The 111,467-nt window shown below is 61.7% G+C and carries 112 protein-coding genes (2 of these 112 cut by a window edge); 67 read left to right on the forward strand and 45 right to left on the reverse strand.

Features of this window, described 5'->3' with window-relative positions; genetic code table 11:
* Positions 1–427, reverse strand: the 5' portion of a protein-coding gene (locus FDP25_RS08030; RefSeq protein ID WP_154150587.1) for a VOC family protein. 353 nt of this gene lie to the left of the window's left edge; 427 of the gene's 780 nt are visible here — the first part of the coding sequence; its start codon is at positions 425–427; its stop codon lies off the left edge, out of view.
* A 104-nt stretch (positions 428–531) separates the two neighbouring features.
* Between FDP25_RS08030 and FDP25_RS08035 the strand changes: the two genes are divergently transcribed.
* From FDP25_RS08035 to FDP25_RS08060, 6 genes are all read left to right on the forward strand, one after another.
* Positions 532–1,413 carry a LysR substrate-binding domain-containing protein gene (locus tag FDP25_RS08035; RefSeq protein ID WP_154150589.1) on the forward strand — a complete coding sequence of 294 codons (882 nt, stop codon included), beginning with the start codon at positions 532–534 and terminating at the stop codon, positions 1,411–1,413.
* Positions 1,414–1,579: 166 nt separating this feature from the next.
* Positions 1,580–2,734, forward strand: a complete 1,155-nt coding sequence (locus tag FDP25_RS08040) for a phosphoserine transaminase (RefSeq protein WP_154150591.1) — start codon at positions 1,580–1,582, stop codon at positions 2,732–2,734.
* 83 nt (positions 2,735–2,817) lie between these two features.
* Positions 2,818–4,413, forward strand: a complete 1,596-nt coding sequence (gene serA / locus FDP25_RS08045; RefSeq protein WP_154150593.1) for a phosphoglycerate dehydrogenase — start codon at positions 2,818–2,820, stop codon at positions 4,411–4,413.
* 101 nt (positions 4,414–4,514) lie between these two features.
* A complete protein-coding gene (locus FDP25_RS08050; protein ID WP_154153264.1) occupies positions 4,515–5,243 on the forward strand; it encodes a metallophosphoesterase family protein in 729 nt (242 codons plus the stop codon).
* Between the two features lie 167 nt (positions 5,244–5,410).
* Positions 5,411–6,586 carry an acetyl-CoA C-acyltransferase family protein gene (locus FDP25_RS08055; protein ID WP_154150595.1) on the forward strand — a complete coding sequence of 392 codons (1,176 nt, stop codon included), beginning with the start codon at positions 5,411–5,413 and terminating at the stop codon, positions 6,584–6,586.
* 154 nt (positions 6,587–6,740) lie between these two features.
* Positions 6,741–8,906 (forward strand): response regulator, encoded by a 2,166-nt coding sequence (locus FDP25_RS08060; RefSeq protein ID WP_154150597.1) that lies wholly within the window; start codon positions 6,741–6,743, stop codon positions 8,904–8,906.
* Here the strand turns inward: FDP25_RS08060 and yaaA are convergent, their stop codons facing one another.
* From yaaA to FDP25_RS08075, 3 genes are all read right to left on the reverse strand, one after another.
* Entirely contained in the window at positions 8,907–9,668 is a 762-nt protein-coding gene (gene yaaA, locus FDP25_RS08065; protein WP_154150599.1) for a peroxide stress protein YaaA, read from the reverse strand.
* Between the two features lie 33 nt (positions 9,669–9,701).
* Positions 9,702–11,741: a DNA helicase RecQ gene (gene recQ / locus FDP25_RS08070; protein WP_154150601.1), complete on the reverse strand. Its 2,040-nt coding sequence runs from the start codon at positions 11,739–11,741 to the stop codon at positions 9,702–9,704.
* A gap of 77 nt (positions 11,742–11,818) precedes the next feature.
* Positions 11,819–12,106 (reverse strand): YggT family protein, encoded by a 288-nt coding sequence (locus tag FDP25_RS08075; protein WP_154150603.1) that lies wholly within the window; start codon positions 12,104–12,106, stop codon positions 11,819–11,821.
* Positions 12,107–12,237: 131 nt separating this feature from the next.
* Here FDP25_RS08075 and FDP25_RS08080 point away from each other — a divergent pair, with 131 nt between their 5' ends.
* From FDP25_RS08080 to FDP25_RS08100, 5 genes are all read left to right on the forward strand, one after another.
* Complete coding sequence (locus tag FDP25_RS08080) at positions 12,238–12,774, forward strand: acyl-CoA thioesterase (protein ID WP_154150604.1); 537 nt, start codon at positions 12,238–12,240, stop codon at positions 12,772–12,774.
* A gap of 57 nt (positions 12,775–12,831) precedes the next feature.
* A complete protein-coding gene (locus FDP25_RS08085; protein ID WP_154150606.1) occupies positions 12,832–14,217 on the forward strand; it encodes an MFS transporter in 1,386 nt (461 codons plus the stop codon).
* 98 nt (positions 14,218–14,315) lie between these two features.
* Positions 14,316–15,122, forward strand: coding sequence for a penicillin-insensitive murein endopeptidase (mepA, locus tag FDP25_RS08090; protein WP_425500520.1), 807 nt, complete (start codon positions 14,316–14,318; stop codon positions 15,120–15,122).
* 367 nt (positions 15,123–15,489) lie between these two features.
* Positions 15,490–15,909: an alternative ribosome rescue aminoacyl-tRNA hydrolase ArfB gene (gene arfB / locus FDP25_RS08095; RefSeq protein ID WP_154150610.1), complete on the forward strand. Its 420-nt coding sequence runs from the start codon at positions 15,490–15,492 to the stop codon at positions 15,907–15,909.
* A 156-nt stretch (positions 15,910–16,065) separates the two neighbouring features.
* A complete protein-coding gene (locus FDP25_RS08100; protein WP_154150612.1) occupies positions 16,066–16,323 on the forward strand; it encodes a type II toxin-antitoxin system ParD family antitoxin in 258 nt (85 codons plus the stop codon).
* A 56-nt stretch (positions 16,324–16,379) separates the two neighbouring features.
* Here FDP25_RS08100 and FDP25_RS08105 read toward each other — a convergent pair whose 3' ends face one another.
* The 3 genes from FDP25_RS08105 to deoC form a co-directional block, all read right to left on the reverse strand.
* On the reverse strand, positions 16,380–17,549 hold the full coding sequence (locus FDP25_RS08105; RefSeq protein ID WP_154150614.1) for an ATP-binding protein: 1,170 nt from the start codon (positions 17,547–17,549) through the stop codon (positions 16,380–16,382).
* Between the two features lie 75 nt (positions 17,550–17,624).
* Complete coding sequence (gene pncB / locus FDP25_RS08110) at positions 17,625–18,917, reverse strand: nicotinate phosphoribosyltransferase (protein ID WP_154150616.1); 1,293 nt, start codon at positions 18,915–18,917, stop codon at positions 17,625–17,627.
* Positions 18,918–18,977: 60 nt separating this feature from the next.
* Entirely contained in the window at positions 18,978–19,925 is a 948-nt protein-coding gene (deoC, locus tag FDP25_RS08115) for a deoxyribose-phosphate aldolase (protein WP_154150618.1), read from the reverse strand.
* 165 nt (positions 19,926–20,090) lie between these two features.
* Here deoC and FDP25_RS08120 point away from each other — a divergent pair, with 165 nt between their 5' ends.
* The 7 genes from FDP25_RS08120 (at position 20,091) to FDP25_RS08150 (ending at position 27,184) form a co-directional block, all read left to right on the forward strand.
* Positions 20,091–21,584, forward strand: coding sequence for a DUF4153 domain-containing protein (locus FDP25_RS08120; RefSeq protein WP_172982771.1), 1,494 nt, complete (start codon positions 20,091–20,093; stop codon positions 21,582–21,584).
* A gap of 1 nt (position 21,585) precedes the next feature.
* Entirely contained in the window at positions 21,586–22,269 is a 684-nt protein-coding gene (locus tag FDP25_RS08125) for a response regulator transcription factor (RefSeq protein WP_154150622.1), read from the forward strand.
* Positions 22,254–23,207 (forward strand): ATP-binding protein, encoded by a 954-nt coding sequence (locus FDP25_RS08130; protein ID WP_154150624.1) that lies wholly within the window; start codon positions 22,254–22,256, stop codon positions 23,205–23,207. Before FDP25_RS08125 ends, FDP25_RS08130 begins: the two co-directional genes overlap by 16 nt.
* Positions 23,208–23,300: 93 nt before the next feature.
* Positions 23,301–24,257 (forward strand): metal ABC transporter solute-binding protein, Zn/Mn family, encoded by a 957-nt coding sequence (locus tag FDP25_RS08135; protein ID WP_154150626.1) that lies wholly within the window; start codon positions 23,301–23,303, stop codon positions 24,255–24,257.
* A 3-nt stretch (positions 24,258–24,260) separates the two neighbouring features.
* The gene (locus FDP25_RS08140; protein WP_154150628.1) at positions 24,261–25,055 is read left to right on the forward strand and encodes a metal ABC transporter ATP-binding protein; all 795 of its coding nucleotides are present in this window, start codon (positions 24,261–24,263) and stop codon (positions 25,053–25,055) included.
* Positions 25,056–25,058: 3 nt separating this feature from the next.
* Positions 25,059–26,258, forward strand: a complete 1,200-nt coding sequence (locus tag FDP25_RS08145) for a metal ABC transporter permease (RefSeq protein WP_154150630.1) — start codon at positions 25,059–25,061, stop codon at positions 26,256–26,258.
* The gene (locus FDP25_RS08150) at positions 26,255–27,184 is read left to right on the forward strand and encodes a metal ABC transporter permease (protein WP_154150632.1); all 930 of its coding nucleotides are present in this window, start codon (positions 26,255–26,257) and stop codon (positions 27,182–27,184) included. Before FDP25_RS08145 ends, FDP25_RS08150 begins: the two co-directional genes overlap by 4 nt.
* On the opposite strand, the gene FDP25_RS08155 is transcribed toward FDP25_RS08150, so the two are convergent.
* Positions 27,181–27,972 (reverse strand): alpha/beta hydrolase, encoded by a 792-nt coding sequence (locus FDP25_RS08155; RefSeq protein ID WP_154153267.1) that lies wholly within the window; start codon positions 27,970–27,972, stop codon positions 27,181–27,183. The genes FDP25_RS08150 and FDP25_RS08155 overlap by 4 nt on opposite strands.
* A 102-nt stretch (positions 27,973–28,074) precedes the next feature.
* Between FDP25_RS08155 and FDP25_RS08160 the strand changes: the two genes are divergently transcribed.
* Positions 28,075–29,547: an NAD-dependent succinate-semialdehyde dehydrogenase gene (locus tag FDP25_RS08160; RefSeq protein WP_154150634.1), complete on the forward strand. Its 1,473-nt coding sequence runs from the start codon at positions 28,075–28,077 to the stop codon at positions 29,545–29,547.
* A 148-nt stretch (positions 29,548–29,695) separates the two neighbouring features.
* On the forward strand, positions 29,696–30,928 hold the full coding sequence (locus FDP25_RS08165; protein ID WP_246175791.1) for an META domain-containing protein: 1,233 nt from the start codon (positions 29,696–29,698) through the stop codon (positions 30,926–30,928).
* Here FDP25_RS08165 and FDP25_RS08170 read toward each other — a convergent pair.
* Both FDP25_RS08170 and FDP25_RS08175 read right to left on the reverse strand, forming a co-directional pair.
* On the reverse strand, positions 30,925–31,668 hold the full coding sequence (locus tag FDP25_RS08170) for a hydroxypyruvate isomerase family protein (RefSeq protein ID WP_343031991.1): 744 nt from the start codon (positions 31,666–31,668) through the stop codon (positions 30,925–30,927). The genes FDP25_RS08165 and FDP25_RS08170 overlap by 4 nt on opposite strands.
* A gap of 6 nt (positions 31,669–31,674) precedes the next feature.
* Positions 31,675–32,253 (reverse strand): DUF1285 domain-containing protein, encoded by a 579-nt coding sequence (locus FDP25_RS08175; RefSeq protein ID WP_154150636.1) that lies wholly within the window; start codon positions 32,251–32,253, stop codon positions 31,675–31,677.
* A gap of 69 nt (positions 32,254–32,322) precedes the next feature.
* On the opposite strand from FDP25_RS08175, the gene FDP25_RS08180 reads away from it, so the two are divergent.
* Genes FDP25_RS08180 through FDP25_RS08195 form a run of 4 tightly spaced genes read left to right on the forward strand, consistent with a single transcriptional unit; the run spans position 32,323 to position 39,006 of the window.
* Positions 32,323–33,330 carry an AAA family ATPase gene (locus FDP25_RS08180; protein WP_154150638.1) on the forward strand — a complete coding sequence of 336 codons (1,008 nt, stop codon included), beginning with the start codon at positions 32,323–32,325 and terminating at the stop codon, positions 33,328–33,330.
* A complete protein-coding gene (locus FDP25_RS08185; protein WP_343031992.1) occupies positions 33,327–34,211 on the forward strand; it encodes a DUF58 domain-containing protein in 885 nt (294 codons plus the stop codon). Before FDP25_RS08180 ends, FDP25_RS08185 begins: the two co-directional genes overlap by 4 nt.
* Positions 34,208–36,958, forward strand: a complete 2,751-nt coding sequence (locus FDP25_RS08190) for a DUF4159 domain-containing protein (protein ID WP_154150640.1) — start codon at positions 34,208–34,210, stop codon at positions 36,956–36,958. The genes FDP25_RS08185 and FDP25_RS08190 overlap by 4 nt, the downstream gene beginning before the upstream one ends.
* The gene (locus tag FDP25_RS08195; protein WP_154150642.1) at positions 36,955–39,006 is read left to right on the forward strand and encodes a hypothetical protein; all 2,052 of its coding nucleotides are present in this window, start codon (positions 36,955–36,957) and stop codon (positions 39,004–39,006) included. Before FDP25_RS08190 ends, FDP25_RS08195 begins: the two co-directional genes overlap by 4 nt.
* A gap of 440 nt (positions 39,007–39,446) precedes the next feature.
* Here FDP25_RS08195 and FDP25_RS08200 read toward each other — a convergent pair whose 3' ends face one another.
* On the reverse strand, positions 39,447–40,154 hold the full coding sequence (locus FDP25_RS08200) for a DUF599 domain-containing protein (protein WP_154153279.1): 708 nt from the start codon (positions 40,152–40,154) through the stop codon (positions 39,447–39,449).
* Between the two features lie 82 nt (positions 40,155–40,236).
* On the opposite strand from FDP25_RS08200, the gene FDP25_RS08205 reads away from it, so the two are divergent.
* From FDP25_RS08205 to FDP25_RS08230, 6 genes are all read left to right on the forward strand, one after another.
* Complete coding sequence (locus FDP25_RS08205; RefSeq protein WP_154150644.1) at positions 40,237–41,676, forward strand: FAD-linked oxidase C-terminal domain-containing protein; 1,440 nt, start codon at positions 40,237–40,239, stop codon at positions 41,674–41,676.
* 28 nt (positions 41,677–41,704) lie between these two features.
* On the forward strand, positions 41,705–42,877 hold the full coding sequence (locus tag FDP25_RS08210) for an FAD-binding protein (protein WP_343031993.1): 1,173 nt from the start codon (positions 41,705–41,707) through the stop codon (positions 42,875–42,877).
* The gene (locus tag FDP25_RS08215; protein WP_154150646.1) at positions 42,874–43,239 is read left to right on the forward strand and encodes a hypothetical protein; all 366 of its coding nucleotides are present in this window, start codon (positions 42,874–42,876) and stop codon (positions 43,237–43,239) included. Before FDP25_RS08210 ends, FDP25_RS08215 begins: the two co-directional genes overlap by 4 nt.
* Positions 43,240–44,571, forward strand: coding sequence for a glycolate oxidase subunit GlcF (gene glcF, locus FDP25_RS08220; protein WP_154150648.1), 1,332 nt, complete (start codon positions 43,240–43,242; stop codon positions 44,569–44,571).
* A 55-nt stretch (positions 44,572–44,626) separates the two neighbouring features.
* Entirely contained in the window at positions 44,627–45,436 is an 810-nt protein-coding gene (locus FDP25_RS08225) for a trypsin-like serine peptidase (protein ID WP_154150650.1), read from the forward strand.
* 136 nt (positions 45,437–45,572) lie between these two features.
* Positions 45,573–46,040, forward strand: coding sequence for an Hsp20 family protein (locus tag FDP25_RS08230; RefSeq protein WP_154150652.1), 468 nt, complete (start codon positions 45,573–45,575; stop codon positions 46,038–46,040).
* A 62-nt stretch (positions 46,041–46,102) separates the two neighbouring features.
* On the opposite strand, the gene FDP25_RS08235 is transcribed toward FDP25_RS08230, so the two are convergent.
* Positions 46,103–46,516, reverse strand: a complete 414-nt coding sequence (locus FDP25_RS08235; protein ID WP_154150654.1) for a universal stress protein — start codon at positions 46,514–46,516, stop codon at positions 46,103–46,105.
* Positions 46,517–46,688: 172 nt separating this feature from the next.
* Between FDP25_RS08235 and FDP25_RS08240 the strand changes: the two genes are divergently transcribed.
* The 12 genes from FDP25_RS08240 to FDP25_RS08295 all read left to right on the forward strand — a co-directional run bounded on the left by FDP25_RS08240 (position 46,689) and on the right by FDP25_RS08295 (position 56,418).
* Positions 46,689–47,030 (forward strand): hypothetical protein, encoded by a 342-nt coding sequence (locus tag FDP25_RS08240; protein WP_154150656.1) that lies wholly within the window; start codon positions 46,689–46,691, stop codon positions 47,028–47,030.
* A 56-nt stretch (positions 47,031–47,086) separates the two neighbouring features.
* Positions 47,087–47,701, forward strand: a complete 615-nt coding sequence (locus FDP25_RS08245; RefSeq protein ID WP_154150658.1) for a c-type cytochrome — start codon at positions 47,087–47,089, stop codon at positions 47,699–47,701.
* Between the two features lie 2 nt (positions 47,702–47,703).
* Positions 47,704–48,618 carry a c-type cytochrome gene (locus tag FDP25_RS08250; protein WP_154150660.1) on the forward strand — a complete coding sequence of 305 codons (915 nt, stop codon included), beginning with the start codon at positions 47,704–47,706 and terminating at the stop codon, positions 48,616–48,618.
* Complete coding sequence (locus tag FDP25_RS08255; RefSeq protein ID WP_154150662.1) at positions 48,615–49,061, forward strand: c-type cytochrome; 447 nt, start codon at positions 48,615–48,617, stop codon at positions 49,059–49,061. Before FDP25_RS08250 ends, FDP25_RS08255 begins: the two co-directional genes overlap by 4 nt.
* Positions 49,062–49,124: 63 nt before the next feature.
* Entirely contained in the window at positions 49,125–50,012 is an 888-nt protein-coding gene (locus FDP25_RS08260) for a LysR family transcriptional regulator (RefSeq protein WP_154150664.1), read from the forward strand.
* A gap of 82 nt (positions 50,013–50,094) precedes the next feature.
* Positions 50,095–50,913 carry a putative hydro-lyase gene (locus FDP25_RS08265; protein ID WP_154150686.1) on the forward strand — a complete coding sequence of 273 codons (819 nt, stop codon included), beginning with the start codon at positions 50,095–50,097 and terminating at the stop codon, positions 50,911–50,913.
* Positions 50,914–50,947: 34 nt separating this feature from the next.
* Positions 50,948–51,979 (forward strand): TRAP transporter substrate-binding protein, encoded by a 1,032-nt coding sequence (locus FDP25_RS08270; protein WP_154150688.1) that lies wholly within the window; start codon positions 50,948–50,950, stop codon positions 51,977–51,979.
* Between the two features lie 27 nt (positions 51,980–52,006).
* On the forward strand, positions 52,007–52,552 hold the full coding sequence (locus FDP25_RS08275) for a TRAP transporter small permease subunit (protein WP_154150690.1): 546 nt from the start codon (positions 52,007–52,009) through the stop codon (positions 52,550–52,552).
* Positions 52,552–53,835: a TRAP transporter large permease gene (locus tag FDP25_RS08280; protein WP_154150692.1), complete on the forward strand. Its 1,284-nt coding sequence runs from the start codon at positions 52,552–52,554 to the stop codon at positions 53,833–53,835. Before FDP25_RS08275 ends, FDP25_RS08280 begins: the two co-directional genes overlap by 1 nt.
* A gap of 60 nt (positions 53,836–53,895) precedes the next feature.
* On the forward strand, positions 53,896–54,630 hold the full coding sequence (locus FDP25_RS08285; protein ID WP_154153285.1) for a 5-oxoprolinase subunit B family protein: 735 nt from the start codon (positions 53,896–53,898) through the stop codon (positions 54,628–54,630).
* Positions 54,627–55,634, forward strand: coding sequence for a 5-oxoprolinase subunit C family protein (locus FDP25_RS08290; RefSeq protein ID WP_154150694.1), 1,008 nt, complete (start codon positions 54,627–54,629; stop codon positions 55,632–55,634). Before FDP25_RS08285 ends, FDP25_RS08290 begins: the two co-directional genes overlap by 4 nt.
* A 10-nt stretch (positions 55,635–55,644) precedes the next feature.
* The gene (locus FDP25_RS08295; protein ID WP_154150696.1) at positions 55,645–56,418 is read left to right on the forward strand and encodes a LamB/YcsF family protein; all 774 of its coding nucleotides are present in this window, start codon (positions 55,645–55,647) and stop codon (positions 56,416–56,418) included.
* 3 nt (positions 56,419–56,421) lie between these two features.
* Here the strand turns inward: FDP25_RS08295 and polA are convergent, their stop codons facing one another.
* Together polA and FDP25_RS08305 are read right to left on the reverse strand one after the other, a co-directional pair.
* A complete protein-coding gene (polA, locus tag FDP25_RS08300) occupies positions 56,422–59,226 on the reverse strand; it encodes a DNA polymerase I (RefSeq protein WP_154150698.1) in 2,805 nt (934 codons plus the stop codon).
* A 54-nt stretch (positions 59,227–59,280) separates the two neighbouring features.
* On the reverse strand, positions 59,281–59,469 hold the full coding sequence (locus FDP25_RS08305) for a zinc-finger domain-containing protein (protein ID WP_154150700.1): 189 nt from the start codon (positions 59,467–59,469) through the stop codon (positions 59,281–59,283).
* A gap of 74 nt (positions 59,470–59,543) precedes the next feature.
* Between FDP25_RS08305 and FDP25_RS08310 the strand changes: the two genes are divergently transcribed.
* Positions 59,544–60,473 (forward strand): ABC transporter ATP-binding protein, encoded by a 930-nt coding sequence (locus tag FDP25_RS08310; RefSeq protein ID WP_154153288.1) that lies wholly within the window; start codon positions 59,544–59,546, stop codon positions 60,471–60,473.
* 11 nt (positions 60,474–60,484) lie between these two features.
* Here FDP25_RS08310 and FDP25_RS08315 read toward each other — a convergent pair whose 3' ends face one another.
* The 3 genes from FDP25_RS08315 to FDP25_RS08325 form a co-directional block, all read right to left on the reverse strand.
* Positions 60,485–61,258, reverse strand: a complete 774-nt coding sequence (locus tag FDP25_RS08315) for an ion transporter (RefSeq protein ID WP_154150703.1) — start codon at positions 61,256–61,258, stop codon at positions 60,485–60,487.
* A 136-nt stretch (positions 61,259–61,394) separates the two neighbouring features.
* A complete protein-coding gene (locus FDP25_RS08320) occupies positions 61,395–62,189 on the reverse strand; it encodes a mechanosensitive ion channel family protein (protein WP_425500507.1) in 795 nt (264 codons plus the stop codon).
* A gap of 132 nt (positions 62,190–62,321) precedes the next feature.
* A complete protein-coding gene (locus FDP25_RS08325; RefSeq protein WP_154150707.1) occupies positions 62,322–62,771 on the reverse strand; it encodes a YtoQ family protein in 450 nt (149 codons plus the stop codon).
* Positions 62,772–62,933: 162 nt separating this feature from the next.
* Between FDP25_RS08325 and FDP25_RS08330 the strand changes: the two genes are divergently transcribed.
* A complete protein-coding gene (locus FDP25_RS08330; protein ID WP_172982772.1) occupies positions 62,934–63,374 on the forward strand; it encodes a hypothetical protein in 441 nt (146 codons plus the stop codon).
* A 3-nt stretch (positions 63,375–63,377) separates the two neighbouring features.
* On the opposite strand, the gene pheT is transcribed toward FDP25_RS08330, so the two are convergent.
* From pheT to mutM, 4 genes are all read right to left on the reverse strand, one after another.
* Positions 63,378–65,777, reverse strand: a complete 2,400-nt coding sequence (gene pheT, locus FDP25_RS08335; protein WP_154150714.1) for a phenylalanine--tRNA ligase subunit beta — start codon at positions 65,775–65,777, stop codon at positions 63,378–63,380.
* A gap of 325 nt (positions 65,778–66,102) precedes the next feature.
* The gene (locus FDP25_RS08340) at positions 66,103–66,384 is read right to left on the reverse strand and encodes a YrhK family protein (protein ID WP_154150716.1); all 282 of its coding nucleotides are present in this window, start codon (positions 66,382–66,384) and stop codon (positions 66,103–66,105) included.
* A 148-nt stretch (positions 66,385–66,532) separates the two neighbouring features.
* Entirely contained in the window at positions 66,533–67,309 is a 777-nt protein-coding gene (locus tag FDP25_RS08345) for an enoyl-CoA hydratase (RefSeq protein ID WP_154150718.1), read from the reverse strand.
* 65 nt (positions 67,310–67,374) lie between these two features.
* Entirely contained in the window at positions 67,375–68,226 is an 852-nt protein-coding gene (gene mutM / locus FDP25_RS08350) for a bifunctional DNA-formamidopyrimidine glycosylase/DNA-(apurinic or apyrimidinic site) lyase (RefSeq protein WP_154150720.1), read from the reverse strand.
* A 96-nt stretch (positions 68,227–68,322) separates the two neighbouring features.
* Between mutM and ubiE the strand changes: the two genes are divergently transcribed.
* The 4 genes from ubiE (at position 68,323) to FDP25_RS08370 (ending at position 73,532) form a co-directional block, all read left to right on the forward strand.
* The gene (ubiE, locus tag FDP25_RS08355; RefSeq protein WP_154150722.1) at positions 68,323–69,066 is read left to right on the forward strand and encodes a bifunctional demethylmenaquinone methyltransferase/2-methoxy-6-polyprenyl-1,4-benzoquinol methylase UbiE; all 744 of its coding nucleotides are present in this window, start codon (positions 68,323–68,325) and stop codon (positions 69,064–69,066) included.
* On the forward strand, positions 69,067–70,599 hold the full coding sequence (gene ubiB, locus FDP25_RS08360; protein ID WP_154150725.1) for a 2-polyprenylphenol 6-hydroxylase: 1,533 nt from the start codon (positions 69,067–69,069) through the stop codon (positions 70,597–70,599).
* A gap of 174 nt (positions 70,600–70,773) precedes the next feature.
* Positions 70,774–72,861 carry a YjbH domain-containing protein gene (locus tag FDP25_RS08365; RefSeq protein WP_154150727.1) on the forward strand — a complete coding sequence of 696 codons (2,088 nt, stop codon included), beginning with the start codon at positions 70,774–70,776 and terminating at the stop codon, positions 72,859–72,861.
* Positions 72,858–73,532: a YjbF family lipoprotein gene (locus FDP25_RS08370; protein WP_154150729.1), complete on the forward strand. Its 675-nt coding sequence runs from the start codon at positions 72,858–72,860 to the stop codon at positions 73,530–73,532. Before FDP25_RS08365 ends, FDP25_RS08370 begins: the two co-directional genes overlap by 4 nt.
* 63 nt (positions 73,533–73,595) lie before the next feature.
* Here the strand turns inward: FDP25_RS08370 and FDP25_RS08375 are convergent, their stop codons facing one another.
* From FDP25_RS08375 to FDP25_RS17050, 4 genes are all read right to left on the reverse strand, one after another.
* The gene (locus FDP25_RS08375) at positions 73,596–73,811 is read right to left on the reverse strand and encodes a hypothetical protein (protein ID WP_154150731.1); all 216 of its coding nucleotides are present in this window, start codon (positions 73,809–73,811) and stop codon (positions 73,596–73,598) included.
* 157 nt (positions 73,812–73,968) lie between these two features.
* Positions 73,969–74,952: a phosphotransferase gene (locus tag FDP25_RS08380; protein ID WP_172982773.1), complete on the reverse strand. Its 984-nt coding sequence runs from the start codon at positions 74,950–74,952 to the stop codon at positions 73,969–73,971.
* 4 nt (positions 74,953–74,956) lie between these two features.
* Complete coding sequence (locus tag FDP25_RS08385; RefSeq protein ID WP_154150735.1) at positions 74,957–75,631, reverse strand: flagellar hook capping FlgD N-terminal domain-containing protein; 675 nt, start codon at positions 75,629–75,631, stop codon at positions 74,957–74,959.
* A gap of 13 nt (positions 75,632–75,644) precedes the next feature.
* Positions 75,645–76,490, reverse strand: a complete 846-nt coding sequence (locus FDP25_RS17050) for a flagellar hook-length control protein FliK (RefSeq protein ID WP_172982774.1) — start codon at positions 76,488–76,490, stop codon at positions 75,645–75,647.
* Between the two features lie 833 nt (positions 76,491–77,323).
* Here FDP25_RS17050 and FDP25_RS08395 point away from each other — a divergent pair.
* From FDP25_RS08395 to FDP25_RS08420, 6 genes are all read left to right on the forward strand, one after another.
* On the forward strand, positions 77,324–77,686 hold the full coding sequence (locus FDP25_RS08395; RefSeq protein WP_154150739.1) for a rod-binding protein: 363 nt from the start codon (positions 77,324–77,326) through the stop codon (positions 77,684–77,686).
* Positions 77,673–78,032 (forward strand): flagellar export chaperone FlgN, encoded by a 360-nt coding sequence (locus tag FDP25_RS08400; RefSeq protein ID WP_154150741.1) that lies wholly within the window; start codon positions 77,673–77,675, stop codon positions 78,030–78,032. Before FDP25_RS08395 ends, FDP25_RS08400 begins: the two co-directional genes overlap by 14 nt.
* 215 nt (positions 78,033–78,247) lie before the next feature.
* Positions 78,248–79,078, forward strand: coding sequence for a flagellin N-terminal helical domain-containing protein (locus tag FDP25_RS08405; protein ID WP_154150743.1), 831 nt, complete (start codon positions 78,248–78,250; stop codon positions 79,076–79,078).
* A gap of 74 nt (positions 79,079–79,152) precedes the next feature.
* Positions 79,153–79,530: a flagellar biosynthesis regulator FlaF gene (gene flaF / locus FDP25_RS08410; protein WP_343031994.1), complete on the forward strand. Its 378-nt coding sequence runs from the start codon at positions 79,153–79,155 to the stop codon at positions 79,528–79,530.
* Entirely contained in the window at positions 79,527–79,931 is a 405-nt protein-coding gene (flbT, locus tag FDP25_RS08415) for a flagellar biosynthesis repressor FlbT (RefSeq protein WP_154150745.1), read from the forward strand. The genes flaF and flbT overlap by 4 nt, the downstream gene beginning before the upstream one ends.
* Positions 79,928–80,734, forward strand: a complete 807-nt coding sequence (locus FDP25_RS08420) for a DUF1217 domain-containing protein (protein ID WP_154150747.1) — start codon at positions 79,928–79,930, stop codon at positions 80,732–80,734. The genes flbT and FDP25_RS08420 overlap by 4 nt, the downstream gene beginning before the upstream one ends.
* Before the next feature lie 2 nt (positions 80,735–80,736).
* Here the strand turns inward: FDP25_RS08420 and FDP25_RS08425 are convergent, their stop codons facing one another.
* Positions 80,737–82,137, reverse strand: coding sequence for a FliI/YscN family ATPase (locus FDP25_RS08425; protein ID WP_154150749.1), 1,401 nt, complete (start codon positions 82,135–82,137; stop codon positions 80,737–80,739).
* 86 nt (positions 82,138–82,223) lie between these two features.
* Here FDP25_RS08425 and FDP25_RS08430 point away from each other — a divergent pair, with 86 nt between their 5' ends.
* The 9 genes from FDP25_RS08430 to FDP25_RS08470 are packed head-to-tail and all read left to right on the forward strand — an operon-like array spanning position 82,224 to position 86,812.
* Positions 82,224–82,613 (forward strand): FlgB family protein, encoded by a 390-nt coding sequence (locus tag FDP25_RS08430; RefSeq protein WP_154150750.1) that lies wholly within the window; start codon positions 82,224–82,226, stop codon positions 82,611–82,613.
* A gap of 11 nt (positions 82,614–82,624) precedes the next feature.
* Positions 82,625–83,017 carry a flagellar basal body rod protein FlgC gene (flgC, locus tag FDP25_RS08435; protein ID WP_154150752.1) on the forward strand — a complete coding sequence of 131 codons (393 nt, stop codon included), beginning with the start codon at positions 82,625–82,627 and terminating at the stop codon, positions 83,015–83,017.
* A gap of 12 nt (positions 83,018–83,029) precedes the next feature.
* Positions 83,030–83,320 carry a flagellar hook-basal body complex protein FliE gene (gene fliE, locus FDP25_RS08440; RefSeq protein WP_154150754.1) on the forward strand — a complete coding sequence of 97 codons (291 nt, stop codon included), beginning with the start codon at positions 83,030–83,032 and terminating at the stop codon, positions 83,318–83,320.
* A 2-nt stretch (positions 83,321–83,322) separates the two neighbouring features.
* The gene (locus tag FDP25_RS08445; protein WP_154150756.1) at positions 83,323–83,592 is read left to right on the forward strand and encodes a flagellar biosynthetic protein FliQ; all 270 of its coding nucleotides are present in this window, start codon (positions 83,323–83,325) and stop codon (positions 83,590–83,592) included.
* A gap of 1 nt (position 83,593) precedes the next feature.
* Entirely contained in the window at positions 83,594–84,307 is a 714-nt protein-coding gene (locus FDP25_RS08450) for a flagellar hook-basal body complex protein (RefSeq protein ID WP_154150758.1), read from the forward strand.
* A 15-nt stretch (positions 84,308–84,322) separates the two neighbouring features.
* A complete protein-coding gene (gene flgG, locus FDP25_RS08455) occupies positions 84,323–85,108 on the forward strand; it encodes a flagellar basal-body rod protein FlgG (RefSeq protein ID WP_154150760.1) in 786 nt (261 codons plus the stop codon).
* A complete protein-coding gene (gene flgA, locus FDP25_RS08460) occupies positions 85,108–85,524 on the forward strand; it encodes a flagellar basal body P-ring formation chaperone FlgA (protein ID WP_154150762.1) in 417 nt (138 codons plus the stop codon). The genes flgG and flgA overlap by 1 nt, the downstream gene beginning before the upstream one ends.
* Positions 85,525–85,533: 9 nt before the next feature.
* Complete coding sequence (gene flgH, locus FDP25_RS08465; RefSeq protein WP_154150764.1) at positions 85,534–86,271, forward strand: flagellar basal body L-ring protein FlgH; 738 nt, start codon at positions 85,534–85,536, stop codon at positions 86,269–86,271.
* Between the two features lie 10 nt (positions 86,272–86,281).
* Positions 86,282–86,812 (forward strand): flagellar basal body-associated FliL family protein, encoded by a 531-nt coding sequence (locus FDP25_RS08470; RefSeq protein WP_154150766.1) that lies wholly within the window; start codon positions 86,282–86,284, stop codon positions 86,810–86,812.
* Between the two features lie 53 nt (positions 86,813–86,865).
* Here FDP25_RS08470 and FDP25_RS08475 read toward each other — a convergent pair whose 3' ends face one another.
* From FDP25_RS08475 to FDP25_RS08515, 9 genes are all read right to left on the reverse strand, one after another.
* The gene (locus FDP25_RS08475) at positions 86,866–87,294 is read right to left on the reverse strand and encodes a hypothetical protein (protein WP_154150768.1); all 429 of its coding nucleotides are present in this window, start codon (positions 87,292–87,294) and stop codon (positions 86,866–86,868) included.
* The gene (locus tag FDP25_RS08480; RefSeq protein ID WP_154150770.1) at positions 87,291–88,376 is read right to left on the reverse strand and encodes an EscU/YscU/HrcU family type III secretion system export apparatus switch protein; all 1,086 of its coding nucleotides are present in this window, start codon (positions 88,374–88,376) and stop codon (positions 87,291–87,293) included. Before FDP25_RS08480 ends, FDP25_RS08475 begins: the two co-directional genes overlap by 4 nt.
* Positions 88,377–89,150, reverse strand: a complete 774-nt coding sequence (locus tag FDP25_RS08485) for a flagellar biosynthetic protein FliR (protein ID WP_154150772.1) — start codon at positions 89,148–89,150, stop codon at positions 88,377–88,379.
* Positions 89,147–91,234, reverse strand: coding sequence for a flagellar biosynthesis protein FlhA (gene flhA, locus FDP25_RS08490; protein ID WP_154150774.1), 2,088 nt, complete (start codon positions 91,232–91,234; stop codon positions 89,147–89,149). Before flhA ends, FDP25_RS08485 begins: the two co-directional genes overlap by 4 nt.
* Before the next feature lie 239 nt (positions 91,235–91,473).
* Positions 91,474–93,786 (reverse strand): tetratricopeptide repeat protein, encoded by a 2,313-nt coding sequence (locus FDP25_RS08495; protein ID WP_154150776.1) that lies wholly within the window; start codon positions 93,784–93,786, stop codon positions 91,474–91,476.
* Positions 93,783–94,652, reverse strand: coding sequence for a flagellar motor stator protein MotA (gene motA, locus FDP25_RS08500; protein WP_154150778.1), 870 nt, complete (start codon positions 94,650–94,652; stop codon positions 93,783–93,785). The genes FDP25_RS08495 and motA overlap by 4 nt, the downstream gene beginning before the upstream one ends.
* 51 nt (positions 94,653–94,703) lie before the next feature.
* Positions 94,704–95,294, reverse strand: coding sequence for a MotE family protein (locus tag FDP25_RS08505; protein ID WP_154150780.1), 591 nt, complete (start codon positions 95,292–95,294; stop codon positions 94,704–94,706).
* A complete protein-coding gene (locus tag FDP25_RS08510) occupies positions 95,291–95,650 on the reverse strand; it encodes a hypothetical protein (protein ID WP_154150782.1) in 360 nt (119 codons plus the stop codon). The genes FDP25_RS08505 and FDP25_RS08510 overlap by 4 nt, the downstream gene beginning before the upstream one ends.
* Before the next feature lie 9 nt (positions 95,651–95,659).
* Complete coding sequence (locus tag FDP25_RS08515; RefSeq protein WP_154150784.1) at positions 95,660–96,151, reverse strand: flagellar basal body-associated FliL family protein; 492 nt, start codon at positions 96,149–96,151, stop codon at positions 95,660–95,662.
* 123 nt (positions 96,152–96,274) lie between these two features.
* Between FDP25_RS08515 and fliF the strand changes: the two genes are divergently transcribed.
* From fliF to fliP, 4 genes are read left to right on the forward strand one after another with little or no spacing between them, the layout of a single operon-like run.
* Entirely contained in the window at positions 96,275–97,900 is a 1,626-nt protein-coding gene (fliF, locus tag FDP25_RS08520; RefSeq protein ID WP_154150786.1) for a flagellar basal-body MS-ring/collar protein FliF, read from the forward strand.
* Complete coding sequence (locus FDP25_RS08525) at positions 97,900–98,496, forward strand: FliH/SctL family protein (RefSeq protein ID WP_154150788.1); 597 nt, start codon at positions 97,900–97,902, stop codon at positions 98,494–98,496. Before fliF ends, FDP25_RS08525 begins: the two co-directional genes overlap by 1 nt.
* Positions 98,496–98,795: a FliM/FliN family flagellar motor switch protein gene (locus FDP25_RS08530; RefSeq protein ID WP_154150790.1), complete on the forward strand. Its 300-nt coding sequence runs from the start codon at positions 98,496–98,498 to the stop codon at positions 98,793–98,795. The genes FDP25_RS08525 and FDP25_RS08530 overlap by 1 nt, the downstream gene beginning before the upstream one ends.
* Positions 98,796–98,802: 7 nt before the next feature.
* A complete protein-coding gene (gene fliP / locus FDP25_RS08535) occupies positions 98,803–99,540 on the forward strand; it encodes a flagellar type III secretion system pore protein FliP (RefSeq protein ID WP_154150792.1) in 738 nt (245 codons plus the stop codon).
* Positions 99,541–99,944: 404 nt separating this feature from the next.
* Here fliP and FDP25_RS08540 read toward each other — a convergent pair whose 3' ends face one another.
* The 10 genes from FDP25_RS08540 to FDP25_RS08585 all read right to left on the reverse strand — a co-directional run.
* Entirely contained in the window at positions 99,945–101,075 is a 1,131-nt protein-coding gene (locus FDP25_RS08540) for a flagellar basal body P-ring protein FlgI (protein ID WP_154150794.1), read from the reverse strand.
* Positions 101,072–102,079, reverse strand: a complete 1,008-nt coding sequence (locus FDP25_RS08545) for a flagellin (RefSeq protein WP_154150796.1) — start codon at positions 102,077–102,079, stop codon at positions 101,072–101,074. The genes FDP25_RS08540 and FDP25_RS08545 overlap by 4 nt, the downstream gene beginning before the upstream one ends.
* A gap of 3 nt (positions 102,080–102,082) precedes the next feature.
* Positions 102,083–103,531 carry a flagellar hook-associated protein FlgK gene (gene flgK / locus FDP25_RS08550; RefSeq protein WP_154150798.1) on the reverse strand — a complete coding sequence of 483 codons (1,449 nt, stop codon included), beginning with the start codon at positions 103,529–103,531 and terminating at the stop codon, positions 102,083–102,085.
* Positions 103,532–103,569: 38 nt separating this feature from the next.
* Positions 103,570–104,871, reverse strand: a complete 1,302-nt coding sequence (locus tag FDP25_RS08555; RefSeq protein WP_246175792.1) for a flagellar hook protein FlgE — start codon at positions 104,869–104,871, stop codon at positions 103,570–103,572.
* A gap of 92 nt (positions 104,872–104,963) precedes the next feature.
* Positions 104,964–105,833 carry a flagellar motor protein MotB gene (locus FDP25_RS08560; RefSeq protein WP_154150802.1) on the reverse strand — a complete coding sequence of 290 codons (870 nt, stop codon included), beginning with the start codon at positions 105,831–105,833 and terminating at the stop codon, positions 104,964–104,966.
* A gap of 172 nt (positions 105,834–106,005) precedes the next feature.
* The gene (locus tag FDP25_RS08565) at positions 106,006–108,060 is read right to left on the reverse strand and encodes a 3'-5' exonuclease (protein WP_154150804.1); all 2,055 of its coding nucleotides are present in this window, start codon (positions 108,058–108,060) and stop codon (positions 106,006–106,008) included.
* Positions 108,053–108,436 (reverse strand): response regulator transcription factor, encoded by a 384-nt coding sequence (locus FDP25_RS08570; protein WP_154150806.1) that lies wholly within the window; start codon positions 108,434–108,436, stop codon positions 108,053–108,055. The genes FDP25_RS08565 and FDP25_RS08570 overlap by 8 nt, the downstream gene beginning before the upstream one ends.
* Before the next feature lie 20 nt (positions 108,437–108,456).
* Complete coding sequence (locus tag FDP25_RS08575; protein WP_246175793.1) at positions 108,457–108,960, reverse strand: hypothetical protein; 504 nt, start codon at positions 108,958–108,960, stop codon at positions 108,457–108,459.
* Between the two features lie 12 nt (positions 108,961–108,972).
* Positions 108,973–110,814, reverse strand: coding sequence for a DUF294 nucleotidyltransferase-like domain-containing protein (locus FDP25_RS08580; protein ID WP_154150810.1), 1,842 nt, complete (start codon positions 110,812–110,814; stop codon positions 108,973–108,975).
* 121 nt (positions 110,815–110,935) lie between these two features.
* Positions 110,936–111,467, reverse strand: the 3' portion of a protein-coding gene (locus FDP25_RS08585; RefSeq protein ID WP_154150812.1) for a sodium:solute symporter family protein. Its footprint extends 1,253 nt past the window's final position; the window shows 532 of its 1,785 coding nt (coding positions 1,254–1,785); the start codon falls outside the window, past its right edge; the stop codon is at positions 110,936–110,938.

Here is a 111,467-nt window from a genome sequence, read left to right on the forward strand (position 1 = left end):
GCTTTGTGACCATTTCAATCCGGTCGCCATCACGGACCCACGTGTCACGCGGCAGGTCGCGGTACACTTCGATCCCGTTGCCTTCAGGGTCATTGAGATAAAGCGCCTCGCTAACGCCGTGGTGCGATGCACCATCTAGCCGCCCTCCAAGATCGGAGAGGTTGCCAAGCCATGCGCCCAGCGCACCACGCGACGGCAAAAGAAAGGCGGTATGAAACAGCCCCGCTTCCGCCGGGGCCGGTTTCGCTGCGCGGTCCTGGCGCAGCTCGATCAAAACCCGGCCATTCGCCCCCAACAGGGCGGTTTCGCCATCGCGTTCGATCAGGCCAAGCCCGATCACTTTCTCATAGTATTCGGTCATCTTGGCCAAGTCCCGAACGGTCAAAACGACCCGGCCGATTGAAATCGGTGCATCTGAAGTTGCCATCTTGCGGCCTCCTGTCTGTGTGCTTGCAGGGTATTTAGCCATGGCCATTACACCATAAAATAGCGATATTCGTGAATGTATATCGCAATTTTGGAGATAATGAAGTGGACCGATTGGCAGGCATGCAAAGCTTCGTCGCTGTTGTCGAGACCGGCTCTTTCGTGTCGGCGGGGCGGCGGTTGGGTATATCGAACAAACTGGTCAGCAAACGGGTGGCGCAGCTGGAACAAGACATCGGTATGGCCCTGTTGCACCGTACGACGCGCTCACTGTCGTTGACCCATGAGGGCGTGCGATACCTTGAAGGCGCGCGCCGGGTTCTGGCCGAGTTGGAGCAACTGGAGAACGAATTCGACGCCGCCGACGGCCTGAAAGGCGTGATCCGGATCGCGGCACCGACCACCTACGGCGAAACCACGGTGGCCCGCGCCGCCCGCCGCTTTGCTGAGCAACACCCGAATGTCACGGTCGAACTGGCCTTGTCCGACCGCTACGAGGATTTGGCAAAAGGGGGCTTTGACGTGGCCATCCGCATTGGCCACCTGAACGATTCCAGCCTGATCGTGCGAAAGCTGGGCGAAACCAGAATGAAGGTGGTCGCCGCCCCGGCCTATCTCAAGGCGCATGGAACGCCGAACCACCCTGCGGACCTTAGCGAGCATATCTGCATCCGTGACACCAACAGCCCCGATCCCAATCGATGGTCTTTCAGGATGGAGGGCCAGACCTTTCAGGTGCCGGTCTCTGGCCCGTTTCTTGCCAATAGCCCCTCTGCCTGCCTTGAGCCGACCCGGGCAGGCATGGGGATTTTCACCTGCCCCGACATTTTTCTGGCAGACGACCTAGGCACCGGCCGCTTGGTTGAACTTTTCCCAAACACCCACGTACATTCGCTTCCCATACAAAGCATCCACTTGCCATCGGCCTTCAGGAAAACGCGGGTCAAAGCCTTCGTAGACGTCATGCAACGGGAAATGCGGGGTTAGCCGGCAACGCCGCAGGTTTCCGATCGTAGTCGCGCCGCGTCGCATTTGTCACTCAAACGCCGCGGACCGATCATTTTCCGGCTTGCGCAGAATCGAAACCCCACCTATCCCCATCGGTGGGACACCCCTCCCCAACGAGGGGCGCTTATCTGGAAGGGTAGCAGAAATGGCTATTGAACAACCGGCAACGCGGCCGGGTAATCCGCGTTTTTCCTCTGGCCCCTGTGCCAAACCCCCCGCATTTTCGCTGGATAAACTAAGTGACGCGCCCTTGGGCCGCAGTCACCGTGCCGCCGTGGGCAAGGCCAAGCTGAAGGCCGCCATCGAAGGCACCCGCGAGGTGCTGGGCATCCCCGCCGATTACAAGGTGGGCATCGTTCCCGCCTCGGATACCGGCGCCATGGAAATGGCGATGTGGAACCTCCTGGGCGAGCGCAAGGTCGAGATGCTGGCTTGGGAAAGCTTTGGCGCGGGCTGGGTCACCGATGTCGTGAAACAGCTCAAGCTGGACGCCGAGGTCAAGGAAGCCCCCTATGGCGAGATCGTGGACCTGAACGGCGTCGATACCGACAATGACGTGGTGTTTACATGGAACGGCACCACCAGCGGTGCCCGCGTCCCCAACGGTGACTGGATCAAATCCGACCGCACGGGCCTGACCATTTGCGATGCCACCTCCGCCGCCTTTGCCCAACGCCTGCCGTGGGACAAGCTGGATGTGACCACCTTCAGCTGGCAGAAGGTTCTGGGCGGTGAGGCCGCGCATGGCATGATCATCCTCAGCCCCCGCGCCGTGAAACGCCTTGAAAATTACACCCCCGCATGGCCCCTGCCCAAGATCTTCCGCCTGACCAAGGGCGGTAAGCTCATCGACGGGATTTTCGAGGGTGCCACCATCAACACGCCCTCGATGCTGGCCGTGGAAGATTACCTTCTGGCGCTTGACTGGGCCCGCTCGGTCGGGGGGCTCGAAGGACTGCGCGAACGCGCCTATGCCAACCTTGCCGCCGTGCAAAGCTTCGTGGCCGAAAACGATTGGCTGGCCTTCTTGGTCGACGATCCGGCGATCCGCTCGAACACCTCGGTGTGCCTGAAGTTCACCGATGACCGCATCACCGATGGCGCAGCCTTCGCCAAGGCCATCGTCAAGCGGCTGGATACCGAAGGCGTGGCCTATGACATCGGCGCTTATCGCGACGCCCCGGCGGGCCTGCGCATCTGGTGTGGTGGCACGGTCGAAGCCGCCGATGTCGCGGCCCTCATGCCTTGGATCAAGTGGGCCTTCGAGGCCGAGATCGAGGCGCTGACCGAAGCCGCCTGATCCCGATTTCTTGAAAAGAAATCGGTCCGGACTTTTTTAAAAAGTCCGGGCCATCCCCCAAAATTCTCAAAAGGACCAGAAACATGGCTCCCAAAGTACTCGTCTCCGACAAACTCTCGGAAACCGCCGTTCAAATCTTCCGCGACCGTGGCATTGATGTGGATTTCATGCCCGACGTGGGCAAGGACAAGGAAAAGCTGGCCGAAATCATCGGCGATTATGACGGCCTTGCCATCCGTTCCGCCACCAAGGTCACGCCCAAGATTCTTGAGGCGGCCACCAACCTCAAGGTCGTGGGCCGCGCCGGCATCGGCACCGACAACGTCGATAAAGAGGCCGCGTCGAAAAAGGGTGTGATCGTCATGAACACCCCCTTCGGCAACATGATCACCACCGCCGAACATGCCATCGCCATGATGTTCGCCGTCGCCCGCCAAATCCCCGAGGCCTCGGCCTCAACCCATGCGGGCAAATGGGAAAAATCCAAGTTCATGGGCACCGAACTGACCGGCAAGACCCTTGGCGTCATCGGCGCAGGCAATATCGGCGGCATCGTCTGTGATCGCGCCCGTGGCCTGAAGATGAAGGTTATCGCCTACGATCCCTTCCTGGGTCAGGAAAAGGCCGACAAGATGGGCGTGGAAAAGGTGGAGCTGGACGAGCTTTTGACACGTGCCGATTTCATCACCCTGCACGTGCCGCTGACCGACCAGACGCGCAACATCCTGTCCAAGGAAAACCTTGAGAAAACCAAGAAGGGCGTGCGCGTCATCAACTGCGCGCGTGGCGGTCTGGTGGATGAGGCAGCGCTTGCCGAGTTGCTGAAATCCGGCCACGTCGCGGGCGCGGGTTTCGACGTCTTCGCCGAAGAACCGGCCACCGAAAACCCGCTGTTCAACCTGCCCAACGTGGTCTGCACCCCGCACCTTGGGGCCGCCACCACCGAGGCGCAGGAAAACGTGGCCCTGCAAGTGGCCGAACAGATGTCGGATTACCTGCTGACCGGGGCCGTGACCAACGCGCTCAACATGCCGTCCGTGACCGCCGAAGAGGCCAAGGTCATGGGCCCGTGGATCGAGCTTTCGGATCACCTGGGCAATTTCATTGGCCAGATGACCGATGAGCCGATCAAGGCCATCAACATCCTGTACGATGGTGTCGTCTCGGACATGAACCTTGAGGCGCTGACATGCTCGGCCGTGGCGGGCATCATGAAATCGGTGAACCCCGAGGTGAACATGGTTTCCGCCCCCGTGGTCGCCAAGGAACGCGGCATCAAGATCTCGACCACCAAGCAGGATAAATCGGGTGCCTTCGAGGGCTATATCAAGCTGACCGTCGTGACGGATAAACGCGAACGCTCCATCGGGGGCACCGTGTTCTCGGATGGCAAGCCGCGCTTCATCCAGATCAAGGGCATCAACATCGACGCCGAGATCGGCGCGCATATGCTCTATACCACCAACAACGACGAACCGGGCATCATCGGCACCCTTGGTCAGACCATGGGCGAAAACGGTGTCAACATCGCCAACTTTACCCTTGGCCGTTCAGCCGCGGGCGGCGAGGCGATCGCGCTTCTTTATGTCGATGCACAGGTCTCGCCCGAGGTTCTCAAGAACCTCGAAGCCACCGGCAAGTTCCAACAGGTTCGCGCCTTGGAATTCGACGTGGCCTAAGGCCTGCCTCTATCGGGGCGCTCACCGCAGCGCCCCGATTTCTTTTGAAGAAATCGATCCGAAGTCTTTTCAAGACTTCGATGCAGCGTCACACTTCCGCCATGCAACCGATGTACGCGATCCCTGATATCCACGGCCAAAAGGCCCTGCTTGATCATGCCCTTGCCTTGATCGACGCCGATGGCGGGCGTGATGCGCGGGTCGTCTTTCTTGGGGACTTCATCGACCGTGGCCCCGACAGCCGCGGTGTGATCGAAACGCTGCTTCAGGGCCAAGAAAACGGGCGCGACTGGATTTGCCTGCGCGGCAATCACGATACCTACCTGCCGCGCTTCTTCGATGCGGGCGAAGCCTATACCAGCAAGGGGCACCCGGACCTGCCGTGGTGGGCCGCACGGCTTGGGGGCGATTCCACGCTGGCCAGCTATGGCATTTTGATCGAGGGCAAGACCGATGCGCAGATCCTCGAAGAGACCCGCGCCAAGGTGCCACGCGCACACCGGGATTTTCTGGCGGCCTGCCCCCTCTGGCACCGCGAGCCGGGTCTGATCTTTGTCCATGCGGGCCTGCGCCCCGGCATCGCGCTCGAAGATCAGACCGACGAAGACCTGATGTGGATTCGCGAACCCTTCCTGTCGGACCCGCGCGATCATGGCGCCCTCGTGGTGCATGGCCACACCGCGCTTGACGCCCCCTGCCATCATGGCAATCGCGTGAACCTTGATGGCGGCGCGGGGTGGGGGCGTCCGCTGTCTCCGGCGGTGATCGAGGATGGCAAGGTTTGGCTGCTGGCCGAGACTGGCCGACAACGACTGAAGCCGGTCGATTGACCCCGACTTTCGTACGACTCGTACGACACGCGCGTCGCAGCCCCTGATTTTCGTACGAAACTCGCACCCTTTTCGTACGAGTCGTACGACTGACGGGGCGTTTCGATTGCCATACCTCGGGGCTTGAGGATAGGCTTTCTCCAAACCTCAAAAACAGGGAATGATCCATGACAGACATCGTCATCTTGGACGGCGCACGTACCGCCATCGGCACCTTTGGCGGAAGCCTCGCCAACACCCCGCCCAGCCAGTTGGGCGCCCATGTCACCAAGGCCGCAATGGAACGCTCGGGGATTGCGCCGGACCAAGTCGGGACCGTGGTTTTCGGCCATGTCATCAATACCGAACCGCGAGATATGTATCTCTCGCGGATTTCCGCCATGGATGCCGGCATCCCGGATGTGGTGCCCGCGATGAACGTCAATCGTCTTTGCGGGTCTGGTGCGCAAGCCATTGTTTCCGCGACACAATCCCTGATGCTGGGGGATGCGGACTTCGCCGTTGCCGGCGGCGCCGAGTCGATGAGCCGCGCGCCCTTCATCATCCCCGATCAACGCTGGGGCGCGAAGATGGGCGATGTGAAAACCCTCGATATGATGCTCGGCGCCCTGAACTGCCCCTTTGGCACCGGCCATATGGGGGTCACTGCCGAGAACGTGGCAGGCGAACATGAGATCACCCGCGAAGACCAAGACGCCTTTGCCGCCGAAAGCCAGGCCCGCGCGGCCAAGGCCATAGAGGCGGGGTATTTCAAGGATCAGATCGCGCCCATCGACGTCCGCGTCAAACGCGACATGGTGCCCTTCGACACCGATGAACACCCCAAGCCGACAACCGTCGAAACCCTTGCCGGGTTGCGCCCCGCCTTCCAGAAGGACGGCAGCGTAACCGCCGGAAATGCAAGCGGAATCAACGATGGCGCGGCGGCCATGGTGCTGGCGCGGGCCGAGGCGGCCGAGGCGGCGGGCCTCAAACCCAAGGCGCGGATTCTGGGCTATGCCCATGCCGGGGTTCGCCCCGAGGTCATGGGGATCGGCCCCATCCCCGCCGTGCGAAACCTACTTTCCAAAACCGGGCTTTCGGCAAGCGATTTCGACGTGATCGAATCCAACGAGGCCTTCGCCGCCCAAGCCCTCGCCGTAAACAAGGAGCTTGGCCTTGATCCCGCCCGGGTGAACCCCAACGGCGGCGCCATCGCCCTTGGTCATCCCGTGGGCGCCACGGGGGCGATCATCACACTCAAGGCACTCTATGAATTGGAACGCACGGGCGGCAAACGTGCCCTTGTGACCATGTGCATCGGCGGCGGTCAGGGCATCGCCCTTGCGATTGAGCGCATCTAAATACTGAAAAAATTGAAAAGATGAGGCGGCCCCGGTGAATTCCGGGGCCGCGTTATGTCTGGGCCGCAAACATGCATCGGATTTAAGCGGTTCTTCACCATAATGGCGGAAAGTCCATCCCGACGACCCAAGGCGGCACGGCGGAGGACAGGGCATGAGCCTTGCCAACAAGTTATCCCAGGAACGGCGCGCACGCCTTGCCGCCGAACGCCTGCTGGAACAAAAACAGGCGGAATTGCAGGCCGCCAACCGAAAGCTGGGCCACCATGCCCGCAAGCTTTCGGACGAGATCGTCGAAACCCGTGCCGAAGTGGAAACCGTCCGCGATGAAAACCGCCGGGTGAAATCCGATCTGACGGCGGCCAATCAAAAGATCGAAGTGGCAGAACGCCGGTTGTGGCATTCGATCGAGGCGATTCACGACGGGTTCGCCTTTTTCGATGCCGACAGCCGGATGATCGCCGCCAACCATGCGTGGCTCTCGGTTTTCGATGGGTTGGAGGCGATTCAACCGGGCATTTCCTATGTCGAAATCCTTCAATTCGCCACCGAGGAAGGGATCATCGACATCGGAGACATGACACCGGCGGCTTGGCGTGAGGACATGCTGGATCGCTGGCAAAGCCCCACCCCGGACCCCCGCGTGATCCGCCTGTGGAACGGCGAGTACATCAAGCTGATAGATCAGCGCGGCCATGGAGGCGATGTTGTCAACCTTGCGCTCAATATCACCGATACCATCCGCTATGAAAAACGACTGAAAGAGGCGCGCCGCACCGCCGAGGCGGCAAGCCGTGCCAAATCCACCTTCCTTGCCAACATGAGCCATGAAATCCGCACACCAATGAACGGCGTTGTCGGCATGGCCGACCTGCTAAAAGAAACCGATCTGGACGAGGAACAACTGCTCTACGCCAACACGATCCGCAATTCCGGCGAGGCACTTCTGGTCATCATCAACGACGTGCTGGATTACTCCAAGATCGAGGCCGACAAGCTGACCTTGCACAACACTCCCTTCGATCTTGAGCGGTCGATCCATGAGCTTGTCTTGCTCTTGCAGGCCAACGCACGGGACAAGGGCCTTGATCTGATGGTGGATTACGACATGTTCCTGCCCACGCAGTTCATCGGTGATCCCGGGCGATTGCGGCAGGTCCTGACCAACCTTGTCGGCAATGCCGTGAAATTCACCGAGACCGGCCATGTGATCGTGCGGGTCACCGGGGTTGCAGAAGACGGCGCCTGCGGCCTGCATGTCGCCGTCGAGGATACCGGGATCGGCATTCCCGCTGACAAGATCGATCATGTGTTCGGAGAGTTCAATCAGGTCGATGATGAACGCAATCGCAAGTTCGAAGGCACCGGGCTTGGCCTTGCCATTTCCCAGAAGTTGATCCGCCTGATGGGCGGCGATATCTGGGTGGAGTCGCAGCAAGGCAAAGGCAGTTGCTTTGGCTTCTCGGTCAGCCTGCCGATGGCCGAAGGACCCGGGCCAATCGACCCCTCGCCACCGGACGGCCTGAAACGTGTGCTGATCGTGGAGCCACATGACCTCAACCGTGCCATTCTGGAAAAACAGCTGTCGGCCCTTGGGCTATCGGTCACGCGCTGCAAAACTTCGGCGGAGGCGCTAGAGGCAATTGATGAGGGTGTCGACCTTGTCATGACCGATCATCATATGGCCGAGATGGACGGTATGGAATTGGCCGAGGCCCTGCGAGGTCGTGGGAACGAGACACCTGTCATTGTCTTGACCCCGAACACCGGCACGGCGCTTCAGGATCCGGCACGGCGACACGTGGCCGCCATCCTTCAAAAGCCCGTTGCGCGGCACGAGCTTCTGGATGCGCTGCATGGAATCGATGTGTCTGCTTCCGATCAGGATGGCTCCAGCGACGAGGCGCCGACACCACAGATAGAGCGCGCCGTGAGGGTGCTGGCCGCCGAGGACAACAAGACCAACCGTCTGGTCTTTTCCAAAATGGTGCAAAAGCTCGATATTGAGCTGCAATTCGCGGAAAATGGGCAAGAGGCCGTGGAGTTGTTCCAAAGCTTCGCGCCCGATGTGATATTCATGGATATTTCCATGCCCGGGATGGATGGCAAGGACGCGACGCAGGCGATCCGCGCGCTTGAATCCGGGGGGAACAGTCATGTGCCCATCGTCGCCATGACGGCCCATGCCATGGATGGCGACGACGCTGATATTCTGGCGGCGGGGTTGGACCACTACCTGACAAAACCCCTCCGCAAGGAGGACTTGATTGATCAAATTTCCGGCGCAGGCCCCGCGGGCACTCGCGCCCCGATACCGTGATCAGGCTTCGGCGCTGCGCACGAAAACGGGTTTGTTCTTCTCGGACATATCCGAGCGGTAACGGTAGCCGCCCGTGTCGAACTCGGTCAGGGCCTGCGCATCGGTCAGGCGGCGTTGAATGATATACCGCGCCATGGCCCCGCGTGCCTTCTTGGCGTAAAAACTCACGATCTTGGGGCCGCCGGGTTTGTCTTCCATGAACACCGGGGTGATCACCCGCAGGCCAAGCGCCTCAAGGTCCACGGCCCCGAAATATTCCTGGCTGGCGCAATTGACGAGGGTGTCGGTCTTGATCTCTTCGGCCTGTGCCCTGAGCGCCTTGGCGATCTTGTCACCCCAGTAGTCATAAAGCGTCTTACCCTTTTCGGTTTTCAGGCGGCTCCCCATCTCAAGGCGATAGGGTTGAATCGCGTCCAGCGGGCGCAACACCCCGTAGAGCCCTGACAGAATGCGGAAATGCTCCTGCGCCCATGCCATTTCATCGGCGTCGAGCGAAGCGGCCTCAAGACCCTGATAGGTGTCTCCGGCAAAGGCGAGCGCGGCGGGCTTTTCCTCCATCTCGCCAAAATCGCTGAATCGGTCGCGGTTCAGCTTGGCAAGGTTTTCGCTGATCTTCATCAGCTTTTGCAGGTCATCCACCGACAGGCCGCGTGCAACCCCGGCCAGATCATTGGCCTCAGCCTGAAAGGCGGGGCGCGTGGCCTCGATACCTTCCACCGGGTCCATGTTCATTTTCTTTGCGGGCGAGACAACAACAAGCATTCCGAGATCCCCAAATTCACTGTTCCGACTGATTTAGTCCGCCGCTTGCAAAACGTCCAGAAAGGCCGGGCCAAAGCGTTCCGCGCGGCGTTCGCCAAGGATGCGCGCCAGGCTATCGAGGTCGCCAGGGCGGCTACTGGCCACCTTCGCCAAAAGCGAGGCGGAACAACTTAGCGGTTTGTCGATTCCACCTTCGCCACGCGCCAGATCGGCCTGCACTTCGAGCAACTGATCATAGAGCGACCCGGCGGCCCGACCGGCCAGCTTGCGGCGGGTGGGGTGCATGGCCTCGGCTTCCCCATTGATGACAGACAGGAAATCATCGCCGTATTTTTCAAGCTTCTTGGCACCTACGCCACCAATGCGGGCCATGTCATCAAGGCTGTTGGGGCGCTTCTCGGCCATCTCGATAAGCGTACGATCGTTGAAGACCACATAAGCGGGGACCTTGGCAGCCTCGGCCAAGGCGCGGCGCTTGGCCTTTAGGGCCGAAAGCAGGGGCGCGTCTTCATCCGAGACAAGCGCCTTGGCCGCGGGGCGGCGGGTTTTAGGCACAAGCGTATCACGGCGCAGGGTGATGCTTTCTAGATCGCGCAGGATCGGCAGGGCCTTGTCGGTCATCCGCAGGGCGCCGTGGCGTTCGGGGTCAGGCCTGACAAGGTCATGCCCCATCATCTGCCGAAACACACCTTGCCAGTTGCGCCGCTCCAGATCACGGCCCACGCCGAACGTGGGCAATTGATCGTGCCCGCGCGCCTGCACCTTTTCGGTGGCATTGCCAATGAGAATGTCGATCAGATGCCCCGCGCCGAACCGTTCCTCGGTGCGAAGGATCGCAGACAGCGCCTTGCGCACCGCTTGGGTGCCGTCGAAGGTTTCCGGCGGGGTATCGCAAAGGTCGCAATTACCACAGGGTGCGGGGTTTTCCCCGAAATAGCGCAGCAAGCTGGCGCGGCGGCATTCAAGCGCCTCGGCCAGCCCCAGCAGGGCATTGAGCCGCCCGTGGTCGGCCATGCGGCGTTCCGGCGGGGCCAGTCCCTCGTCAATCTGGCTGCGGCGCAGACGGATGTCATCGGGGCCGAAAAGGGTCAGGGTTTCGGCGGGCGCGCCATCGCGCCCCGCGCGGCCGATTTCCTGATAATAGGCCTCGATCGACTTGGGCAGGTCGGCATGGGCGACCCAGCGAATATCGGGCTTGTCCACCCCCATACCGAAGGCCACGGTCGCCACCACGATCAAGCCATCCTCGGTGCTGAAGCGGGTTTCGACATGGCGGCGCTCATCGGCCTCCATGCCGCCGTGGTAATGGCAGGCGTTGTGCCCCGCCTCGCGCAGGGCCGCGGCCAGACTTTCGGTCTTGGCCCGCGTGCCGCAATAGACGATCCCCGACTGCCCCTTGCGTGCCGCCGAAAATTCGAGGATTTGCCGACGGGGGCTGTCCTTGGGGGCAAAGGCAAGGTGGATATTGGGCCGGTCGAACCCTTCAAGGAAGGTCTGTGGTGCGATCCCGTCAAAGAGTTTCTCCACGATCTCGTCGCGGGTCTCGGCATCCGCCGTGGCGGTGAAGGCCGCAAGGGGCACGTTCAGGGCGCGCCGCAACTCCCCGATACGCAGGTAATCAGGCCGGAAATCATGGCCCCATTGGCTGACGCAATGGGCCTCGTCCACGGCAATCAGGGACACGCCAATGCGCCGCAGCATTCCCATGGCCGACCCAGCGGCCAAACGCTCAGGCGCGATGTAAAGAAGTTTCAACCGCCCCTGATCCAGCGCCTCCCAGACGGCGGCGGTTTCCTCGTCGGTATTGCCCGAGGTCAGCGCCCCCGCCTCGACCCCTGCCTCGCGCAGGGCACGCACCTGATCGCGCATCAGAGCAATCAGCGGCGAGATGACCACCGTCACCCCTTCGCGCATCAGGGCTGGAAGCTGAAAACACAGGGATTTGCCCCCGCCCGTCGGCATGATCGCCAGTGTGTTGCACCCTTGATGGATGGTATGCACGATCTCTTCCTGCCCGGGGCGGAAGGATTCATAGCCGAAAACATCGCGCAATAGCGTGGCAGCGCCCTGCATGAGAAAGCCCGTAAGATTTTATTGTCTGCTCTTACGGGTGACTTTTTCACACTAAGATTCGGTAAACAAGAGCCCGGTCAGTAAAAGGCCATCATGTTGTTCACAAGGATGATACGTATGGCATAGACCCCGATCAGCGCGACAAGCGGCGCAAGGTCGATGCCGGCCATATCCGGCAGGATGCGCCGGATCGGGCGATAGATCGGTTCAAGAAGCCGGTTCAGCCCGTACCAGATTTGCGCAACGAGTTGCTGGTGGAGGTTGAGCACCTGGAAATTGATCAGCCAGCTCATGATCACATGCGCGATGATGAAAAACCACAGCACATCAAGCAAGAGCATCAGGATCTGGAACAGCGACTGCATGGGCATCGTCCTTTGGTATGCAAACAGCCCAAGACCTAAGCGCGCGTATCTGAAAGCGCAAGTCTGACGCGGGGTTGCGGTTGACCTCGCCGGTTCAGCCCATGACAAGACGACCCAAAGGAGACCCGCCCATGTATCCCGTCGTTCGCCTGATGTGGCAGATGTTCAAACACCGCAAGGATGCCCCCCTTGGCATTACCGATACCCATGTTTCGCGGCATATGTGCCTGCCTTGGGACATCGACCTTTGGATGGAGCTCAACAACGGGCGCACCCTGACCCTGTTTGATCTGGGGCGCATCCCGCTGGGGCAGCGGGTTGGCCTTCTGGATGTCCTTAAGCGGAACAAATGGGGCCTGACGGTGGCCGGGTCCAGCGTTCGCTATCGCCGCCGCATCCGCATGTTCGAAACCATCGAGATGCGCTCGCGCGCGGTGTGGTGGGATGACAAGTTCACCTACATTGAGCAATCCATGTGGAAGCGTTCGGGCGAATGCGCCAATCACATCCTGTTGCGGACCGCCGTCACCGGTGCCACGGGGATTGTCCCGCCCGCGCAGGTGATGGCCGAAATCGGCCCTCAGGTCAGCTGTCCGAAAGCCCCTGCCTGGGTTGCCGCATGGATTGCGGCAGACGCCCAAAGACCATGGCCTCCGATGCAGGAATGACTTGCCACTCTGGGCTATAGACTGTCTTATCGCCCCAAGAACAAGGGGCAGTTGTACATGGCCGAAATTTCGCCGAAAAAACGGATTTGGGGCTGGTACGCCTTTGATTGGGCAAGCCAACCCTATCACACCCTTCTGGTCACCTTCGTATTCGGACCGTTTTTCGCGCTTGTCGCGAAAGAGCACTACCTGTCGATTGGCCAAGACGCCGAGGCCGCAAAGGCCAGTGCCCAAAGCCTCTGGTCTCTAGGCTTGACGATCACCGGGTTGCTCATCGGGCTGGGTGCGCCGTTTTTCGGCGCGCTTGCGGATACGGCAGGCAAACGCCTGCCCTGGATCGTCGGCTTCTCGGCGCTCTATGTGTTGGGCGCGACAGGCATTTGGTTCATGTTGCCCGATGGCTCCAACCTGATGTTGGGGCTGGTCACTTTCGGCATTGGATTTATCGGCGCCGAATACGCCCTGATTTTCATCAACTCACAGCTCCCCTCGCTTGGAAATAACGACGACGTTGGGCAGCTTTCGGGCTCGGGCTTTGCTATTGGCTATATCGGTGGGCTGATGGCCCTTGTCATCATGCTGCTTTTGTTCACCGAACAGCCGAACGGCAAAACCCTGATCGGATTGGACCCCGCCTTTGGCCTCGATGCCGCGCAAAATGAAGGCACGCGATTTGTCGGGCCATTCGTGGCGCTATGGTACGCGATTTTCATGGTGCCCTATTTCCTGTGGGTGCGCGACATTGGCCCGCCTGCCCAAGGGCGCGGTTTGGGCGATGCGCTGCGCCTTTTGGGGCGGTCTGTCAAAGGCCTGAAGCGGCGGGTCAGCCTGACTTCCTACCTCGTTTCGTCAATGTTCTATCGTGACGCGCTCAACGGGCTTTATACCTTCGGTGGATTCTACGCGAACCTCGTTCTTGGATGGAGCATCGTGTCGATTGGCATCTTCGGGATCATCGGTGGCATATCCGCCGCTCTCTTTAGCTGGTTAGGAGGCAAGGCCGACAAGCGCTTTGGACCAAAGCCCGTGATCCTTGTGGCGATCTGGGGTTTGATGCTGGTGTGTGTGACGGTCGTTGGCATGGACCGCGAGCAGCTTTGGGGTATTCCCTTGCCCACAGGCTCCAGCCTGCCGGACGCGATATTCTTCGGCTGTGGGGTGCTTATCGGCGGTTTCGGTGGCACGCTTCAGGCGGCCAGTCGTTCTTTGATGGTACGCCATACCGACCCGAAGGCCCCGACCGAAAGCTTTGGCCTCTATGGGCTGTCCGGGCGTGCCACAGCCTTTATCGCTCCGGCCCTGATCGGTGTAGCAACAACGATGAGCGGCAGCGCGCGGATTGGGGTGTCGCCCTTGATTATCCTTTTCCTGATTGGCTTGCTGCTGCTACGCTGGGTCAAGGCGGAAGGAGACAGGGACACATGGGCCGCACCCTCACAGTAATCGCGTTAACCCTTGGATTGTCAGCCTGCGGCGGTTCGGCGCCAGAGGTTAACAGCCCCGCGAAAGAAGTCGTTTCAACGCAAAATATTCCGGCCTCGATGCGGGGCGTGCATGCCAAGAAATTGTTTGGAAAACACAAAAATTCCTCGCGGCAAGGGGCCGAGCCGTTCGGCGGATATGCCAAGGGATGCATGGCCGGCGGCGCGCAATTGCCCGAGACCGGCCCCACGTGGCAGGCCATGCGCCTGAGTCGGAACCGTAACTGGGGCCACCCTCATACGATTGACTTCATTAACAAACTTTCCCGTTTCGCCGCCACGCAGCCGGGTTGGAACGGCCTTTACATCGGCGATATCAGCCAGCCGCGCGGGGGGCCGATGCTGTCGGGGCATCGCAGCCACCAAATCGGGATGGATATCGACATCTGGATGCGGCCCGCGGACCGCCTGAACCTGAGTCGGTCAGAGCGTGAGGCGATCTCCTCGATCTCCATGAGACGGGCTAAGGGTGCCTATACAAACGATAAATGGACACGGGCGCATCACGAGATCATCAAGGCCGCGGCCAAGGATTCGCGGACGGCTCGGATTTTCGTGTTTCCGGGCGCCAAGGTGCAGATGTGCAATGACGAGAAGGGCGATCGCGCGTGGCTCAGGAAGATCAGACCATGGTGGGGACACCATTACCATTTCCATGTGCGCCTGAAATGTCCTGATAATGCAAGGGGTTGCGTGAACCAGAGCCCGCCGCCGCCCGGGGATGGCTGCGCCGATGCACGGCAATGGGTGATAAACATCCTCAACCCGCCGCCGCCCGACCCGAACGCGCCCAAGCCGAAGCCCCGTCGGGAGCTGACCATGGCCGACTTGCCGGGCCAGTGCGTGTCGGTCCTTCAATCAGAGTGAACCCATATCTGGAGGAAAAAATCGCGCCTTCCACTGTATTTTGTTTTGACAACTAGAAAAACTGTGGCAAGCTGTGGATAAGTTCAACAACTGAAAGGAGGTGGTCCAGTGTCTATAAAGGGATTGGAGAGAGGTGTCGGAACAGTCAGGGGAGGCACCGTCTGAGGCAGCCCTCGGGCGTATGACCACCCGGATTGGCATGGCCTAACCGCCCCGCCTCCGTTAACCTTTAGAGGGCCGTTTCGTTAACCGAAACGGCCCTTTGAATTATGTACGAGTCGTACAGAGACCCCCGGAGTTTTGTACAAAACTCCACCCCGCCGCAGAGATGTCTGTACAGTTTGTACAGAAGACGCCGTTGGATGCCATGAAAGTTAACGACCAGATCACCATCGAAGACTGGGAACTGACCGAACAGTTCATCCGCGCCTCGGGCCCCGGCGGGCAGAACGTCAACAAGGTGTCGACGGCGGTGGAGTTGCGGTTCGAGGCGGAACGCTCGCCCAACCTGCCCGACGCAGTGAAACGACGCCTGCGCCGGGTGGCGGGGCGACGGTGGACCAAGGACGGCGCGGTGGTGATCCAGGTGGAGGAAACCCGTTCCCAAGCCCGCAACCGCGAGATCGCGCGGGACCGTCTGGCCGAGTTGATCCGCAAAGCCTGCGAAAAACCCAAACGGAGAATCCCGACACGCCCCACCTTGGGGTCAAAGAAACGCCGGTTGAAGGCGAAGAAGGTGCGCGGGGAGGTGAAGGCGTTGCGTGGACGCGTGGATGGGGAGGAGTGAGGGCAGCCCCGGGCTTGACCCGGGGCCTCGGGTCAGACCGAGAGGTCCCGGGTCAAGCCCGGGACGGGTAATCGCGGGTGGACGCGCCAGACAGAGGCCCCAGCGGATTGAAGCGAGTACCAAGAATTGGTATGTTGTGGGCGAAGGAGATAACCCATGCCGCGCAACACCTCGGTCGTCCTGAGCGATCACTTTAACGATTTCATAACCAAAGCCGTGGAATCTGGCCGCTATAACTCGGCCAGTGACGTGGTGCGCGCGGGATTGCGGATGTTGGAGCGGCAGGAAATGGAATTGGAATTCAACCGCCTGAAAGCCAACTTTTCGGAGGCGGATGGGCAAGCCAAGGCCGGAGAGGTGCTTGACGTTGACCTTGATAGCTTTCTGGCTGCCAAGCGTGACAAACAGGCGTGACGTCCTATCGGCTAACGCGGTTGGCGATTCGGGGGGCTTAGCGTTTGTCTTTAACGTTACTTGCCTATTACCCTAAGTAGATACTCTTCAAACATTGGTACCGTAAAAGCAATGTCGCCGTACTCTGGGCTGTAGATCATGCCCTTGCTTATAATAGTTGCACGCCTTGGCCCAAGCTTGTTCATTGGCTCTTGAAGCCTATCTGCAACATCCGCTGATCTATAGGGCCCCTTGCCTAGTTCCGCCATTGCGATGACATACTCTCTCTCTTTTGGCGTTAAACGGTCGAACCTGACCTTGAAGAACCCATCGTCTAGCCTCTTTAGGCAAGCACCGGAGGCGCTTTCCACGTCGTTACCGCTAATCGGCGAACTATGGGCCGTGTTCCATGCTTGATATCCCCATTCCTGTAAAAAATAGGGATAGCCCTCTGTCTTCTCGATTAAAAGTTCAAGTGCGTCATCATCGATGTTCTCACCTTCGTCGATGATTGGTTTCTGAATGGCTTGCTGCGCACCTTGTTTGCTTAGCGCTCCGACCGGGGGATAGTTGAAGAGTCTCTCCGCGTAAGACTTTGCATCGCCAGACAATGCTGCAATTTGAGGAAGTCCAGCTCCAAAAAAAACTACCGGTAATTCTTTTTGGTTAACGCGATGCATAGCAACAATTATTGCCGAAAGCTCATCTTCATCGAGGTACTGAACTTCGTCTATCAATAGCGCCCAACCCTTCCCAGCTGATTTGGCCGCTGCTCCTACTGCGAGAAATAAGTCCGTAAGGTCATATTCTAGATTACCGCTGTCGGCTGAACCGGCCTCGGGGTCTACCGAAAGCGACAGGTCTCCCATTTGAACCTTGAAAACACTTGCAAAACTGCGAAGCGCTCGCATGGCTGAATAGGCTTTTTCTTTGGCATCCTCAAATAGAGATAGCTTCCTAAGAACTTGATGAATCTTTGGATACAAGAGCTCCGCCAAACTCTTATCTTCGGGCGCCTCTATAAAAGATGTGAGGTATCCAGCATCTTCAGCCATGCTTTCAATCTTGTTTAGCAACACAGTCTTGCCTGTACCCCTTAACCCTAAAAGGATCTGTGATTTCGCATGCTTCCCAATTAGGATACGTTGGAGTGCCACGAACGCATCGTTAATGATGTCGTCTCGGCCGGCAAGCTCTGGGGGTTGAGAGCCTGCGCCGGGGGCAAAGGGGTTTCTTATCGGGTCCATTACATACCTATAAGACGCTATATATGATTATATCACTTACGCCATATAACTATCTATATCAAGATAGATGATTCTTTAAACCACAACCTCCATCTCCTCCTGCTCACCGACCCCGAACACCCGTTTATACCGGGTGATCTCGTCTTTCGGCCCCATCGCCTTCCTAGGATTATCCGACAATTTCACCGTGGGCCGCCCGTTGGCGGCCACGGCTTTGCAGACCAGGGAGAAGGGGGCGAGGGCGTCGCCCTCGGTCAGCCCGCGGAAATCGTTGGTCAAGAGTGTGCCCCAGCCGAAGCTGAATTTCACGCGGCCGTAGAAGCGTTTGTGCAGGTCGATGATTTTTTCTTCGTCCAACCCGTCGGAGAAGATGATCAGTTTCTCGCGCGGGTCTTCGCCGCGGTCTTGCCACCAGCGGATGGCGGTCTCGGCCCCCGTGGCGGGATCGCCGGAGTCGATGCGGATGCCTGTCCAACCGGCCAGCCAATCGGGGGCGTGATCGAGGAAGCCCTGGGTGCCGTAGGTGTCGGGCAGGATGATCCGCAGGTTGCCTTCGTGCTCCTCGTGCCAGTCGGCGAGGACCTTGTAGGGGGCTTGGCGCAGGGCCTCGTCATCCTCGGCCAGGGCGGCGTAGACCATGGGGAGTTCGTGGGCGTTGGTGCCGATCGCCTCAAGATCGCGGTTCTTGGCGATGAGGCAGTTGGAGGTGCCGACGAAGCCCTCGCCCAGCCCTTCGCCCATGGCCTGCACGCACCAATCCTGCCACATGAAGGAGTGGCGGCGGCGGGTGCCGAAATCGGCGATGCGCAGGCCCGGCAGGCCACGCAGACGTTCGATCTTGCCCCAGAGCTTGGTCATGGCGCGGGCGTAGAGGACTTGCAGTTCGAATTTCTTCATGTCGTGCAGGACCGCGCGAGAGCGCAGTTCCATCAGCACGGCGAGCGCGGGAATTTCCCAGAGCATGACCTCGGGCCATTTGCCCTCGAAGGTCAGTTCATACTGCCCGTCGCGTTTTTCGAGGTGGTAGGGGGGGAGTTGCAGGTTCTCGAACCACTCCATGAACTCGGGCGTGAACATCTGGCGTTTGCCGTAGAAGGTGTTGCCGCGAAGCCATGTGCTTTCGCCGCGGGTGAGGGAGAGGGAGCGGATATGGTCAAGCTGTTCGCGCAGCTCGCCCTCGTCGATGATGTCGGCGAGGCGGATGGATTTGGTGCGGTTGATGAGCGAGAAGGTGACATCGGTGTCGGGCTTGTTGCGGAAGACCGATTGGCACATCAGCAGCTTGTAGAAATCCGTGTCGATGAGGGACCGCACGATGGGGTCCATCTTCCAGCGGTGGTTATAGACGCGGGTGGCGATATCGACCATGGCGGGCCTCCGGGGAATAGTTCCGCCCGGTTAAACCAAAGCGGGCAAGGGGTGGCAAGGTCAGGACGCGGCGAGGGTGGCGCGGATGTCCTTGAGAAGCGAGGAGGCCCCGAAGCGAAAGAGCGTGGGCTGGAGCCAGTCGGGGCCGAGGCGGGCATGGGTGGCGGCCATGTACGGCAGGGCCGCGCGGACGGTGGAAATGCCGCCGGCAGGTTTGAAGCCGATGCGGTGGCCCGTCGCCTGATGGTAAGCGTGGATGGTGTGGAGCATAGTGAGGGCGGCGGGGAGCGTGGCGTTGGTCGCCTCCTTCCCCGTTGAGGTTTTAACCACATCCGCCCCGGCCATCATCGCGGTGAGGGAGGCGCGGGCGACGGTGGTGAGGTCGCCCAATTCGCCCACGGAAAGGATGCATTTGAGGTGCGCATCCCCACAGGCCGCGCGCAGGGCACGGATGTCTTCGTAAAGGGCTGTCCAGTTCCCAGAAAGGGCGAGGTAGCGAGGAATGACGATGTCGATTTCCGTGGCGCCTGCGGCGACACTGTCTTCGACCTCGGCCACCCGGGCGCGGGGGGAGGAAAGGCCCGCCGGGAACCCGGCGGAGACGGCGGCGACGGGGATGCCCGAGCCTTCAAGCGCGGCAAGGGCGGTGGGGATCATGGCGTGATAGACACAGACCGCACCGACGGTGAGGCCCCCTGCCCCATGCTTTGCAGCCAGATCGGCGGGCAGGGGTGCGCGGGCGGTCTGGCATAGGGCCTTGACCCGTTCGGGGGTGTCATCGCCCGAAAGCGTGGTCAGGTCCATGCATTGGATCGCACGGAGAAGCCATGCCGCGTGATGGGGGCCTGCGTTGTTGCAGCTTGCGTCGATCTCCGTCGCCTCGGCCTCAATCGCCGCGTCATCCACCTGCACGCTGTCCAGCCAATCCGGATCAAGCGGCTGGCCCGGGTTGCGGGCTGGGTAGGTGGTGGCAAGCGGCGGCGGGGCGATATCGGTAAAGCGGCGCATGGCAGATCCCTGATGGAGCGTTGCGCAAGCTGTTACACGCCCCCCGGCCCGTGGCAACCCAAGCCCCGCCCGGCGAATGCGCAAAAACTGCACGACTGCTGCGGCCCCCGTGCAAAGCGGGCCGTTACCCATGGCCCCGAACCATATGCAACGAGGGGCAAGACCATGAAGAGCTTTCTTGTGCGGGGCGTTCCCGCCTCGATCCAGACAGACAGTTGGTGGATGGATGGGGTCACCCGCCGCCTTGCCAAACCCCGCAAGGACGGGACGCGCGAACCGGGGCGGTTTGAACGCATGGCGGCACTGGCGGCGCTGATCCTGCTGGCCGATATGCTGCTTTGGGGCGTGGATGCGGGCCTGTCGCTGGCCCTGTTTGGCGCGATGCTGCTGTTTGCCGGGCTGGCGATGCAGGATGGCAAGGGATGGGGCGGATTCATCCTTGGGGTTGCCCTGATGCTGCCGCTGCTCGAACAGGTGCAGGCGCTGTCGATCCTGTTTTGGTGGGTCGGGCTGTTGATGGGCGCGGCATGGATTGCCCTTGGCGGTTGGCCGGGGCTGGCCGGGGCCATGCGCGGCGCGTTGCGCCTGATCTGGCTTGGGCCGTGGCAGGCCGCGAATGACCTGTGGAACGGGTTGAGCGTGACCAAGGCGCCAAGCGACGGCGCGCTTGGCAAGGCTGTTTTGGGATGGGGTTTGCCGGTTGGTCTGGGCCTGATCTTCCTGAGCCTGTTGGTCGGGGCGAATCCGGTGTTCGAGGAGTGGGCCAACGATCTGTCACGAATAGACCTGCCCGATCTGTCGCGGGTGAGTTTCTGGGCCGGGATCGCGGTGCTGATCTGGCCGATGCTGACCCTTGCCGGATTTCAGGAGCGCTTGCGCCTTCCGGGTCGCGCCGAACGGCATGGCCCGCGCCGCCTGCCCCGGTGGCTGAACCCGGATGCGGTACGTCGGTCGATCCTGTTGTTCAACCTGCTGTTCGCGGTGCAGACCACGATGGACCTGACCTATCTCTGGGGCGGCGTGGCCCTGCCCCAGGGGGTGGGCTATGCGCAATATGCCCATCGGGGGGCCTATTCGCTGTTGGTGACGGCGCTGTTGGCAGGGGGCTTTGCGATTGTCGCGCGGCCATTTGCGGAAGCTGACCGTTGGTTGCGGGCCGCCTTGTTGTTCTGGGTCGGTCAGACGGTTTGGCTGGTCATCTCGTCCATGTTGCGGCTGGAGCTTTACGTGGATGTTTACGGGCTGACCCGGTTGCGCCTGTCGGCGGCGATCTGGATGGAGCTTGTGACGGCTTTGCTGGCTCTGGTTCTGTGGCAGATCGTGGCGCGCAAACCGGCCGGGTGGCTGGTGCTGCGTGGGACGGTGTTGAGCGTGGGGGTTTTGTATTTTTCCCTGTTCCTGAGTTTCGATTTCACGATTGCGCACTATAACCTGACCCATGAGGTACGAAAGGACGCCTATTATATCTGCCGGCTTGGTCCCGCGGCGCTCCCCGCGATCCGGGTTTACGAGGCCGAAACCGGACATGCGCTGTGCGAACGCTTCGATTACCTTGAGCCGCACCGGATCGGCAGCACGGATTGGCGCGAATGGGGCTTCCGGGAGTGGCGCGTGTTGCGTAAGCTTGAACGGTTGGAAGCCAGTGTGCCCGGTGCCTGAAATGCATAAGATCCTGATTGTCGATGATGACCCGGAAATCCGCTCGGTCCTGCGGATCGCGTTGAAGCAGGCGGGGTTTGCGGTGTCCGAGGCGGGCGATGGGCCGGAAGGTTTGGCCAAGGCCCGGAGCGACCAAGTGGATTTGGTCGTGCTGGACATCGGGTTGCCGGGGATGGATGGGCTTGACCTGTGTCGCCGCTTGCGGGCCGAGCGGGAAACCCCGGTGCTGTTCCTGACCGCGCGGGATGAAGAGATCGACCGCGTGCTTGGGTTCGAACTGGGTGGTGATGACTATGTGACCAAGCCGTTTTCCCCGCGCGAGTTGCTGGCCCGGGTCAAGGCGATCCTGAAGCGCAGCGGCGGCGCGTCCCGGGCGGGCGCGCTGCGACGTGGGGTTCTGATGCTCGATCCGGGCCGCCACCTGTGCGAGGTGGCGGGCGCGGCGGTGGCATTGACCGCGCGCGAGATGGGCCTATTGGCGCATCTCATGGCGCGGCCCGATCACGTGGCGACCAAGGCGCAGTTGATTGATGCGGTGTATGGCGCGGGCATTCATGTGTCTGACCGGACGCTGGACAGCCACCTGCGCAACCTGCGCGGCAAGTTGTCCGAGGCGGGCTGTGCCGATGCGATCGAGACCGTGCATGGCGTTGGAATTCGGATGGGGCCATGTCGAAGCGCGTAAGACAGAAATGGCGCCCGCCCCTGGCCTTGGTCCTTGGCGGGACATTGGCCACGGTTTTGTGCCTGCCGCTTGTCGGGATCGCCTATTTCAAGCTGGCGGGGAATATCCTTGGCTGGGCCGAGACGGCCTGGATGATCTTCTGGATGGCGGTGGTGGCGACTTGCGTTCTGGGTTTCCTTGTCTGGCGGTTGGTGTTGCGCCCGGTCTATGCGCTGACCGAGCACGCCAAGGCGGTCAAGGCCGGGGCGCGGGACGCTCCCGTGCCGCGCCATTACGGCACCCCGGAATTGTCGGAGCTGGGACAGGCGGTGATCGACATGGGCAGCACCTTGCAGGATCGCGAGGCGGGGCTGCGCGCCTATACCAACCATGTGACCCACGAGTTGAAATCCCCCCTGACCAGCCTGATCGCGGCGGCGGAGCTTTTGGAGGCCGAGTCCGCGCCCGAGGACCGGGAAGAACTTATCGGTACGGTGCAACGCGCGGCCTTTGCCATGCGGGACAAGCTGGAGGCGTTGCGCCATCTGTCCGCCGCGCGGGAGCCGGTGGGCCGTGGGCCTGCGCAACTGTCGCAGGTGGTCGGGGCGGTTCGCGATGAGGCCGAGATCGACGTCACGCTGGAGGGTGAGGCGCAGGTGCCTATGGACGCCGGGGCGCTGGCGGCGATCCTGGGGCATCTGGCGCAGAACGCGGCGGCGCATGGCGCCACCGCCCTGCGGATTACCGCGCGGGGGCAGCGGATCACGGTTGCGGACGATGGCCCGGGCATCGAGGACGGCAACCGCGCCCGGATTTTCGCCCCGTTCTTTACCACGCGCCGCCATGACGGCGGTACGGGGATGGGCCTGACCATCGTGCAGACCATGTTGCAAGCCGTGGATGGGCAAATTGATCTTCTGCCATCGGAGGCGGGGGCGGTGTTCGAGCTGCGCTTCTGAACCTGTTTTTGCAAATCATTCGCAATTGACTTGACTTAGTTGCGAGTCACTCGCATATTCGCGGCAATGCAGAAAATCTGTGAGACCGATTCAATGAATCTGACCCGTCGTCACCTTCTGGCCCTTGCCGGCGCAAGCCTTGTTTCCCGCCCCGCCCTTGCGCAATCGCGCCTGTCGGTCGTTGCCACCACGGGCATGATCGCCGATGCCGCGCGGCGCGTGGGGGGCGAGGCCGTGGAGGTAAAGGCCCTGATGGGACCGGGGGTAGACCCGCACTCCTACCGCCAGACGCGCAGCGATATCGTGGCCATGACCCGTGCCGACCTTGTTCTGTGGCATGGGCTGTACCTTGAGGCGCAGATGGAGGAGTTCCTGCTCAAGCTGGGCCGTCGGCGCAACGTGGCGGCCGTGGGCGAGGCGGTGCCGCAGGCCGAGTTGATCGGTCACGAGGATTACAGCGGCAAGTTCGACCCCCACGTCTGGATGGTGGCGGATTTGTGGGTGCCCGTGGTGCGCGCGGTGCGCGACGCACTGAGCGATACGGCCCCCGATCGGGCCGGGATGTTCGCCGCCAATGCCGCGCGTTATATCGATGAGATCACCCGGCTGGGTGACTACACGCGCGGCGTATTGCAAACCGTGCCGCCCCCTGCCCGCGTTCTGCTGACCGCGCATGACGCCTTTGGCTATTTCGGGCGTGCCTATGGCTATGAGGTTCTGGGCATTCAGGGGATTTCCACGGAATCCGAGGCGGGGCTGAACCGCATCCGCACGCTGGTTGACCTGCTGGTCGAGCGCAGGATCGGCGCGGTTTTCGTCGAAACCTCGGTCTCGGATCGCAACATTCGCGCTTTGGTCGAAGGGGCCGCCGCGAAGGGCCACGAGGTGCGCATCGGCGGGGAGTTGTTCTCTGACGCGATGGGCGAGCCGGGGACCTATGAAGGCACCTATATCGGCATGATCGACCATAACGCCACGGTGATCGCCGCCGCCCTTGGCGGGCAGGTCCCGGCGCGCGGCATGGACGGAAAACTACGGACGGGGATGTAAGACATGGCATTGCGACTGGCCCGCGAGGGCGGACACCCGAAACCGAAAGCCGACCAAAGCCACAGCCCGCTGGCCATTCGTGGCCTGACGGTCAGCTATGGCGAGAAACCCGCGGTCTTCTCGGTGGACATGACGGTCGAGCCGGGCGCCATGACCGCGATCATCGGCCCCAATGGCGCGGGAAAATCCACGCTTTTGAAAGCAACGCTTGGCGTGGTGAGGCCGCTTTCGGGCAATGTCACCTGCTGGGGGGCACCGTTGAACAAGATGCGGGCGCGCATTGCCTATATGCCGCAACGCGCCAGTGTCGATTGGGATTTCCCGACACGGGTGATCGACGTGGTGCTGATGGGGATGCAACGCGAGTTGGGCTTGTTGAGGCGGGTGCGCACCACGCACCTTGAGCGGGCGATGTCCTGCCTGTCGCGGGTCGGCATGGAGGGTTTTGCCGACCGGCAGATCGGGCAGCTTTCCGGCGGGCAGCAACAGCGGGTGTTCCTGGCCCGGGCGCTGGCGCAGGAGGCGGACCTTTACCTGCTGGACGAGCCCTTCGCGGGCGTCGATGCGGCCACGGAAAAGGCCATCATCGCCGTTCTGAAAGACCTCAAGGCCAAGGGCAAGACGGTGGTCGCCGTGCATCACGACCTGTCTACCGTCCGCGATTATTTCGACCGGGTGTTCCTGATCAATACCCACAAGGTGGCCGAGGGGCCGGTGGAAACGACATTCACCGAAGAGACCCTGCAGGCCGCCTATGGCGGGCGGCTTGCCAGCCTGCCCATGGGCGCGGTGGGCTAGGCCATGCTGTGGGAGGCACTGTTCCTGCAACTGGGGTATAACGCCACGCTGGTCACCATCGGCGCGGCCCTGCTGGGCATGGCCGCCGGGGCGACGGGGGTGTTCCTGTTCCTTGGCAAGCGGGCGCTGGTCAGCGATGCAATCAGCCATGCCACCCTGCCCGGTGTCGGGCTGGCGTTTATCGTGATGGTGGTTCTGGGCGGCGATGGCCGGGCACTGTTGGGCCTGTTGCTGGGCTCCGCCCTGTCGGCGGGACTTGGCCTGTTGTGCGTCAGTTGGCTGACCCGGGCCACACGGCTGAGCGAGGACGCGGCGATCGGGGCGGTTCTGTCGGTGTTCTTCGGGTTCGGGATTGTCCTTTTGACGGTGATCCAATCCATGACCGCGGGGCGGCAAGCGGGGCTTGAGACCTTCCTTCTGGGGTCGACGGCCGGGATGCTCTGGAACGACGCGGTGATTATCGCGCTGGGCGGCGCGGCTGTTCTGGCGCTTGTCGTGCTTATGCGCAGGCCGATGGCGGCGGTGGCCTTCGACCCCGAGTATGTCGCCGCAAGCGGTGGCGACGTGCGGCGGATCGAGCTTGCGATGATGGGGTTGGCCATGGCGATTACGGTGGTGGGCCTGAAGGTGGTGGGCCTGATCCTGATCGTGGCGCTGTTGATCATCCCCGCCGTGGCGGCGCGGTTCTGGAGCGAACGCGTGGGCCGCGTGGTCTTGATCGCCGGGGCGCTTGGCGGGGCCTCGGGGTGGATTGGCGCGGGGGTGTCTGCGACCGCGCCGAACCTGCCGACCGGACCGATCATCGTTCTGGTGTCGTTTGCGCTGTTTCTGGTGTCTTTGCTGCTTGCGCCGGGGCGCGGCGTATTGGCCGCCGCCCTGCGGCACCGCCGGTTTCAGCGGCGGGTACATTTGCGGCAGGGGTTGCTGGCGCTGGCGCAGGGGCAGCCGATTTACGAGGGTTTGACCCTGCGCCTGATGCGCGGAGCGGGGCATTTGCGCGCCGATGGGGTGGCCACGGAAACAGGCCGCGCGCAGGCGGCCCGCGCGCTTTTGGATGAACGCCGCTGGCACCTGCTGCGCAGTGATCCGCGGCACGAGGCGGCGGCGGCGCGCTATGACGGGCTGACGCCGCTGGAGCGGGTGTTGACGCCCGACCAGATCGCCGAGTTGGACCGTGAACTCAGGCCGGAGGGCATCACATGATGGGCGAAGAATTCGTCGCACTTTCACTGCCGCCGATCCTGATCGGCATCTGTGCCGCCGTGGCCTGTGCCCTGCCGGGGAATTTCCTGTTGCTGCGGCGGCAGGCGCTGATCGGCGATGCCATATCGCACGTGGTTCTGCCGGGGATCGTGGGGGCCTTTCTGCTGACCGGCATGATCGCCGCCCTGCCGATGATGCTGGGCGCGGGAGCGGCGGCCCTGGTGGCTGTCGCGCTGATCGAGGTGATCCGCCGACTGGGCAAGATCGAGCCGGGGGCAGCGATGGGCGTTGTCTTTACCGCGATGTTCGCCGGTGGTGTTCTGCTGTTGGAGCAATCGGATACGTCGGATGTGCATCTGGATGTGCAGCACGCGCTTTACGGCAACCTGGAAAGCCTGATCTGGCTGGATGCCTTCGGCTGGTCGTCGCTGTTCGAATGGGAGGCCCTGACGGGGCTGCCCCCCGAGTTACCGCGCATGGCGGCGACCTTGCTGTTTGTCAGCGGGTTTACGTGGGTCTTCTGGCGGCCCCTGAAAATCAGCAGCTTCGACGAGGGGTTCGCCCGCACCGTGGGCCTGCCCACCGGGGTCTTGGGCCTGTCGCTGGTGGTCGTCGCGGCGATTGCGGCGGTGGCGGCCTTTGATGCTGTGGGGTCGATCATCGTGATCGCGATGTTCATCTGCCCCCCCGCCGCCGCGCGGCTGATGACCAACCGGCTAGAGGCGCAGGTGGCGTGGAGCGTGGGGTTTGCCGTGATCTCGGCGATCCTGGGCTATGTATTGGCGGGCTATGGGCCGCTCTGGCTGGGCTTTGACGATGCGGTGAGCGCGGCGGGGATGATTGCCACGGTGTCGGGCGTGATCCTTGCGCTGGCCGCGGTTTTCGGGCCAGAGCGCGCGCCGATGAGGGCACCCGCCGAGGGCTAGGTGCAGATGTGCCCGACCATGGCGCTTTCGGGGTCTTGCAGCGCGTCTATAACATCGAAGTGGTGCCTGCCGGGGGCGATGTGCAGGGCCGCGTTCCACGCCTCGGACAGCCATTTCGCCTGATCGAGGAACACGGGGCGTTCCTGTGCGCCGACCCAGACATGCACCGGCACCGGCGAAGGTGTCATCAACACCGGGCTTTCCGAAACCGCCGCTGCAAGGTCCATCCCGAAGTGATCGTTCATCGAGGTTTCCAGAAGCGGGCGCAGGTCGGCCACGGGAGAGATCGGCACAACCGAGGCAAGACGCGCCGCGATATCCTCGGGCAGGACGCCCGGCACCGCCATCCGCGCCACCAGATGCCCCCCGGCGGAGTGCCCCGTCAAGGCAATCGGCCCTTTGACCTGCTGCGCGGCAAGGCCGACTGCCGTGGCAATCTGCCCGGTGATCTGCGCAATCGTCACATCGGGGCACAGGTCATACGACGGTATCGCCACGGCCCATCCCCGCGCCAGCGGACCGGCGGCAAAATGCGACCAGTAGGACTTGTCGAACCGTAGCCAATAGCCTCCGTGCACAAAGACGCAGAGCCCCCTGATCGGCCCATCGGGCAGGAACAGATCCATCACCTGCCGCGCACTGTCGCCATAAGACAGGCCCAGCCGCGCGCGCCCCTCATCCTCAAGCTCTTTGCGAAACTCCGCCGCCAACCGCGCCCAGCGCGGCGGGTAGTCATCCGCGCCGGGGATATGGGCGGCATTGGCATAGGCGTCATCCAGCGGTTTCATCGTCATCCCTTCCATTGCCTCGCACAATATCCTAGGTCTCTGGGCAAGACGCGCGCAAGGTGCTTTGCCATTGCGCAATCAGGACAAAGGGAGAGAGACGCCATGACCACGACCAATCTGAAATCGCTTTTGAAAGACCCCAGCCTTCTGGCCGAACAGGCCTATCTGGCGGGCGATTGGGTGGATGGCGACGAGGGCACCTTCGAGGTGACCAACCCCGCCCGCGGCGATGTGATCGCCCATGTCGCCGACCTGAGCCGCGCGCAGGTGTCCAAGGCCATCGCCGATGCCGAAGCGGCCCAGAAGGATTGGGCCACATGGACCGGCAAGGAACGTGCCGCCGTACTGCGCAAGTGGTTCGACCTGATGATGGAAAATCAGGACGATCTGGCCATCATCCTGACCGCCGAGCAAGGCAAGCCTCTGGCCGAGGCCATGGGCGAGATCGCCTATGGCGCCAGTTTCGTGGAATTTTTCGCCGAAGAAGCCAAGCGCGTTTACGGTGAAACCATCCCCGGCCACCAGCGGGACAAGCGGATCACCGTGCTGAAACAACCCATCGGGGTGGCCGCCTCGATCACGCCGTGGAACTTTCCCAACGCGATGATTACCCGCAAGGCGGCCCCGGCGCTGGCGGCGGGCTGTGCCTTTGTGGCGCGGCCTGCGGAACTGACGCCGCTGTCGGCCACGGCCATGGCCGTGCTGGCCGAGCGGGCGGGCATTCCCAAGGGGGTTTTCTCGGTCGTGACCACGACCAATGCCTCGGACACGGGCAAGGAATTCTGCGAAAACCCCATCGTGCGCAAACTCACCTTCACCGGCTCGACCAACGTGGGGCGCATCCTGCTGCGTCAGGCCGCCGATCAGGTAATGAAATGTTCGATGGAACTGGGCGGCAACGCGCCCTTCATCGTGTTTGACGATGCCGACCTCGACGCCGCCGTGGAAGGCGCCATCATGTGCAAGTTCCGCAACAACGGGCAGACCTGCGTCTGTGCCAACCGTATCTACGTTCAGGCGGGCGTTTACGATGCCTTCGCCGAGAAACTGAAGGCGGCGGTTGAAAAGCTGAAGATGGGCGATGGCATGGACGACGGCGTGGCGCTTGGGCCGCTGATCAACGCGCAGGCCATCGAAAAGGTCCAGAATCATATCGCCGATGCCAAGGCCAAGGGCGCGAACGTGATCCTTGGCGATACCGAGGCGCCGCAGGGTCCGGGTTATTTCATTCCACCCACCATCGTCACCGGGGCGACCAAGGAAATGCTGTTTTCCACCGATGAAACCTTTGGTCCGCTGGCGCCCCTGTTCAAGTTCGAGGACGAGGACGAGGTGATCGACCTGGCCAATGACACGATCTTTGGTTTGGCGAGCTATTTCTATGCCAAGGACCTGAGCCGCGTTTACAAGGTGGCCGAGGCGCTGGAATACGGGATCGTGGGGGTGAACACCGGCATCATCTCGACCGAGGTGGCCCCCTTTGGCGGGATCAAGCAATCGGGCCTTGGCCGTGAAGGCAGCCACCACGGGATCGAGGAATTCATGGAGATGAAATACGTCTGCATGAGCGTGTGAGCGGCTCGCCTTTCAACTTTGACCAAACACGCCGCGCGTCCTGACCACAGGGCGCGCGGTTTTTTGCGCGAATGAATCCTGTGCGTTTCAATTCACGGGTCAGCCCCCCTATATTCACCGCAGCACAACCCGTACCGGAGGTGGTTTCATGTTGCGTATCTTCCTGTCTGCGGCCTTGGGCCTTGCCGCGGCATTTCCTGCCCTCGCCAGTGACGACACGCGCCAGATCAGTGGCGCGTTGACCTATAAGGCCAATATCGCCCTGCCGCCGGAGGCCGAGGTGACCATCGAGGCGATGGGCCTGTTCAACACGGTTCTGGACAGGGCGCAGTTTGCCACCGAGGCCAAGCAGGTGCCGTTTGATTTTTCCCTGACGGTGCCCAAGGGGATCGGCGGGCAGGTCAGCGCGGTGATCCGCAGCCATGGGGCGACGGGTTGGATCGTGCAGGATATTCCCTTTGCCGCCGGAGAGGATAACGTGGATCTGGGACCACTGTGGATGGACCCGATGACGCCCCTCGCCTTTGCCACGCGCCTTGACTGTGGGGGCAAGGAGGTTTCCTTCGGTGTTCTGGACGACCGGGCCACCCTGCGGATCGACGGGCAGGACCATTCCATGACGCAGAAGGTTTCCGCCTCGGGCGCGCGCTATGTCGGTGGCCCCGGGGATGGCATCGAATTCTGGTCGAAAGGCGATACCGCGATGTTGACGGTTTCGGGGCAGGCGTACCCCGAATGCACGCCTATGGAAGATGGCCCCGCCCCCTACCGGGCGCGCGGGAACGAACCGGGCTGGTACGTGGACATCGGCGAAGACGAGGTCGAGGTGGTCGCGCAATATGGCGAGATGACCAAGCGCGCGCCCCGCCCCGAGGTGGCGGTTAAAGATGGCGGCTATGTCTTCGATATGCCCGAGATTGCCACCCGCCTGCGGATCGAAGACGGGCTGTGTCATGATGACATGAGCGGGATGCCCTATCCACACCGCGCGGTTCTGACGCTGGATGGCGCGGACTATCGCGGTTGTGCCGGCAACCCCCAAGACCTTCTGGCTGGTGCAGAGTGGCGGATCGAGGATGTCATGGGCGGTGGCGTGATCGACGCCGCCGAGGTGACGATCGCCTTTGACGGCAAGGGGCGCGTCAGTGGGCGGGCCGCCTGCAATCGGTATTTCGGCGGTTATGAGCTGACCGGCGAGGGCGTATCCCTTGGACAGATGGCTTCGACCCAGATGGCCTGTGCCCCGGCCCTGATGAACCTTGAGCGCAAGATGCTGGATGCCCTGAGCCAGGTACGGCGGTTCGACTTCGATGAGACCGGGGCGCTCATGCTGATCGGCGGGCCAGAGGGCAAGGCGCTTTTGACCGCGCGGCGGCCCTAGGCGATCCAGCCAAGGCCGTCTTCGGTGCGGGTTCGCGGGTGGTATTCGCCGCTGACCCAGCCTTGGTAACCGTCTTTGCCAAGCCGTGCGAAAAAGCCGGAATAGTCGATTTCGCCGCCCATGGGTTCATGCCTGCCGGGGTAGCCTGCCACCTGCACATGGGCGGCGCGGTGGCCGTGCCTGGCCCATGTGCCCATGACGTCGCCGGTGATGCGATGGGCGTGGTAGGCATCGAATTGCAGGGCGAGGGTTGGGGCGTTGAGGGTGTCCAGAATGCCGGCGGCCTGATCGAAGTCACACAGGAAATAGCCGGGGATGTCATGGGGGTTGATCGGCTCGATCGTCAGGGGGCGGGTGCCCGCCTGCCCCACCGCCCAGCTTAGGTTTTCAAGAAAGGTGTCATGCGCCTTCGGCCCCTCGGCCAGCCCGGCCATGACGTGGATACGGGCGGCATTGATCGTTTCAGCCATCTCCAATGCCTGTAGGAACTCGCCCCGGAATCGCGCCTCCTGCCCCGGCAAGGCCGCCACGCCGCGCCCGCCGCTGTCCCAGTCAAGGGCAGGCGTGTTGATGAGGACCACGGGCAGACCGGCCCCCTCAAGCGCCTTTGGCCAGTCGGGGGAGGTATAGGGAAAGAGCACCTCGACCCCCTGAAACCCGGCCTCACGCGCGGCAATGGCCCGCTCGGCCACAGACCGCTCGGAAAAGAGCAGCGTCAGGTTGGCGGCGAAGCGGGGCACCGGGCGTTAATCGGGCAGGTCGGAGGAGGGGATGATGCGAAAGAATTCGCCCCCCGACCAGAGGCCGAACCACCCTTCCACGTGCGCGCCTATATCCACCAGCCGGTAAAAGCTTTTGCGGTCGATGAGCGCCTCAAGATTGTCGCGGACGAGGACATAGGGGGAGGGCTCCCCCGTCTGGGCATCCCGCTCCACGCGAATCGGGTTGTCCGGCCCTGCGACCATACGGTCGCCGACGTTGGTCTCGAACACCAGTTCCTGTGCCTGCCCCTCGCCTTCTGCCTCGAAATCCACGGCGACAAAGGGCGCGTCATCGACGGTGATTCCCACCTTCTCGACCGGCGTGACGAGGAAATACTTGTCGTCATCCTTCCGCAGAATGGTGGAAAACAGGCGCACAAGCTCGGGCCGTCCAATCGGTGTGCCAAGGTAAAACCACGTGCCATCCCGCGCGATACGCATGTCCAGATCGCCGCAAAACGGGGGGTTCCACTGATGTACGGGCGGCAGGCCCTTGCCCTGGGCGGCGCGGGCAGCCTCGGCGAGGCTTTCGGCTGACGGGGTCGTGATCGAGTCGTTGCTCATTGCTTTTGCCATTTCCATCTCGCGCGATACACTCATAGGGAAGGATATAGATTGCAGGAGGGTTTTGCCATGTCCGATGACGCCGATCTTTTGGCCGGGCTTGAGGCGCTCGAAGGAAAGCTGGCGCAGGCGCGCGCCTCGATCACCCGCCGGTTCATCGGGCAGGAAAGGGTGGTGGACCTGTCGCTTGCGGCGCTTCTGTGCGGCGGCCACGGGTTGCTGATCGGGCTGCCGGGGCTGGGCAAGACGCGGCTGGTCGAAACGCTTTCAACGGTCATGGGCCTTGATGCCAACCGGGTGCAGTTCACCCCCGATTTGATGCCCGCCGATATCCTCGGCTCGGAAGTTCTCGAAACCGGGGCCGATGGCACACGCGAATTCAAGTTCATTCCCGGCCCGATCTTTTGCCAGCTCTTGATGGCCGACGAGATCAACCGCGCCTCGCCCCGGACGCAATCGGCGCTGTTGCAGGCGATGCAGGAACGGCAGGTGACGGTCGCGGGGCAAGATCGCCCGCTGACCCCGCCCTTCCACGTGCTGGCCACGCAAAACCCGATAGAGCAGGAAGGCACCTACCCCTTGCCCGAGGCGCAGTTGGACCGGTTTTTGGTGCAGATTGACGTGCCCTACCCCGACCGCGACACCGAGCGAGAAATCCTACTGGCCACCACCGGCACCGAGGAGGAGGAGGCACATCAGGTCTTTACGCCCGAGGAGTTGATCGCGGCGCAGGGAATGCTGCGCCGGATGCCCGTGGGCGAAGGCGTGATGGAGGCGATTTTGGACTTGGTCCGTGCCTTCCGGCCCGATGATCCGACGGCGCCCGAGACTGTGCGCGCCTCGGTGGCATGGGGGCCGGGGCCACGGGCGGCGCAGGCGCTCATGCTGACTTGCCGGGCGCGGGCGATGTTGCAGGGGCGTCTGGCGCCTGACATCGATGACGTGGCCGCCATGGCACAGCCCGTGCTGGTGCATCGGATGGCGCTGAGTTTTGCGGCGCGGGCACGGGGCGAGAGCCTTGATGCGCTGATCGCCGAGACCGTGGGCCAAGTAACCCGGAGCGAGGCCGCCGCGTGATAGAAACCGCCCCCCTACGACCAAGGGCCGAGGCCGAGGCCGCCGCCCTGCCGCCCCTTCTGGCCCGTGCCGAGCATCTGGCCGGGGCCGTTTTGCTGGGCGAACATGGCCGCAGGCGGGCGGGGGTGGGCGATGACTTCTGGCAATACCGCCCGATGCAGCCGGGGGATTCACGCCGCATGATCGATTGGCGCCGGTCGGCCAAATCGGACACGCAGTTCATCAAGCAACGCGAATGGCAGATTGCCCAAAGCGTCATGCTTTGGGTGGATCATGCCGCCTCGATGCGTTTTGCCTCGAATGACGACCTGCCGCAAAAGGCCGATCGTGCGCGCCTGTTGGCACTGGCGACGGCGATTTTGCTGAACCGTGCAGGCGAACGCGTGGGCCTTTCGGGCACAGACCTGCCGCCGCGCCGGGGACAGGTGCAGATCACCCGCCTGACCGAGGCCCTGACGCATGAGGACGAGGCCGCGCCGGATTACGGCGCGCCGGAGTTGCGGGGGATGTTGCCCCATTCCCGCGCGCTGTTCCTGTCGGATTTCATGGGGCCGGTGGAAGGCGTGCGTGCCGCGCTGACCAAGGCCGCCGACCGGGGGATTCGCGGTGTTGTCCTGCAAGTGCTGGACCCTGCCGAGGAATCCTTCCCCTATCGCGGGCGGACGATTTTCGAATCCATCGGCGGGAGTTTAAGCCATGAAACGCTGAAGGCGTCGGAGTTGCGCGACAGGTATCTGGAACGGCTGGCCGAGCGAAAGGCCGAGTTGCAGGATCTTTGCGCCGCGACTGGCTGGCATTATGGGTTGCACCATACTTCGGACAGCGCGCAATCGGCGCTTTTGTGGCTCTATTCCGCCTTTGAACGAGGGGGCGCGCGATGATGATTGGCCCCATAGGCTTTACCGCGCCCTGGCTTTTGGTGGCGCTGGCGGCCTTGCCGATCCTGTGGTTGATCCTGCGGGCGGTGCCGCCCGCACCCATCCGCCGTCGGTTTCCCGGTGTGGCGCTTTTGCTGGGCCTGCGCGACGACGACAGCGTCACGGACCGCACGCCGTGGTGGCTGTTGCTGTTGCGGATGCTGGCGGTGGCGGCGATGATCGTTGGTCTTGCCGGGCCGGTGCTGAACCCGCGCACCGACGGCGAGCAGGCCCGCACCGGGCCGCTTTTGATCGTGCTGGATGCTTCATGGGCCAGCGGGCGGGATTGGCGCGCACAGTCGGATTTGCTGGACTCGATGCTGGCCGAGGCGGGGCGCGCGGCGCGGCCCGTGGCACTGTTGCGCCTCACCGACCCCGAACCGCCCGCCTTCCAGGCCGCCGAAAGCTGGCGCTCACGGTTGACCGGGCTGGCCCCGGTCCCTTGGGCGCCTGAGATGGAAGGCATTGCCGACCGCCTGCCGGAGGGCGAGTTCGAAACCCGCTGGTTCTCAGACGGCTTGGCGCGCGAGGGGCGCGAGAATTTGCTTGAGGCACTGGAGGCGCGCGGCCCGGTGACGGTGCATGAAAGCCCCGCGCCCACCTTTGCCCTGCGCCCGGCGGTGATGGCCGACGGGATTGTCGAACTCACGGCCCTGCGCGCCCGCCCCGGTGCGGCGCGCGAGGTGACGGTCGAGGCGCATGGCCGCGACCCTCAGGGGATTGCGCGTATGCTGGCCGCCCTGCCCCTGACGTTTGCCGAAGGCGAGGTTCAGGCCAGTGGCGAGCTTTCGTTGCCTGCCGAATTGCGCGCCCGCCTGACCCGGTTCGAGATTGCCGGGCAAGGCCACGCCGGGGCCATAAGCCTGACCGACGACAGCCTGAAACGGCGCGAGGTGGCCCTGATTGCCGGGCGCGAGGATCGCGAGGGGTTGGAGCTTCTGTCGCCCCTGCATTACCTTGAACAGGCCCTCGCCCCGTCGGCGGATATGCTGGATGGGGCGCTGATGGATATCCTGCCTGCCAACCCTGACGTGATCGCGCTGGCCGATGTGGCGACGCTCGCCCCGGCGGAGCAAGAGGCGCTGCTGGAGTGGACGGAAAGCGGCGGGATGCTCCTGCGTTTTGCCGGGCCGCGTCTGGCGGCCTCGGATATTTCCCGCGATGACGAGGCGCCGCTGATGCCCGTGCGCCTGCGCGCCGGAGGGCGCAGCGTGGGCGGTGCCATGTCCTGGGGCGAACCCAAATCGCTGGCCCCCTTTGCCGAGGACAGCCCGTTTTTCGGCCTGTCCATCCCCGGTGACGTCACGGTATCGGCGCAGGTCATGGCACAGCCCGACCCGACTCTGGCCTCCCGCGTCATTGCACAACTGAGCGACGGCACGCCGTTGGTGACGCGCAAGCAGGTGGGATCGGGGCAGGTGGTCCTGTTCCACGTCACCGCCAATGCCGAATGGTCCAGCCTGCCCTTGTCGGGCCTCTTCGTGCAGATGCTGGAGCGGCTGGCCGTGTCCTCGGTGGTGGCCAAGCCCGACGCGGCGGAACTTCAGGGGACGACATGGCAACCGGCGCAGGTTCTGGATGGCTTCGGACGTTTGCAGGAGGCGGGCACCCTGCCCGGTGTCGCCGGTGAGGCGCTTATTGACCCACAACTTGGCCCTGACCTGCGGCCCGGCCTCTACGACGGCCCGGACCGCCGGCTTGCCCTTAACGTCACCGCAGCCGAAACCACGCTGACCCCCATGACATGGCCCGCCCGCGTCCCGGTCGAGGGGCTTGCCCGCCCCCCCGAGGCCCCCTTGGGGGGCTGGCTTCTGGGCCTTGCGATGCTGTTGTTGATGGGGGATATCATCGCCTCGCTGGCCCTGTCGGGGCGGTTGATGCCCACCCGCGCCACGGCGGTTTTTCTGGCTGGTTTGCTACTGATCCAGCCCCCCATGGCCGAGGCACAGGGCGCCACCGACAAACCCCTGACCGCCGCCTCGGAGGTGGTGCTGGCCCATGTCCTGACGGGCAATCGCGACGTGGACGAGACCGCCCAAGCGGGCCTGCGGGGCCTGTCGGAAACCCTGTTTTTCCGCACCTCGGTAGAGCCGGATGACCCCATCGGCGTGAACCTGGAAACCGATGAACTGGCCGTTTACCCGCTGCTCTACTGGCCCATCACGCCCGATCAGCCGCTGCCGTCCGACGTGGCCTATGCCAAGCTCAACACCTACCTGCGCACCGGCGGGATGATCCTGTTCGACACCCGCGACGCCAATGTCGCCGGCTTCGGGGCCTCCTCGCCCAATGGCCAGATGCTGCAACGCCTCGCACAGCCTTTGGATATTCCGCCACTTGAACCGGTGCCCGACGATCACGTGCTCACGCGCACCTTCTACCTGCTCCAGGATTTCCCGGGCCGCCACTCGGGCCGCTCTGTCTGGGTCGAGGCCGCACCGCCCGATGCCGAACAGGTCGAGGGGATGCCCTTCCGCAATCTCAACGACAACGTCACCCCGGTGGTGATCGGCGGTAATGACTGGGCCTCGGCATGGGCCATGGACGAGCGAGGCAACCCCCTGTTCCCGGTGGGGCGCGGTTTTGCCGGGGAACGCCAGCGCGAACTTTCCTATCGCTTCGGGGTGAACCTTGTGATGCACGTCCTGACCGGCAACTACAAATCCGACCAGGTGCATGTTCCGGCGCTACTGGACAGGCTTGGCCAATGACCTCGACACTCGTCTTCGACCCCCTTCTGCCCTGGGCGCTGATCGCAGCGCTGGCCGCGACGATGCTTGCCGGTCTGGCGCTGGCGCTTTGGCGGGGGCTGTCGGGCTGGGCGCTGCGCGGGCTGGCGGCGCTGGTGATCCTCGCCGCGCTCACCGGGCCGGTCTATCAACAAGAGGATCGCGCGCCGCTGTCGGATATCGTCCTGCTGCTGGAGGATGAAAGCGCCAGTCAGGGGTTATCGGACCGTGCCGCGCTGACCACACAAGCGGCGCAAGACCTTGAGAACCGTCTGACCGCCCGGCCCAATACCGAGGTCCGGCGGATCACCGTACCCGACGGTCAGGACAACACCGGCACGCAGGCCATGACCGCCCTTGCCCAGGCCCTGGCCGAGGAACCGCAAGGCCGGATCGCCGGGGCGATCCTGCTGTCTGACGGGCGGGTGCACGACGTGGAACGCGCACCCGACCTGCCCGCGCCGTTGCACCTGTTGCACACGGGCCGCGAGGGCGATTGGGACCGCAAACTGACCATCGAAAACGCCCCGGCCTTCGCCATTCTGGGCGAAGAGGTCACCATGACCCTGACCATAAGCGACGAGGGCGCGGCCCCCGAGGGGTTGGAGGATGTGCCGCTCGACATCGCCATCGACGGGGAAGAGCCGCAACGCTTCAACGTGCCGCTTAACCGTCAGATCGAATTGCCCCTGACCCTGCCGCATGGCGGGCGGAACGTGTTGCAGTTCACCACGCCCATGGTGGAGGGCGAATTGACCGACCGCAACAACACCGCGCTGGTGCAGATCAACGGCGTACGCGATCGCCTGTCGGTGCTTCTGGTCTCGGGAGAGCCGCACCCGGGCGGGCGGACGTGGCGCAACCTGTTGAAATCCGACAGCTCGGTGGATTTGGTGCATTTCACCATCCTGCGCCCCCCCGAGAAACAGGATGGCGTGCCGGTGCGGGAACTCTCGCTCATCGCCTTTCCGACGCGCGAGCTTTTCCTTGAGAAGATCGAGGATTTCGACCTGATCATTTTCGACCGCTACAAACGGCGCGGCATCCTGCCCTCGCTTTATCTGGATAACGTGCGCAATTACGTGGAAACCGGCGGGGCCGTCCTGATCGCGGCGGGGCCGGATTTCGCCAGTGCCGACAGCCTTTATCGCACGCCGATTGAATCGATCGTGCCCGCCCGCCCCACGGCGCGGGTTCTGGAAGAACGCTTTCGCCCCGAGGTCACGGAACTGGGTCAGCGGCACCCGGTCACGGCAGGGCTGGACGGGGTGTTCGAGGGCGAATGGGGCCGCTGGATGCGACAGATCGAGGTCGAACAAACCTCGGGCGATGTGGTGATGACGGGGCAGGGAGACCGCCCGCTTCTGGTGCTGGACCGGGTGGGCGAAGGGCGCATCGCGCTTTTGGCGTCCGATCATGCGTGGCTTTGGAACCGGGGATTCGAAGGCGGCGGGCCACAGTTGGAATTGCTGCGGCGGCTTGCGCATTGGATGATGAAGGAACCCGAGCTTGAGGAAGAGGCCCTTTGGGCCGAGGCCACGGGACAGCAAATGCGCATCATCCGCCGGAGCCTGTCCGAGGAGGTCGGCCCCGTCACGATCATCACCCCCTCGGGCGAGGAGGTGGAGCGCAGGTTGGAAGAGGTCAGCCCGGGCCGTTTCGAGGCACTTTATGACGGTCCTGAAATCGGACTTTATCGCTTGGAAAACGACGAGCATTTCGCCGTGATCGGCCTTGGCCCGGCGGCCCCCGTTGAGTTCGAGGAAACCATTGCCAGCGCCGCACCGCTCTCGGATGTGCTTGAGGCCACCAATGGCGGCGCGAAACCCTTGGCCGGTGGCCTGCCGCGCATTCGCGAGGTCAACCCGGGCCGTCCGGCCTCGGGGCGCGGCTGGATCGGGATCACGCCGCGCGGGGCCTATGAAACGCTCAGCGTCACACAAACCGCGCTGTTACCGGCGTGGCTTGTGCTGTTGCTGGCTGCGGGGTTGATCACCGGCGGCTGGCTGCGCGAGGGGCGGCGAACCTGAAACCCGATGCCGGGTTTACCCTTCCCACGCCAGGCCTTCGGCCTTGCGCAAGGCATCTTGTGGGTCCGGTGGCCAAACCTCTCCCCTTTTGGGCAGGGTTCGCCGGTCTGATCCCGGCACTTCGCTCCGGGGTCGCCTTTCGGTTTGCTCGGGGACACAAAGACACCCGGCGCCACATCCGCCCACCACATTGCAGGGGCGCGACTCTCCGGGGGCTTGCGCGTGATGCTTTGGCGGTTTGACCGGTCCAAGCAGGACCTCAATGAAAAATCGCAGCATTCTGCCGCTCCTGTCTGTCGGTGTCTGACGTGCAGGCAGGGTGGCGGAGGAAAGTTAACATCGCGTTTCGCGACGGGAATTTCGTACGAGTCGTACGCTTGCAGCCGGCAAGGGGCGGATTTTCGTACGAAACACCGGTGGTCATCGTACGAGTCGTACGATCACCCTTCGGCGTTTTCCGCCTGCAACAGAACCGCGCGGGAATGTGACGCGAATTCACGCCGCAGCAACACGAGGCAAGTAAAGATCACCGCCCCGATCAAGGCCCCCGCCCCCAAGAGCCAAACCGTTGATGCCAAAGCGAAATAAATCGATCTGAGCCCCCGGTTGAAACCTTTTGCGGCGGTGATGTTGATCTCGCCCGCCTTGCGCGCCCGCGGCATGGATTTGGGATGATCGGCCTCGTTCGGCACCGCCGCCATCAGCACCGCGCAATACCCGAACAGGCGGTTCGACCAGACAAACTTGAGAAAGGCATTTGCGAGAAAGATCAACAAAACCAACACCTTGGCCTCCCATACAATGGTCGGATCAGAGTCCAGTGTCAGGTCAGAGGCCACACCGATGAAGCGTTCCATATTTCCAAAAAGGGCAAGGCACCCCCCGATCGCGATCATCGTGGCCGACCCGAAAAAGGCCGTGCCCTGACGCAGTGAACTCAGGATCTGCGCATCGAAAATTCGGGGGTCACGTGGCACCATCTGCACCATCCATTCCCGCCGGTACTGCGCCATGAGCACAGACACGGACGGGTGGTTTTTCGGTGGATTTTCAACCAGTAAGCCGATTAGAAGCCACGACACCATAAGCAGCGCCACCGCAACGGCATCCAGCGGCGAAAACAGGGCAAGGCGGTCCATCCAATCCATGTTACGACGATAGCGCGCCTGCATTGAACTTGCCAGACACGTCAATTGGTTATATTTTATTACCAATGAGGAGGGTTCACCCATGGAAATGCCCCGGCCAAATCCGGCCATCCTATCCTGCAAAGCAGAATTGGTTGAGAAATTACAAAGGGTTATGCCCTCTGACGCGGTGATCTCGGACCCGATGGAGACTCGCGCTTATGAATGCGATGCCCTGACGGCCTATAAGTGCGCGCCCCTTGCCGTTGTCTTGCCCGGCTCGACACAGGAGGTCGCGGAGGTGCTGCGCATCTGTCATGAGATGGGCGTTCCCGTCGTTCCGCGGGGGGCCGGCACATCGCTGGCCGGGGGTGTTCTGCCGACCGAGGACAGCGTGATCCTGAGTGTGGCACGCCTGACGGAAGTCCTTGAAACAGATTACGACAATCGCTTCATCCGGGTGCAGACAGGGCGGACCAACCTGTCGGTCACGGGCGCGGTGGACGAACAGGGATTCTTTTATGCACCTGATCCGTCCAGCCAGTTGGCCTGCGCCATTGCCGGCAATATCGCGATGAATTCAGGTGGGGCGCATTGCCTGAAGTACGGGGTGACCACCAACAACCTGATGGGCGTGACCCTTGTGCAGATGGACGGCACCATAGTGGAATTGGGCGGCGCGCATATGGATTCGGGCAGCTATGATTTGTTGGGGGTTGTCTGTGGCTCGGAAGGGCAGCTTGGCGTCGTGACCGAAGCCACCCTGCGCATCCTGCCGAAACCCGAGGGCGCGCGCCCCGTATTGATGGGCTATGACAGTAACGAGGTGGCCGGACAGGTCGTTTCGGACATCATCAAGGCGGGGGTCCTGCCGGTGGCGATCGAGTTCATGGATCGCCCCTGCATCCGCGCCTGCGAGGCCTTTGCCAAGGCGGGCTATCCCGATTGCGAGGCACTGTTGATCGTCGAGGTCGAGGGTAGCGAGGCCGAGATCGACGAACAACTTGAAACCATTATGAAAATCGCCCAATCGCACAACCCTGTGGAGCTGCGCCAAAGCACCAGTGCCGAAGAAAGCGCGCGTATCTGGCTGGGCCGGAAATCGGCCTTCGGGGCCATGGGGCAAATCAACGATTACATGTGCCTGGACGGCACGATCCCGGTCAGCCAACTGCCTTACGTGCTGCGCCGGATCGGCGAGATGTCCGAGGAATTCGGCCTTGGCGTGGCGAATGTCTTTCACGCAGGCGACGGCAATATGCACCCGCTGATCCTGTATAATGCCAACACGCCGGGCGACCTTGAGAAATGCGAGGCCTTCGGGGCCGAGATCCTCAAGCTTTGCGTTGAGGCCGGTGGGTGTTTGACCGGAGAGCATGGCGTGGGGATCGAGAAACGCGACCTGATGCTGGATCAATACGCGCCGGAGGATCTTGATATCCAGATGGCGGTAAAGGATGTGTTCGACCCCAAGTGGCTGTTGAATCCGGCCAAGGTTTTTCCGTTGTCCAGCAGCGAAGCGCGCCGCGTTGCGGCTGAATGATGGCCTGAAGGTTTTGAAAAGAGTGACCATGCTGACACCCCAAAGCGAAGCAGAATTGGCCGAAATCGTGGCCGGGGCCGATGTCCCTTTGCGCATCATCGGGGGCGGCACCCGGCCCATCGGCGCAAGCGCGGCCTCGGAGGTTCTTTCAACCGCGGGGATAAGCGGGATCACCCTGTATGAACCGGGCGCCCTGACCCTTGTCGCCAAGGCCGGAACACCCGTGGAAGAGATTGAGGCGGCCTTGGCCGAAGAAGGCCAGATGCTGGCCTTTGAGCCGATGGATCACCGCAGGCTTCTGGGCACAAGCGGCACTCCGACGATCGGCGGCGTGGTGGCGGGCAATGTCTCGGGGCCGCGGCGTGTATCTTCGGTGGGGGCCTGTCGCGACAGCCTTTTGGGAGTGCGTTTTGTCGATGGCGCGGGCCGCATCCTGAAGAACGGCGGGCGGGTGATGAAGAATGTCACCGGCTATGACCTCAACAAGCTGCTATGCGGATCGTGGGGTACTCTTGGCGTGCTGAGCGAGGTGGCCTTGAAGGTGCTGCCGCGTCCAGCGGCCACGGCGACACTGACGCTGAAGGATGTGGCCTCGGATCGTGCCGTACCCGCCATGGCCGCCGCGCTTGGCACGCCTTACGAGGTGAATGGCGCGTTTTTCGGTCCCTATGGGCCCGAGGGTGGGACGCTTCGTATCCGGGTGGAAGGCGCGCTTTCATCTGTCAAATACCGCGCCGAGGAACTGGCGAAATGCCTTGCGCCCTATGGCGAGGCGGAGATTGAAACGGATGCCGAAGCGAACCGCGCGCTTTGGATCGATATTCGCGACATGGCCTACCTTGCCGACAAACCCGTGGTCCTGCGATCCTCGATCAAACCGGGGGATGCGCCGGGGTTCGTGGATGGCCTGCCCTCCTCGCATCCTGCGCTGCATTATTTCGACTGGGGTGGCGGGTTGATCTGGACGGCGGCGGAGGCCGCGCCGGATGATGGTGCGCGGGGCCTTGTCAGCTCCATGCAGGCCGCAATGACGGAAACCGGCGGGCACAGTACGGTTTTGAAGGCGCCGGATGGCTTGCGGCAGGGCGTATCGACATTTCAACCGCCGGTTTCCGCCGTGGCCGCAATCGAGGCCGGATTGCGTGCGCGGTTCGACCCGCAGGGCCTGTTCAATCCCGGCCTCATGGGGCAAGCGGCATGAGCATGTGGTTGGCCTTCGCAATGATCTTCGTAGCGGGCCCCATGGCCTTTTGGGTGTTGACCCGGCAACCGGCAACGCGGGGCTACCTTGTGGCGCTATGGGCTATCACTTTTGGCTTGATGGCCCTGGCCTTCGGATTGGCCAACTATGGCATTAGCCTTGCCATTGAGCCGCGGCTCATTGGCCTATCGGTGATCCTGTCCTTCTGGATGGCGTGGATCACGATGCTGTCCCTGATCATGCTGGCGGTGCGGCGGCGGGCCGATACGCCCGGCGTACAACGTGTGGCTTTTGTCGTGGGCGCAATGGCAACCACCCTGCCCTGGTTCGGGCTATACGCAGCGAAAATGGTGGCAGAATAGATGAAAACGGAATTCACCGCAGAGCAGCTTCAGGACCCCGGCACCGAGCGGTCCAACCAGATTTTGCGAACCTGTGTGCATTGCGGGTTCTGCACCGCGACCTGCCCCACCTATCAGGTGCTGGGCGACGAGTTGGACAGCCCCCGGGGGCGGATCTACCTGATCAAGGACATGCTGGAGAATGACCGAGTGCCCGACGCCCGGACGGTCAAGCATATCGACCGCTGCCTGTCGTGCCTTGCCTGCATGACGACCTGCCCATCGGGGGTGCATTACATGCACCTGGTGGATCATGCGCGAGAGTATATCGAAGAGCGCTACAAACGGCCCATGGGAGAGCGCGCCTTGCGGTGGATACTGGCCAAAATCCTGCCCTATCCGGGGCGGTTTCGGCTGGCGCTTCTGGGGGCCAAGATCGGGCGGCCCTTTGCCTTCTTGATGCCAGATGCACGGTTGAAGGCCATGCTGGAAATGGCGCCCAAGCAGGTGCCGCCGGTGTCGCGAAACGACGATCCGCAAGCCTTCGCCGCCAAGGGCGAACGGCGCAAGCGCGTGGCCCTGATGACGGGTTGTGCGCAGAAGGCCCTGAATACCGATATCAACGATGCCACCATTCGACTGTTGACGCGGTGGGGGTGCGAGGTGGTTGTGGCCGAGGGCGCGGGCTGTTGCGGGGCATTGACGCATCACATGGGCAAGACCGGCGAAAGTCATGCCACGGCGGCGAAGAACATACTCGCTTGGGCCGCCGAGATGGATGGCGAGGGGCTGGACGCCATCGTGATCAACACCTCGGGTTGTGGCACGACGATCAAGGATTATGGCCATATGTTCCGCAATGAGGGTTTGGCCGAAGATGCCGCGCGGGTGTCGGACATTGCCATGGATGTGAGCGAGCTGCTGATGCAGCTTGACCTGCCCGAGGGTGCGCCGAAGGATCAGGTTGTGGCCTATCACGCGGCCTGTTCGTTGCAGCACGGCCAGCAGATCAAGACTTATCCCAAGGATTTGCTGAAGCGCGCGGGCTTTGCCGTGGTGGAACCTGCCGACAGCCACCTGTGTTGCGGCAGTGCGGGGACCTACAACCTGATGCAGCCGGAGATCTCCAAGCAACTCAAGGCGCGGAAGATCGAAACGCTTGAGGCCAAGGGCCCCGACATTATCGCCGCTGGCAATATCGGCTGCATGATGCAGATCGGATCGGGCACCGGGGTGCCGGTGGTGCATACCGTGGAGCTTTTGGATTGGGCGACGGGCGGGCCAAAGCCCCCGGCCCTGAGTGCAGATCGCGATACCGGACCGCAGGTGCCAAACCTGCGCGGCGCGCCCTAATTCTGCCTCAAAGCGTTGCTACTTCCGTCACAGGTTTCAATCCCATGGAGGTGTTATGCTGCGGTCGTTGTTGATGATCATTCCGGTGGTATGCATTGCCGTGACGGCACAGGCGGAAGACAGTCGCCTGGAACGTCTGGACACCGGGGATGACAGCCGCATGTGGCAGGCCGTTGGCCGCCTCGACATTGACGGGCGCGGATTTTGCACCGGTGCGTTGATTTCGCCCAAACTGGTGCTGACAGCAGCGCATTGCCTGTATGACAAGCAAACCGGGGCGCGCGTAAACCACGAGACGGTCGAGTTTCTGGCCGGCTGGCGCAATGGCCGGGCCGAGGCATATCGCTGGGTCAAGCGGGTGGCCATCCACCCGGAGTATGAATTCAACAACGACGTGGCCGCCGAGCGGGTGCGTAACGACGTGGCCCTGCTGGAACTGCATCACCCGATCCGCAACACGCGGGTCATTCCCTTCAAGACCGACATTCGCCCGCGCAAAGGGCAGCGCATCGGCGTTGTATCCTATGCCAAGGATCGCTCCGAGGCCCCCTCGCTTCAAGAGGTTTGCGACGTGATGGGGCGCCAGCAAGGGGTGCTTATCATGTCCTGCGATGTGAACTTCGGGTCATCAGGCGCACCGATCTTCAGTTTCGAGGCGGGCGAGCCACGGGTTGTTTCGGTGGTGTCGGCCATGGCCGAGGTCGAAGGAAAAAAGGTGTCGCTGGGGACCCAGCTTCAGAAGCCTCTTGATCTACTGTACCGGCAACTCGACGAGAACAGGATCGTGACGCCACGGACAGGCAGCCAAAGCCGGTTTTCCAGCGGCAAGGACCGCCAGACAAGCGCCAAGTTCGCCAAGCCGTGACCGATTGTCAGGACTTGAAAACCCTGATTCCCTACCCCAAATCCAGATTGTCCCGGTGCCTCGATTGGGCCGGGAGATAACCGCCTGTCCCTTTCGGGAAGGCTCAACATCGGTATCGCTCAATGGAGGATGACCAATGCGAAACTTTGATCTTGCGCCACTGTACCGCGCAACCGTCGGCTTTGACCAAATCGCCGATATGATGGACCGGGTTCTGTCCAACGATATGGCGCAACCCACTTACCCCCCTTACAACATCGAAAAAACCGCCGACGATGCTTACCGAATTTCGATCGCGGTCGCAGGCTTTGCCGATAGCGACCTGTCGGTCGAGGTGAAGGAAGGCGCGCTCGTCGTGTCGGCCCAAAAAGCCGAGGACGATGGCGAACGCAGCTTCCTGCATCGCGGCATCGCGACCCGCGCATTCGAGCGGAAATTCCAACTGGCCGATCACGTGCGCGTGACTGGCGCGAGCCATGCCGATGGCATGCTGCATATCGATCTGGTGCGCGAAGTACCCGAGGCGCTAAAACCGCGCCGTATCGAGATTGCCAGCGGCGACGCGGTGGAAAAGGACGTGGTTGACGCAAAAGCCGTCAACTAACCAGTTCACCTTTTAACCGAAATGGCCCGGCCGAGGTTCGGCCGGGCTTGATATTTTGTGGCTTAGCCACGCACCACATAAACCGAACACTCGGCGTGGGTCACAACGTGGCTCGCCGTGGTGCCAAGCAGGTAATCTGACACCTTGGGGTTGGCCGACTCCATCACGATCACATCGACATTACGCTCATCGGCCAGCTTGACGATCTGCCGATGCGTCGCGCCTTTGCGCACGACGTACTCCACATCCACACCTTCGGCGGGGTGGGCGGCGACGAATTTTCTCAATTCATCGCCCCAGTATTTGTCGGAATCGTAGATATTCAGGTTCCGCTCGATCTCGGGGGCAACAGTAGCGACGATCAGTTTCGCGCCACGTCGTTGCGCCATTTCGACGGCCTCGTCATAGGCATTGTATTCAACTTTGATATGCCGAAGATTGAGCGGGCAGAGGATCAGTTTGGTTTCGCGGGGCATTGGGGCACCTATAATTGCGCTGTATTGCGCTTGATCAGGATGCACGCGCATATCTGAATTGTGAATACAGCTTTGTATGTAAGCGGCAAAGTTACGGGCAAAACCGTCATCTGCGAAACTTCTTCCGTATTGAGCAGTTGACAACAGACAGGAGCGCGGAACATCTTTGAACATGTTGCGCTACCCGGCATATTCCATGACATCGACTTTGCTGTCGCTATTGCTTTTGGCGATGAGCTTTACCGTGTTTTTCCCGACAACGGCGAAGGCGCATGATACATCTTTCGAGGTTAGCATGACTTCCGATGCAAGCCACATGGATGGGGATGCCAACTTCGGCAACAGTTCTACGGATTGTTGTCATGTTGACGGGGGATGCATCACATTTGCCGTGGTTCAACCTCCTAATTCGCTGGTTATTGGGAGAACGGGAAACCTTCAGGTCAAACCTGCGGGGGCCATACGGCACGCTTCCCGACTCGATATCGCCGATCCGCCGCCGCCGCGTCCCTGATCCCTTTAGTCGCCTCATGTTCGGGGCGTTCGATACCGGGATCAAGGGAGACAAAAATGACCATTCGAAACCTGATGTTGGGCGGTGCGATTACCGCCACTCTTGCCGTGAGCGCATGGGCGCATTCCGGCGCAAGCGGTGTTGTGAAAGAGCGCATGGAGATGATGGAATCCATGGGCGATGCCGTGAAGGCAATCAAGCCAATGATGACCGGCGAGGCCACCTATGACGCAGATGCGGTGCGTAAAGCGGCACGCACTATTGCGGCGCAGGCCGGTGATGACCTGACCTCGCTTTTTCCGCAAGGAACCGATGGAGCCCCGTCAGAGGCTCTGCCGACTGTCTGGACAGAGCGGGAACGCTTCGAAGACTTGGCGGATGCGCTTGAGCAAGCCGCACTTGGGCTTGAGCGCGCCGCCGACAACGGCCTGCACGCCGGGCAATCCGGCATGATGGGCGGGCAGTCCGGCATGATGGGGGATCAGTCCGGCATGATGGGCGGCATGATGGGGGAACAGTCCCCTATGATGGATGGCCAAACCGGGATGATGGGCATCGGCAACATGATGAGTGCCGAACACATCGGGCAGATGCCTGCCGATGGGGCCTTTGTCATGATGACGCAGGTTTGTTCAGCCTGCCATGACCGATACCGTGAGGAAGATCACTAATCATGCGTCGGTTTATTGTGGTTGGCGTCGCCTTGATCGTAGCGGTCACGGCGGCGAGTGGTGCCTTGGCGCTTTGGCCCATTGGTACGGCTGTCACGCTGGCCGAACGACAGGGGGACCCAAAGCGCGGGGCTTATCTGGCGCGCGCCGGGGGCTGTATCGCCTGTCATTCCGATCCCGGCTCGGGGCGGCCTGCCTTGACCGGCGGTGCGCCGATCGAAACAGGGTTCGGGCGGTTTGTGCCGCCCAACCTGACCCAGCATAAGACGCTGGGGATCGGGGCATGGACAATCGAAGACTTCGCCCGTGCCGTCCGACAGGGTGTCGCCCCCGGTGGGGAACCCTATTACCCGGCTTTTCCCTATCCGTTCTACGCGGATTTGAGCGATCAGGACATTGCTGACCTTTGGGAAGCTTTCCGAACCGTGGCCCCACGGGACGTAGACCCCGGAAGCCATACAATCACCTTCCCCTTCAATCTGCGATTTGGGCTGAAACTGTGGCGGGCCGCATTTGCCGAGACGCCTCCGGCCGCGCCCGTGCCTGAACGATCGGACGCGTGGAACCGTGGTAAATGGCTGGTGCGGGGGGTGGCGCATTGTGGGGCCTGTCATACCGACCGAAACTTTTTGGGTGGACGCGATACGGCACAGCGCCTTGCAGGGAGTGACAACCTGCCCGGTGGCGGCAAGGCCCCGGCCATCACCGCATCCGCCCTGAAGGAGGCGGGTTGGAGCGTTGACGATCTGGCCTTTGCATTGAGATCCGGCGTGACGCCGGAGGGAGATACCTTTGGCAACGGGATGGGTGAAGTCGTTCGTGACAGCACCGCGTGGCTACGCCCGGAGGACCGGCGCGCCATCGCCTTGTACCTGTTGAACCAAGACAAACCGATGTCCAAGGAGACAAATGAATGAGCAAAAAACTGGGACTTATTGCAGCCATTGCAGCCTTGGCCGGTGTCGGGCTGTTCCTGTGGAATGGCCAAAACGGTGGCATGCAACAGGCGGGCAAGGATAATACGCCACTGCCGCAAGGGGCCGCCTTGGCGGACGTGCGCGTACCAGACGGCCTGTCACAGCAGGCACAGATGGGCGAGCGGGCGTTCAATGGTGTTTGCGCCGATTGTCATGGCAAGAAGGCCGCTGGCCGACAAGGCATGGGGCCGCCCTTGGTGCATAAGATCTATGAACCATCGCACCATGGCGACATGGCCTTTCATCTTGCGGTCAAGAATGGCGTGCGGGCGCATCATTGGCCTTTTGGGAACATGCCGTCACAAAGCGGCCTGACCAAGGGGGATGTTTCGGCCATCGTCGCATATGTCCGGGAATTGCAACGCGAGAACGGGATCGAATGAAACCACGCAGTCCCGGAGTGATCGGCACTGTCCGGGCTGCGGAACTGCTGTAAGGTTCTCAGCATGTCGCGAATCAATCTTGAACAGTTGCGCACCTTCTTGACGGTTGTCCGCATGGGCGGTGTCGGCAAGGCCGCACAGGCCCTCAACCTGACCCAACCCGCAGTGACAACCCGAATTCGCAACCTTGAGCAAAGCCTGTCTGCGGACCTGTTTGACCGGACAGGAACAGGTTTGCGTCTCACCAAACGGGGCGAGTTGTTGTTACGACATGCCGAGCAATTCGAACAGTTGGGCGAGTTGGTGGCGCGCGATGTGATCGACCCTCAGGGAACGGAGGGGCATTTGAGGCTTGGGGTCTCGGAGACAGTTGCACAATGTTGGCTCCCCGAATTCATTTCACGCTTGCACGAGGAATTTCCCAAGCTGGAGATCGAGATCAACGTCGATATTTCCTCGAATCTTCGGGCCGGGCTTTTGGACCGGGAGATTGATCTTGCCGTGCTTCTAGGGCCGATCTCGGAGTATTCCGTCGATAACATCGAACTGCCGGGATTCGATCTTGCATGGTACAGAACATCCGGGGAGGGCAAGCCTACAGGTAGCTTTTTCGATCGTCCCGTCATCACCTACGCGCGCAACACCCGGCCCTATCGCGAATTGAAGGCGGAACTTTTCCAGCGTGAGGGGCCGGGAATACCGTTGTTTCCCTCCTCCTCGCTTTCGGCCTGTTTCCGTCTGGTCGAGGCCGGGCTTGGCGTCGCGGCCCTGCCGCGTACCCTTGGTGCGGATTACGTCGAGCAAGGCAAGATCGTTGAGTTCGATCCAGGCTGGAGCCCCTCGCCATTGCGTTTTTCGGTATCTTACATGGGCGAGCCGCGCAGCCACATGGTGGCCAAGGCGGCACAGATGGCGCAGGACGCGGCGATACGCTACGCGAGGAATAAATAATCTTTATGACAAAGGGTAATTTTATTCGATTTGTATTTATGTGAAGCGCGGGCAATCCTGACGACTCAGGAGGGCCGTGAATTTGGGTGTCACATATCTAGATTTAAAGAATGCAAATGTCGCGCGGGTCCGCGCCGCAATTCGCAGCGGCGATTACACAGGTCACACCGCTGGTTTGGGCGCAGGATACCTTCAGGCGAATGTGGTGATAATGCCCGAGGCATACGCCCTCGATTTCATGCGCTTTTGTCAACGCAATCCCAAGCCCTGCCCGCTGACAGGCGTATCGGATACCGGCGTTCCGATGATGCAAACCATGGGGCAGGACATAGACATTCGCCGTGACGTTCCCGCCTATAGTATTTACCGCGATGGCGTTCTGAACGGGTCGGCCACCGATATTTCCGACCTTTGGCAGGATGACATGGTCGCCTTTGCCTTGGGGTGCTCTTTTACCTTTGAACATGCCGTTCAGACGGCGGGGATTCCACTGTGGCACATTCAGAACGACACCACCGTACCGATGTTCCGCACCTCGGTTCAAACTGTGCCCGCCGGGCGGTTCGACGGGCCGATGGTTGTCAGCATGCGCGCCATCCCCCAAGGTCGGATAGACGAAGTGACCGAGATTTCGCGGCGGTACCCGCTGGCTCATGGCTCGCCGTTGCATGTGGGTGATCCGGGCAAGATCGGTATTGCCGACGTCACGCAACCGGATTGGGGCGACCCCGCGCCGATTGGCCCCGGAGAGGTGCCTGTGTTCTGGGCCTGTGGGGTGACCCCGCAAGTGGCCATTGAACAAGCACAGTTACCGCTGTGCATCACCCATAAGCCCGGTCACATGCTGATCACGGATGTGGCCGAGGATGCCGAGGTGCCGATCCTGCGGCATCCGGAATGAAGACCAAATCGCGAAACCAACAAGGAGAGACAAAATGAAACATATTCTTGGAACCGCGGCCTTTGCCGCATTGATGGCTGCTCCCGTGGCCGCCGAAGACCTGTCGGTCGTTGGAAGCTGGTCCAGCCTTCCGCTGCATCAGCAATACGAGGCCCCCTTCTGGACCGAGACCCTGCCCGAGGCCTCGGGCGGCGAGATCAACGTCTCGCTCACCACCCATGGCCAGATGAACCTTGGCGTGGCGGATGTCTTCCGCCTATTGGGCGACGGTGTTTATGACGTGGCGATGACCGTGGCAGATTACGCCGTGGCCGATGAACCCGCGCTTGAAGGCCTCGATGTGCCGCTACTGGCGCTGTCGGCGGATGAGGCGCGCGCCATGGTCGATGCCGCGCGTCCGATGGTCGAGGACATCTATCGCGACACTTTCAACAGCAAGGTTCTGGCAATCGCCCCCTATCCTCCACAGGTCGTGTTCTGTAACGCCGAGGTGAGCGAACTGGCCGACCTGGAAGGCAAGAAAGTGCGCGCCTCGGGCCGGATGACGGCCAAGTTCCTTGAGGCGCTTGGCGCGGAAGGCGTCAACGTCAGCTTCTCGGAAGTGCCGGGCGCGCTTCAGAAGGGCGTGGTGGATTGCGCCGTGACCGGGGCCGGTTCCGGCTATAGTGCCGGGTGGTGGGAGGTTTCCACACACCTGATGGCGATCCCGCTTGGCGGATGGGATTCGGTTGTCACCGCCATGAACATGGACAATTGGAACAGCCTTGATGCCGAAACGCAGGATCTGATCACGTCGCAGATCAAGACCGAGTTCGAAGAGCCCGCATGGAACGCGGCGCAAGACGCGCTTGTGAACGACATCGCTTGCCTGACCGGCAATGGCGACTGCCCTGCGGGCGAGGCGCGCGACATGACCTTGGTCGATGTCTCGGAGGCTGATTTTGAGAAGGCGCGCGACATCCTGATTACCGAAGTACTGCCCGACTGGGCCGAGCGCGCAGGCGGTGATTGGGCCGAGCGTTGGAACGGGTCGGTCGGCGATGTGGTCGGCGTGACCATCGAGTAACCCGACACAAGGAACGAGGGCTTCATCATGGCGGAACGGATATTGGCAGGCTTGAAGAGGGTGAACCGCTGGGTGGCCGTGTGGGTGGGCATCATGCTGCTGGTTTGTGCAGCGTTCGTGCTGGCCGATATCGTGTTGCGGCAGGTGGGGTCCTCATTCGGGGGGACGGATGAAATCAGCGGCTACGCCATGGCGATTGCAACCTCATGGGGCATGGCCTTCACGCTGATGGAACTGGGCCATGTGCGCATTGATCTACTGCGCAGCCGCAGCGGCCCAATGGGCCGGGCGGTGTTCGATCTGTTTTCCATGTTGGTCATGAGTGGGGTCGTGACCCTGATCGCGGTCAAGGCATGGCCGGTTCTGGACCGCTCGCTTGCCATGGGGTCGCGGGCCAATACCCCGCTTGAGACATTGCTTTGGACCGTGCACCTGCCGTGGTTCGCCGGTTGGGTCTGGTTCGCGGCGGTGTCGTGGCTGAGCTTCGCGGCGGCGCTGATGCTGGTGGTACAGGGCAGGTTCGGAACCAGCGAAGCCGCCATCGGTGCCTTTGGCGAAGAGGAGGCGGTGTGATGATCGGCTATGTCTCCATCGGACTTCTGGCGTTGCTGAGCCTGTCGATTCCGGTTGGTATTGTTCTGTTCCTTCTGGGTTTTGGCGTCGACACCTTCTTTAGCCCTTTCCCCCTGATCCGGGGGCTTGGCAACATGGTCTGGTCGACGTCGAACAATGCCACGCTCATCGCCATTCCGTTCTTCGTGATGCTGGGCGAAATCCTCGTGCGTAGCGGCGTTGCCGCGCGGACCTATGCCGCGTTGGACAAGTGGATTTCGTGGCTGCCCGGTGGTCTGGTGCATGCCAATGTCGCCACGGCGACGATGTTTTCGGCCACGTCCGGCAGTTCGGTCGCCACGGCGGCGACGGTAGCCACGGTGGCCATGCCGCAGGCCGAGAAACTGGGCTATGATCCCAAGTTGTTTTCCGGGGCGATCGCGGCCGGGGGGACGCTTGGCATCATGATCCCGCCGTCGATCAACCTGATCGTCTACGGGTTCCTCACGCAAACCTCGATCCCGCAGCTTTTCTTGGCGGGACTTGTGCCGGGGGTCGGGCTTGCCGTGGCCTTTATCGTGATTACGGCGCTGATTTGCGTCATCCGCCCGGAACTGGGCGGGGAGCGGCGGACGTTCCCACTGGCCGAGATGCTGCGCGCGCTTGTGCACCTGATCCCGATCATCCTGCTGTTCACCGTCATCATCGGGACGATCTACAAAGGCTGGGCCACCCCGACCGAAGCCGCCGCCGTGGGCGTGGCCGGGGCCGTGGCGATCGCGGCGGTGTTCGGGGGTGTATCCGTCACGATGTTTTACGAAAGCATCCTTGGCACGGTGAAGATCACCTCGATGATCATGCTGGTGGTGCTGGGGGCCTCGTTCCTGAACTTCACACTGGCCTCGGCGGGCTTGGGCAACGAGTTGCGGCAATTCCTTGACGGCCTCGGCCTGACGCCGCTGATGACGATTTTCGTGATCGTGGGCATCTATATCGTACTGGGGTTCTTCATCGAGACGCTGTCACTCATGGTGGTGACGATCCCAATCATCGTGCCCTTAGTGGTCGAGATGGGCTATGACCCGATCTGGTTCGGTATACTGATGATCGTGCTGATCGAGATGGCGCTGATCACACCGCCCGTGGGCCTGAACCTTTACGTGGTGCAGGGTGCGCGGCAATCGGGAACCATGAGCGATGTCATGCTGGGCGCGATCCCGTATGTGGTGGCCATGCTGTTGATGGCGGCAGCCCTGATCGCCTTTCCGCAAATCGCTCTGTATCTGCCCGGGGCCTTGCAGTAGGTCTGACTGACAAACTCTAAACCGTAGGACAGCAAGCCGATGGCGCCTGCCAAAACAGATATGCCCAAGAACTGGCCCCGCATCCGCACCGTGGGTGTGGACGGGATGCTGGTCAGTTTCGGGGAGCGTTTGAGCGAGCCGGCCAATCGCGCGGCGCTTGCCTTCCGTGCGGCCATGGAGGCCAAGGCATGGGACGGGATCGAGGAATGTTCGACCTCTCTGGTGTCGGCCTATGTGCGGTTCGATCCACTGTACCTGTCGCATGAGGCGTTGCGAGCGCAGTTGGAGCGGCTGTGCGATAGTCTGGATTGGTATGAGGCCGCCCTTCCAGAAGGCCGGAAATTATGGCGCATTCCCACGGTCTATGGCACCGATTTGGCCCCACAGCTTGAGGAAGCTGCGCAGGCGGCGGGGATGACGGCAGAAGAAGCCGTGGCCTCGCTATCCTCAACACAGGTCAGGGTGCAGACCATCGGTTTTGCCGCCGGACAGCCCTATCTGGGCGAGTTGGACGAGGCTTGGAACATCCCTCGGCAGACCGAACTCACCGAGCGCGTACCGGAAGGCGCTTTGACCGTGGCGATCCGGCAATTGGTGCTGTTCTCGGTCAGTACGCCCACGGGCTGGCGGCATGTGGGGCAAACCGGATTTCGCCTGTTTCGCCCCGAGAGCGAGACACCCTTTGTCCTGCGACCGGGGGACGAGGTGATTTTCGCCGAAACCGACGCCGAGCACCTGCACAACATGCGCAAGGGTGGCCCCGATGGCGGCGCGACCTGCGAGGCTCTGACATGACCCGCGCCCTTATCGTCCATCGTGCCGGCCCCGGCGTGACCGTGCAGGACATGGGGCGGCCCGGATACCTTGGGTTCGGCCTGTCGCGCGGTGGTGCGGTGGATCGGCTGGCCCTCGCCGAGGGGGCGGCGCTTTTGGCACAAGACAGCAGCCTTGCCGCGCTTGAGATGGCAGGCATGGGCGGGGAGTTCGAGGCCGGCGAGGACATGCGCATCGCCCTGACCGGGGCGCCCATGCGCGCGGCCATTGACGGGCAGCGTATCGCGTGGAACGCCAGCCATGACCTACCACAGGGCGCGCGACTGATCATTGGCGGGGTCGAGGCGGGCAGCTATGGCTATCTGCATGTCGGTGGCGGGATTGCGACGGCGGAAGCCCTCAACGCGCGGGCGGTGCATCTGGCGGCGGGTTTGGGCCGTGCCGTGGCCGAAGGGGATGCCCTGCCCGTGGGCAAGGACGCGGGCCATGGCACAGGTCAGTGTCTGAGTGTGGATACACGCTTTGACGGAGGCGAGGTGCGCGTCGTGCCCAGCCTGCAAACCGATTTCTTCGGACCCGAGCAGATTGAACGGTTCGAGGCCGCCGAGTTTCACCGCGACACCCGGGGGAGCCGCATGGGCGTCCGCCTGACCGGGGCCGAGGGGTTTCACAGCGATGCTGGGTTGAGCGTGCTGTCCGAAGTCGTGGTGCCCGGCGATATCCAGATCACCGGGGATGGCACGCCCTTTGTCCTGCTGAGCGAATGCCAGACGACGGGCGGCTACCCCCGCCTTTGCACGGTGCTGCCCTGTGACCTGCCCCGCGTGGTCCAGGCCCCGCCGGGGGCAAGCCTACGATTTCGCTTTGTCACACTTGACGAATCCGTCGAGGCCGAGGCCCGCGCGCGCAAGCACCGCGACACGCTTCGCGCACAACGCCAGCCCTTGGTGCGTAATCCGCACGACATACGCGATTTGCTGGCCTATCAACTGATCAGCGGTGTGACCGCTGGCCAAGACACCTGAAGGAGGGATCATGACCCGCACTGTCGACCTGAACGCAGACATGGGCGAAAGCTTTGGCGCATGGACCATGGGGGACGACCCTGCCCTGCTTGAAGTGGTGACTTCGGCCAACATCGCCTGCGGCATGCACGCGGGCGATTGGGATGTGATGGCTACGACGATGCGGGCCGCCAAGGCCAATAACGTCGGGATCGGCGCGCATCCGGGCTTTCCGGATTTGCAGGGGTTCGGACGGCGCCGGATGCATGTGCCGCTGGACAGTCTGGGCAATCTGGTTCGCTATCAACTGGGCGCGGCGCGAGGGATGGCACAAGCGCAGGGCGCACAGGTGCGGCACCTGAAGTTGCATGGCGCCTTGGCGAACATGGCCTCGGAAGACAAGGCCATGGCGCGGGCGTGTTATGAGGCGGCCCTGTCGGTCGATCCGGAGATCATCATCATGGTTCTGGCGGGCACGGCACAGCAAGCGGCGGCAACCGAACTTGGCTGCAAGGCCGCCTGCGAAATTTTTGCCGACCGCGCCTATAACGATGACGCCACCCTTGTTGACCGTAGCCAGCCGGGGGCGGTGATCCATAACGCCGAAGTGGCGGCAAAGCGCATGGTGGATATGGTCAGCGCCGGGGCGATCATCACCGAAAGTGGCAAGCACATCCCGACGCGGATCGACACGATCTGTTTGCACGGGGATACTGCCGAGGCGGTGCAGATCGCGCAGGCCACGCGCCGCGCCCTTGAGGCGGATGGCGTGACGCTTCGGGCCTTCGAGGGGGCGCCGCTCTGAGCCTTAATGGGCCTCGGCCCAGTTGTCGCCCTTGCCTGCGTCCACCACAAGCGGCACGTCGATCTTGACCGCCGGACTTGCAGCGGCTTCCATCACTTCGCGGGCGGTGTCGATCAGTTTATCGACTCCGTCCTCGGAGACCTCGAAAATCAATTCGTCATGCACCTGCAAAAGCATCTTGGCGGGCTGGCCCTCGATGGCCTCGGGCATGCGGATCATGGCACGGCGAATGACATCGGCGGCGGTGCCTTGGATGGGCGCGTTGATCGCCGCGCGCTTGGCAAAGCCCGCGCGCGGGCCTTTCGCCGTGATCTCGGGCGTGTGGATTTTGCGGCCAAAGAGGGTTTGGACAAAGCCGTGTTCCTTGGCGAACCCCACGGTGTCGTCCATATAGGCCTTGATGCCGGGGAAGCGCTCGAAATAGCGGTCGATGAAACCCTGCGCGTCTTTGCGAGGAATACGCAGGTTGCGGGCAAGACCAAAGCCGGAGATGCCGTAGATCACACCGAAGTTGATGGCCTTGGCCTGTCGGCGGATATCCGGGGTCATTTCGTCCATCGGCACGTCGAACATTTCAGAGGCAGTCATCGCGTGGATGTCTTGGCCCTCGCGGAACGCTTGCTTCATAGCGGGCAGGTCCGCCACATGGGCCAGAATGCGCAATTCGATCTGTGAATAGTCAAGGCTGACAAGGCGGTTGCCCTTCTCCGCGACGAAAGCCTCGCGGATGCGGCGACCTTCCTCGGAGCGGACGGGGATGTTTTGCAGGTTCGGGTCGGTTGAGGCCAAACGGCCAGTGCTGGCCCCGGTCTGCACATAGGATGTATGCACGCGGCCCGTATCGGGGTCGATATGATCCTGAAGTGCGTCGGTATAGGTGGATTTCAGTTTCGACAGTGCTCGCCAATCCAGCACCCGCGCGGGCAGGTCGTGTTCGGTGGCCAAATCCTCCAAGACATCGGCCCCGGTGGCATAGGCCCCGGTCTTGCCCTTCTTGCCGCCTTCAAGGCCCATCTCGTCGAACAGGATTTCACCCAGTTGCTTGGGCGAGCCGACGTTGAACTTGCGGCCTGCCAGTTCGTGAATCGCCTCTTCCAGCTCGGCCATCTTCTGGGCGAACTTGCCGGACATGTGCGAGAGGGTTTCGCGATCCACCTTGATGCCGTTGCGCTCCATCCGGGCAAGGACCGGCACCAGCGGGCGTTCGAGGGTCTCGTAGACCGTGGTGACCTTTTCTTGATGCAATTGCGGTTTGAAGCTCATCCAGAGGCGCAGGGTGATGTCGGCATCTTCGGCGGCGTATTTGACCGCGTCGTCAATCGGCACGCGATCAAAGGTGATGGCGGATTTGCCGGTGCCCAGAAGCTCCTTGATCGGAATGGGTGTGTGGCTGAGGTAACGCTCGGAAAGGGTATCCATCCCATGCCCATGGATGCCCGAATTCAGGGCATAGGACATGAGCATGGTATCGTCGATCGGCGTGACCTCGATGTCGTGGCGGGCAAAGATCTTGGCATCGTATTTCATGTTCTGCCCGATCTTGAGGATGGCATCATCCTCAAGCACCGGTTTCAGCGCCTTGAGGGCCTCCTCCATCGGCAATTGCCCGTCCGCCAGAGCATCGGTGTTGAACAAGTCATCCGTTGCCCCGTCGCGGTGCCCGAGCGGGATGTAACAGGCCTGCCCAGGTTCCACGCTGAGCGAGATACCCACCAAAAGCGCCTGCATTTCATTGAGCGAAGTGGTCTCTGTATCGACAGCCACATAACCGCGCGCCTTGATGCGCTCAATCCACGCCTCAAGGGCCTTCATGTCCGAGACACGCTCGTATTTTTCGGGGTCGATGGCGGGCCAATCAGGGGCTTCCTCGACCGGGTCTGCCCCGGCGGGGTTGGTATCGGGAATGACCGGCGCTTCGGCCCCGAGGGTTTCGGCGATGCGTTTCGAAAGCGTGCGGAATTCCATTTCCGCGAGGAACCCCAGAAGAGTGTCAGGATCAGGGTCGCGCAGGTCCAGATCGTCCAGCGTGAAATCAAGCGGGGTGTCGCAATCAAGCTGCACCAGCTTCTTGGACAGTTCGATCTGCTCGCGTTTCTCGATCAGGGTCTCGCGGCGTTTGGGTTGCTTGATTTCCTCGGCCCGGTCGAGCAGGTCTTCAAGGCTGCCGTACTCATTGATCAGAAGCGCGGCGGTCTTGATCCCGATCCCCGGCGCACCGGGCACGTTATCGACACTGTCCCCGGCGAGGGCCTGTACATCGACGACCTTGTCGGGCATCACGCCGAATTTCTCTTCCACACCTTCCACGTCGATGCGGCGGTTTTTCATGGCGTCGAACATCTCCACGCCGTCGCCGACAAGCTGCATGAGGTCCTTATCCGAGGATACGATGGTCACGCGTCCTCCGGCCTCGCGCGCCTGACAGGACAGGGTGGCGATGATGTCGTCGGCCTCAAACCCTTCGATTTCCTTGCAGGCGATGTTGAACGCCTCGGTCGCGCGGCGGGTCAGCGGAATCTGGGGGCGCAGGTCCTCGGGCATCTCATCCCGGTTGGCCTTGTATTGATCATAAAGATCGTTGCGGAAAGTGTGGCTGCCCTTGTCGAAGATCACCGCGATATGGGTGGGGGCATCGTTGCCGGTGCTGTTGCCGTCGATATAGCGCTGCAACATGTTGCAAAAGCCCGCGACCGCCCCGATGGGCAGACCATCGGACTTCCGGGTGAGGGGCGGCAGCGCATGATAGGCGCGGAAAATGAACGCCGAACCATCAATCAGATGCAGGTGGCACCCTTTCCCAAAAGACATGGACCGCCTCCCGATCAGACCAGAAATATCAAAAATTCGCGCGACTGGCGCAGGTCAGCTCCCGCTGACTTTACCCTCGAAGTCACGATGGATGTATTTGCAATCGCAATAGGGGCATTCGACCCAGCCGTGCTCATGCGGGATTTGCAGCCAGACGCGCGGATGGCCCAATGCCCCTTCGCCACCGTCGCAGGCGACGCGATAGCTGTCTACTAGCTTGCTTTCCGGAGCCTTTGTTACCATCGGGGCGTTTCCTTTTGCCGATCTTTCAACTAGGTCCGAATATGAGCGATCCGAAAGGCAGGGGCAAGGGGACCATGGGCCAGAACGCCATCGAAATACGCGGCTTGCGCAAGACCTATGCCGCAAGCAAGGGCGCACCGGACAAGGAGGCGCTGAAAGGCGTTGATCTGGATATCCCGCAAGGGTCGGTTTTCGGGCTGCTCGGGCCGAATGGCGCGGGCAAGTCGACCTTGATCAATATCCTCGCGGGGTTGGTGGTGAAAACTGCCGGGCAAGTGACGATCTGGGGCTTTGATCAGGATGTTAACCCGCGCCAGAGCCGCGCCTCGATCGGGGTGATGCCACAGGAATTGAACCTTGATCCCTTCTTTACCCCGCGCGGGGCATTGGAAGTGCAGGCGGGGCTTTACGGCGTGCCGAAAAGCCAGCGGCACAGCGACGAGATTTTGCGCCTCGTCGGGCTAGAGGACAAGGCTGAGGCCTATGCCCGGACGCTTTCGGGCGGCATGCGGCGGCGGCTGTTGCTGGCCAAGGCGCTTGTGCATACGCCACATGTTCTGGTGCTGGATGAACCGACGGCGGGCGTGGATATCGAGTTGCGCCAGATGTTGTGGGAAAACGTGCGCCGGTTGAACCGCGAGGGCATGACCGTGATCCTGACCACCCATTACCTCGAAGAAGCCGAGGAGATGTGTGACGAGATCGCGATTATCAACCAAGGCGATCTGGTGGCGCGGGACAGCACCGTGAACCTGCTCAGCCGTCTGGACGGCAAATGCATGGTGATCCAGCCCGATGAGACCCCCAAGACGCTGCCCAAAGCACCGGGGGTCGAGGTGGAAACCCGGCCCGATGGCTCGCTGGCGCTTAGCTATCAATCGCGCGAAACCTCGGCCGAACAGGTATTGGAGGCGGTGCGCGGTGCGGGTATCCGTATTCGTGACGTGAAAACCGAACAAGCCGATTTGCAGGATGTGTTCCTTGAACTGACCCGTTCGCGGTAGATCCGATTTCTCTAATCCCGAGTCTTGATTGCCGCTTCGATCCGGTCGAGCCGGGCCATGACCTCATCCCTGTAGCTGTCGGTTTTCTCAACGTCTTCCTCGTGGTGGGCGTCTTGCATCGAATTCACGATCAGACCGACGACAAGGTTCACCACGGCAAAGGTCGTGACCAGAATGAAGGGTACGAAGAAGACCCAAGCGTAGGGATAGACCTCCATCACCGGGCGCACGATCCCCATGGACCATGATTCAAGCGTCATGATCTGAAAGAGAGAATAACCCGAGCGCCCGAGCGTTCCGAACCATTCAGGAAAGGACGCGCCAAAGAGTTTGGTCGCCATCACGGCGGCGATGTAGAAAATCAGCCCCGTCAGCAAAAAGACCGAGCCCATACCGGGCAGCGCGCTCATCAACCCTTCAACCACACGACGCAGGGAGGGCGTGACCGACAGCACCCTGAGCAAACGCAGGATACGCAGCGCGCGAAGAACGGAAAGCCCCTGTGCCGCAGGTATCAGCGAGATGCCGACAATCACGAAATCAAAGATATTCCAGCCGCGTTTGAAAAAGCCGAAACCGCGTGCCGTCAGTTTTGCAGCAATCTCGACCACGAAGATCGCGAGGCAAATCTTGTCGAGTGTGACGATTATTGCCCCGGCTAGGTCCATCGCCGGTTTTGAGGTTTCCAACCCCAGAATCGCGGCGTTGAACAATATCACGCCGAGGATGAAATTCTGCACCGCGCGCCGATCGACGACCGCGCCTATCTTGTCTCGAAATGTCATGGTCCGGCCCTGTAAATCCTTCGCGAAGATATGGGGCGTAGCGGGCCGCCGTGCAAGCCGGTGAACGGCAAACGGCCCGGCGCGTGATGCGCCGGGCCGCCTTCTGTATCGTAACCGCCGGTGCCGATACGTAGGCTTAACCTGCTTTCTGAATTTCCACCGAATGGGGATAGGGGATCGAAACGCCCGATTTGTCGAAGGCTTCCTTGACGGCCTTGGTCATCTCGAACTTCACGTCCCAGTAATCGGCGGCATCACACCAGATGCGCGCGGTCAAATCGACGCTGCTGTCGCCAAGGTTGGTGACACGCACCCATGGGGCCGGATCGTCGTGCACGCGGGCGTCGGCCTTGGCCAGATCAAGGATGATCCCCATGGCCTTGTCGGCGTCATCGCCATAGTCGATGCCAAAGGTCATATCCACGCGCCGCGTGTCGTGGTGCGAAAAGTTCGTGATGATCGAACCCCATGCCTGACCATTCGGCACAATGATCTGCACATTGTCGGGCGTCACCAATTCGGTGATGAAGAGGTTGAGATCTTTGACCGTGCCCGCCGTGCCACCGATATCGACATATTGGCCCAGTTTGTAGGGCCGGAACAGGATGAGCATAAAGCCTGCCGCCAGATCGCTAAGCGTGCCTTGCAGCGCCAGACCAATCGCCAGCGTCGCCGCGCCCAGAACCGCGACCAGCGAGGTGGCTTCGATTCCGAAAATGCCCAGTACCGCGACCAGCACCATGAGCAGAATGGCCCATTTCACGATCGACGCTATAAAATTTCCAAGCGTGTCGTCGATTCTCGGGTTTGCGTTGACCTTGCGGCGAATAAGCCCGCTGACGATCCCGGCCACCATCCAGCCGATGATCAGGACGACAAGCGCCTTGACCGCGTTCATTACGAGGGGTGCATAGGCACCCATTGAATCCATAATTGTGTCCATGAAAGTCCCCAGAATTTACAGTGCAGCGGCCCTGTGCCACCACATACCAGATTCGCGAATACATCGCGCAAAGCGTGCCCTCTAGGGTTTTTTTGTCAAGGATTTCCCCTCTGCGCAGCCTTAGGCCGGAAGGCTGCCATCAAGAACATAGCGCAGGATCTGCACGACCTGCGCGGGATCACGCGCCACGGCAAGGGCGGCGGCGTCGACCTCCTTCAAGGCATGGTCATGCTCGGGCTGTTGCAGGATGATCAGCGACTTGCCAAGTGCCGCGGCATAGCCCGCGTCAAAGGCGGCATTCCATTGCTTGTACTTCTCGCCAAAGCGGACCACCACGATATCGGCATCGGCAATCCCCTTGCGGGTGCGGATGGCATTGACCATGGCCCCCTTGTGATCGTGCCAATATTTGTCGTCTTCCGCCCCAAGAATCTCCACGCCACAATCGTCGCTGGCAGCGTGGTCGGTTACCGGGCTGTTGAAGGTCACATCAAGGCCCTTGGCCCCTTCGGTGATCTGTTCGCGCCAGTCGGTGTGGATTTCACCAGAAAGGTAAATGGACAGGGTCATGTGGTCCTCCGGTCAATTGCATCGCATCATGGCGTACATAGCGTGCTTGTCTCGCGACGTCACCCGTTGCAAGGGCTTTGGGTTGCGTTCGGGGGGTGCTACCGTAGGCCACACAATCAAAGCCGCCTCATCAAGGACGATCACGCCATGCGAATGCACAACATGATAGCCGGTATTCTCGCACTTGGCCTGTTTTCCGGCCCCGCCCTTGGCGCCGATCCGGTATCGCAAATCCTGCAAGCCGCCGAAGAAACCTGTGCCAGTTTCGAGAAGGGCGAATTCGCGCCCGGTATGGCCATTACCGAGGTCGACCTGACGGGCGATGGCAAGGCCGATACCCTGGTGGATGAAAGCCAGTTTTCCTGTAGTTCCGCCGCATCGATGTATTGTGGAAGCGGCGGGTGCATGCTGCACGCCGTGGTCGGTGACCAAAGCTGGCAATTTCAAGCCGAGGGCTGGCACATGATCCGATGGGACAAGCGCCCGGTTCTGTTGGTGGCACGAGATGGCGGATGGTGCGGCGGGGCTGGCGCGCAACTGTGTTACGAGGCCGTCGTATGGAGCGGCGGTGACATGCTCAGCGTGATGCCACCGCCGCAATAAGGATCATCCCCGCAGGGTGCCACCCGTGGCCTTTTCCACCTTCTCGACGATCTTCTTCGAGACCGCCTCGATATCGGCTTCTTTCAGGGTCTTGTCCGTAGGTTGCAGGCGAACCGTGACCGCGAGGGATTTCTTGCCTTCACCAAGCGACCCACCGATGAACTCATCGAACACGCGGACATCTTCGATCAGCGCCTTATCAGCACCAGCGGCGGCATTGACCAGCGACAACGCCTCGACCTCGGCATCCACGACGAAGGCAAAATCACGCTCAACCGCCTGCAAATCGCTCACGGTCATCGCCCCGCGCGACGCGGCCTTCTTGCGCGGCAGGGGGATTTCGGCGGGGAACAGCGTGAAGGCCACGGCAGGGCCTTTGACATCCATTTGCTCCAGCACCCGGGGGTGCAATTCGCCGAAAATGCCCAGCACCTTCTTGGGGCCAAGGCAGATTTTACCATGCCGCCCCGGGTGCCACCATTCGCTTGCCCCGCGCAGGATCTGCACCTTGGTGGGGGCCCCCATGGCCGACAGCACCGCCTCGGCATCCGCCTTGGCATCGTAGAGGTCCACGGGCCGCGAGGCACCATGCACATCCTTTGGCCCGGTGCGCCCAACAAGCAGACCGCTCACAAGCAAATGCTGCTCGGTCGGTTCCCCCCCGTGAAAGGCATTGCCGACCTCGAAAAGCGCCAAATCCATCTGACCGCGCGCCTGATTGCGCGCCGCCGCCTGCAACAACCCGGGAAGCAAGGCAGGGCGTAGGTGGCTCATTTCCGAGCTGATCGGGTTGGCCAGCATGGTGGCATCTTCGCCACCGCCAAAACGTGCCGCGCTTTCGCGGTCGATAAAGCTGTAGGTGACGCATTCATTATAACCCAAAGCCGCCGTTGTGCGGCGTGCGGCCTGTTCGCGACGTTGCATCGGGCTCAGGATCGGTTTCGGCACCCCGACCTGCGCACGCGGAAGCGGCTTTCCCTCCAGCTTGGTCAGGGAGGCGATCCGCGCCACCTCTTCCACCAGGTCGGCCTCGCCCATCACGTCGGGGCGCCAGCTTGGCACATGGGCCATGTCGCCATCGAGACGGAAGCCAAGGGCCGTCAGGGTCTGGCGCTGTTCGGCCTCGGGAATGTCCATGCCGACAAGCGATTGCACCCGCGCGGGATCAAGCCGGTAGGCACGGCTGACATCCGGCACCTCACCCGCGACAACCACTTCCGACGGTTCCCCACCGCACAGGTCAAGGATCATCTGGGTGGCCAGTTCGATCGCCTCCATGTTGAAGCCCGGGTCGATACCGCGTTCGTTGCGATACCGCGCGTCGGAATTGATCTTGAGCGCGCGGCCCGTAGTCGCGATCTGGATATGATCCCAAACGGCGGCCTCAAGAAAGACATTGGTGGTCTCTTCGGTACAGCCCGTGGAGAGGCCCCCCATGATCCCACCGATGCTTTCGACCCCGGTATCATCGGAAATCACCACCTGCCCGGGGCCGAAGGAATATTCCTTTTCGTCCAAGCCCATAAGGGTTTCGCCACCCTTGGCACGGTGTACCCGCAGGTTGCCTTGCACCTTGTCGGCGTCGAAAACGTGCAGGGGGCGGTTGCGGTCGAAGGTGAAGAAATTGGTCACGTCCACAAGGGCCGAGATTGGCCGCAGGCCAATGGCGCGCAAACGGTCCTGTAGCCATTCGGGGGAAGGCCCGTTCTTGATGCCACGGATCAAGCGCCCGGCGAAGACCTCACAGCCACCCTCGCGGGTGTCCTCGTCAATCGTCACACTGATCGGACAGGGGAATTGCCCCTCGACCTGCGCCTCGGGTGCGGGTTTCATCGTGCCAAGCCCACGTGCCGCCAAATCAAGCGCAATCCCGCGCACGCCCAGCGCATCGGGGCGGTTCGGCGTGATGGCGATGTCGATCACCGGGTCCACCTTGGCCGGGTCGTTCGCCGCCAGCCAATCGGTAAATCTCTCGCCCACCTCGCCCGAGGGCAGCTCGATAATGCCGTCATGTTCGTCGGACAATTCCATCTCGCGCTCGGATGCCATCATCCCGTAACTTTCGATGCCACGGATCTTGCCGACGCCAATTGTTGTATCGATTCCAGGCACATAGACCCCCGGCTTGGCCACCACCACGGTGATGCCTTCGCGCGCATTAGGTGCCCCGCAAATGATCTGTGTCTGGCCCTCGTCGGTTTCCACCTGACAGACCTTCAGCTTGTCGGCATCGGGGTGCTTCTCGGCGGAGACCACCTTGCCGATGGTAAAGTCCGAGAGCCGCTCGGCGGGGTTGGAAATCTCTTCCACCTCAAGGCCCAGATCGGTCAGGGCCTCGGCGATCTCGGCCACGCTGGCCTTGGTTTCAAGATGGTCTTTCAGCCACGACAGGGTGAATTTCATCGGCTTTCATCCACGGATAAACAAGGGTTCCCGGGGCGTTTAGCCCATATGAATGACCGGGAAAACCCCAAGCCAAATCCGTTTCTTCCGGCCCGAAATACTCATGGAGTGAGTTGGCCGCAGGCCAAGCGCGGGCAACGCCCCCTGCCCCGAGCGTACGAATCACGCCTAACCCTTTGGTAAACAACAAAAACCCAGATCTGCATAGCGTCGGCAAAACGTCGGTATCGCGTCGGTATTTTTCACCGCACCCGCCAGAGTTAACAGGGCGCGCGGGGTGAAACGTACGAAACGTACGCGCGTTTCGTACGTTTTACCCCACCGTTCATTCCCGGGCGCGGTCGGCCAGTGTATCGAGATTTCCCATGCGCCAAAGCTGCACCTCGCGGGCCAGTCGCAGGCTTGGCTTGAGGCAGAAAAACACCGACCCGAGGATGAAAAGCCAGACGGCCTGCACCTCGTACACGGGCCAAAGAAAGAGAATGGAGCCGATCAGGAAGGAAATCGCCGCGATGAAATCGGCCAGGGTATGGGCGACCTCGTAGGCGGCATAGACGCGGCGGGTTTCATCGCTGTGTTGGCGGGCTTCGTGGGTAAACAGGCGCATTCCATGGACTCCGAACTCATTGCTTTGATGCAGAGTGCGCGTTCACCGGAGGGGAGGCAAGGGGCGGGCCGGATTGAATATTCGACCCAAAAGCAAAAGGCGCGGACCTGCGCCCGCGCCTTTCGAATGTTCGAAACCCGTGTCCCGCTTACTTGTCGCGGAACTGGGGCTCGCGTTTTTCGACGAAGGCGGCCATGCCTTCGGATTGGTCCTCGGTCGCGAAGAGGGAATGGAAGACGCGGCGTTCGAACAAAAGCCCTTCGCGCAGGGTGGTTTCGTACGAGCGGTTCACGGCCTCTTTCACCGCCATGGTGGTGACCATGGATTTCTCGGCGATCTTTTCGGCCGCGTTGCGGGCCTCTTCCAACAGCTTCTTGACGGGCACGACGCGGGAGACCAGGCCCGAACGCTCGGCCTCTTCGGCGTCCATGAAACGGCCGGTGAGGTTCATGTCCATCGCCTTGGACTTGCCGATGAAGCGCGTCAGGCGTTGTGAGCCACCCAAACCGGCCATGACGCCAAGGTTGATCTCGGGCTGGCCGAACTTGGCCGTATCCGAGGCGATGATGAAATCGCACATCATCGCCAATTCGCAGCCCCCGCCCAGCGCATAGCCGGACACGGCGCCGATGATCGGCTTGCGAATGCCCATGATGGCCTCGCTTTCAGGGCCGAAGAGGTCTTCGGTGAAGACATCGACGAATCCCTTGCCGCTCATCATCTTGATGTCGGCGCCCGCGGCAAAAGCCTTGTCAGAGCCGGTGAGGATGATGCAGCGCACCTTTTCGTTTGCCTGCGCCTCTTTCAACGCCTTGCACAGCTCGCTCATCAACTGGTCGTTGAGGGCATTGAGGGCATCGGGGCGGTTGAGTTTGATGAGGGCGACGTGGTCTTCTATTTCGACGATGATCGTCTCATAGGCCATGAAATCTGCTTTCGCTTGTTTCAGTCAGAATGGATTCCTTACCACTGTTGGCCGGGTGTTCAACCTTATCTTTGGCATGACGGGCAATAGAAGCTGGAACGGCCCGATTGCACGATGCGCGTTACGGTGCCCGTGCAACCCGGTTTGCGGCAGGGGTGGCCCTCGCGGTCGTAGACGTCGAAAGCGTGTTGAAAATAGCCAAGTTCGCCGTCTGCCTGACGAAAATCCTTGAGCGAGGAGCCGCCCGCGGTGATCGCATCGGTGAGCACATCGCGGATAATGGGCACGAGGGCGGCGGCGCGGTGGCCCGAGAGGTTTTTTGCCCGGCGTTTGGGCGAAATCCCGGCCCGGAACAGGGTTTCGCAGACGTAGATGTTGCCCAGCCCCGCGACGATTCGCTGATCCAGCAGTGCGGATTTGATCGGCGTGTTGCGGGTTTTCAGGGCCTCGGCGAGGGTGGGGCCATCAAAGGCATTGCCCAGCGGTTCGGGGCCGAGTTTCGCCAAAAGCGGGTGGGTTTCGGCGTGTGCAGTCTCGATCAGGTCCATTGCGCCGAAACGACGCGGATCATTGAAGGTGATGCGCGCGCCGTTCGACATATCCAGCACGACATGATCGTGTTTTTCCGGTGCGGGGTGGTCATGGTGGAAGCGGCCCAGCGGATCGCCGGATACTGTCATCCGACCCGACATGCCGAGGTGAATCAGCAGGGTTTCCCCGCTGGAGAGATCGGCAAGGATGTATTTCGAGCGGCGGCGCAGGGTTTGCACGGTCTGCCCCGTCAGCCGTGCGGCCATGTTTTCGGGGAAAGGCCAGCGCAGATCGGGGCGATTCACCTGTGCGTTGGCGATCATCGCACCCTCCATCGCGGGGGCGAGGCCGCGGCGCACTGTCTCAACCTCGGGCAATTCGGGCATGGTTTGGTCCTGTCGTGGTACGGGGTGCATTGTAACCCCCGCCTTGCGCCCTATAAGAAGGGCGTGAGAGTTGAACGGCAAGGCCCCGGTGCGACCATGAGTGAGAAAACCACCCATTTCGGATTTCAGGACGTGCCCGAGGGCGAGAAAGCGGGCCGCGTGCGCGGCGTTTTCGGATCGGTCGCGTCGAAATATGACGTGATGAACGATGCCATGTCTTTCGGGATTCACCGCATCTGGAAAGACGCGATGATGGATTGGCTGGCCCCACGTCCGGGGCAGCGGCTGTTGGACGTGGCCGGGGGCACCGGCGACATTTCATTCCGGTTCCTGAAACGCGCGGGCGCGGGCCATGCCACGGTGCTGGACCTGACCGAGCCGATGCTGGTGGAGGGCCGCAAGCGGGCCGAAGCCGAGGCCATGGCCGAGAGCCTTGATTGGGTGGTGGGCGATGCGATGGCCCTGCCCTTCGAGGACAACACATTCGATGTTTACACCATCAGCTTCGGGATCAGGAACGTGACCCGCCCCGAGGAGGCGCTTGCCGAGGCCTACAGGGTTTTGAAGCCCGGCGGGCGGTTGATGGTGCTGGAGTTCAGCCAGATCCCCAACGAGTTGATGCAGTGGGCGTATGATTTGTATTCCTTCCACATCATCCCGCGCATGGGGCAGGTGATTGCCGGGGATCGCGACAGTTACCAGTACCTGGTGGAATCGATCCGCAAGTTCCCGGATCAGGAGACCTTTCTTGGCATGGTACGGGGGGCCGGGTTTGAAAATGCGAAGTATCGCAACCTGAGCCTTGGGATTGCCGCGCTGCATTCGGGGTGGAAGATTTAGATGCGCGGGCCGCACAACATCCTGCGCCTGATCCGCACCGGCGCCACGCTTGAGCGCACGGGCGCGATGGGCCTTGTGATGAATGCCATGGACGCACCGCCACAGGTGCGGGCCATCATGCGGTTCCTGGCGTGGCCGTTTCAGTGGCTGGGATACAAGGGCGATCCGGGTATGCCGCCCGCCACCCGGGCGCTGACGGCTTTGGGGCCGGCCTATATCAAGTTCGGGCAGATCCTTTCGACGCGGCCCGATCTGGTGGGGGATGATCTGGCCACGCAGTTGCGGGTGTTGCAGGACAAGCTGCCGCCGTTTTCGACTGACGCCGCGCGGGAGAGCGTGGCGCAGGAGCTGGGCGCCGAGGTGGACAGCCTGTTTGACGAGTTCAGCCCGCCAGTCGCCGCCGCCTCGATCGCACAGGTGCATCGGGCGCGGTTGCGCGACACGGGCGAGGCGGTGGCAGTCAAGGTGTTGCGGCCCGGCATCGAGAAGGCCTTTCGCAAGGATATCGACGCCTTTTACTTCGCCGCGAACGTGATCGAGTTCCTGTCGCCCTCGTCCCGGCGGTTGCGGCCCACGGATGTGATCGCGCATTTCGAAGGCGTGGTGATGGGCGAGCTGGATTTGCGGCTGGAGGCCTCATCGGCCAGTGAATTTGCCGCCAATACCGGCGAGGATGACGGGTTTGCCCTGCCCGAGATCAAGTGGCACATGTCGAGCCGCCGGGTGATGACCATGGGCTGGGCCGATGGTTTGCCCTTGGGCGACAACGCGGCACTGGATGCGGGCGGGCATGACCGGGTGGCCTTGGGCGAGCGGGTCTTGCAACTGTTCCTGAGCCATGCGCTGCGCGATGGCTATTTTCATGCCGACATGCACCAAGGCAACCTGAAGGTGGCCCCGAACGGCGATATCATCGCCTATGATTTCGGGATCATGGGGCATATCGACGAGTATACCCGCCGGGTTTATGCCGAGATCCTCTATGGGTTCATCAAGCGTGATTACCGCCGGGTGGCGGAGGTTCATTTCGAGGCGGGCTATGTGCCCGCAGACCGGGATGTGGACGAGTTCGCCCGCGCGTTGCGCGCGGTCGGCGAGCCGATTTTCGGCATGGACGCGAGCCATATCTCGATGGGTAGTTTGCTGAGCTACCTGTTCGAAGTGACGGAACGCTTTGGCATGGAAACCCGGACCGAGTTGATCCTGTTGCAGCGGACCATGGTCGTGGTCGAGGGCGTGGCGCGAAGCCTGGACCCACAGATCAACATCTGGCAGGTCGCGCGCCCCGTGGTCGAGGATTATATCCGCAAAAGCATCGGCCCCCGCGCGATGAGCCGCGACCTTGGCAAGACACTGACCGTCTTGTCGCGCTATGGGCCTCGCCTCCCTAGAATCGTCGAAAATGCCTTGATCCGTCAATCCATGCCGGTCGCCCCCGCCCCCCGTCCAAGCCGTGTCTGGCCGGCGATCTGGGCCATGGGCGGGGCGGTGACCGGGGCTGCGGCCATGGCGGCGGTCTTCTTGCTGGGATAGAGCTGTTGAGCATGGTCCGGCCGTCGCCATAAAGCGACACTTTACGCGGGATTCTGCCATTGGACAGAGTGGCGTTGTCGTCGCTCCGGCGGTTCGCTAGTGTCTCACCAAGGGACACGCAATGGTGGAGTGGTGTAGGTGATCTATAGATCGAGTATAGTCATGGCGGCGGCCATGATCACAACATGGCCGTTGGCCACAACCGCTGAAAACCAGACAACCGTATTAACCAATTCCTACGGCACGCCCGGTGGACTGATCGACATGCCGACCGCCGAGATGGCCCCCTTGGGCCAGCTTTCGACGACGGTCGATCACTATGACGGGGCGACCAAGACGACACTGACATTTCAGGTCACCAATAGGTTGAGCGCGTCGTTTCGTTATTCGGCGATCTACGGGCTGGTGCCCGGGCCGGGGCGTCCGGCCTTCAATACCTATTACGACCGCAGTTTCGACCTGAGTTTCCGGCTGGTGAACGAAGGGCAGTATATGCCCGCCGTGAATATCGGCTTGCAGGATCTCGTCGGCACCGGCCTGTTTGGCGGTGAGTATATCGTGGCGACCAAATCCATTGGCGAGCGCCTGCGGGTCAGTGCCGGTCTGGGCTGGGGCCGCTTAGGCAGTTACGGCGCCTTTGGCAGCACCGGGAGCCGCTCGACATCTCTTTTGGGACAAGGCGGTATTCCCACCTATGACCGATGGTTCCGCGGGGACGTGGCCCCCTTTGCCGGTCTGAGTTACCAACTGACTGACCGGATGAACCTGAGCCTCGAATATTCCTCGGACGGGTATGACCGCGAGGTTCTGGACGGGATCACCGACCATGATATGCCATGGAACATCGGGGTGGATTACCAGGTGAGCGATGCCCTGAACCTTGGGGTTTATGCGCTGCATGGTACCGAGATCGGGGTGAATGCCACCTTGGCCCTGAACGCGCGCAAGCCCGCCGTGAACGGCGGGGCGGAAACGGCGCCTGTGCCGGTCGCACCACGCGCAGCGGGCGCCGCGCGCGATCTGGGGTGGACAACCGACCCGCAACGGCCCGCGACCGTACAGGCCAGCGTGGCCCAAAGCCTTGAGACCGAAGGATTGCGCCTGCATGGTTTCGACCTTGGCCCTCACCGGGCGCATGTGATGATCCGCAACCCGCGCTATGACATGCGCGCGCAGGCGGTGGGGCGCACGGCGCGGGTTCTGACCCGGACCTTGCCCGCCTCGGTCGAGGTGCTGACCATCACGCAGGTGGAAAAGGGCATGCCGGTGAGTTCAACCACCTTCCGGCGCAGCGATCTTGAGCGGCTTGAAAACGCCCCCGCAACCGAGATTCTGGCGGTTGCCGGATTCAATGACCCGCTCGCGGTAGGCCCACGGCCCGCCTTGGTCGGGGAGGCCTATCCGCGGTTTGACTGGACCATCGGGCCGTTCCTGAATTTCTCGGTTTTCGACCCGGACAACCCGGTGCGGGCCAACGGCGGCATCCGGTTTCAGGGAGATTACCATATCGGACGCGGTTTGCGCGCCTCGGGTTCGGTTTCGTACAAGCTGTTCGGCGATCTCGACAAGGTCACGATCGGGCCATCGAACCTGCCGCGCGTGCGGTCGAACGTGGCGCAATATTCGCTGACCGACGATCCGACGCTGGATTACCTGACGCTGGCGCATTACGGGCGACCGGCCAAGGATTTCTACAGCCGGGTCACCGTGGGCTATCTGGAAAAGATGTATGCCGGGGCCTCGGCCGAAGTTCTGTGGAAGCCGGTGGATAGCCGTCTCGCGCTTGGGGCCGAGGTGAACTATGTCGTGCCGCGCGATTTTGACCAGTTGTTCGAGACCCGGACACGCAACACGGCCACAGGCACCATCCCCGAGTTCAACGGCCATGTCTCGGCCTATTATGATTTCGGGCGCGGTTTTCACGGGCGCGTGGATGCGGGCCGGTATCTTGCCGGGGACTGGGGCGCCACGATTGCACTGGACCGCGAATTCGCCAATGGCTGGCGCGTCGGGGCCTATGCCACCAAGACCGACGTGTCGTCGGCCACCTTCGGGGAAGGATCGTTCGACAAGGGCATTCGGATCACGATCCCGCTGTCTTGGGGCACCGGAACGCCGACACGAACCAAGACGAATACCGTTATCCGCTCACTCTCGCGGGACGGTGGCGCGCGCCTGCGCGTGAACGGCCGCCTTTACGAAACGGTCCGGGACACACACGAACCCGAGATGACCAAGACCTGGGGGAAATTCTGGAGATGACGAAACGATTTCTTTCCGGGCTTGTCGCGGGGGCCCTTGCGGTTCTGGCTGGGTGCAGCGGTGGTGACGGTGAAACCAGTGCCGGGTTGTCGATGCTCAAGGGGGCGTTCGCACCCAAGAAAGAGGCAGCGCTTCCCAATGCGGCGCAACTTACGGCGCTGATCCAGAAATCCCTGCACGCGACCAACCAACCGATTGTTGCGGTGGCATTGCCCAAGCGCAAAGCCATTGCCATCATGCCCCGAATCGAGGTGAACGGCGCTTATGCGACGCATGGCACCTCGGCCCGGCGCAGCCTGACGTTGAAGCACGGTATGGTGACGGCCACCCGGGGCTTCGGAGAGGACCTGATGTCATCCGATGTCGATGCCGCCCTTGCGTTGATACGGAGCCGCAGGGCGGGCACGGTGCAGCGTGTTCAGCGGTATCTGGACGGTGAGAATCAGACCGTAGCGCTTGAAACCACCTGTCGGGTGACACCCGGCGGCGCCGTGCGGTATCAATCCGGGGAACTGGACCGCCGCGCGGTGAAAGTGCAGGAAACCTGCAAGGCACAAAGCACCCGCTTTACCAATAGCTACCAGGTGGATGCCGCAACCGGGCGTATTCTTCAGGCGCAACAGTGGATCAGCCCCTTGAATGGCATGGTGCTTATCCAGCAGCTTCGCTGACGATTTCCATTAAAAAAGGCGGCCCGAATGGACCGCCTTTTTCTATTCTTCCCGAGATACGACTTAGGTGTCGTCGCTCGACTCGATGGCGGCCACGGCGAAGATGGTCGCGACAGTGCCTGCAACGATTGCGCCGGTTGTGCCCAGACCACCCAGTGCCAGCGAACCCTGCGAGGATACGAACGGATCGCTATTCACTTTTGCTTCTTCGGCGGTGACAGGTGCGGCAGCAGCCAAAACAACGGCGGCAGCAGCGGCGAAAGTCGAGATCTTTTTCATAATGCTCTCCAAACTGGTGCAAAGTACAAATAATCCTGAGCGGATCATCCATGACTATTACATATGAAATGTATGAAAAAAACCGGATTTGAGGCTTGAATTCAATTATTCGCGGAGTCTCGCAAATCTGCCACAATCATAAGCATACAACCGCCAGTTATGCTTTCTTGAGTCGTTCAAGGGCAATTTCAAAGGCTGTTCTTTCGGCCTGGGCGCGGGCGATTGCGGTGGTTTCGCCCTGTGCGGACTGCCATAGGGCATAGGCATAGCTGCGCGCGTGGTACCAAGGCGCCAGTCTTGTATAACGCGACAGGATCTCGGGCAGGTCGTAGGACTTGAGGAACGTCATCTCCTCGGCAGGGGTCAGAGGCGCACCGCGATAGGCAATCTGCATGGCGGGCGAAAGAAAAAGTGCAATGTCCTCGCAAGGGTCACCTATGGCGGGGCACTGCCAATCGATCAGGCGCAGGGTTGTGCCGCAGTCGATCAAGTTACCGGGCACCGGGTCGCCGTGCAGCAGGCAGGTGGCCCCGGATGGCGCAACAGGCTGTGCCGGAAGCCTGGGTATCTCAGGCGCAGATGGGGCACATCGGGCAAGAATCGTCTCGATTTGCGCCTCGATGGCCTTGCTTCCATCAGGGGCCGAACGGAGCCCTGTGAGGGCCGTGGTTCGGTGCAACCGACGCAACAAAACCGCCGCCGCCGCAGGATCATTCCGCCATGGCCCCCCATCAAGGTGACTGTAGATCAGGCAGGGCCCAAGGCGCGTTGCGGTATAATGAAGAAGGCGCGGAGCCATCCCTTGCCCTTCAAGTGCCCGCAGAACGCGCGCTTCATCCTCGGGGCAGTTCGGGAACAGGGGATTATCCGCCGAGTCCTTGTAAAGCTTGACGACAACCGGCCCGGCATCTGACCCGCCGGTTACGCGCCAGACATGGTTCGTGCGCCCCCCATAGAGACGCTGCCATTGCGCCGAGGTAGGCAGTTGACCGCTGTCCGCCAAGTCCCTTGTCAGGGCCGCGATGACGGAGCTGTCGGCATATACGGTCAAGGGCAACTCGGGTCCGGCGTGGATGATCGGGGCTCGTTGCAGACGGCTATGGCAGCCCCCCTGCCCCGAGACAAGGCCCAAGTTTTCCACGCCGTCACCCCGCAGGGTCGCGCAGGGCGATGATCTCATCGGCCAAAACGGTTTGCCCCCCTGACATGACCAACCGCGTTTGCCCGGCGTCCTGCCGCGCCTCTACGATGGTCGCGTGGACCTGTGCGGGGTGTCGTTCAATCACGTCCCCCTGCGAGATTGACTCGACCGTGGCGCTATAATCACCATCGGGAAGGGTGGCACCCCCCGCATCACGCCCAGCCCATGTAAAGGTGCCTCCGCGCGCGGGAACGTCGAGGCGCTGCACGAGGGTTCCGTTACTGTCCCGGATCAAAAGTTGTGCGCTGTCGGCAAGGCTACTGGTGCGCAGGGTCAGGGGGACAGGTGACCCATCGTAGGCCAGTGGCATCTCGGCCTGGGCTTCCATCCCGATCCAACCGGAAAGCTGTGCCATCCCAAGCGCGCCGATCTGATTGTTCAGGTCGGTCAGAAGGTCGTTTGTCATGACCTGTTGCTCGACACTGGAGAAGGTCGCGAGTTGGGTGGCGAATTCCGCCGAATCCATGGGGTTGAGCGGGTCCTGATTTTCCATCTGCGTGGTGAGCATCTTGAGGAACGTTTCAAAGTCGGAGCTGAGCACGGCCTCGCCGCTTTGACCTTGGGTTTCGGGCCGCGTTGCGGGCTGCGGTGTGGTGCCGGGATTGGGTGAAATTTCCATGAAATTAGCCTTTTCAGAGTCTGATATCGACACGGTCGGTCAAGATGGCTGCCGTCGGATGTTGGGCCATCTCGGGTACCTCGGTATCGAGGTTTTCCATCGGGTGTGACGAGCTTTGGCTGGTGCCGCTCTGCGCCCTGTCCTGATGTTGTGCGAATGCGAAATCGGTGGCCTCGTAACCAAGGCTTTGAAAATCCTGTGCCAGAAGGTCGATATGACGCCGCATAAGATCCAGCGTTTCGGGCCTGTCGGCAAGAATCTGGACGGTCAGGCCCGTTTCACCGGGCGAAAGGCTGATCCGAACGCGGCCAAGTTCGGCGGGATTCAGCAAAAGGTCAACGCCGCGGTCGCCGCCGCTTCGGTGTACCGCCTCTGCCAATTGTTGCGCGATATGGCGTGGCAGGTCAGGCGCATGAGGCACCTGCGATGGCTGTATGGCCGCACGCGGGACCGCATCGGCGTGAAAGCGGATATCGGGAAGCGCAGGGTCGATCATGCGCCTGTGGTCCTCTGCCGGGTACGCCGTGAGGGACAGCATCGGGGAACCCAAGGACGACGGCGGCGTGCCTGACGGCGTATTTCCCAAAGGGGGTGTGATCATGGGGCGCTGCGTGACCCCACGATCCGAGATCGAGGACCGCTCCTGAACCGGCCGATCCAGGGCCGCCTCGGCAAGTTCCGACACCTTGGGCGCGGCATGTTCCGGGCTTGGCCTTGCCGGTGTGGTCTGTGGCATGATCTGTGGTGCCGTGCCCTGGGTGCTTGCAGCACTGGGCGTCGCCATATTTGGCGCAGCCTTGGCCATCGCCGCCCGCGGCGTCTTGGGGCCTGCCGGTTCAATGGGTGCAACCTTTGGCATTGGGGCCTCCGGGACTGTGATCCCGGCGGGCGTGGCGGCTTTACCTTCCAGCGGTATCACCTGCGACAAAGCTATCTTGGGGGGACCCATGCCTGCCACTACCGATGAACCATCCTGCCCTTGCGAAGGCCCCGCTACCGTGTGGCGATTTGCGTTCTTAGGCTGTAATAGACTCTGTTTTTCATTCTCCAGAGCCACTTCTGCTGGGGCGATAGGGGCTGTTACCCTCACCCCTTCACCTGACGGCCCCTTGCCCGCGGCCCCTGCCTGTTTATCCGGTGTGGGATCACCCCGTGTCAGAACGGGGGTATTGCGTGTTGAAACGGGGTTTTCCGGTTTAGCCACAACGTGAAGCGCGGGGCCTTGACCACTTGGCATCTCTGATCCGGGGCGGTGCGGCGTAGGCTCGGACCGGCCCTCCCGGAATGTGTTTGGCTGAATGGTGTCGTCACCCAAGGAACCCGGGGTATCTGGCGTTGTTTTCGCGACGGGCGATTCGGCCTCCGCAGCGTCCGGGGCAGTCATGGAATATACTTCGGAAGTCATTTCATCACCCCCGGTCTGACCGTCATGGGGGGGCGTTTGCGCCTCGGGCTTCCCCGGGTCCTTGTCTGCTTTGCCCGTCTTGGCCGGTGTCCCTGTGGGCCCGTCGTTGCCGGGGAGCAGAGGGTGTGCTGCCCTTTCCCCGAACACGGATTGGAAGGTTTCAAAATCCCCGGCCTCGGGCGCATTGGGAGGCACATTTGCCTTTGCGGTCGGCTCCTGTGGGGCGGGGTTGGGTTGTATGGGTAGCATCCTGCACTCCGGGATTTCTTCCTCAGGTGGCGCAGAGAATGACAGGCATCGGTTACTGGTTCTTTACCGTATTGCGATCAAATGACCGGGTCTTATGCACAATTCGAGGTAAAACAGTGACTGATTTTTTATCGATTCCCCCGAAAGCCCCGCCTTTGAACGCGGATGTATCCGCCGCGCGCAAGGCCGCGCAGAAACTTGAAGCAAGCTTTCTTGCCGAAATGTTGAAAGGCGCCGGGTTCGGCGTGCAGAGGAATGGGTTTTCCGGCGGGGTCGGGGAAGATCAGTTCGCTTCGTTCCACCGGCAGGCCGTGGCCGACGAGATCGCCAAGGCCGGTGGGCTGGGATTGGCAGAACATTTTTTCAACGCAATGATGGAGTCCCGAAATGAACCACAATGATGCACAAGACCTGATCAACCGGCTGGACGAGCTTTTGGAGCAAGAGCGCACGGCGCTTCTGGACGGTGATCTTGAAACCATCGGCACGCTTCTGGATGCCAAAGAGCGGTTGATCGATGCACTCAACACCCTATCCCAAGACGAACGCCCCGAGATGGGCGCCGTGGAGGCGAAGGTTATACGCAATCAGGCGCTTTTGGATGGCGCGCTTCAGGGGATACGGCATGTGGCCGCGCGTATGGCGGCCCTGCGCCGCGTCCGCCGCAGCCTTGAAACCTATGATGCCAAGGGCACCAAGACCACCATCGAGGGGGAGACGGACTATAGCGTTGAGAAGCGGGCCTGAGCGATTTGAGTCAAATACCGAGCAGACCGCAGATACACTTTAGGATTCCGTTAGCACCAGAAAGCCCATGCTGTGCCTGCATCCGAAACGGTTGGCGCGGCACGGGGCAGATGCCCACCTGCTGCAAATGTCAGAACGACTGTTTGACCCGACCTCAGGTTGAGGCGGGATTGTGAAACATGGCGCAAAAGCGCCAAAGGTTAAAGGAATATGCTATGTCGAGCATTCTGACGAACAACAGCGCGATGGTGGCGCTACAAACCCTGAAATCGGTCAATTCCAACCTTGCCAAGACTCAGGACATGGTATCGACCGGCAAGGAAATTTCCGGCGCAAAGGACAATTCGGCCATCTGGGCCATTTCCAAGGTGATGGAATCGGATGTCAGCGGCTTCAATGCGGTGTCCGAGTCGCTTTCGCTGGGCGAGTCCACAGTTGCGGTGGCTGTTGCCGGTGCCGAGCAGATCACGGACTTGCTCAATCAGATCAAGGAAAAGGTGGTGGCCGCCACCGGCGAGAACGTGGACCACACCAAGATCGGTGCGGATGTCACGGAACTGACCAACCAGGTGAACTCGATCATCTCGGCCTCGCAGTTCAACGGTGCGAACCTGCTGAACAGTGCTGGCAACGCCGGTATTACCGTCTTGTCGTCGCTTGACCGCGATGCCGCGGGCGCGGTGACTGCCGCGAATATCACGGTGGCCTCGGTCGACTTCGAAGCCAATCTCGATCTGAGCGATATCGACGTGTCGAGCGCCACTGCCGCCGATGGTTCGATCTCGAATATCGAGACACATATCCAGACCGCCGTCGACGGTGCGGCGGCTCTGGGGGCTTCGGCCAAGCGCATCTCGGACCAGAACGTGTTTGTCGGCAAGGTCATGGATGCGATGAAGTCGGGCATCGGGTCGCTGGTCGATGCGGATATGGAGGAGGCTTCGGCACGACTGCAAGCGCTTCAGGTGCAACAGCAGCTTGCGACGCAGTCACTCTCGATCGCCAACCAGGCCCCGCAAGCCATTTTGTCGCTGTTCAGAGGCTAACAGCCCACGGGGCGTCCCCTTCGGGGCGCCCCATTTCGCCCTGACCTGACAGACAAAACCCGGAAGGACACGACGTGAACGCGACCCTCTTGGCACAAAACGCCTATCGGCAAGACGCGCAGGCTGTCCGCACCCATCGCGGTGTGGAATATGACGCCATCGCACGGATCACACATGCACTCAAAACCGCCGCCCGACACGGCTCCACTGGCTTCCCCGAACTAGCCGCTGCCATTCATGATAATCGGCGCCTCTGGACCATCCTCGCAACAGATGCGGCCGATGCGGGCAATCAACTTCCAGATACCTTGCGCGCGCGCATCATTTACCTGGCCGAATTCACCCGCCTGCACAGCAGCAAGGTCCTGAACGAAAAAGCCAGCCCAGCGCCCTTGATCGAAGTGAACACCGCGATCCTCAAGGGGCTGCGCGATGGGGGGCAAGAGAAATGACCGGCCTTGTCCTGAAACTGAGCCCGAAAGAGCGCGTCCTGATCAACGGGGCGGTGATCGAGAATGGCGACAGGCGCTCGCGCTTGTCGATCGTGACGCCGGAAGCCAACATCCTGCGGCTGCGCGATGCCATCCACCCCGAAGAAGCCACGACGCCGGTGCGGAGGGTCTGTTATGCGGTGCAGCTTGTCCTGTCTGGCGATACCGCACCGGACGAAGCGCGCCTGCAACTGCTGCGCAGGATCGAGGAGTTGAGCCGCGTGTTCACCGACCCCGACAGCCATACCTACCTGTCCCGCGCGACCGAGGCGGTGTTGCATGATCAATATTACCAGTGCCTGAAAGCGCTGCGCGGTCTACTCCCACGCGAGGATCGCCTTATGGCGCATACGATGCAATGAGCTTTCAACCCATCATACCCATGTCAGGGCTTGGCGGGTGGGCCTTCCTGAATGCCACCCGGGAAAATCAGACAGCGACGTTCGAGCAATCGCCGACAATACGCCGTGACACGGACTATTTCGAAGCCAAGATCAGCGAGATAGACAGCGCCGAAGCACTGGTTTCGGATCGGCGCCTTCTGCGGGTTGCGCTGGGTGCCTTCGGATTACAGGAAGATCTGGATAATCGGTTTTTGATCCGGCGCGTTCTGGAGGGCGGCGTTCAAGCCGAGGATTCGCTTGCCAACAAACTGGCCGACGACCGGTACAAGATGATGGCCGCGACCTTCGGGTTCGGCGATGGCGGCCCCCCTTCGACTCAGCGCGAGGGCTTTGGGGCCGAGATCACCGCGAAATTTCGGGAAATCTCATTTGAAGTGGCCGTCGGCGATCAGGATGAGAGTCTTCGGCTGGCCATGAACGCCGAGCGAGAATTGAGTGAAATGGCACAGGAGCGGCCAGAAAGCGATGATGCCCTCTGGTTCCGGATCATGGGGACACCCCCCTTGCGCAAGGTTTTCGAGGTCGCTTTGGGCTTGCCGGAGAGTTTTGCACAACTTGATCTGGACAGGCAGCTTGAGGTTTTCAAGGACCGTAGCGACAGCCAGCTTGGTATTGCCCGCCTATCTGATCTTGCCGACTCAGATGTGCTGGACGGCTTGGTCGAAAGGTATCTCTTGCGTGACCAGGTGGCGCAGATGCAGGCCCAAAGCCCACAAGCCATAGCCCTGACCCTGTTGCAACAGCTGCCACAACGGATCTGACATTATCGACCCCGTTGGTTCACCCTGTTTGCCTTTGTCATCTGTCCCGGCCCTGTCTGCTCGTTGCGGGCGTGGCCACGTCCACCCACCCCACGGCGCAGAATAAGGCCAAGACGGGCGAAGCTGTCAGCCGTCGTATGAGGCTCTGTTTCAGCCAAAAAGGCGTCCAACTCCGGCCATGTGCGTACTGCTGTATCCAGATCCGGGTCATTCCCTTCTGTATAAAGACCGGCGCGTATCATGGTTTCAGACGCCGCATAGGCCCCAAGACGCGCCCGGGCCTGCGATATCAGGTCGTTCTCCGCGTCACTCGCTGCATCCGGCAAGCTGCGCGAGACAGAGCGCAGAAGGTCAACCGCCGGATAGCGGCCCCGCTCGGCAATCGCGCGATCAAGAACCACATGCCCATCAAGCACCCCGCGCAAGATGTCGGCAACAGGTTCATCCATATCCGAACCGGCCACCAGAACGCTGAAGAGGGCGGTAATATCGCCAGCCGACCCTGCGCCCGGCCCGGCGCGTTCGCAAAGCGACATGATCATATGAGAGGTCGAGGCCGGGTATCCACGTAATGCGGGCAGTTCCCCCGAAACGGTGGCCACTTCGCGGTGGGCCTCGGCAAAGCGGGTGATGGAATCAGCGAGGAACAAAACCTGATGGCCCAGATCGCGAAAGTACTCGGCCACGGCCATCGCCGCCCATGCGCACCGTCGCCGGATCAGCGGCGACATATCCGACGTGGCCGCAACGATGATCGCGCGGCGCATACCCTCGGGGCCAAGCACCTTTTCGACGAATTCCCGCAGCTCCCGGCCCCGTTCGCCAATCAGCGCGAAGACCACAACATCGGCCTGCATGTTCTTGCCCAAGTGCCCTAGCAAGCTGGATTTGCCCACGCCAGAGCCGGCAAAAAGGCCAAGCCGCTGCCCACGCACAATCGGCAAAACCGTGTTGAAGGCTGCCATGCCGGTTTCCAACCGCGCGCCCAATGCACGCCGTTCCGCCGGGGCCGGGGGATGGGCGCGCAAGGCATAGGGCACCTGCCCCGACGCCAAGGGCATCCCATCAAGCGGATTGCCGAGGGGGTCGACCACCCGGCCAATCCAACCCGGTGCAGGCGAAATCGTGGCGGCATCGAGCAAAAGCGCCGAATCGCCCAGCGCCACGCCCACCGGCACCTCATCTGGCAAGACAACGGTACGCCCTTCCTCCAGTTGCACCACCTCGCCGAAAAGCGGGCCTGCCACGCGGTCGATCCGCACACGATCGCCAAGCCGCGCCTCCCCCGAAAGGCCAGACAAACAAAGGCTATGGCCCTGCACGGCGCTGACCCGGCCAAGCGGGCGGTCGGCCTTGAGGCGGGCAATCTGGGGGGTCGGGGGTGTCAGGGTGTCTTGGATCATCGGCAACTCCAAAAGTTTTTCCGCAAACCCTTTCTAAAGGAATCACGGTTAAGCCTTGATTGAAGCCAATCGAGGGAGAAGCCCCGATGTTTGAAAACCTGGACATCTTTCGCATGTCGTCTGCCATGGCCCGCCACGCGGGGACTCGTCAGGCGCTGATCGCGCAGAACATGGCCAATGCCGATACGCCCGGCTATGCCGCGCGGGATTTGAAGCCGTTTCAGGCTTATTTAGAGACTGATACAGGTGATTTTCACCCAAGGGCCACACGCGCGGCGCATTTGCATGGCGCGGGCGTCAACCGACCCTATTCCCCCGCGATCCGGCCCGGCGCCGAGGCCGATCCGAACGGCAATTCCGTCTCTCTCGAAACCGAAATGGTCAACGCCGTGGAGGTCAAGCGGCAGCATGATCGCGCGCTGGCCATCTACAAGCATTCACTGACGGTGCTGCGTAGCGCCGTAAGCACCCGATAGGAGGCCTCGGAATGAGCGAATTTGCCAAATCGTTGGATGTCACGGCCAGCGGATTGAAAGCCCAGGCGCAGCGTCTGCGCCACCTGTCCGAGAATATCGCCAATGCCGATACGCCCGGATACCGGCGCAAGACCATTTCCTTCCGCACCGAGTTCACCGCGGGTGAAGGCACGGGGCGGGTGGAAACCGGGCGCGTGCAACTGGACCGCAGCGACCTGACACAAGTTTATGACCCAACGCATCCAATGGCCGATGAGACCGGACACTACGATGGATCGAACGTGAACTTGGTGATTGAAATCGCTGACGCGCGCGAGGCGCAGCGCAGCTATGAGGCGAACCTCAAAATGTTCGAGCAGGCACGGCAAATGTCGTCGGGCCTGATGGACCTGCTTCGCAGATAAAGGAGATCCAGAATGGATATCAAACCTCTCTCCGCTGTTCAGAAATATGCAGCCGCCCGCCCCGCGACCGAGGCAAAGCCCGGCGCGGGCGGGCCCGGGGAGGCGCTTGGCGATGTCGCACGCGATTTCGCCGCCACCCTGCGGGAAAGCGAAGCCACCGCAAAGGCGGCGATGACCGGCGAAGCCGATCCGCATGCCCTTGTGCAAGCCTTGGCGCAAACCGAACTGGCCGTGGAAACCGCGGTGACGGTGCGCAACAAGGTGGTCGAGGCCTATCAGGAAATCCTGAGAATGCCGGTCTGATCATGCTGAATCAGGTGATTTTCTTCGATTCCATGCGTCAGGGCCTTTGGGTGGCGGTGACCATCTCGTTCCCGATCCTGACGGTGGCCTTGCTGGCCGGGGTCACGGTGGGCCTGTTTCAGGCGCTGACCTCGATCCAGGAACTGACCCTGACCTTCGTGCCGAAACTGGCGGCGATCGTCGCGGTGTTCTGGCTGACCATGGGGTTCATGACGCAAACACTGGTCGGATTTTTCCAAGACCGGCTGATCCCGCTGATCATCGGAGGGTAAGATGGAAAACACAGGTTACACGACCCTGACACGGCAGGCCGGCCTTCTGCGCGAAATGCAGGTCGTGGCCAACAATATCGCCAATACCGCCACCACCGGATACCGGCAAGAAGGGTTGATTTTCGCCGAACATGTGACGCGCACGAAGGATGGCCCTTCACTTTCCATGGCCACGGCCAATGTACGCAACACCTCGATGATGCAGGGGGCATTGACCTCAACGGGTGGGAACCTTGATTTCGCCATCGAGGGTCCGGGGTTTTTCCAGATCGAAACGCCTCAGGGTGAGCGCCTGACCCGGGCGGGGAACTTCGCCCTCTCGGCGGCGGGCGAGATGGTGACAAACGATGGCTTTCGCGTGCTGGATGCGGGCGGGGCGCCGGTTTTCGTGCCGCCCGATGCCAACAACGTTGCGGTATCGCGCGACGGTACGCTGAGCGCGGATGGGCGCCCTTTGGGACAGTTGGGCCTTGTGCAGCCTATCGAGGCGCATGACCTTATCCGCGAAGATGGCGTGATGTTTCGAACACAAGGCGAAACAGAGCCTGTTTTGGACACCCGGATCGTTCAGGGGTTCCTTGAAAGCGCCAATGTCGACCCCATCGGACAGATCGCACGCATGGTCGAAATTCAACGGGCCTACGAGATGGGGCAAAGTTTTCTGGACGCCGAGAACGAGCGTATCCGCACGGCCCTCAAGGCCTTCACAAGTTAACCGCAGGAGAATGATATGCGCGCCCTCAAGATAGCGGCAACGGGCATGGCCGCCCAGCAGATGCGAGTTGAGACGATTTCCAACAACCTCGCCAATATGTCGACCACCGGCTACAATACCCGGCGGGCAGAATTCGCCGATCTGCACTATCAGCAAATGGCCCGGCCCGGCACCGTCAATGCCACCGATGGCACGGTCCTGCCCACCGGCGTTCAGCTTGGCCTTGGCGTGCGTCCGGCCGCGATTTCGGTAAACCTGTCTCAAGGGTCATTATCGGCCACGGGCGGGGATCTGGACGTGGCAATCGAAGGCAACGGGTATCTTGAGGTTACCCTGCCCTCGGGCCAATCGGCCTATACCCGCGACGGGGCGCTGAAACGCTCGGCCGACGGGCTGATCGTGACGTCGGATGGCTACCCGGTCCAGCCAGAGATCACCATTCCCGATGACGCGCGCAGCCTGTCGATCAATCCCGCGGGTGAGGTCTATGCCTATTTTCAGGATACATCCGAGGCGCAGCTGATCGGGCAATTGAACATGGCCGGGTTCACCAACGCCAAGGGGTTGGAGGCCATGGGTAGCAACCTGTTCCTTGAAACCGAGGCTTCGGGTGCGGCGCTTGTCTCAACCCCCGGGCAGGATGGTCTGGGCACTCTGCGGCAGGGATACCTTGAAGACAGTTCGGTCGATCCCGTCCGCGAGGTGACCGAGCTGATCGAAGCACAGCGGGGGTATGAGCTTAATTCCAAGGTTATCTCGGCGGCCGACCAGATGCTTGGCGCGACCACGCAGGTACGCTGATGATCCGGTTCACCATCCTTTTCCTGACCCTCACGGCGCCCGCCATGGCCGATACGGTGCTGGCGGCGCGCACGATCCGTGCGCAAACCATCATCGGGCCGGGCGATGTGGTGGTGAAATCCGTCGAGGTCCCCGGGGCGGCAACCAGCCCCGACAGCGTGATCGGGATGGAGGCGCGGGTTTCACTTTACGCAGGGCGGCCCATCCGGCGCGGCGATGTCGGACAACCGGCGCTGGTTGATCGCAACCAGATCGTACCGTTGATCTTCGAGAGGGATGGCTTGCGGATCACCACAGAGGGCCGATCACTTGGACGGGCCGGGGCCGGTGAGCCCGTGCGAGTGATGAACCTGTCTTCGCGAAATACCGTCTCGGGGCGGGTGCTCCCGGACGGGCGTATCATGGTCTCACAATAAGGAAAAACCATGCTTTTTAGCCGAAATAGTCTCTGTTTTTATGCCTTGATTGCTCTTGCGGGCTGTGGTGGTCGGCTGGATCATTTCGGCAAACCGCCCAGCTTCACGCCAACCGATACCACATCCGAGCATGTCGCCATGTTGCAGCCGGGCCTGCCCCTGCGTGCCGAGCCCGAACGGCCGGTTGACGAAGCCTCGCTTTGGAGCGGTAGCCGCCAATCCCTGTTCGGCGATCGGCGGGCCATGCAGCGGGGCGATATCCTGACGGTTGTCATCGAGATCGACGAGGAGGCCGCGATCGAGAATTCCACCTCGCGCTCGCGTAATGCCTCGCAAAACATGGGCGTGCCACAGCTTCTGGGCCTGCCGCAACGGATTGACGAACGCCTGCCAGAAGGTGCCAACATGGCGGATGCCGTATCGTTGAACTCTTCAGGCCAGTCAGGCGGTGACGGATCGGTCAGTCGGCGCGAGGAACTGACCCTGCGGATCGCGGCCACGGTAACACAGGTCCTGCCTAACGGGGTGCTGGCCATCGAAGGCACTCAGGAGGTGCGCGTGAACTTTGAACTGCGCGAACTTCTGGTCACTGGCTATGTCCGGCCCGGCGACATCTCGCGACAGAACGAGATCACCTATGACAAGATCGCCTCGGCCCGGATTTCCTATGGCGGACGCGGCCAGATCACCGATGTGCAGCAGCCCCGCTATGGGCAGCAGGCTTTGGATATGCTTTTGCCATTCTGAGGGGAAACAGATGCTCAAGAAACTCTTGCCTGTCCTTTTGGTACTGATTGGCCTTGGGGGCGGCATCGGGGCCGGGCTTGCCTTGCGGCCTGAACATATAGCAGACGACACTGTGCATGCGGAAGTACCCGAAACAGCAGACGCGCATGACACGACCGAAGACGCCAAAGACGACCACGCCGAGGCCTCGCACGAGGCAGACGGCCACGGCGGCGCGGCCTTTGACTATGTCAAGCTGAACAATCAATTTGTGGTACCCGTGGTTCATGAAGAATTGGTCGAGTCGTTGGTGGTCATGTCGCTGAGCATCGAGGTCGAGGCAGGCCTGTCCGATACCGTCTATGAACGGGAGCCGAAGCTGCGCGACGGGTTTCTCCAGGTGCTTTTCGATCATGCCAATATGGGTGGCTTCGAAGGGGAGTTTACCAATTCCAACAACATGGATGTGCTTCGCGGGGCCTTGACCGAGGTTGCGCAAGACATTCTTGGCAAGGGCGTGACCAGCATTCTCATCACGGATCTCGCAAGGCAGGATGTGTAGAGACTGGCAATACCTGCTGCACACCATTGATTGGCCGCAGCAGGCTCCATCCATCACGGCCCAGATGCCGTGATGGATCGCGCAAGGGCCTGAATCTCTTCAAGCTGCGCCTTGTCCCGTTTGCTCGCCAAGGCCGCAACGTATTGTTTTTGCATCATGGTCACCGCCTCCGCCCGGCCAAAGGCCAGTCTCACATGGGCCATTTTGTTGGCCTTCCGGGCAAGCACCCGCGCCAACCGAACCTGCAGCTCACTCCGGCTTTGTGCCGCCCAGTTGCGCCAAGCCATGTCCCCTCCCAATCGCCGCAGGTCGGTTAGCTCCGATGTGGGAAGTGTCGCATTTTTATGGGTCCTTTCATCCAGATCGGCCAATGATCGACGCAACCGGCGCTCATCGACCAGAATAGGCTCTAATTCGGCCTGTATTGCCCTGAATTGTGCCTCGGTCAGAGCCGCTAAGGTATTGAGGTCAGCGCCACTCATCCAAATGCCCTTGCCTTGCGGCGCATGGCATCCGCAAAACGGATCGCGGCCGCCACAGCGCGGTATTGAGACGTATCGATTTCCTGCCCGATCTCTGTCATCGCGTGGATGGCGCGGGCCGTCGGCGGATCGCGCCGCACGGGCACACCGTTTTCAATGGCCAGATCACGGATGGCCAGCGCCACGTGATCCGAGCCTTTCGCAACACAAACCGGCGCCGCCCCCGCTGCGCGGCTCCATTGCAGGGCCACGGCATAATGCGTCGGGTTCATGATCACGACATCGGCCTTGGGCACATCCGCCATCATCTTGTTCGATGCGATCTCGGTCGCACGCTGGCGGCGTTCCTGCTTCATATGCGGGTCGCCCTCATTCTGTTTGTGCTCTTCCTTGACTTCACGATGCGACATACGGTTGCGGCGCAGGTGATCGTGGTGCTGAAAGACAAGGTCGACCACACCGATGACCAACGCGATCACCATCACAACCGACATGAACTCGATCATCATTCGGGAAAGCAACGCACCGACAACCTGCGGCTCGGCATGAAGGGTGCCGACCACGTCAGGTAAACGATGGGTCAGATACAATCCCAGAACCACCGAGTAACAGAGCAGCTTCACAAAGCTCTTGGCAAACTCGAACAACCCCGAAGGCCCGTATTTCTGCTTGGCATTCTGGATCGGATTGATGCGCGAGGCTTTGGGCGTCACCTTGCTGGGGGCAACGACGAAGCTCCGCTGCGCCAGGATGGACAAAAGCGCCATACCCGCGGGCACCAGAAACCACGCCAGCAAGGCAAGGGCCACGGTACCGATCACCCCGCCCATGAGCGGCGTGGCCGGGCCATCGAAAATCACCGGCGCAAGCCGCGCGGATTGCCCGATCAATACCATCAACCCCTCGCTCACCGTCTGGATCGAGGCCGCCCCGGCCACCAACCCGGTCAGCAGGAACCCGGCATAGGCCGCGGCTGTGGTCAGGTCGGCCGACCGGGCCACCTCACCCTTTTTACGCGCCTCGTCCAGCTTGTGCTGTGTCGGCTCGTGGGACTTATCGGAATCGTCGTCTTGCCCGGCCATTCATCCCCCACCGAATGGATTGACAAGAAAGCTATCCAGTGCCGCGGCCCAAATCGTCAGGATCGTCGGCGCCAGTAAAAACAAGAACAAAAGACCCAAGCCGGTAATCACCGGGGCCCCGACAAAAACCACCATCAGTTGCGGCATGGCGCGGTTGATGATGCCCAGAGTCAGGTTGTAAAGCACCGAGACAATCACGAAAGGTGCGGCCAGCGTAAAGGCCAGGGCAAAGGCCCCGGCCACCTGCCGCATCCCCCATTGCCCGACCGATGCCGCCTCGGGCAAGAGACCCACCGGAAAAATTCCATAGGTCAGAACCATCATTTCAATGGCCCTCACATGCAAACCAAGGATCATTGCCAAGGCCGTTCCCCCGATAACCAACACATGGCCGATCGCAGGCAAAGGCGTTACGCCAGCGCTACCCAGAATATGCGCCAAGGAGGTGGATTGGCCGGCAATCGAACCGGTCGTTTGCAATGCCATGACGAAAAGCCGGATTCCCAATCCGATCATCAGGCCAATTGCGCTTTCGCTGAGCACCAGCCACAGAAGGTTCCCCGGCGTGGCCTCGGGCCGCGAAACAATGGGGGCGACGGCGGGGGCCAATACAACGGTGACCATCAGCGCCAAAACCAGCTTGATCCGCACCGGCACCGTACGTTCGCCGATCCCCGGGAAAAGAGCGACAACGGGACCGGCCCGCAAGAACACCGCGACATGCAGCCAAACCACCCCCCGGGTCAGGTCGATCACCTCGGCCATTTGGTTCATGCCGCCACCATCCCCACGAGGCTGGGGCGCGCATCCAGGCCGATTTCCTCGAACGACAGGACGGGCGTGTTGATCCGCTTGGCCGAGAGCGCCGTCTTGAGGAACCGCCGCCGCGCGGTCGAGGTAACGATGGCAGGCGCAATCCCCTTTTGGCCGGCCCTGTTGACCTCCTCGGCAACGCCGCTGGTCAAACTGTTGAACAGCTCCGGTGGCAGGGCCACATCCAATCGCCCTCGCTCGCCATCCACCTGATAGGTCGAAAAGGTATCTTCCCACTCCGGCGCCAATTGGATGAGCGGCAGGCTTCCGTCCGGCTGCTGCAACCCGGCCACCAGTTGAAACCCAAGGCGCTGCCGAACGTGTTCGCAAATCGCCTCTGGCGTGGAATGAACCTGCCGAGCCTCGGCCGTGGCTTCAAGGATGAGCGGCAGGTTACGGATCGAAACCTGCTCCGCCAGAAGAAGCCGCAACACCGCATGGAGCAAATCCGAAGGAACACGATCGGGGATGATCTCCTCCAGCAATTTACGGTTGGCCTCGGCCCGGGCGGGATCGGACAGGTTCACCATTTCATCCAGCAGGCGGCGCATGGACTTCATGGTCAGCAACCGGCTCAGGTTGCCGCGGATCACCTCCAGAAGGTGAGTGGCCAGAATCTCGGCAGGGGCAACGATGGTAGCCCCCGAAAGCGCCAGGTCGTCTTGTTCATTGGCGTCGATCCAGCGTGCCGGCGCCCCGTAAACAGGCTCTGATACAGCCTCACCCATGGGTAGATCGGCCAAGTTATCCGGGTCCAACACCAGAACCTGATCAGGTCGGAGAGTGTCATGGGCCTGCTCCACCCCCTGAACGCGGATTACGTAACTTCCGGGGCGCAGGCCCGGCTCATCGGTCAGGCGGACCTCGGGCAGGATGACACCGAAATGTGTCGCCACGTGCTTGCGGATATTCTCGATCCGGGTATCAAGGCCGGTGCCCGGATCAAGCACCATGTTAACCAAATCCGGTGCAAACTCGACATGGATATCGTCCAGTTCCAGGATGTCCCCCAGTGAGCGCTCGACAGGCACGGGGCCTTCGTCATTCGGCATCTCATCCGCGGTCAACGGCGTTTCCTTTGCACGATGCAGCCAAAATGCAACGGCGCCAAGGCCAAGCCCCCCCACCATGAAGGGTCCGAAAGGAAGGCCCGGGACCAAGGCAAAAAGCACCATCAAAAGCGCCACGGTCGCCACGGCGACGGGATGTTTGCCAAGCTGCGCCCCCAACGCCAGATCGGTCGCCCCCTTGGCCCCGCCACGAGCCAGCAACAGCGCCGAGGCTATGGAAATCACCACCGCCGGTATCTGCGTCACCAGTCCATCGCCCACCGTCAGGATCGCGTAGGTTTCGAAGGCTGTGCCGATGGCCATGCCATGCACCACCGTCCCCATGATCAGCCCCATCACAAGGTTCAAAAGCGTGATCAAAAGCCCCGCCACCGCATCGCCTTTGACGAATTTCGACGCCCCGTCGAGCGACCCGAAAAAGGTGGTCTCTTGCTGTTCTCTCTCGCGCCGCTCGCGCGCCTCGTTATGGTCTATGGCCCCTGCGGACATGTCGCTATCGATGGCCAATTGTTTGCCCGGCATCCCATCAAGGGCAAACCGCGCGCCCACCTCGGCCATGCGCGCGGCCCCCTTGGTGATCACCATGAAGTTCACGATCAGCAACACCCCGAACACCACGAGGCCCAGGAAAATGCTGCCCCCCATGACGAAATTGGCAAAGCCCTGAATCACATCGCCCGCCGCACCGGTGCCGGTATGCCCCTGCCCGATTATCAGCTTGGTCGACGACACATTGAGCGACAATCGCAACATGAGCGAGGCCAGAAGGATCGTCGGGAAGGATGAGAAATCCAATGGTTTCTCGATGAACAGGGTCACCGTGAAAATCAGGATCGCGAGCGCGAAAGAGGTGGCAAGGCCCACATCCAGAACCACCGCCGGCATCGGCAGGATCATCATCACGATCACCGCCATCAAGGCCAGAGCCAAAAGAACCGTTGGCTGGAACAATGCCCGGATCGAAAAATTTTCCATGGCTTACACGGCCGCTTTCCAAAATTTCCGGTTCAAGGTCATCCTGCCTCTATATGTTTTTGCGAGTTCGCTGCGCGGTAATCGAGCACGCGATACGCTTTCCTTCATGGACGTTCTGCGCCATCTCAGGACTATCGGAAGAGGGTTGATTTTCTGTAACCAGCTGCCGGAAAACCTGGTCTGCCCTACAATCATCCGTGGCCGGGCAGCCCCCACATCAGTCACGTGCATGCAGACGCTCAACCGTCCATGTCCTCCACTCCACGATCATCTAGAAGCGCGCGCAGCGTCTCGCGCACCTCTTCACTTTGCCCCAACAGGTCGCGGCCTCTCTGAAGTTGTCCAGTGGCCGGGTCGGACCCCGGCCTGTCGGACTGGAGAGCCATGAAGGCTGCGACCTCCGACAAGTCCGCCTCGGCATCCGCGGCCAGACGCGCCCAATCCTCTGCCAGCCAAGCCTGAAACCGGGCCGCCTCGGTCTCTCCCGCGCTGGCAAAAAGGCGGGCTGCTGCGCCATGCTCTCCAAGTCGATTTCGGATTTCGGCGCGCAGCAGGTTGATATCCGACCCTTCAAGGCCCAGAAGCTCGACCTCCGCCTGTCGGGGCTTGGCCAACTGCAAAGCCGCGCGCGCCCGCTGGATTTGCCGTTGTCGATGGTGTGGCGCCTTTGCCCCGCCCCGAAGGTATGCCAACGCAGGCTCCGCAAAGCCAAGATCCAAGAGCCGGGCCGCCGTGGCATTCGCCACGGATGTCGAAAGTTCCGGCACCGGTCCAGATGCGGGCGGCAGGGCATATTGCAGGAAATCGAGGTCTTCGGCTTGCGCGGCAAGCCGCCCCATCACATCGTTGAGCAGCCCCTCGCGCACCGCATCCCCCTTGCTGCGAATGCGGTCAACCTCCTCGAACGCCTGATGAAAGGCACCCGAGGCCGCAAGCGCCGCTACATGTGCCCAAAGAAGGTTCTTGTGGATCGGTGTATCGCGGGTTTCGCTGGCATAGGCCCCCGCCAACTGGGCCATCTCAAAGGAAATCTCGCCGCCGTCTTGCCAAAGGGTTTCGATCCGTCGCACCAAGGCGCGCGCCGATGGCTCCGCAGCTTTCTCGACGACCTCGTCCAGTGTTTCCCCCGCCTCCTCTACCGCGCCTTCGGCCAGTTTCGCCTCGGCCTTGGCCAGCCCGATTTCCGGTGAATCAGGCTCTGGTCCGCGGTCGAGGATACGTAATATTCGATTGGCCGTGTCCGGCCGACCGGCGCTCAGGAATCTTTGCGACAAGGGCGGGCCTATATATCGGCGCAGATGCAAAGGAAGGGCTGAAAAGCCCCGCAGAATCGCATCGGTCTCGATCGGTGTATTCTCGGGCAAATTGGGCGCAGACATCGCCGCCCAAAGCGCCACGGAGGATGCACACTCCAGCTGCCCCGCCAATTGGGACCCCGGGGGCGCATGGCCAGCTGCCAGAATCTCCGCCATGGCCAAGGTGATCTCGCGCCCTTCCGAAGGCGTCTCGATCAGTCGCAGGGTGTATAGCGCCTCGGCCCCGAACCCAAAGTAGACATACAAACGCGCCAATTGCAGGGCGACAGTCTCGTTTGGCTTGTCGAATTCCCCATAAAGCCGGGCGTTGAGCGGCCCGATCTGCCTGCCAAAAGGCGTCTCTTCTCCCCAATCCGAAACCCGCACAAGCGCCTCGGGCAAACAGGTCTGCCCCTCCCCGGTCGTCCCGGATATCACAGGGCCCTGTTTCAGGAAATCCCGGTCGATGCTGGACTGTGCGCGGATATTGTCCAAGGCAGAATGCTTTTCCGCAGGCGGCTCGTCTGTAGCAGGTGCCTCCACGGCTGTGTCCATCGAAGGCGGATCGTGTTCAGTCCGGTGCGCCCCTGCTTCGGGCCAATTTACATTCGGCGATAACAGGCCCTGTGATGCCGCCCGCCCGAGTTGCTCCATGACCTGCTCACGCTTGCGGGCTAAGGCTTCAATCTGTTGCATCTCGTCATTTGCCAAAACGGCCTCGGACCCGTCTTGCGGTCTGGACGCAGGTGGGATCAATCGGTTTTGCGTCAGGGTCGCTGATCGTCTGACCCTGGGCCAAACCGTCTCAGCCGCTATATGAGCGCCGTCGCCGTTATCACTGGTCACTGCCTGTTCAGGCGTGGCTTCGGGGCGAACACGGGGCGTGATCCGATCATTTGCCGGCATCCCGTCCGCAATATCCACGACAAGCATGGCGTCACTGTGCCAGAACACGTTCAGGTCACAGTCACAGGCAAGATCGAGTTGCAGGTGCCCCGGCTCAGGTTGCTGCAAGGCGACCAATCGGTTCCGGGCAATGCGGTCGAACACATCGCCTGTGTCAAACGTCCACGGCTGTTCAAAGATAAGAACCGGGTGCCTGGCATCCTCCGACAGGGTCCACTCGGCGCGCGCGGGCATATCCAGCACCAGCCGGGTATATCCGTCGTGCTCGCCCGAACGGATACCAATATCCTGCGCGGCGGCAGGTATCGCCAAGATCACATAAGCAAGCAGGATACCGATGACGCGCATCATGCGGCACCTTGCTTGACGCTTTTTAGCGCCTCTTCGAGGTCTGAAAAACTGGGCCGAATGTGGGACGGGGTGTTTTGCCGGCCAACCTCGATACAAATATTCGCCGCATGATTATGCAGATTGGCCACCAGCACCTCTCGGATCAACTGGTAGAAGTGGCTGTCTTCCTCGACCACGGCCTTCACCTTGCCCGCGAAGGGCCCGACCAGACCATAGGCCAGGAACACGCCCAGAAAGGTCCCGACAAGCGCACCGCCGATCATCTTGCCCAGGATTTCCGGCGGTTGATCGATCGCCGCCATGGTCTTGATCACCCCCAGAACGGCGGCCACGATGCCCAGCGCCGGAAGGCCATCGGCCATGGTCTGAAGCGCATGACTGGAATGCATGGAATGATGCAGCGTCGCCTCCATGCGCTTTTCCAGCACCTCCTCCACCTGATGCGGATCGTCATAGTTCATCGAAGCCGAGCGCATCGTATCGCTGATCAAGGCCACCGCCTCTTTGTCGGTCAGGATCTTCGGGTATTTCGAGAAGATCGACGACTCCTCGGGGCTCTCGATGTGTTCTTCGATGGCCACCGGGTTCTGACGTGCCAGCCGGATCAACTCGAACAGAAGACACAGCAGATCGCGGTAGTCATCTGGCTTCCATTTCGGGCCCTTGAAGACCTTGCCGATGTCCTTGGCGGTGTGTTTGACCCCCGACATGTCATTGCTGACCAGAAAGGCCCCAACGGCCGCACCACCGATCATCATCAACTCGAACGGCAAAGACTTGAGGATAATGCCCAGCTTCCCCCCGGCTGCCAGGTAGCCGCCAAAAACCATGGCGAAGATCACGAGAATACCGACTATACCAAGCATGTTTTACTCCAGCCATTGCAGGGGGCAATCACGGCGCGCGCCGATTGCGCGTTATTCCTTCGGGACATTGGCGTGTCGCCCGGCAAGAACCACACTGAAACTATGCGCGGCTTGCGGCGTCAGGCCCGCCATGATCGCGGCGGCGGCTTCGGGGCGCATCCGGCCAAGGAAACCGGCGGCAAAATTCGGGTCCATTTCCTCGAACAGCGCGGCGGCCTGTTTGGGCTTCATGCTTTCATAGACCTTGGTCAGACGGCCCAGATCGGTCTCCGAGGCGCTTTCGGCCATGGCCATTGTCTCTCGCAGGCTCTGTTCCGCCTCCAGAAGCTCCCGTAGTTTCTTATCGGTCTCCCGCTTTGCCACGGAAAGCGCCTGCATCCTGTCAGCAAGGGTCGTTTCCCGCTGTTTCAGGGTCTTTTCACGGTTCTGAATCGCCTTGAGGACTCGCCGAATATCCTCGGGTGTTTCGCAAGCCTGCGGCCCTTTTTCGGCAAGCGGGCTCACCTCGACACCCTCTTTGGCCAGGGCAAGGGCCTGCCCGGCCCCATCGCTCACCCGAAACCCGGCCGAGAGCAAAAGAAGGCTGGCGATTACCACAAGGGCACCCCGGCCCGGTTGACGGCGGCGGGTCTTGGGTTTCATTGCGCCACCTCGCTCTCACTGTCTTGATGGCGCTTGAAAACCGGCCCTTCCGGGGCCTTTGGCGGCGTGGCCGCAGGTAAGTCGTGCATCGAGGCGACCATAAGCTCCAGTCGTTTCGCCACGGCTTCCGCCCGGTCCGTCAAACCTTCCAACGAGTCGGTCGAACTGCTGGCCGTGCTTTGCGCGGCGTCCAGTGTCTTGGCAAGGTCATCGACCTGTGCAGACAGAACAGCCACCGCCCCGCCAACCCCGTTTTCAAGGTCATTGAACCGGCGCAATCGACGGGCCAGCACGAAACAATAAAACCCCGCGCCCAGCGCCCCCGCGACAAGCAGTATATCGGCAATCAGTTCCATTCCCTTACCTCAATTCAATACGAATTCCATGATCAGCAGGTCCTTGACCCGGTCGCCCCCGGTCACGATCTGCACCCGGCGCAGCATCTGCGCCCGAAGACGAATCAGGGCCGCTCCCGCCTCGAGGTCCTCCGGCTCCAGCGCCCGCAGGTAGCTGTTGAGCACATCGACAACCCGCGGCATCAGCTTGGTCACCTCCGCCTTGTGGGGCGTTCCAACCTCAAGCTGGGCCTGAAACCGCAGATGCCGCGCGCGCCCCGAGTTCAAGGAAATCACCATCGGATCAACGGGCACAAAGGCCACATCGGGCATGTCCTTCACTTTTTCGGGGCTCTCTTCCCCGGCCACGTGCTTGTCCTCGTCCGGGGCGAGAATCAGGCCCGAGTAAACCGCGAAGAACCCGCCACCGCCGCCCAGAAGCGCCAGCACCAAACCAATGATAAGAGGCAGTTTCGACGCCTTTTTCGGTGTCTCTTCTTCCGTGTTTTCCGTCTCGGCCATCTTTCTCACCTGCGAGTCGCCTTTGACGCACTATAGGCACGCAGGAACTAACCGATTGTTAAGCCAGATCAGCGAAAGATGACCTCAGCGAACGGCAGAAGCCGGGGATCAGGAGGCAAAGAATTGCAGCAGATAATTGACGTCTGGAATGCGCTGGAAGCACGGCGGCGGGTGATTGTTCTTGTGGCAACGGCGGCGGTCTTTGCCGCCGTTCTGGGCCTTGCCCGCATGGCCTCGTCGCCCAGTATGACACTACTTTACGCGGGTCTGGAAAGTGGTGCCGCGGGCGATGTCGTGGCCGCCCTGGAACAACGCGGCGTGGCCTATGATGTGCGTGGCGGCGCGATCTTCGTCGAATCGGGACGCCGCGATGAATTGCGCATGACACTGGCCAGCGAAGGCCTGCCCGCAACCTCGACCAAGGGGTATGAGTTGCTTGATTCGATGTCGGGCTTCGGCACCACGTCGCAGATGTTCGATGCCGCCTATTGGCGCGCGAAAGAAGGCGAACTGGCCCGCACCATACAGGCACACCCGGCGATCACAGGCGCGCGGGTGCATATCGCCAGCACGGGGTCCAACCCCTTTCAACGCGATGTTGAACCCTCGGCCTCGGTGATGATCAACACGGCCTCGGGCGGGCTGACAGCCCAACACGCCCGCGCGCTGCGCTATCTTGTGGCCTCCGCCGTCACCGGCCTTGCGCCCGAGGGTGTTTCGATCATCGACAGCACCGGGGGGTTGATCGGCGTGGCCGACGATGCACCCGCCAATACCGCCGATGACCGGGCCGAAGCGATGCGCAATCGCGTTCAGCGCCTGCTTGAAGCGCGCGTCGGCCCGGGTAATGCGGTGGTCGAGTTGAGCCTCGATACCGTCACCCGTACCGAATCGATGCGCGAACGCCGGATTGATCCAGAAAGTCGCGTCGCCATCAGCACCGATTCCGAGGAGCGCACCAACACCGCCTCGGATCAGGGCGGCGGCGATGTGACCGTGGCCTCGAACCTGCCCGATGGCGAGGCCGGCGGTGGCGACAGTTCCTCCAGCCAAAGCAGTGAAACCCGTGAGCGAGTGAATTACGAGGTCTCCGAAACCGAACGCGAAATCACCGTTGCTCCCGGCGCGATCAAGCGGCTGACAGTTGCCGTGCTGGTCAATGGAACCATGACAACCAACGCTGACGGCACCGAGGTCTTCACCCCCCGCCCCGAGGACGAGATGAGCGCCCTGCGCGAACTGGTCGCCTCTGCCGTGGGCTTCGACGAGGCGCGCGGCGATGTGATCACCCTCAAGACCATGCAGTTCGAAACCGTCCTGCCCAGTGGCACCAGTGCCGACCCTTCCTTCATGGCCGGTCTTGGACTTGACCTGATGTCGATCATTCAGACCGCTGTTCTGGGGTTGGTTGCGCTGGTTTTGGGCCTGTTCGTGGTCCGTCCGGTGCTCATGCGACCCAGTTCTCAACCGGCCGCCCTTTCGCCCCCGGATACTTCCGAAACGCCCTCCGGGGATGATCCCGCGCGCGTTCTGACCGGCGAAATCGACGATGGCCGCAGCGATCCCGCTGCCATGTCCCTTGTCACCGGGCCCGACGCCACGACCGAACCCGAAGAGGCCGGGATACCCGCCCTCACCCGCAATGGCGAGGACCCTGCCGAACGCCTGCGCAACCTGATCGGAAAGCGGCAGCAGGAGACCGTCGAAATCCTGCGCAACTGGCTTGAAGGAGAGGAGGAGAACGCCTGATGACCATCTCGCATTTGCTTGAGGATTTCAGCGCCCTCACCGACGGCGAGCCGGTGGCGATCACCGATGTCGCGCTCGAAGAAGAAAAGCTGGCCGCCTTTGAAAAAGGCTATCAGGCCGGGTGGGACGATTCCACCAAGGCCGCCTCGGACGAATCCGGCCATATCTCGGCCGAGTTTGCCCAAACCCTACAGGACTTGTCCTTTACCCTACACGAGGCACAGGCCGCCGCGCTCAGATCGCTCAAGCCCCTGCTTGACCAGATGGTCGAGGCGGTTCTTCCAAAACTGGCACAAGACAGCCTTGGCGAGAGGGTCCGCGAAATCCTCGACGATTTTCTTGACCGACAAGAGCCTGCGCCGGTCTCGATCCTGGCCGCGCCGGAAACCGCCCCCGCTCTCGAAGCGCTGATCGAGGGGCAGGATCCCCTGCCCGTCACCGTCACCGCCGAGCCCACGATGACCGAAGGGCAGCTGCGCCTGCACTTCGGTTCGGCCGAGCGCGAGATCGATACCAAGGCTGTGCTCGCCGATATCTCCAAGGCGATCGAGGCCTATTACGCCGACACCCTGAACGACATGAAGGATACCGCCTGATGACTGATGCCCCCGCTACCGACACCCCCCAGCAGGCCGAGTTGAAAAACCCCTTTTCCTCGGTGCCCATCGAAATCACAATCTCGGTGGGCAAGGCCCGCCCGCTGATCCGCGAATTGCTGACTCTCAAGCGTGACGCGGTATTGCCCCTCGACAAGCGTGTCGACGACGCAGTGGAGCTATACGTGGGCGAACGCCTGATCGCCCGCGGGGAACTCGAGGAAATGGAAGGCGATCACGCCGGACAACTGGCCGTGCGCCTGACCGAGGTCGCCGACCTGCAAGACGGGCTGGGGTAAACACTCCATGCCCCTTCGCCCCCTTCTCACGGCGCTGCCCCTCGTGGCGGTCTTGATTCTGGCCACCCCGGCGCAGGCCCAGGACATCGCTATTTCGCTTGGGCAGGATGGCTCGATCAGCGCCCGCACAATCCAACTGATCCTGCTGATCACCGTGCTCAGCCTCGCACCGGGGCTGGCGATCATGATCACCTGCTTTCCCTTCATCGTCACGGTCCTGTCGATCCTGAGGCAGGGGATCGGGCTACAACAATCGCCGCCCAACATGCTGATCGTCAGCCTCGCGTTGTTTCTTACCTATTACGTCATGGAGCCGGTCTTTTCCGAAGCCTGGGCAAACGGCATCGGCCCCCTGCTTGACGAGGCGATCGAGGTGGAAGAGGCCGCGCAACTGGCCCTCGCGCCCTTCCGCGAGTTCATGGCAGGCCGCGTTGATGGCGCGACCTTCGCCAGCATGGCCAACCTGCGCCCCGACACCGCGGGTCTCGCGGCAAGCCCCGAGGCCCCGCTTTCGGTTCTGGTGCCCAGCTTCATGCTCTCGGAAATTGCCCGCGCGTTCCAGATCGGCTTCCTTGTCTTCCTGCCCTTCCTGATCATCGACCTTGTCGTTGCCGCCATCCTGATGTCCATGGGCATGATGATGGTGCCCCCGGCCATCGTCTCCCTGCCCTTCAAACTGGCCTTCTTCGTCATCGCCGATGGCTGGACCCTGATCGCCGAAAGCCTTGTTCGCGGATATTTTTAGACTCTGATACACCTTGGAATGATGAAAGTTCAGACCGCCGCATGCCTTGCGGCGCGCCGTCGTGATGGATAACCCACAAGGGAAGGACCGCGCAGTTTACCCGATCATCATCCACTGGATCGTGCCAAAGTGATGACGAGATTCCGGATCCATCCCCCGCATCATCAGATCCCCGATCACGCCCGGGGCACAGGGGCTCAGGTTACGCCCATCCGCCACTGACCGGTGTCCACGATTCCACCGGCAAGTGCATTGCTTCAGATTCTTGAGCAACGCCTCGGGCAATAACCTGACACCACCAAGGCCAGGCGGGGGAATGTGCACACCGCACATTCGCAACGATTTCGTCTCTGTTACTCTGTGAAAGCTGCCACTGAGCATAAAAGTCAGTCCCAACGCCATCGTCACCGCACAACGAATTCCGCGTGCAATGCCCCGGCGGCCTTGATGCTTTTGAGGATGTCGATCATGTCGCGCGGGGCCACGCCCAGCGCGTTGAGCCCGGCAATCACCTCTGACAAGGAAGTGCCCGGGGCCACCTCTGCAAGGCCGATGCCTTCTTCCTCGGTCAGGTCAGCCGTGGTGCGTGGGACCACCACGGTTTCCCCCTCGGCAAAGGGGTTGGGTTGCACCACCACGGGCGCTTCCTGCACCCGCAGGGTCAGGTTGCCCTGGCTCACCGCAACGCGGCTGATCCGCACATCCTGCCCCATGACAATGGTGCCCGAACGTTGATCGACCACCACCCGCGCCTTGCGTTCAGGCTCGACCATGATGTTCTCGATCCGGCCCAGCATATGCGCAGGCGATCGCGCCCCGGTCGAAGCCACATCAAGCCGCACGGTGCCGGAATCCAGCATCAGGGCGACATGCTTGCCGAAACTCCGGTTGATGGCGGTTTCGATCCGCGCGGCAGTCGTGAAATCCGGCTCCCGCAGGGCCAGCCGCAGGGTCTCCAACGATGACAGCTCGAAATCGATCTCGCGCTCGACCCGCGCGCCCGAGGGAATCACACCCGAGGTCGGAACCCCCTGCACCACCTCGGCCGCGGCACCCTCGGCCGCCGCGCCACCGGCAATGATCGTCCCCTGCGCCACGGCATAAATCTGTCCGTCCGCCGCGTTCAAAGGTGTCATCACCAGGGTCCCGCCCAGAAGACTGCTGGAATCGCCGATGGCCGAGACCGTGACGTCGATCTTGCTGCCGGCCCGGGAAAAGGATGGCATGCTGGCGGTCACCAGAACCGCCGCCACGTTCTTGGGGCGAAACTGTTCGCCGGTCACGTTGACGCCCAGCCGTTCGAGGATATTGGTCATGATCTCTTCGGTGAAGGGCGCATTGCGCAATCCGTCCCCGGTGCCATTCAGGCCCACCACAAGACCATACCCCACAAGGTCATTGCCCCGGACCCCATCGAATTCCACCAGATCCTTCAGGCGGATCGGCGCGGCATGGGTGCCCCCCGAGGCAAGAATCACGGCAACAAGGGTGGCAAACCCCGCGATGGTGGTCAGTAAACGGCGCAAGTGGGTCATGACAGGAAGTTCACCAGGTTGAGGCGCGAGGATCGCGCGGTAATCGTGTAGAGCGTCTCAAGCTGAAGCTGCACCGCCTCAAGCTCGCTTGCCGAGGTAAAAGGGTCGATCGCGGTCAGGGTGTTCCGCGCGACCTCAAGCCCCGAGATTTCGCTGGCGATCCGGCTGGAGGCCTGTTCGATACGATGTTCGGCGTGGTCCAGATCGGCACGCAGAACGGCCATTTTACCCTGCGCGCTCAACAACCCCTCACCGGCACGGGCCAAGAGGGCCTGCCGGTCCGTGGCGGTCAAACCCAGGCCCTGATCCCCCGCCATGACCGCCAGAACCGTGTTTTGCAGCACATCACGCAAGGCGGCGGAGTCCGCCCGGATATCCAACGTCACGGCCTCCCCCGCTCCAAGCGGAATGGCCCCCAAGGGCGCATCGCCACCCTGATATATCAGGTTTTCGAAATCACCACCCGGGGCAAAGAAGCCAGCCACGGCAGCCTCGACACTGGCGGCATCGCTCGCCCCGCCCAGTGCCGTCTGCACGGCCGAAACGAGGGTCCCGGCCTGTGCGAGGGGCTGTACCGACACCTCCGAACCCGCGAACAATGCGCGCCCCGCCGCGCGGGTCGACAGGCTGCTGACAACGGCATCAAGTGCCGCGCGGGCCTGTCCGGCCATGATAGGGGCCTCGACAGGTCCCGCTGTGGTCTTGGCCAGGACAAGGCCATTGGCAAGGTCGCCTGTCTCGGCCTCGACACGCCCCAGCGCGGCCTGCATGGCACTGGCCATCACGCCTGCCTCGGCAGCAGCCGTTTTGTAACTCTGGTTCAGGGTCAGGCTTTGTTCGATATCCGCCAGCCCCGCCATCTGTGCCGACAGGTGCCGCACCGGGTCGGCGGTTCGCCCGGTCGAAACCTCCTGTGTCAGGCGCGCCATCTGGGTTTTCAATTCCGCGTTCTGACGGCGCAGCATGACACCGCGGGCCAGATCACCAATGGTTTGCAGGCTCATGTCTCAAATCCTCAACAGGTGGTCCATCATGGTATTGATCGTCTCGATCAGGCGGGCATTGGCGGCATAGGCCTGTTCCACCTGCAACAGGCGCTGCATCTGGTCGTCGCTGTCGACCGCGTTGCGCGCCTGCATGTCGGACAGTTCGGCATACCGCGTGTTGGCAAATGTTAGAGACTGATCCTGCGTCAAACGCTCTTGTCCGATCCGCGAAGCCAGCGCGCCGATGTGGCCCGACAAGCCCCGCGCCGAGCCGCCCAAGTCGCCCGAGGCCATGGAGTGAGGCGCGCTCAACGCCGCCCCCATTGCCCGTAACAGACGACTGTCTCCGGCCGGGCCGGGCGCGCCCGCCCCCAGACCGTCGCGCAGCCGCCAAAGCGCACCGCCCTGATCCGGATCGGCCAGGGCATTGATCGACAGGCGCCCGGCAAGCCCGACCTCATCGGCCGGGGTGAAAGCCGCCCCGGCATCGGTGAACACTCCCGCATCCCCGGGGGCCAATGTCGGGTCCGGGCCGGGGGGTTCGAAACGTTCCATGAGGTCGCGCGCCACGGCATCCAGATCCCGTTGCGCCTCCACGGCCAGGCCATCGCGCACCTCGAACAGGGCCGCCAACCGCCCACCGGCAATGGGGCTGCCCTCTCCGCGTGGCGGGATGGCAACCCCGTTGATCGTCAGCCCCGACAGTAAACCGTTATCTCCGGTCATATGCGGCTCAACAACATTGGAGGGCGTGAATTCAAGCTGCGCCACCGTCCCATCCAGCAGGATCGCCCCGCCGGGTGTAAAAACCGCGATCGCCCCCTTGTCGCGCGGCACACTACGAATGGGCACGGCCTCGGAAAGCTGCGCCAAAAGTTGATCACGCTGATCCAGAAGACCCGCCGTCGATTGCCCAGAAGTCTCGGCCATGACGATTGTCCGATTGATCCCGGCCAGTTGTTCCAACGCGGCGTTGACCTGGGTCACGAGTTGCCCGATGTCCGCATCGGCCCGGCCCCGCGCTGTCTGAATGGCGTTCGTGGCATCATCCAGCGCCCCTGTCACCTCCTCCGCGCGTTTGAGAACCGTGTTCAATCGGTTGTCATCCTCGGGCTTGGTCGCGGCGCTGACCAAACTGGCCTCGAAATCGGCCAGCCGCCCCGACAGGGACTGTGCCTCGCCCGGCACTCCGATCGCGCGCTCAACGGTTTCAAGAAACGCCACGCGGGTCTCGGCGCCTGATCGCTCACCACCTGACAGCATCAGATCAGCGGCCAACGCCCGATCCACATGCCGCTGGATACCCTGCACGAAGACACCACCCGTCTTGTTGCGCGAGGACAAAACAGTCTCGCGCGTGGCATAGCCCTCGGTCAGGGCATTGGCGAGGTTGGTCGAGATCACCTCGGCCGTGCGAGAGGTGGCCGATAACCCGCTCAGCGCATTGTTCAGGGCGGATGTGATGCTCATGCCGATAGTCTCCTCATCAAGGGGTCAGGGACCCGCGCTTAGCGTTTGATATTGGTCGTTTCCTGCAACATCTCGTCCACGGTCTGGATCACCTTGGCGTTCGAGGAATAGGCCCGCTGCGTCTGGATCATGTCGGTCAACTCGCCCGCCACATCGGTGGCCGATTCCTCCAGCGCGAAGGACACGACATCACCTGTCGGCCCATCCCCCGCGTCCCACAGGAAGAAGGACCCACTGTCAGGCGAGGGCAGATAGGTTTGTTGATCCATGGCCATCATGCCATTCGGATTGGGCAAATCGACAAGCGGCACCTGATAGATGATCCGCGTGATCCCGGTGTCGAAGGACGCATGGACAAACCCGTTTTCATCCACCTCGGCCGAGGTCATGTTCCCCACCGGGGACCCGTTCTTGGAAATCGACAGTGGCGCGAAACTGTCGGACAGTTGTGTCAGCCCGTTGCTGGAGCCCAACTGCCCGATATTGATCTCCATGGGCCCACCGGCCACATTCACGATCAGGTTGCCCGTGGCCGGATCATAGGCGCCACCCGTGGTTGCCGACACGGCTTGCAAAGTGCCCCCCGAAGACCGCGAATTATCGAACTCCAGGGCATATTCACCAATCAATGCCCCGCCCTGCGCCGAATCCGACATGGTCATCGTCCATGCGTTCGACGATCCGCTGGCCGGCACGGTTGGCGTGAATTCGATCAGGATGTTTTCGGATTTGCCAAGGTTGTCATAATACTCGATCGACAGTTGCTGCGGGTCGCCGCTTGATCCAGCCGCCGTATCGGTCGCCGGAAGGTTCACGCCGAGGTCCAGTTCCGTCGTCGGTTCGCCGGTCAGCTGGTTCACGTTGATCTGCACCGGCTCCAACCCGTCGCTGGTATCGCGCGGGAAGGCCGGGATGGTGCCATCGGGATTGGCGGGCCAGCCCATCAGAACAAGGCCCGATTCCGTGCGCAAACGCCCCTCGGCATCGGTGCGGAACGACCCGGTCGTGGTCAGCAACATTTGCGCATTGCCGTTGCCGACCTCCACCTCGCTTGCTGCTGCCACGGGAAGCATCCCGCGCCCGCGCACCGCAAGATCCGTCGGGTTCGACGTGGACACAAGCGAGCCGCGCTGATCGATCAGACGCTGCGTGCTGGATCGCACACCCCCCGCCGAATAGCTTCCGCCATTCGACGAGATCACCAGCGATTGGAAATCGGCCTCAACCCGTTTGTAGCCGTAGGTGGCCGAATTCGCGATATTGTCCGAAATCGCGGCAAGGCGCGTGGCATTCGCGCTCAAACCCGCCACACCGGCATTCAACGAGGAAGAAATAGTCATGGATACGCCTTTCTGCTGCATCGACAGGAGTCAGGCACAAGATGTAAGGCGTTCCATTTAACAGCGGCCTAACAGATAAAATGCCGCCTATTTCAACCGCTGTCCGACCGCAGGAAGATCACCTCGACCCGGTTGTTGCGCATGGCCATTGGGTTGCGCACCACAGGTTCGCGATCGGCATGGCCGGTCACCCGTTGCATCCGCTCGGCGTCCAATCCGCGATCCTGCAAAAGCTGACGCATGGCATTGGCGCGCTCGGCGGATAAATCCCAAACCGGGTTATGCGCCAGAACCACGGGGGCGGCTTGAATATGGCCTTCCACCGCTATTCCGTTTTGCACCAAGGCTCCGGCTTCGCTCAGGATTCCGGCAATCTGGTAAAGCAAGTCCGTTGGCTCGGCTGTGCCGGTCCTGAACAACTGCGCCCCGGGCAGGTCAAACACCTCGATCAGCAACCCCTCATCGGTCAGTCGTGTCAGGATGTGCCGACCCATTTTGCGTGACACGTTGCTTTCCCCGGACGTCCCGGAAAGCAGGTCTTCCACGTCCTTCAAGGCACGTTCAGCGGCGGACTCCATGACGGCGTCACTTTGTTCTGCCCCCTGCGCCGCCACGCCCATCTCGCCACGGGCTTGCCGCGATTCGGTCGGGCGGCGGTTCGTGGCGCCGGTCCCATTCTGTGGCAAAACCTCTTCCGAGAAGACACTTTCACCCCCGAAACTGCCGTCCCCTCCCCCCGAAATCCGATTGATCGGAATCGTCGGGCTAAAGTAATCCGCAATACCTTTTCTTTGCTTTTCCGTCGTCGCGTTCAGCAGCCACATCAAAAGAAAGAACGCCATCATGGCGGTCACGAAATCGGCGTACGCAACTTTCCACGCCCCGCCGTGGTGACCATCGCCACCCGTGACCTTCTTTCGTTTGATGATGACTGGCGCGGCGTTATCACCCGGCGCGCTCATCTCCACCACCTTTCTCTCACCCGGGGACAGGTCTAGCAGGGGGGCATTAATGGCCGCTTAACATTTAGAATTGTTAAGACTTCGGCGTTTCGTACGACTCGTACGATCATGTTTCGGACCATGGCGATTTTCGTACGAAAACGGGGGGGCAGTCGTACGACTCGTACGAAATTCAGTAATCCTGCGCCTTGCGGATTTTCGTCATCCGCTGACCGGCGGCAATGGCATCGCCAAGGGTGTGTATTCCCGCCGCCTCCATCACGCCGATCATCTGCAAGAAGACCTCGGCCGTAGCCATCGCATCCCCCAAGGCGGTGTGCCTCAGATTCGGCGGGATGCTCACCCCGAACCGCTCGGCCAAGGCATCCAGCGTATGCTGGCCGGTATGTTCATAAAGTGCCGCCGACAGAAGAACAGTGCATAAAACCGGATGATCAAAGCTATGCCCGATCATCTTCTCATCGCGCCGCAAGAAAGCCATGTCGAAAGGCGCATTATGGGCGACAAGCACGCCGCCGTCACAATACCTATGAAATGCTTTCCCGGCACCTACTATATCTGGTGCTTCACGAACCATGTCATCATTGATCCCATGCACCTTTGTCGAGGCCGCAGGGATCGTGCAACCGGGGTTGACCAGTGTATCGAAAACCTCGCCGTGCAGGATACGGCCATTGACGATCCGGACCCCGGCTATCTGCACGATCCTGTCTCCGCCACTTGGCGCAAGGCCGGTGGTTTCGGTATCGAACACCACGAAAGACAACTCCGACAAAGGCCGGTCTGCCATCTCCCCGCCGGAGGTCGGAAGATTGAAGTCATAAAACTCAGGCCGCACGTCCCCCGAGGCCAAGGCGGGCGCCCCCGACGCTTCGAGTGGAAGCACGATGCGGTGCCCGTAACCCCCTGTTTCCGACCAGATTTCCGTGCGATGCCCTTCAAGTACATCCCGGCCCGAATACGCCCCATAGCTTTCCGACAGAGGCTGTTTCAACCAAGCGTCCAAGTCACTTTCCCTGACCTCGGTTCCCTGCCACTCCAAGCTAACCCAAACCTCATGGCCATGCCGTTCGGCCCGCAGGCCCATGGCAAGACGCTGAGCATCCTGCGACAACCCCTGCACAACCCGCGCCAGCACCTCCATGATCGCGAAACCATCACAACGCAAAAAATGCACCCCGCCATCTGCATCAACGGGCCGATCAACACGGGCTTTCAGGCCTTCAAATATATCATCGGCCGCAACCTTGGACATAGGCCAATGGCGTGTTGTGATCCGCCCGTGGCGTTCTTCCATCTGGCGCAAGCAATTGAAAAGGCGGTTCAATTCTTCATTCATCGCAGCATCGAAGGTGGCGCGGGTCTTAAGCGGAATATCCGCGTCCGACTGCAAGACATCCAGAACCGCACCCATCGCCGCCGCCGGGCGGCGCACCTCTTCCATCAGGGTGTTGAACAGGTGGTCGCGCTCTGCGTGGGCTTGTAAATCCTCTGTCGCATCATGGAAGATCAAGACATGGCCCAGACGATCCTCGCCCGATAAAACCGGGCTGACACGGCCCAGCAGGAATCGCTCACCGTCCACGGTCGGCACAAGGAAGCTTTCGGCCTCTGTCTGGCCACGCGCAAGGCCCCTGTTCAGACGTTCGATCGCATGCTCCACAGGATCAAGCCGCAGGTAACTCCGCAAAGGCCGGTCCAATCCCAGATCGCCCAGCAACTCTTCTGCCGCACGGTTGAACAGCATCAGGCGGTTGTCCGGCGTGACAACGACAACTCCTTCGGCCAGATCGCGCAACAATGCCTCGAAAAGGGCCTTTTCACGCGCCAGATGGTCGGTTTCACGTGCAATCGCACGCTCCTGTGCCTCCCGCGCGTCGGACAGTGCCGAATGGATTGCCTGCGCCGCAGGGGCAAGAGCCCCCAAATACCGCGCCTGCTGTTCGTCAATCCCAACGCCCACATCGGCCCGCGCACGGGTATTGAGATCCGAGGCCAGCCCAAGGATGGGGCGGGCGACATTCTCGTCAAAAAGGTAGCCAATCCAAGCGGTTAGCCCGAGGATACCAAAGCCCGCCGCAAGCCCGGCCAAAATGTACCCGTCCACAGGGCCGCCATTTCGGCTATGTCCCAACCAAAGCGCACCCACGAGAATAGCAACACCGCCAAGCGCAAGTGCCGCAAAGAACAGGGCAAACCGAAGCCGCAGGCCAAAGCGTTCACGCATCGGGCCCCTCCTCCAGAAGCGTCTTGATCTGGTCTGTGAGGTCCGATGTGGCAAAGGGCTTGGTCAAAAACGCGTCGGCGCCAAGCGCCAACCCCTTGCGCCGCTCGACCTCGCCACCCCGCGCGGTCATCATCAAAACCTTGGTCCCGGCGAGCGTGGCATCACGACGAATGGATTGGCAAATTTCATACCCCGAACTGCCCGGGAGCATCACATCGAGAACGACCAGGTCGGGTTGCGCCTCGGTGATCGCCGCCATGGCCAGATCGCCATCCGCCACCCGGCGCAGGCGATACCCCTGACGTCCGATCAAATGTTCAAGCGCGAGGGCGATGTTATCCTCGTCCTCTACCAGCAGAACGGTTTTCTCCTCCATCGGTCCGGCCTCCCTCCGGCTCAATCGGTGCAGACAGCACCGTAAATCGGGTCCTCCCGCGTCACCGGCAGCCAATTGGCCGCCTCCTCCGGATCGGCAAGGACCGCATCGGTGACAAGCGCGCGGGCCGGGTCATCGCAATTGACCAGCTGCATGACCTTCCCCGGCGCCTGCCATCGTTCAAACAAATACAAATCGACAAGCCGCGCGCCTTGAACTGCCTCGTTCTCACGGATACCGGCCACATCGGCAGCCATGAGGCGTGTGGTTTGGGGCACGATGTATGTCCAGGGCTTCCAGATGCGCGACACCTCGACGGTATCGATCACCTCGACCCCCTCGGGCAGGCCCGCCTTGGTCCGCGCGGCCCAACTGTATTCCGACCAGATGGCAAAGCCGATCATCGTCACACCCGCCGCCACGGGCATCACCCACTTGGGCAGGCGGTTGCCCGTCATGATGTTGACCACCAGAACAACACCGGCGGCGGCGAACCCGGCAACTAGACTGGCAATCAATTCCATGAACATCCTGATTTACCCCAATGCGCCTTTGCCCTGCCCGACCGCCGATTGCATGGTCTTGATCACCATGAAGGCATCGCGCAGGTGGTTGCGTTCCAGTTCCGAAAGCGCCCCGGGCGCCATAAAGTTATCCGGCGCCTCACCGTTGCGGATTTGATAGGCCTGATGGCGCAAACGGGTTTCAGCAATCAACTCGTAGGCATCCAAAAGGTCATGGGCGCCCGATTTGGAAATCACGCCCCTATCACGTGCCTCTTCGATACGATCCAGTGTATTCACCGCCTCGAACCCGCCCTGAAGGGCATAAATCCGGCCCAGATCGACCACCGGCACCACGCCGGAATGCTTGAGGTCTACCATGTTCTTGTGTTCGCCCGACCGGATCAGGGCAAACCCCCTGAACAGGCTGAGGGGCGGCGTGTGTTTGAGGGAGTTGGAAATCATGTGCGCCACGAAGATCGAGTTCTTGCGCGCAAGGCGTAGAATTTCTGCCTGCATGTCTTCGAACAGGCTTTCATCGCCCGCAATCGGGCGCAAATCGAACATGACCGAGGCCAGCATCTGTGCCTCATTGTCGGGTTGCGCGATCCATCCCTTGAAATACTCGCGCCAAACGCGGCGGGGTTGCCGCCAGCGGGGGTTGGTGGCCATCATGTCACCGGGGCAATAGACGAATCCACAGGTATTGAGGCCGTCACTCACGAATTGCGCCAGATTGGCAAAATAAGCATCGTGTTCAGGCGTCATGTCATCATGCAGGATTAGGCAGTTATCCTGATCCGATTGCCCGGTTTGTTCGCGCCGTCCCTGGCTACCGCAAGCCAGCCAAAGATACGGCACCGGCGCCGGGCCGAGTTTTTCCTCGCCAAGAGCCAGAAGGCGGCGGGTGATCGCATCAGTTATGTCGGTGATCCGGCGTGTCACCGCCTGTGGCCGGGTGCCCGCACTGACGAGTTGCGACAAGAGTTCCGGCACACGCTCCATGACACGCGCCATGGTCTCGGCATCTTCGGCCTGCACGATATCGGCGATCATGTGGCTGGCCGTGGCGGCCTGGCGACGGAAGAGATCGGTCTTACCGATCATCCCCACGATGCGGCCCCGCGATTCCACGGGCAGGTGGTTGATCCCGTGATCCGACATCATCATCAACGCATCCAGCCCAAGGCTATCGGGCGTGATCGTCATCGGCCTCGGCGTCATGACCTGCGCCACCGATATATCCCCGCTCAGGCCCTCGGCCAGCACTTTATTGGTCATGTCATGTACGGTGACGATCCCAGTCAGGGTGGTATCCTCCATCACCAGAACCGAGGAAATCTTCTTGTCCCGCATCACGCGGGCAACATCGGTAACCGTGTTGCTTTCCGGGCAGGTCACCGGCGTTGTCGCCATCAGGTCCGAGACCTGCAAGGCGGTCAGACCCGTCGCATAAGGGCCTTCATCCCGGTCGCCCTCGGTCGGGGCTGAGCGGCCAAACCAAGCCGACAATTCGTCACTGTCTTCCAGCAGTGCCAGAAAAACCTTTGCAGGAATCACGATAAGCTGGCTGTCTTCGGTCACACGGGCCGTCAGCATCGCACGGCCATCCCGCAGCAGGCCACGCTCGCCCATGATGTCCCCCGGACCCCGCTGCGAAATCAGGTCGGCGTTGCTGGCTTCAATATCAAGCGCCCCGCTTTCAACAATATAAAGCCCCTCGATCGGTGCACCTTCCTTGAACAGGATATGCCCCGCAGGCACCGTGACACGCTGCGCCTTTTCGGCAAGCGCGCGCCGCTTGCCGTCGGGCAGCATGTCAAAAGGGGCATTCTGGGTCAGGATGTGCAGAATGTCTGCGGGGTCGTCTACCATGCAAGGCGCTCCTGTCGGATGGCGAAAACTAGAAACGATCTGTCTAAAAGACACCCCGGTCTATGCGAAATGGCAAGGGGAAGGAACAAGGGGCGCCAATAGCGCCCCTTGTTGTATCGCATTAGTGGTCGGCGGCTGCCGCGCCTGCCCCTTTTGGCACGCGGACACTTTCGACCAGATCGTCGATTTCCTGCGGGATCGGATCGGACGACTTCGACACGATGAAGGCCACCGCGAAGTTGATCATCGCACCGACTGCCCCGAAGGAGGTCGACTTGATCGTGCCAAGCAGCGGATCGGCATCGGTGAAGCTGTTCGTGCCGGGGATGAAGAACCACCCCTTGTGCAGGAAGATATAGACCAGCGTCACGATCAGACCGGCCAGCATCCCCGCCACGGCGCCCTTGTTGTTCACCTTGGTAAAGATGCCCATCATCAGCGCCGGGAAGATCGAGGCCGCAGCCAGACCGAAGGCAAGCGCCACCGTCTGCGCCGCAAAGCCCGGCGGGTTCAGCCCCAGGTAGGAGGCCACGACAATGGCCACCGCCATCGCGACACGGGCCGACAGAAGTTCACCCTTTTCGCTGATGTTCGGGTTGAACTGACCCTTGATCAGGTCGTGGCTTACCGCCGAGGAAATCGCCAGCAACAGG

It is taken from the genome of Roseovarius bejariae (genome assembly GCF_009669325.1).
In the GTDB taxonomy this organism is placed as follows: domain Bacteria; phylum Pseudomonadota; class Alphaproteobacteria; order Rhodobacterales; family Rhodobacteraceae; genus Roseovarius; species Roseovarius bejariae.

What these genes read in the sequence shown, in the direction of transcription:
- FDP25_RS08135 (WP_154150626.1), top strand. Translation starts at nt 23,301, where the DNA reads ATGAATCTGACCCGTCGTCACCTTCTGGCCCTTGCCGGCGCAAGCCTT.
- FDP25_RS08205 (WP_154150644.1), top strand. Translation starts at nt 40,237, where the DNA reads ATGGAAATGCCCCGGCCAAATCCGGCCATCCTATCCTGCAAAGCAGAA.
- FDP25_RS08050 (WP_154153264.1), top strand. Translation starts at nt 4,515, where the DNA reads ATGCAACCGATGTACGCGATCCCTGATATCCACGGCCAAAAGGCCCTG.
- FDP25_RS08275 (WP_154150690.1), top strand. Translation starts at nt 52,007, where the DNA reads ATGGCGGAACGGATATTGGCAGGCTTGAAGAGGGTGAACCGCTGGGTG.
- flgA (WP_154150762.1), top strand. Translation starts at nt 85,108, where the DNA reads ATGATCCGGTTCACCATCCTTTTCCTGACCCTCACGGCGCCCGCCATG.
- FDP25_RS08545 (WP_154150796.1), bottom strand. Translation starts at nt 102,079, where the DNA reads ATGAGCCTGCAAACCATTGGTGATCTGGCCCGCGGTGTCATGCTGCGC.
- mepA (WP_425500520.1), top strand. Translation starts at nt 14,316, where the DNA reads ATGCGGGGCGTGCATGCCAAGAAATTGTTTGGAAAACACAAAAATTCC.
- FDP25_RS08250 (WP_154150660.1), top strand. Translation starts at nt 47,704, where the DNA reads ATGCGTCGGTTTATTGTGGTTGGCGTCGCCTTGATCGTAGCGGTCACG.
- FDP25_RS08470 (WP_154150766.1), top strand. Translation starts at nt 86,282, where the DNA reads ATGCTCAAGAAACTCTTGCCTGTCCTTTTGGTACTGATTGGCCTTGGG.
- flgK (WP_154150798.1), bottom strand. Translation starts at nt 103,531, where the DNA reads ATGAGCATCACATCCGCCCTGAACAATGCGCTGAGCGGGTTATCGGCC.
- FDP25_RS08385 (WP_154150735.1), bottom strand. Translation starts at nt 75,631, where the DNA reads ATGGAAATTTCACCCAATCCCGGCACCACACCGCAGCCCGCAACGCGG.
- FDP25_RS08210 (WP_343031993.1), top strand. Translation starts at nt 41,705, where the DNA reads ATGCTGACACCCCAAAGCGAAGCAGAATTGGCCGAAATCGTGGCCGGG.
- FDP25_RS08430 (WP_154150750.1), top strand. Translation starts at nt 82,224, where the DNA reads ATGTTTGAAAACCTGGACATCTTTCGCATGTCGTCTGCCATGGCCCGC.
- FDP25_RS08195 (WP_154150642.1), top strand. Translation starts at nt 36,955, where the DNA reads ATGACCTCGACACTCGTCTTCGACCCCCTTCTGCCCTGGGCGCTGATC.
- FDP25_RS08215 (WP_154150646.1), top strand. Translation starts at nt 42,874, where the DNA reads ATGAGCATGTGGTTGGCCTTCGCAATGATCTTCGTAGCGGGCCCCATG.
- FDP25_RS08235 (WP_154150654.1), bottom strand. Translation starts at nt 46,516, where the DNA reads ATGCCCCGCGAAACCAAACTGATCCTCTGCCCGCTCAATCTTCGGCAT.
- FDP25_RS08165 (WP_246175791.1), top strand. Translation starts at nt 29,696, where the DNA reads ATGTTGCGTATCTTCCTGTCTGCGGCCTTGGGCCTTGCCGCGGCATTT.
- FDP25_RS08575 (WP_246175793.1), bottom strand. Translation starts at nt 108,960, where the DNA reads ATGGAATTGATTGCCAGTCTAGTTGCCGGGTTCGCCGCCGCCGGTGTT.
- FDP25_RS08570 (WP_154150806.1), bottom strand. Translation starts at nt 108,436, where the DNA reads ATGGAGGAGAAAACCGTTCTGCTGGTAGAGGACGAGGATAACATCGCC.
- FDP25_RS08285 (WP_154153285.1), top strand. Translation starts at nt 53,896, where the DNA reads ATGCCCAAGAACTGGCCCCGCATCCGCACCGTGGGTGTGGACGGGATG.
- FDP25_RS08160 (WP_154150634.1), top strand. Translation starts at nt 28,075, where the DNA reads ATGACCACGACCAATCTGAAATCGCTTTTGAAAGACCCCAGCCTTCTG.
- FDP25_RS08060 (WP_154150597.1), top strand. Translation starts at nt 6,741, where the DNA reads ATGAGCCTTGCCAACAAGTTATCCCAGGAACGGCGCGCACGCCTTGCC.
- serA (WP_154150593.1), top strand. Translation starts at nt 2,818, where the DNA reads ATGGCTCCCAAAGTACTCGTCTCCGACAAACTCTCGGAAACCGCCGTT.
- FDP25_RS08190 (WP_154150640.1), top strand. Translation starts at nt 34,208, where the DNA reads ATGATGATTGGCCCCATAGGCTTTACCGCGCCCTGGCTTTTGGTGGCG.
- FDP25_RS08240 (WP_154150656.1), top strand. Translation starts at nt 46,689, where the DNA reads ATGTTGCGCTACCCGGCATATTCCATGACATCGACTTTGCTGTCGCTA.
- FDP25_RS08485 (WP_154150772.1), bottom strand. Translation starts at nt 89,150, where the DNA reads ATGAACCAAATGGCCGAGGTGATCGACCTGACCCGGGGGGTGGTTTGG.
- FDP25_RS08075 (WP_154150603.1), bottom strand. Translation starts at nt 12,106, where the DNA reads ATGCAGTCGCTGTTCCAGATCCTGATGCTCTTGCTTGATGTGCTGTGG.
- FDP25_RS08120 (WP_172982771.1), top strand. Translation starts at nt 20,091, where the DNA reads ATGAAGAGCTTTCTTGTGCGGGGCGTTCCCGCCTCGATCCAGACAGAC.
- FDP25_RS08375 (WP_154150731.1), bottom strand. Translation starts at nt 73,811, where the DNA reads ATGAAAAAGATCTCGACTTTCGCCGCTGCTGCCGCCGTTGTTTTGGCT.
- FDP25_RS08295 (WP_154150696.1), top strand. Translation starts at nt 55,645, where the DNA reads ATGACCCGCACTGTCGACCTGAACGCAGACATGGGCGAAAGCTTTGGC.
- ubiB (WP_154150725.1), top strand. Translation starts at nt 69,067, where the DNA reads ATGCGCGGGCCGCACAACATCCTGCGCCTGATCCGCACCGGCGCCACG.
- mutM (WP_154150720.1), bottom strand. Translation starts at nt 68,226, where the DNA reads ATGCCCGAATTGCCCGAGGTTGAGACAGTGCGCCGCGGCCTCGCCCCC.
- FDP25_RS08255 (WP_154150662.1), top strand. Translation starts at nt 48,615, where the DNA reads ATGAGCAAAAAACTGGGACTTATTGCAGCCATTGCAGCCTTGGCCGGT.
- FDP25_RS08495 (WP_154150776.1), bottom strand. Translation starts at nt 93,786, where the DNA reads ATGATGCGCGTCATCGGTATCCTGCTTGCTTATGTGATCTTGGCGATA.
- FDP25_RS08540 (WP_154150794.1), bottom strand. Translation starts at nt 101,075, where the DNA reads ATGACCCACTTGCGCCGTTTACTGACCACCATCGCGGGGTTTGCCACC.
- FDP25_RS08445 (WP_154150756.1), top strand. Translation starts at nt 83,323, where the DNA reads ATGCTGAATCAGGTGATTTTCTTCGATTCCATGCGTCAGGGCCTTTGG.
- flhA (WP_154150774.1), bottom strand. Translation starts at nt 91,234, where the DNA reads ATGGAAAATTTTTCGATCCGGGCATTGTTCCAGCCAACGGTTCTTTTG.
- FDP25_RS08530 (WP_154150790.1), top strand. Translation starts at nt 98,496, where the DNA reads ATGACTGATGCCCCCGCTACCGACACCCCCCAGCAGGCCGAGTTGAAA.
- FDP25_RS08270 (WP_154150688.1), top strand. Translation starts at nt 50,948, where the DNA reads ATGAAACATATTCTTGGAACCGCGGCCTTTGCCGCATTGATGGCTGCT.
- FDP25_RS08505 (WP_154150780.1), bottom strand. Translation starts at nt 95,294, where the DNA reads ATGAAACCCAAGACCCGCCGCCGTCAACCGGGCCGGGGTGCCCTTGTG.
- FDP25_RS08510 (WP_154150782.1), bottom strand. Translation starts at nt 95,650, where the DNA reads ATGGAACTGATTGCCGATATACTGCTTGTCGCGGGGGCGCTGGGCGCG.
- FDP25_RS08305 (WP_154150700.1), bottom strand. Translation starts at nt 59,469, where the DNA reads ATGGTAACAAAGGCTCCGGAAAGCAAGCTAGTAGACAGCTATCGCGTC.
- FDP25_RS08200 (WP_154153279.1), bottom strand. Translation starts at nt 40,154, where the DNA reads ATGGATTGGATGGACCGCCTTGCCCTGTTTTCGCCGCTGGATGCCGTT.
- FDP25_RS08565 (WP_154150804.1), bottom strand. Translation starts at nt 108,060, where the DNA reads ATGCGTGAACGCTTTGGCCTGCGGCTTCGGTTTGCCCTGTTCTTTGCG.
- FDP25_RS08040 (WP_154150591.1), top strand. Translation starts at nt 1,580, where the DNA reads ATGGCTATTGAACAACCGGCAACGCGGCCGGGTAATCCGCGTTTTTCC.
- FDP25_RS08130 (WP_154150624.1), top strand. Translation starts at nt 22,254, where the DNA reads ATGTCGAAGCGCGTAAGACAGAAATGGCGCCCGCCCCTGGCCTTGGTC.
- pheT (WP_154150714.1), bottom strand. Translation starts at nt 65,777, where the DNA reads ATGAAATTCACCCTGTCGTGGCTGAAAGACCATCTTGAAACCAAGGCC.
- pncB (WP_154150616.1), bottom strand. Translation starts at nt 18,917, where the DNA reads ATGGTCGATATCGCCACCCGCGTCTATAACCACCGCTGGAAGATGGAC.
- deoC (WP_154150618.1), bottom strand. Translation starts at nt 19,925, where the DNA reads ATGCGCCGCTTTACCGATATCGCCCCGCCGCCGCTTGCCACCACCTAC.
- FDP25_RS08080 (WP_154150604.1), top strand. Translation starts at nt 12,238, where the DNA reads ATGTATCCCGTCGTTCGCCTGATGTGGCAGATGTTCAAACACCGCAAG.
- FDP25_RS08320 (WP_425500507.1), bottom strand. Translation starts at nt 62,189, where the DNA reads ATGGATTCAATGGGTGCCTATGCACCCCTCGTAATGAACGCGGTCAAG.
- motA (WP_154150778.1), bottom strand. Translation starts at nt 94,652, where the DNA reads ATGCTTGGTATAGTCGGTATTCTCGTGATCTTCGCCATGGTTTTTGGC.
- FDP25_RS08175 (WP_154150636.1), bottom strand. Translation starts at nt 32,253, where the DNA reads ATGAGCAACGACTCGATCACGACCCCGTCAGCCGAAAGCCTCGCCGAG.
- FDP25_RS08525 (WP_154150788.1), top strand. Translation starts at nt 97,900, where the DNA reads ATGACCATCTCGCATTTGCTTGAGGATTTCAGCGCCCTCACCGACGGC.
- FDP25_RS08100 (WP_154150612.1), top strand. Translation starts at nt 16,066, where the DNA reads ATGCCGCGCAACACCTCGGTCGTCCTGAGCGATCACTTTAACGATTTC.
- FDP25_RS08560 (WP_154150802.1), bottom strand. Translation starts at nt 105,833, where the DNA reads ATGAGCGCGCCGGGTGATAACGCCGCGCCAGTCATCATCAAACGAAAG.
- FDP25_RS08400 (WP_154150741.1), top strand. Translation starts at nt 77,673, where the DNA reads ATGAACCACAATGATGCACAAGACCTGATCAACCGGCTGGACGAGCTT.
- flgH (WP_154150764.1), top strand. Translation starts at nt 85,534, where the DNA reads ATGCTTTTTAGCCGAAATAGTCTCTGTTTTTATGCCTTGATTGCTCTT.
- FDP25_RS08405 (WP_154150743.1), top strand. Translation starts at nt 78,248, where the DNA reads ATGTCGAGCATTCTGACGAACAACAGCGCGATGGTGGCGCTACAAACC.
- yaaA (WP_154150599.1), bottom strand. Translation starts at nt 9,668, where the DNA reads ATGCTTGTTGTTGTCTCGCCCGCAAAGAAAATGAACATGGACCCGGTG.
- flbT (WP_154150745.1), top strand. Translation starts at nt 79,527, where the DNA reads ATGACCGGCCTTGTCCTGAAACTGAGCCCGAAAGAGCGCGTCCTGATC.
- FDP25_RS08155 (WP_154153267.1), bottom strand. Translation starts at nt 27,972, where the DNA reads ATGAAACCGCTGGATGACGCCTATGCCAATGCCGCCCATATCCCCGGC.
- FDP25_RS08225 (WP_154150650.1), top strand. Translation starts at nt 44,627, where the DNA reads ATGCTGCGGTCGTTGTTGATGATCATTCCGGTGGTATGCATTGCCGTG.
- FDP25_RS08475 (WP_154150768.1), bottom strand. Translation starts at nt 87,294, where the DNA reads ATGAGTGGCGCTGACCTCAATACCTTAGCGGCTCTGACCGAGGCACAA.
- FDP25_RS08480 (WP_154150770.1), bottom strand. Translation starts at nt 88,376, where the DNA reads ATGGCCGGGCAAGACGACGATTCCGATAAGTCCCACGAGCCGACACAG.
- FDP25_RS08140 (WP_154150628.1), top strand. Translation starts at nt 24,261, where the DNA reads ATGGCATTGCGACTGGCCCGCGAGGGCGGACACCCGAAACCGAAAGCC.
- ubiE (WP_154150722.1), top strand. Translation starts at nt 68,323, where the DNA reads ATGAGTGAGAAAACCACCCATTTCGGATTTCAGGACGTGCCCGAGGGC.
- flgC (WP_154150752.1), top strand. Translation starts at nt 82,625, where the DNA reads ATGAGCGAATTTGCCAAATCGTTGGATGTCACGGCCAGCGGATTGAAA.
- FDP25_RS08085 (WP_154150606.1), top strand. Translation starts at nt 12,832, where the DNA reads ATGGCCGAAATTTCGCCGAAAAAACGGATTTGGGGCTGGTACGCCTTT.
- FDP25_RS08315 (WP_154150703.1), bottom strand. Translation starts at nt 61,258, where the DNA reads ATGACATTTCGAGACAAGATAGGCGCGGTCGTCGATCGGCGCGCGGTG.
- FDP25_RS08425 (WP_154150749.1), bottom strand. Translation starts at nt 82,137, where the DNA reads ATGATCCAAGACACCCTGACACCCCCGACCCCCCAGATTGCCCGCCTC.
- glcF (WP_154150648.1), top strand. Translation starts at nt 43,240, where the DNA reads ATGAAAACGGAATTCACCGCAGAGCAGCTTCAGGACCCCGGCACCGAG.
- FDP25_RS08310 (WP_154153288.1), top strand. Translation starts at nt 59,544, where the DNA reads ATGGGCCAGAACGCCATCGAAATACGCGGCTTGCGCAAGACCTATGCC.
- FDP25_RS08280 (WP_154150692.1), top strand. Translation starts at nt 52,552, where the DNA reads ATGATCGGCTATGTCTCCATCGGACTTCTGGCGTTGCTGAGCCTGTCG.
- polA (WP_154150698.1), bottom strand. Translation starts at nt 59,226, where the DNA reads ATGTCTTTTGGGAAAGGGTGCCACCTGCATCTGATTGATGGTTCGGCG.
- FDP25_RS08420 (WP_154150747.1), top strand. Translation starts at nt 79,928, where the DNA reads ATGAGCTTTCAACCCATCATACCCATGTCAGGGCTTGGCGGGTGGGCC.
- FDP25_RS08365 (WP_154150727.1), top strand. Translation starts at nt 70,774, where the DNA reads ATGATCACAACATGGCCGTTGGCCACAACCGCTGAAAACCAGACAACC.
- recQ (WP_154150601.1), bottom strand. Translation starts at nt 11,741, where the DNA reads ATGCAGGGCGCTGCCACGCTATTGCGCGATGTTTTCGGCTATGAATCC.
- FDP25_RS08555 (WP_246175792.1), bottom strand. Translation starts at nt 104,871, where the DNA reads ATGACTATTTCTTCCTCGTTGAATGCCGGTGTGGCGGGTTTGAGCGCG.
- FDP25_RS08450 (WP_154150758.1), top strand. Translation starts at nt 83,594, where the DNA reads ATGGAAAACACAGGTTACACGACCCTGACACGGCAGGCCGGCCTTCTG.
- FDP25_RS08245 (WP_154150658.1), top strand. Translation starts at nt 47,087, where the DNA reads ATGACCATTCGAAACCTGATGTTGGGCGGTGCGATTACCGCCACTCTT.
- FDP25_RS08290 (WP_154150694.1), top strand. Translation starts at nt 54,627, where the DNA reads ATGACCCGCGCCCTTATCGTCCATCGTGCCGGCCCCGGCGTGACCGTG.
- FDP25_RS08055 (WP_154150595.1), top strand. Translation starts at nt 5,411, where the DNA reads ATGACAGACATCGTCATCTTGGACGGCGCACGTACCGCCATCGGCACC.
- FDP25_RS08340 (WP_154150716.1), bottom strand. Translation starts at nt 66,384, where the DNA reads ATGCGCCTGTTTACCCACGAAGCCCGCCAACACAGCGATGAAACCCGC.
- FDP25_RS08180 (WP_154150638.1), top strand. Translation starts at nt 32,323, where the DNA reads ATGTCCGATGACGCCGATCTTTTGGCCGGGCTTGAGGCGCTCGAAGGA.
- FDP25_RS08260 (WP_154150664.1), top strand. Translation starts at nt 49,125, where the DNA reads ATGTCGCGAATCAATCTTGAACAGTTGCGCACCTTCTTGACGGTTGTC.
- FDP25_RS08125 (WP_154150622.1), top strand. Translation starts at nt 21,586, where the DNA reads ATGCATAAGATCCTGATTGTCGATGATGACCCGGAAATCCGCTCGGTC.
- FDP25_RS08370 (WP_154150729.1), top strand. Translation starts at nt 72,858, where the DNA reads ATGACGAAACGATTTCTTTCCGGGCTTGTCGCGGGGGCCCTTGCGGTT.
- FDP25_RS08325 (WP_154150707.1), bottom strand. Translation starts at nt 62,771, where the DNA reads ATGACCCTGTCCATTTACCTTTCTGGTGAAATCCACACCGACTGGCGC.
- flgG (WP_154150760.1), top strand. Translation starts at nt 84,323, where the DNA reads ATGCGCGCCCTCAAGATAGCGGCAACGGGCATGGCCGCCCAGCAGATG.
- FDP25_RS08230 (WP_154150652.1), top strand. Translation starts at nt 45,573, where the DNA reads ATGCGAAACTTTGATCTTGCGCCACTGTACCGCGCAACCGTCGGCTTT.
- FDP25_RS08395 (WP_154150739.1), top strand. Translation starts at nt 77,324, where the DNA reads ATGACAGGCATCGGTTACTGGTTCTTTACCGTATTGCGATCAAATGAC.
- FDP25_RS17050 (WP_172982774.1), bottom strand. Translation starts at nt 76,490, where the DNA reads ATGCCAAAGGTTGCACCCATTGAACCGGCAGGCCCCAAGACGCCGCGG.
- FDP25_RS08145 (WP_154150630.1), top strand. Translation starts at nt 25,059, where the DNA reads ATGCTGTGGGAGGCACTGTTCCTGCAACTGGGGTATAACGCCACGCTG.
- FDP25_RS08345 (WP_154150718.1), bottom strand. Translation starts at nt 67,309, where the DNA reads ATGGCCTATGAGACGATCATCGTCGAAATAGAAGACCACGTCGCCCTC.
- arfB (WP_154150610.1), top strand. Translation starts at nt 15,490, where the DNA reads ATGAAAGTTAACGACCAGATCACCATCGAAGACTGGGAACTGACCGAA.
- FDP25_RS08105 (WP_154150614.1), bottom strand. Translation starts at nt 17,549, where the DNA reads ATGGACCCGATAAGAAACCCCTTTGCCCCCGGCGCAGGCTCTCAACCC.
- fliP (WP_154150792.1), top strand. Translation starts at nt 98,803, where the DNA reads ATGCCCCTTCGCCCCCTTCTCACGGCGCTGCCCCTCGTGGCGGTCTTG.
- fliE (WP_154150754.1), top strand. Translation starts at nt 83,030, where the DNA reads ATGGATATCAAACCTCTCTCCGCTGTTCAGAAATATGCAGCCGCCCGC.
- FDP25_RS08150 (WP_154150632.1), top strand. Translation starts at nt 26,255, where the DNA reads ATGATGGGCGAAGAATTCGTCGCACTTTCACTGCCGCCGATCCTGATC.
- FDP25_RS08580 (WP_154150810.1), bottom strand. Translation starts at nt 110,814, where the DNA reads ATGGTAGACGACCCCGCAGACATTCTGCACATCCTGACCCAGAATGCC.
- FDP25_RS08515 (WP_154150784.1), bottom strand. Translation starts at nt 96,151, where the DNA reads ATGGCCGAGACGGAAAACACGGAAGAAGAGACACCGAAAAAGGCGTCG.
- FDP25_RS08330 (WP_172982772.1), top strand. Translation starts at nt 62,934, where the DNA reads ATGATAGCCGGTATTCTCGCACTTGGCCTGTTTTCCGGCCCCGCCCTT.